Source organism: Chitinophaga sp. CF418 (genome assembly GCF_900142925.1).
Classification (GTDB): Bacteria; Bacteroidota; Bacteroidia; order Chitinophagales; family Chitinophagaceae; genus Chitinophaga.
The window spans coordinates 1-88,596 of sequence record NZ_FRCN01000003.1 but is presented as its reverse complement, the minus strand read 5'-3'; the positions used below and the strand labels follow the sequence as shown (position 1 = coordinate 88,596).

Annotated in this window: 80 protein-coding genes, 1 pseudogene and 1 CRISPR repeat array; of the genes and pseudogenes, 47 read left to right on the top strand and 34 right to left on the bottom strand. The window is 40.5% G+C overall.

Translation table 11 applies throughout. The features are described from left to right. Nucleotide 1: 1 nt before the first annotated feature. Nucleotides 2–1,219: a CRISPR direct-repeat array (repeat unit 30 nt; unit sequence GTTTCAATTCCTCTACGGTACAATTCAGAC). Between the two features lie 209 nt (nt 1,220–1,428). Genes cas2 through cas6 form a run of 8 tightly spaced genes read right to left on the bottom strand, consistent with a single transcriptional unit; the run spans nt 1,429 to nt 8,710 of the window. Next, entirely contained in the window at nt 1,429–1,692 is a 264-nt protein-coding gene (gene cas2 / locus F3I09_RS08060; protein ID WP_149694530.1) for a CRISPR-associated endonuclease Cas2, read from the bottom strand. A 3-nt stretch (nt 1,693–1,695) separates the two neighbouring features. Continuing rightward, entirely contained in the window at nt 1,696–2,700 is a 1,005-nt protein-coding gene (cas1b, locus tag F3I09_RS08055) for a type I-B CRISPR-associated endonuclease Cas1b (RefSeq protein WP_149694529.1), read from the bottom strand. A 10-nt stretch (nt 2,701–2,710) separates the two neighbouring features. Continuing rightward, the gene (locus F3I09_RS08050) at nt 2,711–2,941 is read right to left on the bottom strand and encodes a Dna2/Cas4 domain-containing protein (RefSeq protein WP_149694528.1); all 231 of its coding nucleotides are present in this window, start codon (nt 2,939–2,941) and stop codon (nt 2,711–2,713) included. 32 nt (nt 2,942–2,973) lie between these two features. Continuing rightward, a complete protein-coding gene (locus F3I09_RS08045) occupies nt 2,974–4,047 on the bottom strand; it encodes a CRISPR-associated protein Cas7 (RefSeq protein WP_149694527.1) in 1,074 nt (357 codons plus the stop codon). A gap of 5 nt (nt 4,048–4,052) precedes the next feature. After that, nucleotides 4,053–5,372: a hypothetical protein gene (locus F3I09_RS08040; protein WP_149694526.1), complete on the bottom strand. Its 1,320-nt coding sequence runs from the start codon at nt 5,370–5,372 to the stop codon at nt 4,053–4,055. A gap of 1 nt (nt 5,373) precedes the next feature. Beyond that, nucleotides 5,374–7,536, bottom strand: coding sequence for a CRISPR-associated helicase Cas3' (gene cas3 / locus F3I09_RS08035; RefSeq protein WP_188133734.1), 2,163 nt, complete (start codon nt 7,534–7,536; stop codon nt 5,374–5,376). Then, a complete protein-coding gene (locus F3I09_RS08030; protein ID WP_149694524.1) occupies nt 7,508–8,116 on the bottom strand; it encodes a hypothetical protein in 609 nt (202 codons plus the stop codon). The genes cas3 and F3I09_RS08030 overlap by 29 nt, the downstream gene beginning before the upstream one ends. Before the next feature lie 6 nt (nt 8,117–8,122). Then, the gene (gene cas6 / locus F3I09_RS08025) at nt 8,123–8,710 is read right to left on the bottom strand and encodes a CRISPR-associated endoribonuclease Cas6 (protein WP_188133733.1); all 588 of its coding nucleotides are present in this window, start codon (nt 8,708–8,710) and stop codon (nt 8,123–8,125) included. A 324-nt stretch (nt 8,711–9,034) separates the two neighbouring features. On the opposite strand from cas6, the gene F3I09_RS08020 reads away from it, so the two are divergent. Both F3I09_RS08020 and F3I09_RS08015 read left to right on the top strand, forming a co-directional pair. Continuing rightward, nucleotides 9,035–9,784, top strand: coding sequence for a DUF72 domain-containing protein (locus tag F3I09_RS08020; RefSeq protein WP_223233172.1), 750 nt, complete (start codon nt 9,035–9,037; stop codon nt 9,782–9,784). 22 nt (nt 9,785–9,806) lie between these two features. Further along, the gene (locus F3I09_RS08015) at nt 9,807–10,724 is read left to right on the top strand and encodes a bestrophin family protein (RefSeq protein WP_149694521.1); all 918 of its coding nucleotides are present in this window, start codon (nt 9,807–9,809) and stop codon (nt 10,722–10,724) included. Nucleotides 10,725–10,853: 129 nt separating this feature from the next. On the opposite strand, the gene F3I09_RS08010 is transcribed toward F3I09_RS08015, so the two are convergent. After that, on the bottom strand, nt 10,854–12,254 hold the full coding sequence (locus tag F3I09_RS08010; protein WP_149694520.1) for a matrixin family metalloprotease: 1,401 nt from the start codon (nt 12,252–12,254) through the stop codon (nt 10,854–10,856). 458 nt (nt 12,255–12,712) lie between these two features. Here F3I09_RS08010 and F3I09_RS08005 point away from each other — a divergent pair, with 458 nt between their 5' ends. Further along, the gene (locus F3I09_RS08005; RefSeq protein ID WP_149694519.1) at nt 12,713–13,696 is read left to right on the top strand and encodes a hypothetical protein; all 984 of its coding nucleotides are present in this window, start codon (nt 12,713–12,715) and stop codon (nt 13,694–13,696) included. A gap of 132 nt (nt 13,697–13,828) precedes the next feature. Continuing rightward, entirely contained in the window at nt 13,829–14,194 is a 366-nt protein-coding gene (locus F3I09_RS08000; RefSeq protein WP_149694518.1) for a SnoaL-like domain-containing protein, read from the top strand. Nucleotides 14,195–14,255: 61 nt separating this feature from the next. Here the strand turns inward: F3I09_RS08000 and F3I09_RS07995 are convergent, their stop codons facing one another. From F3I09_RS07995 to F3I09_RS07980, 4 genes are all read right to left on the bottom strand, one after another. Beyond that, nucleotides 14,256–15,971, bottom strand: a complete 1,716-nt coding sequence (locus F3I09_RS07995) for a RagB/SusD family nutrient uptake outer membrane protein (protein WP_149694517.1) — start codon at nt 15,969–15,971, stop codon at nt 14,256–14,258. Between the two features lie 18 nt (nt 15,972–15,989). Beyond that, entirely contained in the window at nt 15,990–19,265 is a 3,276-nt protein-coding gene (locus F3I09_RS07990; protein ID WP_223233171.1) for a SusC/RagA family TonB-linked outer membrane protein, read from the bottom strand. Nucleotides 19,266–19,475: 210 nt separating this feature from the next. Further along, entirely contained in the window at nt 19,476–20,636 is a 1,161-nt protein-coding gene (locus F3I09_RS07985) for a FecR family protein (RefSeq protein WP_149694516.1), read from the bottom strand. A 72-nt stretch (nt 20,637–20,708) separates the two neighbouring features. Beyond that, nucleotides 20,709–21,317, bottom strand: coding sequence for an RNA polymerase sigma factor (locus tag F3I09_RS07980; RefSeq protein WP_188133732.1), 609 nt, complete (start codon nt 21,315–21,317; stop codon nt 20,709–20,711). Between the two features lie 293 nt (nt 21,318–21,610). On the opposite strand from F3I09_RS07980, the gene F3I09_RS07970 reads away from it, so the two are divergent. The 4 genes from F3I09_RS07970 (at nt 21,611) to F3I09_RS07955 (ending at nt 27,353) form a co-directional block, all read left to right on the top strand. Then, complete coding sequence (locus F3I09_RS07970; protein WP_149694514.1) at nt 21,611–22,063, top strand: 6-carboxytetrahydropterin synthase; 453 nt, start codon at nt 21,611–21,613, stop codon at nt 22,061–22,063. Nucleotides 22,064–22,723: 660 nt separating this feature from the next. After that, on the top strand, nt 22,724–24,151 hold the full coding sequence (locus tag F3I09_RS07965) for an alpha-L-fucosidase (RefSeq protein WP_149694513.1): 1,428 nt from the start codon (nt 22,724–22,726) through the stop codon (nt 24,149–24,151). A gap of 254 nt (nt 24,152–24,405) precedes the next feature. Next, nucleotides 24,406–25,767 (top strand): M48 family metallopeptidase, encoded by a 1,362-nt coding sequence (locus tag F3I09_RS07960; protein WP_149694512.1) that lies wholly within the window; start codon nt 24,406–24,408, stop codon nt 25,765–25,767. Nucleotides 25,768–25,787: 20 nt separating this feature from the next. Continuing rightward, entirely contained in the window at nt 25,788–27,353 is a 1,566-nt protein-coding gene (locus F3I09_RS07955) for a DUF6770 family protein (protein WP_149694511.1), read from the top strand. A gap of 187 nt (nt 27,354–27,540) precedes the next feature. Here the strand turns inward: F3I09_RS07955 and F3I09_RS07950 are convergent, their stop codons facing one another. Further along, the gene (locus F3I09_RS07950) at nt 27,541–29,022 is read right to left on the bottom strand and encodes a M61 family metallopeptidase (RefSeq protein WP_188133731.1); all 1,482 of its coding nucleotides are present in this window, start codon (nt 29,020–29,022) and stop codon (nt 27,541–27,543) included. Between the two features lie 481 nt (nt 29,023–29,503). On the opposite strand from F3I09_RS07950, the gene F3I09_RS07945 reads away from it, so the two are divergent. From F3I09_RS07945 to F3I09_RS34020, 14 genes are all read left to right on the top strand, one after another. Continuing rightward, nucleotides 29,504–31,897 carry an outer membrane beta-barrel family protein gene (locus tag F3I09_RS07945; protein ID WP_188133730.1) on the top strand — a complete coding sequence of 798 codons (2,394 nt, stop codon included), beginning with the start codon at nt 29,504–29,506 and terminating at the stop codon, nt 31,895–31,897. A 74-nt stretch (nt 31,898–31,971) separates the two neighbouring features. Further along, nucleotides 31,972–32,163 (top strand): hypothetical protein, encoded by a 192-nt coding sequence (locus F3I09_RS07940; protein ID WP_149694508.1) that lies wholly within the window; start codon nt 31,972–31,974, stop codon nt 32,161–32,163. 159 nt (nt 32,164–32,322) lie between these two features. Then, nucleotides 32,323–32,514: a hypothetical protein gene (locus tag F3I09_RS07935; protein WP_149694507.1), complete on the top strand. Its 192-nt coding sequence runs from the start codon at nt 32,323–32,325 to the stop codon at nt 32,512–32,514. 155 nt (nt 32,515–32,669) lie between these two features. After that, the gene (locus tag F3I09_RS07930; RefSeq protein WP_149694506.1) at nt 32,670–32,861 is read left to right on the top strand and encodes a hypothetical protein; all 192 of its coding nucleotides are present in this window, start codon (nt 32,670–32,672) and stop codon (nt 32,859–32,861) included. Between the two features lie 175 nt (nt 32,862–33,036). Further along, the gene (locus tag F3I09_RS07925; protein ID WP_149694505.1) at nt 33,037–34,362 is read left to right on the top strand and encodes a radical SAM/SPASM domain-containing protein; all 1,326 of its coding nucleotides are present in this window, start codon (nt 33,037–33,039) and stop codon (nt 34,360–34,362) included. Further along, nucleotides 34,343–35,185 carry a hypothetical protein gene (locus F3I09_RS07920; protein ID WP_149694504.1) on the top strand — a complete coding sequence of 281 codons (843 nt, stop codon included), beginning with the start codon at nt 34,343–34,345 and terminating at the stop codon, nt 35,183–35,185. Before F3I09_RS07925 ends, F3I09_RS07920 begins: the two co-directional genes overlap by 20 nt. A gap of 36 nt (nt 35,186–35,221) precedes the next feature. Then, complete coding sequence (locus tag F3I09_RS07915) at nt 35,222–35,425, top strand: hypothetical protein (protein WP_149694503.1); 204 nt, start codon at nt 35,222–35,224, stop codon at nt 35,423–35,425. Nucleotides 35,426–35,432: 7 nt separating this feature from the next. Then, entirely contained in the window at nt 35,433–35,636 is a 204-nt protein-coding gene (locus F3I09_RS07910) for a hypothetical protein (protein WP_149694502.1), read from the top strand. A 42-nt stretch (nt 35,637–35,678) separates the two neighbouring features. Then, nucleotides 35,679–37,979: a peptidase domain-containing ABC transporter gene (locus tag F3I09_RS07905; protein ID WP_149694501.1), complete on the top strand. Its 2,301-nt coding sequence runs from the start codon at nt 35,679–35,681 to the stop codon at nt 37,977–37,979. An 11-nt stretch (nt 37,980–37,990) separates the two neighbouring features. Continuing rightward, nucleotides 37,991–38,725, top strand: a complete 735-nt coding sequence (locus tag F3I09_RS07900) for a hypothetical protein (protein ID WP_149694500.1) — start codon at nt 37,991–37,993, stop codon at nt 38,723–38,725. Nucleotides 38,726–38,835: 110 nt separating this feature from the next. After that, nucleotides 38,836–41,910: a lantibiotic dehydratase gene (locus F3I09_RS07895; RefSeq protein ID WP_149694499.1), complete on the top strand. Its 3,075-nt coding sequence runs from the start codon at nt 38,836–38,838 to the stop codon at nt 41,908–41,910. Continuing rightward, complete coding sequence (locus F3I09_RS07890) at nt 41,897–43,000, top strand: sensor histidine kinase (protein WP_149694498.1); 1,104 nt, start codon at nt 41,897–41,899, stop codon at nt 42,998–43,000. The genes F3I09_RS07895 and F3I09_RS07890 overlap by 14 nt, the downstream gene beginning before the upstream one ends. 16 nt (nt 43,001–43,016) lie before the next feature. Continuing rightward, nucleotides 43,017–43,745, top strand: a complete 729-nt coding sequence (locus F3I09_RS07885; protein WP_149694497.1) for a LytTR family DNA-binding domain-containing protein — start codon at nt 43,017–43,019, stop codon at nt 43,743–43,745. A 150-nt stretch (nt 43,746–43,895) separates the two neighbouring features. Further along, on the top strand, nt 43,896–44,045 hold the full coding sequence (locus tag F3I09_RS34020) for a hypothetical protein (RefSeq protein ID WP_188133729.1): 150 nt from the start codon (nt 43,896–43,898) through the stop codon (nt 44,043–44,045). A gap of 297 nt (nt 44,046–44,342) precedes the next feature. Here F3I09_RS34020 and F3I09_RS07880 read toward each other — a convergent pair whose 3' ends face one another. The 3 genes from F3I09_RS07880 to F3I09_RS07865 form a co-directional block, all read right to left on the bottom strand. Continuing rightward, the gene (locus tag F3I09_RS07880) at nt 44,343–44,663 is read right to left on the bottom strand and encodes a hypothetical protein (protein ID WP_149694496.1); all 321 of its coding nucleotides are present in this window, start codon (nt 44,661–44,663) and stop codon (nt 44,343–44,345) included. A gap of 441 nt (nt 44,664–45,104) precedes the next feature. Further along, on the bottom strand, nt 45,105–45,386 hold the full coding sequence (locus tag F3I09_RS07870) for an RNA-binding protein (RefSeq protein ID WP_149694494.1): 282 nt from the start codon (nt 45,384–45,386) through the stop codon (nt 45,105–45,107). A gap of 471 nt (nt 45,387–45,857) precedes the next feature. Then, nucleotides 45,858–46,805, bottom strand: coding sequence for a hypothetical protein (locus F3I09_RS07865; protein WP_149694493.1), 948 nt, complete (start codon nt 46,803–46,805; stop codon nt 45,858–45,860). Between the two features lie 218 nt (nt 46,806–47,023). Here F3I09_RS07865 and F3I09_RS07860 point away from each other — a divergent pair, with 218 nt between their 5' ends. From F3I09_RS07860 to F3I09_RS07850, 3 genes are all read left to right on the top strand, one after another. Beyond that, nucleotides 47,024–47,386 (top strand): VOC family protein, encoded by a 363-nt coding sequence (locus F3I09_RS07860; protein ID WP_149694492.1) that lies wholly within the window; start codon nt 47,024–47,026, stop codon nt 47,384–47,386. Nucleotides 47,387–47,396: 10 nt separating this feature from the next. Next, nucleotides 47,397–47,843: an EVE domain-containing protein gene (locus tag F3I09_RS07855; RefSeq protein WP_149694491.1), complete on the top strand. Its 447-nt coding sequence runs from the start codon at nt 47,397–47,399 to the stop codon at nt 47,841–47,843. Nucleotides 47,844–47,928: 85 nt separating this feature from the next. Further along, nucleotides 47,929–48,291: a MarR family winged helix-turn-helix transcriptional regulator gene (locus F3I09_RS07850; RefSeq protein WP_223233170.1), complete on the top strand. Its 363-nt coding sequence runs from the start codon at nt 47,929–47,931 to the stop codon at nt 48,289–48,291. A gap of 242 nt (nt 48,292–48,533) precedes the next feature. Here F3I09_RS07850 and F3I09_RS07845 read toward each other — a convergent pair whose 3' ends face one another. Further along, complete coding sequence (locus tag F3I09_RS07845) at nt 48,534–49,232, bottom strand: hypothetical protein (RefSeq protein ID WP_149694489.1); 699 nt, start codon at nt 49,230–49,232, stop codon at nt 48,534–48,536. Between the two features lie 460 nt (nt 49,233–49,692). Between F3I09_RS07845 and F3I09_RS34015 the strand changes: the two genes are divergently transcribed. The 5 genes from F3I09_RS34015 to F3I09_RS07825 all read left to right on the top strand — a co-directional run bounded on the left by F3I09_RS34015 (nt 49,693) and on the right by F3I09_RS07825 (nt 53,908). Further along, complete coding sequence (locus F3I09_RS34015) at nt 49,693–49,860, top strand: hypothetical protein (protein ID WP_188133728.1); 168 nt, start codon at nt 49,693–49,695, stop codon at nt 49,858–49,860. Then, nucleotides 49,844–50,299, top strand: coding sequence for a hypothetical protein (locus F3I09_RS07840; protein WP_149694488.1), 456 nt, complete (start codon nt 49,844–49,846; stop codon nt 50,297–50,299). Before F3I09_RS34015 ends, F3I09_RS07840 begins: the two co-directional genes overlap by 17 nt. 976 nt (nt 50,300–51,275) lie before the next feature. Further along, a complete protein-coding gene (locus tag F3I09_RS07835) occupies nt 51,276–51,815 on the top strand; it encodes a hypothetical protein (RefSeq protein ID WP_149694487.1) in 540 nt (179 codons plus the stop codon). Nucleotides 51,816–52,143: 328 nt separating this feature from the next. Next, the gene (locus F3I09_RS07830; protein ID WP_149694486.1) at nt 52,144–52,962 is read left to right on the top strand and encodes an SDR family NAD(P)-dependent oxidoreductase; all 819 of its coding nucleotides are present in this window, start codon (nt 52,144–52,146) and stop codon (nt 52,960–52,962) included. A 52-nt stretch (nt 52,963–53,014) separates the two neighbouring features. Beyond that, nucleotides 53,015–53,908, top strand: coding sequence for an AraC family transcriptional regulator (locus F3I09_RS07825; RefSeq protein WP_149694485.1), 894 nt, complete (start codon nt 53,015–53,017; stop codon nt 53,906–53,908). A 220-nt stretch (nt 53,909–54,128) separates the two neighbouring features. Here F3I09_RS07825 and F3I09_RS34730 read toward each other — a convergent pair whose 3' ends face one another. Further along, nucleotides 54,129–54,260 (bottom strand): transposase domain-containing protein, encoded by a 132-nt coding sequence (locus F3I09_RS34730; RefSeq protein ID WP_149694484.1) that lies wholly within the window; start codon nt 54,258–54,260, stop codon nt 54,129–54,131. Nucleotides 54,261–54,351: 91 nt separating this feature from the next. Here F3I09_RS34730 and F3I09_RS07815 point away from each other — a divergent pair, with 91 nt between their 5' ends. Both F3I09_RS07815 and F3I09_RS34725 read left to right on the top strand, forming a co-directional pair. Next, entirely contained in the window at nt 54,352–55,236 is an 885-nt protein-coding gene (locus tag F3I09_RS07815; protein WP_149694483.1) for a hypothetical protein, read from the top strand. Further along, nucleotides 55,229–55,333 carry a group II intron maturase-specific domain-containing protein gene (locus tag F3I09_RS34725; RefSeq protein WP_188133726.1) on the top strand — a complete coding sequence of 35 codons (105 nt, stop codon included), beginning with the start codon at nt 55,229–55,231 and terminating at the stop codon, nt 55,331–55,333. Before F3I09_RS07815 ends, F3I09_RS34725 begins: the two co-directional genes overlap by 8 nt. 417 nt (nt 55,334–55,750) lie before the next feature. Here the strand turns inward: F3I09_RS34725 and F3I09_RS07805 are convergent, their stop codons facing one another. The 5 genes from F3I09_RS07805 to F3I09_RS07785 all read right to left on the bottom strand — a co-directional run bounded on the left by F3I09_RS07805 (nt 55,751) and on the right by F3I09_RS07785 (nt 61,521). Further along, a complete protein-coding gene (locus tag F3I09_RS07805; RefSeq protein ID WP_149694481.1) occupies nt 55,751–56,176 on the bottom strand; it encodes a hypothetical protein in 426 nt (141 codons plus the stop codon). 1 nt (nt 56,177) lies between these two features. Beyond that, on the bottom strand, nt 56,178–56,699 hold the full coding sequence (locus F3I09_RS07800; protein WP_149694480.1) for a hypothetical protein: 522 nt from the start codon (nt 56,697–56,699) through the stop codon (nt 56,178–56,180). A gap of 39 nt (nt 56,700–56,738) precedes the next feature. Further along, nucleotides 56,739–57,356 (bottom strand): hypothetical protein, encoded by a 618-nt coding sequence (locus F3I09_RS07795; protein ID WP_149694479.1) that lies wholly within the window; start codon nt 57,354–57,356, stop codon nt 56,739–56,741. Nucleotides 57,357–57,395: 39 nt separating this feature from the next. After that, nucleotides 57,396–60,374, bottom strand: coding sequence for a DEAD/DEAH box helicase (locus tag F3I09_RS07790; protein ID WP_223233169.1), 2,979 nt, complete (start codon nt 60,372–60,374; stop codon nt 57,396–57,398). A 100-nt stretch (nt 60,375–60,474) separates the two neighbouring features. Beyond that, nucleotides 60,475–61,521, bottom strand: a complete 1,047-nt coding sequence (locus tag F3I09_RS07785; protein WP_149694478.1) for a Fic family protein — start codon at nt 61,519–61,521, stop codon at nt 60,475–60,477. A gap of 183 nt (nt 61,522–61,704) precedes the next feature. On the opposite strand from F3I09_RS07785, the gene F3I09_RS07780 reads away from it, so the two are divergent. Further along, on the top strand, nt 61,705–62,586 hold the full coding sequence (locus F3I09_RS07780; RefSeq protein ID WP_149694477.1) for a transposase: 882 nt from the start codon (nt 61,705–61,707) through the stop codon (nt 62,584–62,586). Nucleotides 62,587–62,691: 105 nt separating this feature from the next. After that, entirely contained in the window at nt 62,692–62,988 is a 297-nt protein-coding gene (locus tag F3I09_RS07775) for a hypothetical protein (RefSeq protein WP_149694476.1), read from the top strand. A 324-nt stretch (nt 62,989–63,312) separates the two neighbouring features. Here the strand turns inward: F3I09_RS07775 and F3I09_RS07770 are convergent, their stop codons facing one another. Beyond that, complete coding sequence (locus F3I09_RS07770) at nt 63,313–65,229, bottom strand: alpha/beta hydrolase-fold protein (RefSeq protein ID WP_149694475.1); 1,917 nt, start codon at nt 65,227–65,229, stop codon at nt 63,313–63,315. 871 nt (nt 65,230–66,100) lie between these two features. Beyond that, nucleotides 66,101–67,354 carry an alpha/beta hydrolase-fold protein gene (locus F3I09_RS07765; protein WP_149694474.1) on the bottom strand — a complete coding sequence of 418 codons (1,254 nt, stop codon included), beginning with the start codon at nt 67,352–67,354 and terminating at the stop codon, nt 66,101–66,103. A 395-nt stretch (nt 67,355–67,749) separates the two neighbouring features. On the opposite strand from F3I09_RS07765, the gene F3I09_RS07760 reads away from it, so the two are divergent. Both F3I09_RS07760 and F3I09_RS07755 read left to right on the top strand, forming a co-directional pair. After that, nucleotides 67,750–68,634 carry an alpha/beta fold hydrolase gene (locus F3I09_RS07760; RefSeq protein WP_149694473.1) on the top strand — a complete coding sequence of 295 codons (885 nt, stop codon included), beginning with the start codon at nt 67,750–67,752 and terminating at the stop codon, nt 68,632–68,634. A 178-nt stretch (nt 68,635–68,812) separates the two neighbouring features. Further along, nucleotides 68,813–69,004 (top strand): hypothetical protein, encoded by a 192-nt coding sequence (locus F3I09_RS07755; RefSeq protein ID WP_188133725.1) that lies wholly within the window; start codon nt 68,813–68,815, stop codon nt 69,002–69,004. 100 nt (nt 69,005–69,104) lie between these two features. Here F3I09_RS07755 and F3I09_RS07750 read toward each other — a convergent pair whose 3' ends face one another. Next, nucleotides 69,105–69,971, bottom strand: a complete 867-nt coding sequence (locus F3I09_RS07750; RefSeq protein ID WP_149694472.1) for an SDR family oxidoreductase — start codon at nt 69,969–69,971, stop codon at nt 69,105–69,107. Between the two features lie 113 nt (nt 69,972–70,084). Between F3I09_RS07750 and F3I09_RS07745 the strand changes: the two genes are divergently transcribed. The 4 genes from F3I09_RS07745 (at nt 70,085) to F3I09_RS07725 (ending at nt 72,588) form a co-directional block, all read left to right on the top strand. Then, nucleotides 70,085–70,402 (top strand): helix-turn-helix domain-containing protein, encoded by a 318-nt coding sequence (locus tag F3I09_RS07745; RefSeq protein ID WP_149694471.1) that lies wholly within the window; start codon nt 70,085–70,087, stop codon nt 70,400–70,402. 318 nt (nt 70,403–70,720) lie between these two features. Then, nucleotides 70,721–71,098 (top strand): transposase, encoded by a 378-nt coding sequence (locus F3I09_RS34720; RefSeq protein WP_223233196.1) that lies wholly within the window; start codon nt 70,721–70,723, stop codon nt 71,096–71,098. Nucleotides 71,099–71,683: 585 nt separating this feature from the next. Then, a complete protein-coding gene (locus F3I09_RS07730; RefSeq protein WP_188133724.1) occupies nt 71,684–72,256 on the top strand; it encodes a hypothetical protein in 573 nt (190 codons plus the stop codon). A 119-nt stretch (nt 72,257–72,375) separates the two neighbouring features. Next, nucleotides 72,376–72,588 carry a hypothetical protein gene (locus F3I09_RS07725; protein WP_149694469.1) on the top strand — a complete coding sequence of 71 codons (213 nt, stop codon included), beginning with the start codon at nt 72,376–72,378 and terminating at the stop codon, nt 72,586–72,588. A 446-nt stretch (nt 72,589–73,034) separates the two neighbouring features. Here the strand turns inward: F3I09_RS07725 and F3I09_RS07720 are convergent, their stop codons facing one another. Next, nucleotides 73,035–73,832 (bottom strand): SDR family oxidoreductase, encoded by a 798-nt coding sequence (locus F3I09_RS07720; RefSeq protein WP_149694468.1) that lies wholly within the window; start codon nt 73,830–73,832, stop codon nt 73,035–73,037. A gap of 162 nt (nt 73,833–73,994) precedes the next feature. On the opposite strand from F3I09_RS07720, the gene F3I09_RS07715 reads away from it, so the two are divergent. Beyond that, nucleotides 73,995–74,354, top strand: coding sequence for a helix-turn-helix domain-containing protein (locus tag F3I09_RS07715; RefSeq protein WP_149694467.1), 360 nt, complete (start codon nt 73,995–73,997; stop codon nt 74,352–74,354). A 270-nt stretch (nt 74,355–74,624) separates the two neighbouring features. Here F3I09_RS07715 and F3I09_RS34360 read toward each other — a convergent pair. The 3 genes and pseudogenes from F3I09_RS34360 to F3I09_RS07700 form a co-directional block, all read right to left on the bottom strand. Next, nucleotides 74,625–74,936 (bottom strand): annotated as a pseudogene (locus F3I09_RS34360) (phosphatase PAP2 family protein); the annotation flags it as partial. 344 nt (nt 74,937–75,280) lie between these two features. Next, nucleotides 75,281–76,102 (bottom strand): DUF4249 domain-containing protein, encoded by an 822-nt coding sequence (locus F3I09_RS07705; RefSeq protein ID WP_149694466.1) that lies wholly within the window; start codon nt 76,100–76,102, stop codon nt 75,281–75,283. 31 nt (nt 76,103–76,133) lie between these two features. Next, nucleotides 76,134–78,509, bottom strand: a complete 2,376-nt coding sequence (locus F3I09_RS07700) for a TonB-dependent receptor (protein ID WP_149694465.1) — start codon at nt 78,507–78,509, stop codon at nt 76,134–76,136. Nucleotides 78,510–78,905: 396 nt separating this feature from the next. Here F3I09_RS07700 and F3I09_RS07695 point away from each other — a divergent pair, with 396 nt between their 5' ends. From F3I09_RS07695 to F3I09_RS07685, 3 genes are read left to right on the top strand one after another with little or no spacing between them, the layout of a single operon-like run. Next, on the top strand, nt 78,906–79,952 hold the full coding sequence (locus F3I09_RS07695) for a sensor histidine kinase (protein WP_149694464.1): 1,047 nt from the start codon (nt 78,906–78,908) through the stop codon (nt 79,950–79,952). A gap of 1 nt (nt 79,953) precedes the next feature. Next, nucleotides 79,954–80,676 (top strand): LytTR family DNA-binding domain-containing protein, encoded by a 723-nt coding sequence (locus F3I09_RS07690; RefSeq protein WP_149694463.1) that lies wholly within the window; start codon nt 79,954–79,956, stop codon nt 80,674–80,676. A gap of 48 nt (nt 80,677–80,724) precedes the next feature. Beyond that, a complete protein-coding gene (locus F3I09_RS07685) occupies nt 80,725–81,414 on the top strand; it encodes a hypothetical protein (protein WP_223233167.1) in 690 nt (229 codons plus the stop codon). 64 nt (nt 81,415–81,478) lie between these two features. On the opposite strand, the gene F3I09_RS07680 is transcribed toward F3I09_RS07685, so the two are convergent. The 3 genes from F3I09_RS07680 to F3I09_RS07670 form a co-directional block, all read right to left on the bottom strand. After that, nucleotides 81,479–82,024, bottom strand: coding sequence for a hypothetical protein (locus tag F3I09_RS07680; RefSeq protein ID WP_149694462.1), 546 nt, complete (start codon nt 82,022–82,024; stop codon nt 81,479–81,481). A 620-nt stretch (nt 82,025–82,644) separates the two neighbouring features. Next, complete coding sequence (locus F3I09_RS07675) at nt 82,645–83,703, bottom strand: hypothetical protein (protein WP_149694461.1); 1,059 nt, start codon at nt 83,701–83,703, stop codon at nt 82,645–82,647. Nucleotides 83,704–84,277: 574 nt separating this feature from the next. Next, the gene (locus F3I09_RS07670) at nt 84,278–84,841 is read right to left on the bottom strand and encodes a hypothetical protein (RefSeq protein ID WP_149694460.1); all 564 of its coding nucleotides are present in this window, start codon (nt 84,839–84,841) and stop codon (nt 84,278–84,280) included. A gap of 902 nt (nt 84,842–85,743) precedes the next feature. On the opposite strand from F3I09_RS07670, the gene F3I09_RS07665 reads away from it, so the two are divergent. The 3 genes from F3I09_RS07665 to F3I09_RS07655 form a co-directional block, all read left to right on the top strand. Further along, nucleotides 85,744–86,430, top strand: coding sequence for a reverse transcriptase domain-containing protein (locus F3I09_RS07665; RefSeq protein WP_149694459.1), 687 nt, complete (start codon nt 85,744–85,746; stop codon nt 86,428–86,430). Between the two features lie 70 nt (nt 86,431–86,500). Further along, nucleotides 86,501–86,845 (top strand): ribbon-helix-helix domain-containing protein, encoded by a 345-nt coding sequence (locus tag F3I09_RS34355; protein ID WP_223233128.1) that lies wholly within the window; start codon nt 86,501–86,503, stop codon nt 86,843–86,845. A 131-nt stretch (nt 86,846–86,976) separates the two neighbouring features. Continuing rightward, nucleotides 86,977–88,596: recombinase family protein (locus F3I09_RS07655; RefSeq protein ID WP_149693839.1), on the top strand; the 1,620-nt coding region annotated here is incomplete at its 3' end.

Here is an 88,596-nt window from a genome sequence, read left to right as displayed (position 1 = left end):
TGTTTCAATTCCTCTACGGTACAATTCAGACAATTTTATTGCTGAATATGAAAGCGCTTCGCTTGCTGGTTTCAATTCCTCTACGGTACAATTCAGACTAGTACAAGCTGAGCACTTCTTGCTGCAAACAAGCTAGTTTCAATTCCTCTACGGTACAATTCAGACTCCATTTCCCTTTTTTACCCATCATATAAGTATACTCGTTTCAATTCCTCTACGGTACAATTCAGACGTACCACCATTTCAGGGTATCTCTTACCGGCAAAAGGTTTCAATTCCTCTACGGTACAATTCAGACAAGGTACTGCCGTGGTTTGTTGAGGCGTGTCAGCTAAGTTTCAATTCCTCTACGGTACAATTCAGACCTGTCGAGTTTATGCACGAGCGGCAGCGGCTGTGGTGTTTCAATTCCTCTACGGTACAATTCAGACTGACCCCGGCATGGTTTGAACCAGGCTTGGAAGAATGTTTCAATTCCTCTACGGTACAATTCAGACTAAAGGCGCCGCATAAGATCCCGCAGAAAGGATTCCGTTTCAATTCCTCTACGGTACAATTCAGACCAGATAAAATAATCCTCTGTCTCCGGTTCACATCGGTTTCAATTCCTCTACGGTACAATTCAGACTTTGCGGAGGCAGCTGCCTCCTTAGCGGCCTTTTCTTGTTTCAATTCCTCTACGGTACAATTCAGACAGGCACGATGCGGCGGAACCTGTTGGATACATTATCGTTTCAATTCCTCTACGGTACAATTCAGACCTAGAGCGGGAATATAGATTTCATCCGGAAAGAAGGGTTTCAATTCCTCTACGGTACAATTCAGACCGTTCCTTCCGGCGCTCCACCGGCTCTCAAGCTCGTTTCAATTCCTCTACGGTACAATTCAGACTGTGCACACTGTTCGACGCCGGGGACGTGGAAGTTGTTTCAATTCCTCTACGGTACAATTCAGACTCTAATTCGATTTCTTTCTTCACTGTGATAGTCATGTTTCAATTCCTCTACGGTACAATTCAGACGATCCCAGGTCTTTTGGGTTAAATAAAGCCCTTGATGTTTCAATTCCTCTACGGTACAATTCAGACAGCCATACGGCGCGCCGCTTGTATAAGTAGCTGAGTGTTTCAATTCCTCTACGGTACAATTCAGACCGGATTCAGTAAGGCGGTTGAGCCGCTGATGACATGGTTTCAATTCCTCTACGGTACAATTCAGACCCGCTTAAAAAATAAGTTCAAATATCTAATTATCAATGAAATAATCTAACCTCAAACGCAGTTTTCACCCCTCCCAAGTCGTCCACCTATAAAAGTAAAATTTCTGCTGGACATAGACGATGATTCCAACTATTTGATAATTATTGTATTGTGTATTTAGACATAAGCCTGTGGGGGCAGGACTTCAAAGATATTATTAACCTCGACGCCTACAACATATTGTCAACTTCATTCTTTTCTTTACCAATGACCTGCTTTTCCAGCCATTTTTCCTGTCGGGTTTTAAAGATAATGAGACTGTCTTTCCGGGTATCCATAATTAACTCAGCTTCAAAAATGAGTTCCTTTAGTTGCACTGGACTTAATTCTCCTTCAAATACGCTGTTTTGGATCCAATGTAGGTATCTTCTGCAAAGTTTAAGCATTTTGGACACTCTCTTTTCTTCAATATCGTATACAAGTATGATATACATAAATTACCACCACGCTTTAAAAGGTTTATACTCTTCAATATTCAGCATATGCTTGGTTAATTTGTAGCATTCGAGTTCGATGAGGTGTTTGTAGCTGACATTTCTGCCAAGGGACCGGTGTTTGATCGTTTCGTTGATTTTCTCATCCCAGGCTTTAACAACAATTTTTCTTCCGCTTTCCTTTAATAGGCAGCTATTCAGCTTCTGGTCAAAATCACTGGGTTGTATTTGTTTTTTATTTAATAGGGAGAATATTAGACGATCCGCAAGTATTGGCTTGAAGATCTCGGCCAGGTCTAAAGCCAGTGAATACCGTCGTTCACCTGGTTGATGCAGGAAGCTGATTGTGGGGTTGAGCTGGGTATGGTAGATCATGTCAAGGCAAAGGGTGTAGCATAGGCTGTTAATAAATGAGATCATTGCATTAACTTCATTCGAAGGTGGCTGCTTGCTACGTTGACCCATTTCAAAATCATTGATAATAATGGAAAAAGCATCATAATAGTTTAATCTGATGTTCCCTTCAATTCCCATGAGCATTTCAATATCAATAGCTGATGATATGCTTTCGGTTAAAAATTCAATGCGGCTGATCTGTTCTGAGGTGTCTTTCTGCCGGTTATTGTAATATTTAAGGTTCTTCAGCATATTGAAAGCTGCTCCTTCCGTTAATTTTTGTGCGAGGGATAGTCGCTTCCTGGCGTTCGAATAAAGGTTTGTTTGGGCAATGAGCATTTTTCCTGCCAATAAATAATCTTTTGGCATATAAGACCCGGTGTAATGCTCATAATAATCGAAGAAGTGAACACTGATATGTTCTTTCCCCAGAAAGTTATAGAGAGTGCTATTGGTGTCCAGACTGCCAAAAACGTATAGGTTATCAACAGTTTCAACAGGGATGTACTTCGTGGAGGATTCATTTCCTTGCTCGTCCGTTGCAGAGAATTTAAGCGTATTATCTTTCCGGCTCATCCGGCCGGGGTTGAACAAATAGTATGATTTTTTCATGTAGACAGAATTATTCAGAAGCGTAACAAAACTCGTAGTAAGAGCACCTTTTGCAAATCGAACTGTTCAGGAGTGACGGACGTTTAGGTTTTTCGGCTCTCTGTGGATAACTGTGTTCTCCTATTAACTTCCCTTCCGCGACTAAATCTGACGTATGCTCAAGTGTAATACCATTTGAAAACAGCCATAGTTTTCGATGGCAAATATGATAGTAGTTGATATGAGTTGCCGTTATATTCATTCCTACCGGTACAATTAACATCGGACAGATAATCAGTTAACCTGGTTTTCAAAGTCAAACCGGCCGATCATTTCTGCTAATCTCTGCTCTGCTTTCTCCAGCGCATCAGCACTTCCAACAGAACCAGCTATATGACCTGAGGCAATTGGAGTAATAAATAACTCAGCTTTTGTTGATTCATCTATTTTAGGAACTGCCTGAGGGCGTTCTGTGTCGTCCCTTAAGTCGCCACGAATTGCATAAGCAATCTGATTGGCATTATCACTTATCGCCAGGGCAACCGTTTCCATCAGGCTGAAAGTGCGGGACTGATTGGATGTTATCCTCCAGTTAATTAATGCTTTGGCTAATGCAGGAATGATCTCCTCTCTTTTTTCTTTTGGGCAGATCAGGCATTTACCAAATATGTTCCTTCCTTCCAGCCAGCCTTCAGACCGAAGCTTCTTTTCAATGTCCGGGAAGAGTTCAGGTTCAAGTTTATTGGTAGAAACGCAGAACAACGTGCGTAAATCAATAGCGACGTCGTAAGCGAATAAACCACTGACGCGTGTCTGATCCTGTATAAATGCCCGGCTGGGTAAGGCTCTTTTGTTGGTTGTTAACCACTCATCCAATTCCTCTTTGGAGAGCTGGGCGCCACGCTTTTTGTTATCTAACCAGAATACCTTTACTTCATGGTGTTCCGGATGAGAAGTCCTGTCGAACGTGAGATTTTCTGTTGGATATTCAATGCCTCCCAAAAGCGGATGCAAAGGGCGCATGGCAGAGAAGGAGAGCGGGCTTCTTCTTTTAACCCCGAAACTCCCGCTTTCAGCTTTCATATAGCCTCCCAGTAGCTGATCTGTAAAAGACGGATCGCAGGGTGAGTGAGGCTCTTTCTGACTGGCCTTATTATCTTTTTTGTCGATCTCCCAGTTGAAGGTCATTGCGGAGAAGGGCATATTTAAGGCTTCCAAAACAGAGCGTTTCACCTGCTGACCACTGGAGTATGCCATTTTTTTTCCAAATTGTGGATCAACATAAAATTTCTGTCCGTCATTCACGGCAAACACAGTATGTTGGGCATGACGCAACCCTCTCAGGTAAATGAATGGTATAGTTTTCATGTGTATTAATTATTATTTACTTTTTGATAAGCATATTCGAAGCGGATAAGTGTTACAAAGAGAGGAAAATTGTCCGAAGGCATTCTGATAACCTGATCAACCACATTGCGGAAAACATCCTTGTTTTCCATTTCCAGTATCAGGGTAAGCCGGTCGATAAATGTCCGGATATTGGAAGCGCTTCGGGTATCTTCCGAAAGGGTATCCAGGTCTTTTTTCCCCCTGTTGGGCTTGCGCTCAAAGTCGATCAATGACTTTGCGACTTCTGAAGCTAATTGATGCAGATCAGTTTTGTTAAGCATAGCAATTATCCATAGTTTTAAAAGGTGATAATGAATGAATGATGTCTCGTTCGAAAATTTGAAGTCTTTTCCCTGGGCATAAGGAACTGAACCCTTAGGCATGAATTCCCTGAGCTTAGCTGGTTCCATTGCACTTAGACCTATACTTCCATTCCTACAGGCGGATTTAAAATTGTAAAATGTTTCAAGTGATTCTATATGTTCGTCTTTTAATACAGCGCCTTCTTTATTAATGAAAACTTTATCCCTGAATTCGTATAAGTGCTGAATGTCCGGAAGATATACTTTAATAAATCCGAGGGTTGTATTCGTTTGCGAAAGGTTATAGGCATATATAACAATCTCTTTTGAAGGATATCTCCTGGATAACCGGAAAAGTACCTTAGACCACTTCTGAGTGGGAATAGCCAGGCCGCCAATGCCTTCCGCGGCTTCAATATTATTGTAGTTAAAGTCTTCCTCGTCAAAATCCTCTGATAAGGTTAGGGATAGCCAATGTCCATTCCACGTCTCAATTTGTTTGTCCTTCACGTTAGGCGTTTGCTGAAGGAATTTCCGGTAATGTTTCCAACCCTTAAAAAGGTTTAACAGTATTTCTTCTTCATCGATCAGCATCGCAAATCCACCATTAACTCCTATAGCTAATGCTTCTCCTATCCATGAAGCATAGCATTCTTCTTCGTTGATATTAAAATTCATGTTTGTTAGTTGTCCGGTGGAGGTTGCCTGTATTCCCTCTGCTGCAAATCCCACATAAGTTGCCCCACTGGTAATACCACTACTGATCTTATTTTTCAGATTCTGAAATTGTGCCAGGGACCTGCTGCCATATTTAGCAACATCTTCTTGCGCAGGCTTTTGGAAGAATGGAGACTGGCCCACATGCATTAAATGTGATTCATCCTGGAAAAACAGGGGAAAGAATACCTCTTCAAAGAATTGAGCGCCTGAATAGCTTTCATCTTTGTTATATCTTTTTCTGTAAAGATGCAGGAATTTATTTCCGATATAGCTTGTATACATTTTATAAGAAATTATCGTGTTCAGTTAATTGTAAGCCAAACATACTATAAGCATTAGTGCTCTGAGGTATTATGAAAGGATATGAACCCACCTCTAATTGCTCATATTGATTCTTATATCTCATGATAGTCTGGTAATTGATGGGGATTTCAAATTGTTGCCGGGCTTCCCAGTCAGCATTTAAGTAGGCATCTCTGTCGCTTTCCAGGATGCAGGTAGCTCCTTCTATTTTCAGGGCATCTATTAGAATAGACTTTTTATTGTCGGTAAGTTCTTTAATAATATATCTGTCGTTTCTATAAATAAGGTGTATGTCGATCTCTTTTGTGTTTATCTCCGGATAAACTTTATCCAGCTTTTCCTGTAAAGAATTTTCTTTTAGCAATCCGAAGTTTTCTGGTAGTTCATCAAAGCTGGCTTTAAGTATATCCGATTTATACGGCAAGGAGCTGTTACCGGGATTGATAACATGAATTGGTTTGTATTTACCTAACGTATACTCGTTCCTGATCCTGTTTATTCGTCCAAATCGTTGTATCAAACTATCCAGTGGTGCACATTCTGTGATCATTCTATCAAAACTAATATCGAGACTAACTTCTACTACCTGTGTAGATACTACAACACAGGGTCTTATTCCGGATTTTCCGTTACCAGATCCATCTCCGTTAAATTCCCTTTTTAATTTTGTTTCCAACGCAACCCTGTCGGCTCTTTTAAACCTGCTATGAATAAGCATTTTGGGGATGTCTGGGAAATTATCCAGGAGTTTTTCGAATGCAGATTGCGCCTTCTTAATTGTGTTAAAAATCAAAAGAACTTTTTCCCCCTTGGCGAACGCTTCCTCCAGAATGTCATTTATCAGTTCTTCATCCGCTATTTTATCAATAAGATGCCGGTCGAATGTATCGAGAACAGGAGCAGGTAGCTTTACTTCATAGATATTATCTGCTTCGCCCAATATTTCGAATAGTTGCTTATAAAGAGCGGTAGGCATGGTTGCAGTGCCTATGTGAACATTGCAGTTTAATCTGATCAATGTTTTGACAAGCTCCAGTACCATTGCCATGGAAAAATCCGAATAAGTATGGATCTCATCGAGGATGATATCAGTACCCTGCAGGTCCAGTAACATGTTTTCATATCCTTTTATCCCGAATATGACAGCCGCCAGTTGGTGCGGAGTAAGTACTTTTACTGAAGAGCCAACTAATGGCTGAAGAATTTGCTCATCGTTGTTGTCTTTTGTGACGATCCGGGATGTCGCATGTAACAGACGGATATCTTTATTGGGGACATTTTCCTTTATTCTTTCCCACATCGCATTGATAGAGGCCTGGAATGGCAATATATAAAAGATCCTGTTCCTGCATCTCCTGAGGAGAAAGTCTGTCTTCCCCGCTCCTGTGGGGGCTACCACAAATGTATGTCTCCTGATATCGTCTGATGAAAGTAAGGATAGGGGGTAGATATTGCTTTTCCGTTTTTCTCCATGATAATATTTTAAGTCCGGGACTTCAAATAAGGATCGTAATTGTTGCTGTGTGTTGTGTGTAAATGCCGAGGCAAAATGATCTGCTGACTTTAGTAAGCCCCGTAGCAGAGATACCCCGTTTTTCTTTTTGTCACAATAGCTGACTACGTAACTTAGCGCTGCTTTTGCCTCTTCTCTGGGTATTTCCCTGACGGGATATCCAAAATGCTGGATAATTTCCAATCCATGGACGTACCATTCTTCCCAATCTTTCAGATGGTTATCCAGGGTGTCCCGAAACCTTGTAAGATCCAGAATGCCTTTATCTCCCGGATCATTAACAATTGACTTATGATGTGCAATAACAAGATCTATTAAAAGATCCCATTCAGATGCAGAAAAGCAGGGGAGGAATGCTAAAGATGAGATTTCATGTCTATGAATGAAGTCCCATGCAAAATTGTCCAGTAAAGATGTTCCCTTATGATTGTGTATCTTTCTCTGAAAATGTGGATGGGCTTTACCCAGATCATGCAGAATAGCCCCTTTTCTGGCTATTTCCGGATCTATTTCCAGATTAAACTTCTTTGCAAACAGTTCTATTGCCAGCACTACATGCTGGGTGTGCTCGAGTAATGATAAATTTCCTTCAAGGGCGCTTTTAGCCAGAATAGGACATGTCATCTTCATACCGGGATCTGATAGGGTTACCATATATTTTTAGTTCACCAAACATTTCAACAGCGTTGTTAAACCGGTTATGTCCAACTTTAAATCCGGTTTCGGCTGTTGCCGCCAGCAGTTCGAAGCCGTCAAGCTTCTCCAACATTTCTTCATCTGCTGTAAATAGATGTTCGGGGAAAAGCAGGTCTTCGTTTCTGCATAAGCATATTGTCTGGGTCATAGCAATCTCCGCATCAGATTGTTGTGTAAAGGCGAGATATAAGTTCGGATTAATTAATATGCCCCGGTTTATTATACCAATATTGGTTTTATATTGATTCTTGTCTTTGTAAATATTAATTCCACCTTTTGACCAGGTTCTTTCCTGTTGAATATCTATGCCCTGATAGTTGAGTCGATGCCTCTTAATTTTCAACATTTTCCCCGGAGTATCTTCATTCAATAATTCAGGAAATAGTTTTTTCTCAATACCTTCAATTATTGAAGGTGTCAGAAATTGCTGACTGAAAGTTTCGCTGTCTCTGACAGCAGTCCAGGGTTTAATAAACCCGAATGGTCCGGAGTACTTTACGATATAATAATTCATACTGTTCTATTTTAATGCACCAAATCCAATGCCTGTACTATTACCTATTCCCACATGCCAGGCAAATTCAATCTGTTCAGGCGTACCTTCTATAATAACCGGACAGATGTTAACCCTGTTCCCGATTTCTTTATACTTAATAATCTTTGTTCTGGGAGTTGGATATGCCGCATCGAAGGCTACTCTGAGACCTTCAGCTGATAGGCCGGCAATTGTTAGTTTTTTTTGAAGCGCTTCTGTCAGATATTGGCTGGCATTGGGATCGTTATGCTCAATGTGCTTTTCATTATTGTCCTGCTTTCTTTTAATAAGTATCGGACTGGCTGTACGAAAAACTTCCTTGTTGGAAAAGACCGGAGGTGCTGTTATTTGTACTCCGGAAACTTTAATCCCGAATGCAATTAGGGGATCCTGCCTTATGCCGGAAAGTATTTTTTTTAATAATTTGTCATCATATGCACTAATAAAAAAGGAAGACCTGTCTGTAGTTCTGATACCCTGGGAGCTAGTATGCACTTCTTGGAACCAGGAGAAGGAATAGAGACTGGTTTTATCGTGTATCTCATTTTCGGGGCCGATCCATTTGTGAAGCACTCCGGTCAGATAGTGTTGATAATTGAAGGGCACTGTTTCGGTGCTCTTAGTGATCTGTAGGTATAATCTCATAGCTGAGCAATATTTATTGAGAATAAAAATTCAGCAGGTATGGGGATATAGTAGGGGCACGATATTACTAAATGAAGTCCTGGAATAAGTTAATTACATGTTAATAGGGAAAAATCCCCCCAGCCTTAATCAAATATTTGTTAGCTGAACTATCTGTAGTATTTGGCATCCTTTTCATCCGGAAGAGCGACTGCCTCCTGGCGTAATATTTGAACCTTTCAGTAGTAACAATACCCTCAGATCAATATGAATATGAAAGGTAAAATCTATTCCGGTACAAGCGGACTTGTGCTGCCCGTCGCCAATAAACTGGCTTTCCCGCCGGCTTATAAGGATAAAAGCAGGCTTTCATATTATGCCTCTATGTTCAACAGTCTTGAGGTGAACAGCTCATTTTATAAGGTCCCAATGGATACAACTACGAGGCGATGGGCAACTGAAGTACCGGAAGGATTTAAGTTTACATTTAAAGTATTCAGGGGGATTACCCATAATAAGGCGCTTGCTTTTGAAGATGAGGTGGTAGAGAAATTTATGCACGTGATTGACCAGGTAGGCAACAAGAGAGGCGCTTTATTGGTACAGTTTCCAGCCAGTATTATTTTTGACAGTTTTCCACAGTTAGAACGTTTGCTGAAGAGCATCCGGCAATGCGATCCGAAGAAAACATGGAAATTAAGTATTGAGTTCCGACATACATCATGGTATCGGAAGGAAACATATAAGCTGTTAACAAGATATCACGCGGCAATGGTAATGCACGATATGCCTAAATCCATTCCTCCTCACATAACGTCCCGGCTTGACTTTGAATATGTGAGATTTCACGGACCCACAGGTGACTATAAAGGCGGGTATACAGCGGAAGTGTTGCAGGGATATGCAGATAAGATCAATGCCTGGTTAAAAGAAGGAAAAACTGTCTATATTTATTTCAACAATACCGTCGGTGATGCACTCAAAAACCTGATGACGATTAATGACTTTATTGTAAACACATAAAAATAAAGCGCTAATTTGTAGCATGATCATCAGGAAAAGAGAACATTGGTTCAGAATGTTATTTGTATGGCATGGGTCTGTACTCCCCAAGCTATTACCACGATTAATACTACTGTTTATTATTGCCGTGGGAGTAGTCTATTTTCACGGAACACTCCTGACATATAAAATCCCTCTCAACCCGGCGCCGTTCACGCTGTTTGGGATAGCGCTGGCGCTCTTTCTGGGTTTCCGCAATAATGCAAGCTATGACCGCTTTTGGGAAGGGCGTAAGCTATGGGGCGCATTGCTGAATGATACACGCTCTCTTGCCCGGCAAGTATTATCTTTTACGAACTTCGCAGAGGGCGACAAGACGGCCCTTGGCTTTGTACAGCTGTTGATCGCTTGCACTTATGCCCTGAAGCATCAGCTGAGAGGAACAGATGCGCAGGATGATCTGAAGAAAAGGCTATCGGAATCGCAGTTTGAAACCGTTATGAAAGCGCGGTTCAAACCTGTAATTATCATGCGGCTTATGGCCGAATGGGTGCAGCATTTAAAGCTGAAGGGAAAGATAGATACTATCCAGCAGGCTGCTATTGATCAGAACCTGGACAAGCTTTCAGATATATTAGGTGGTTGTGAGCGGATTGCATCTACACCTATCCCATATAGCTATCGTGTACTGCTACACCGCACAGTGTATATATACTGTTTCCTGCTGCCCTTTGGACTGGTGGATAGTCTTAGCTGGTTTACACCGTTTATTGTGACATTTATTGCTTATACATTTGTTGCCCTGGAGGCGATTGCGGATGAGATTGAAGATCCGTTTGGAATGGAGGCGAATGATCTTGCCTTGAATGAGATGTGCCGGGTGATTGAATGGACTTTAACTGAGATGGCTGGAGAGCCATGGAGTGGTGCTGAAGAGGTGAGGGGTACGGTGATTGATTGATACCCTTGTTACAGAAAAATACGACAGCGTCAAATAATCAACAAGGGCAGAGGCCAGCGGATTAATCCACTAGTGTCTGCCCTTGTATTTAGTAGACAGGTGCGTTTACAAAACCATTGTTGCGTCTTTTTATTCCACTACAACCAGCTGTTTAGCCACCCACTGTTTACCGTCGAAAATACGGACGATATAAGTGCCTGGTAGAATACCAGAGAGATTAACAGTTGTTTTCCGTATACCGGCGCCCAATCTTTGTATTTTTACCACATCACCTTTCTGACTGATAATACGCACTTCCCGTATATCTTTCCCCGTACCAGCCAGTTTCACGGTTTTAGCTGTCTGTGACGCCTCAGTTGATATGGCTATGCTACCTCTTGCAGGGTTAGGATAAACACTGAAATTATCTGCTGTACAGGAATTAAAGAAGGCAAATCCGAAATCGGAGGTTCCACAGGCAGACGTATTAACCCTTACTGCCACTTCATGGCTACAGATATCATTGTTAGTGATGTTAAGCCTTGCACTGCCGGAAGTCGTTGTTGTAACTACATGTCCATCCAGGTGCCATTCGTAGGAAGTAACGCCCGGACCTGATGAACTTGCGCTGGCCATAATACGGTTGTGCAGCGGATCATACTCCCCGCTTACTATAGGTCTGTCAGGGCCTACATTGATAGTCCTGGAGGCCAGTAATACTGTGCCGTTGCAGATAAAAGCGTTTAAGGTGATTGTTCCATTTGCCAGTGACGCGGTTCTTGTCAAAGTCACCTGGTTACCCGCAGGCGCTGAGGTAACGATGCCTGATGACACAGTCCAGGTAATATCCAGGGCGCCATGAGCATTGGGCAAAGAGTAGACGCTCGGGGAACAAACATTGTTGCTGCCGTTGATCGTCAACAGGCTGCCACTTGCCGCACCATAAATAGCCCTTATTCCGTCGATGTCATCCTGTGCTAAATATCTATGGCTTCCGCTATAATAGGGATACATTAAAGCCCCTTGAACAGTTGAATGCGCCAATCCTAACGCATGGCCTATTTCATGTGCAGCCACTGACATCAGGTCAATGGGCTGTGATCCATCACCTCTGGTGCCCAGCGTCCAGGTCTCAGCATCATCAATGTGCATGTCTCCCGGAAGGCCGTTTGGACCAGATGGCGGGGGGTAGAAAGTATGGGCCAATACACCGCCTGCTCCATCAAAGGGAAAACCATCACCATGATCTCCCGATGCCCAGCTGATGACGATGTCAGCATTAGCTGCACAACTCTCTACAAAAGCCAGATTAGTCTGGGCTGCCCACAAGGCAAATGCGTCCCGGATGGCCTGTCTTTCCTGGTCGCCTGCAATATCATCTGTTCCGTTTTGAAAAAAGTAAGTGATTATCCGGTGATCCCAGCTATTCCCCTGGATCGTAAATTCTCCAATCTGGGGATTGGATACAGAAATACCGCCGTTATCATATTTGAGCTGGGCATACATTTTTCCGGACAACAACAACAATGCAAAGAATAGAATTTTCTTCATGTAAGTAGGGTTTATATTAAAAAAGAAAGAATGCTGTAGTAAGCTTGAGGTGCGGAGGATCGGTGTCACAAACGGGAAAACAGGTTGATAGTCTGTATGTGAACGTAGCTTCTGCGGAAATGGTCTCTACCCTGAATTTTGGCTGAGGTCTAACCGGGCAACTGTGTACTTGGCGCTTTCTTCATGGTTAACTATTTGGGCTACTTAAATATATCAAAAATCATCTAAGAATCGAAAATTATATTATGTAAGGTGCCAAAAAAGAGTAATCGTTATTGAGTATTTCTGGTCACTATATTTCGTGAATCTCATCGTCATGACGCGATATTTAGTGTACTGAGCGGAAGAATAATTTGCTTAAAATATTGATAATCATTTGTTATATTCGGTGGCATATCTGTTGCAAGAAATAGTTAGGGAAAAATGGAATATAAATACCCCCATTCAAAACTTACCTGATGGAAACGAACAACATGAATGTAGTAAACGTAGGGCCAATACTGGATGACTTGCTTACGACAATAAAAAAAGAAGCCATTCCGGAATATGTTTATCTGAACCGCTCTGCCACGGCACTTCATAGGAATGCCCTGGGTATCATGGAAGATACATTGCCTGAGATATTGCAGCTATTAGGTATTCGTAGCCTTATGGTGAACAGTAGTTATGATCATACTCCCCTAAATGCATTACGCATTGACATTCCGGAAGCGACAAAAGAAGAGTATTTATGGCCCTATCTGAGAAAGGATGAAGTGATCAGAGAACTTCAGGCCTTATTCAGGAATTGCCGTATGGTAGGTTTTGATAACTGGGCCGCTATTTCAAGTGCTTCGAGCGTATGGGACGGTCTGCTAAATGATGTAATCAAACCGCTTGAACGAACTGACATTGAATTTCTGTTCTACCTTGGAGATCCGGTGGAGAAGTTATCTTTCCAGGTCGGCGAAGCACTTGATATTGTAAGCGATTTTTCGCTAAATGGACAGGTAACTTTTGCCCTCGATGAAGGAGAGGCTATCAACCTGTGGAAGATACTTAATGGTGTTGGCAAAGACGCTTCATTAGGAGAGCAGACCTATATAGATCTCCGGAGAAAATATTATTCCATTTTCAGAACAATGGATATTGCCAGGGTGCTAATTTACTCAGCTTCTAATGCGCTGGTATTTACGGAGAAAGAGCAGTTTGCTCTCACCCGCAAAATAGTGGATCATGAGATAGAGGTGGCTCCGGATGCACGCTTGAATTATATCGTTGGCTTTAGTACCGGGTTGGCTTTACAGCTTAGTATGGCGCATTGTATTGCGCTTGGCCTCATTGTATTTGGAGCTCAGGGTGAACTGAAGACAAGTTCGGATAAAAAGGATCTGATAAAATATACTGAGGATTGGATCGCTGATTTGCATAGAACGGCTACTATTAATCTTTATGGAGAATAATTGCATGTAGGGAAGTCTGGAAATGGTACATATATGATTTTAAGTAAAATTTTCCCCTGTCGCCACCCCTACTGACATAGGGTTGTCACTCCGGTCATTCAATTTTGTCCTAAATACTAAAAACGGACATATATGACTACACAGGAAATTGCAAACAAATATTATGAGCTGGCTTGCCAAAACGAATACATCCGAATACAGGATGAATATTATGATGATAAGGTTATATCCGTTGAACCGGAACATGCAGCCTTAAAGGGAATGCAGATTGTCACAAAAGGGAAACCAGCCGTTGTGGCCAAAGGCGTAGCTTTTCGTGAATCACGGGAAGAGCTTCATAGCCAATCCTGCAGTGAGCCATTGATCTCAGGAGATTTCTTCAGTGTGATACTAAAAAGGGATATCACGTTTAAAAATAAATCCCGCGTGCAACTGGAAGAGATTGGTATATTCCAGGTTAAAGAAGGAAAGATCATATTGGAACAGTTCTTTTATTAATTGAACGTGTTCTTATAAGCAACAGAAGCCGTCAAAAGTAATTGACGGCTTCCGTTGCTGGTTAGTAGCCCGGATTTTGTTTTAATATCCGCGACGCGTTCAGCACATTCTGACCTATAGGGAATATTGTCGTATGATCATCAGCGTCCGGTTGTTTATCCCACCAGGTGCCCGTATGAAAAACACCCCAGCGTACCAGGTCAGTTCTCCTTCTGCCTTCCACCAGGAACTCACGGCCCCATTCATCCAGCATCTCCTGGTCTGTCAGCTGACTGCCATCGGCCTTGTACAGGCTGGGTGAACCGGCTGGATAGTTGCGTGCCCGTACTGCGTTTAACAAGGCGGCTGCACCTGATCTGTCCTCAGCCCTGTATTTGCATTCAGCGTAAGCATAATAGATCTCTGCCAGCCTTATCTCTGCATAGGCAGAAGATATCTTATGATCATCATTATTAGGATAATAAGGATATTTTACCGGGAAAACGCCTGAGTTATGATCGCCATGGTTCATATTGGACTCCTTGTCGCTGATCTTAGTGCCCGGTGGTGTGTTCAGGAACATGCCTACCTGATCGCGTAAGAATAATGGATAGGGGCCCTTATTGCCTCTTACAGTGTCCGTCCGCCCGTCTGCATTTACATAAGGCAGGTAACCATATAGAAACATGCCTTCGCGCTTGCTGTTGCCCAGATTCAGGTATTTTTTAATCCGGTAGTCATCGGGATAACGCTGGAACTTTATGAACGGTTTTCCCAACGCGAAAGGATATTCTACACTGTCCACATCCCGGCCTGGCTGTAAAGCATACTTGGGGTTTGCTTCACCAAAATCTGTAAAGCCAAGATAGCGGGTAGCCTGATAAGGCATCATCCAGAAATACATACCATCTGTATACTGCCAGTGTGTGAGCCCGAAGCTTCCCGGGAAGCCGAAAATGGTTTCCGGTGATTGCCTGTTGTTATAGTCAAACGGAGCGTCCCACCTGCTTTCCAGGGCATAAGTGCCATATTTGCCATCAATGATATCCTGGCATACGGTTGCGCAATCGGAGAACCTGTCCTGGCCGGTATATACCTTTGCATTCAGATAAAGGCGCACGAGCAGTGCGGCCGCGCCTCCCTTTGTCCACCGGCCGATGGCGTTGCTGCCCAGGTCTTGCCTGGTGGGCAGGGAAGGGATAGCATCTTTCAGTTCCTTTTCAATGAAATCAAAAGCTTCCTGTGGTGTTACCTGTGGTCCGGATTGTGTTTCTCCTTTTACTTTGGTAACAATCACCATGTTCCTGTAAAAATCAAGTACGCGGATGTTGAGCCATGCCCGTAGCGTTTTCAGTTCAGCAATGTAGTCGTCCAACTCTGCCTGCGTGAGCCCGAATTTGCCGGGGTTCTGAATGCCCTGTAGGTCTTCCAGGGAGTTGGTGGCGAGGTTGATACCCTGATAGAATGCATTCCAGGCGTCGCTGGTATAATTGTCGTTAGGAGTCCATGTGTGATAATGCACCCGCTGGTATTGCGCGCCATCATACCAATCGCCCTGCCTGTTGAGTGTCATTAGTTCATCTGTGCTGTTCTCCTGTAGCATGAAAGAAGAGCCGCCCTGTATGCTCCAGTAGGAATGTTCAAACGGCCGGAGAAAGTCGCGTATCACATCCGCCTTTGTTTGCAGAAAGTTATCGGAAGTGATCCTGTCATATAATTTTTCATCGAGGTTAGTACAGCTTCCACTTAGCAGCAGACCTGCCAGCAGGATAATACAGCCTTTTATATTACGTTTCATTTTCAGACGGATTAGACTTTAGAAATTAAGTTGAGCACCAAAAAGCAGCTGGGTAGTGGCGGGATAATAATTCAGGCTGCTGTTGACCCCTGGATACAAACCATTCACCGGAATAAGATCAGGATCTCCGCCGGTAAATTTCGTAAATGTATACAGGTTCCTTGCGGTAACGTATACGCGCAGAGAGCTTAGATACCTGAACCGCACAGGCTGCGTATAACCCAGTGACACGTTATCTATCTTGACAAAGCTGCCTGATTCCAGGAAATAGTCAGACAAGGCTGAACTGGTAGATGCGCTGGTCAACTTTGAATATTTGCTGCCATCATAAGCGGTGGTCAGTACGTTGGCATCTGACTGTGTTGCAGGCGTACCAAGGTAGAATGCTACAGTGTTGAATACCTTATATCCAAAAGAGCCGCGCAGGAAAATGTTCAGGTCCCAGTGTTTGTAGGTAAATGTATTACCCAAACTGGCAGTGAATTGTGGAAGTCCATTGCCCACGAATTGTTTGTCGTCATTATTAGCTTTATCAGCAGTGACAATATCACCTTTTCTATTGTATACCAGCAGTGCTCCATTGTCATTTACGCCGGCAGATTTCAGTGCATAGAAACTACCGATACGCTTGTCTTCCTGTAAACGCTGCAGGTTACCAGGACTTCCCGGCGCCGGCATACCCACTACATCTATGTATTTCTGTCCTTTAAAAAGCTCATTGGAAAAGGAAACGAATTTGTTACTGTTGCTGGCGCCTGCAAAGGAAATGTTGTAATTGAAATGCTTCCTCTTTATCACATTGGCATTCAGCTGTAATTCCAGGCCGGAATTTTTCATAGTACCCACATTGGCGTAGGTCTGACCCTGAATGTTGGGCGGATTTGACACGGCGTAATATCCCAGCAGGTCTTTATTGGTGCGGATATAGTAGTTAAGGCTACCGGTAAGGCGGCTGTCCAGTACCTCGAAATCAACGCCCAGGTTAAAGTTGAGCGCTTTTTCCCAGTGCAGGTCATAGTTGGTATTCTGGCTGGGACCCCATACCTGGTAGGTCACCCCGTTGAATACATAATAGCCGTAACCGCTATAGGTATCCAGCGACAGATAGTTATCGAAATCCTGGTTGCCGGTTTCTCCATAGTCGGCTCTAAGCTTTAGCTCATTCAACCAGGAAATACCCTGCATAAATTTTTCCTCGCTGATCCTCCATGCTGCTGATACCGCCGGGAAATATCCCCATTTGTTATTGCGTCCGAACTTGGAAGAGCCTTCTCTTCTGATGCTGGCCGACAGGAAATATTTCTGGTCGAGGTCATAGTTTACGCGACCAAAGAAAGCCACCAGCCTGGAGCTGTTCTTGTACGATCCAACATTGTTCTGTCCTTCCTCCAGGTTCCACAAGCCCGAGCCCAGGTTGTTCCAGGTCAGCACATCTGATGGGAAATTTTCGTTGGAACCAGACAAGCCGGAATAGGTAAACTGCTGGAAGGAATAGCCGCCAAGCAGCCTGATAGCGTGTTTGCCAAAATCCAGCGAGTAATTGCCGATCCATTCGAAGCTCTTCTGGTCGTTCTCATCATATTTCTGTGAGGCGGTATTTCTGCCAGTGCCTCCATTGATAGCAGCTACGTTGGTATTGGTGCTGGGCGTAAAATGCATTTCGCGGAAAACGGAATTTACCTGACCTACCGTGAGGATGGTATTCAGGTTCTTCAACAGGTTTATCTTAAAGGAGCCGTTGATGTCCAGGTATTTGATATCCTGCTGTGCCAGTACCGTCCTGGCTGCCTCCACAGGATTGTTGGAGAAAAAGCCGGTTCTGATATAAGCGTATTTGCCTGTACTGTCATAGGGAGACAGGGTTGGATTTAGCGTCAGTGCATAGTTGAATCCTGAATAATCCGCCATGTTGGTTTTTGCCATTCTCGGCGCTACATTCAGGTTTACGCTGTAGAGGCCATTAGCAGAACTGTGGTTCAGGTTGACACGTGCACCGTATTCTTCTTTGGAAGACCGGTAGTCAATTCCATTGGCCTTCCGGTAATCTGCGGATGCCATAAAGTTGGTACGATCCGATCCACCGGAAAACTGCAGCGTATGTTTCTGCGATAGGGCAGGGTTCCTGCTTACCGCGTTTAACCAGTCTGTATTGCCGCCATGGTCTACCCCACGTTTATGTGCCAGGAACTCATCCCTGGAAAGCACAGACAATTTATTGGTGATGAAATCCAGTCCCATATATCCGTCGTAAAACAGACGGGAATCGCCAGTACCTTTCTTGGTCGTGATAACGATTACGCCGTTGCTGCCACGTGTACCATATATAGCAGAAGCTGCACCACCTTTCAACACATCTATGGACTCAATGTCGTTTTGGTTCAGGTTATCTATATTCCCTCCGGGAACGCCGTTGATCACGTATAAAGGTCCAAGTCCTGCATTACGGGAGGAAACACCGCGTAACTGTATGCTAGGCGTAGAATTGGGGTCCGCTGCGGCGCTGTTGGCGATGGTAAGACCAGCCACTTTGCCCTGCATGGACATCAATGCACCGTTGCCACCTACAGATAATAGCTCTTTGGATGTAAGATGGGTAATGGCGCTGGACACTTCTTTCTTATTCAGGGTACCATAACCAACACTCACCACATTCACACCACCCAGGGTGGTACCGGCCGCAGAGAGGGCTACTGTAATCTGGTTTCTGTTGCCTACAGCAATGGACCTTTCGGTATAGCCAATAAATGAAACGATTATTGTGATATTAGCCGCTGCATGTTGCAGGGTAAATTCCCCTTTTTCATTGGTAATGGCGCCATTTGTTGTGCCCTTGATGGCAACCGTTGCTCCGGGCAGTGGCACACCGTTTTCATCAGTCACCTTTCCGCGCAGGAGAAAACTGGCGGATGGCGTTGTGTCCCGCTGCTGCTGGCGCGCGGCTTCAATCAGTACCACTTTTTCCCGGATAGTATAGGTAACCGGTAAGCCCTTCAGACTTTCATTCAGGGCGGTGGTAAGGGAAGCATCTTTAATATCTATGCTGATAACAGTGGATTTATCCAGCACGGTTTCATTCCACAGGAAAGAATAGTCAGTGCGGGCCTCAATGTACCTGAATACTTTCTCAAGCGTGATCCTTTTTGATGAAATGGTCAGGCTTTGAGAAAAACCGGCAGCACATACATGCAATGAGCCTATAAGAAGCAGAGTAGCAGTGATCCTCATAATTAGTAGCAATTTGGCAGGCAAACGCCTTCCCCTGGCGGGTACTTTGCCGCAAGCGAGTAGTTCCATACTTTTGTGAAAGTGGATTTAAAAGTTAAACAGTCAATTCATGCAATCTTGGTTGGATAACGGACAATCCATACATGCGGGTCCTGACTGCAATCAGGATCCGCTTTCTGTAATTCTCCGTATGCTGGATAAAAAGTTGGCTAATAGTCCATACGTGGTTCAGTTTAATTGTGGAAAAAACATATTCGTGGAAAAGTAATTCTATGGCGGCTATGGCAGTATCGTTATTGTTCTGTCGCTTATACTATAATGCACGCCGTTCGCTCCTAAAAATTCCATTACTATTGATAAGTTGACGTTCCTGTGAAGGGAGCCTCCGATGTGGATATCAGGGACCTTCCCTTTATAAACTATGTCTACATCATACCACCTGGATACCTGGCGCATCAGGTCTGCAAAATCGGTATTGTCAAAAGATAGCCTGTTCCTTGTCCATGCGATGATCTGGTCAGTGTCTACAGTTTTTGCAGACAGGTGGCCGTTGTTCCTTTCCATACGTACCTGCTGACCCGGCCTGAGCACCATTTCCTGCGTGGCGGTCCGGAGTTTTACAGCGCCTTCCAGCAGTGTAGTTCTGGAATTATCCTCATCGCTGTAGTCGGTCACGTTAAATTGCGTACCCAGTACCACCACTTCTGATTTGTTCAGCTGTATCACAAAGGGCATATCTGCAGTTTGGGCAACCTCCAGGTAGGCCTCTCCGGATATCTCCACCCTTCTTTCCCTACCTGCGAATACCGTGGGAAACCGGATACTGCTGCCGGCATTTAATAATACCTGCGTACCATCGGACAACACCAGTTTGAACTGACGTCCCCGTGGAGTGGTTATCATATTATATACAGGCGCCCCTTTCCCCAGGATGCCGTCTTTACGATAATTGAGTCGTCCCTCTTCTTTCAACAGCCGGGCATCGCCCTGTTGCGCCAGCACTCCATTGGAGGAACTGTCCAGCAGTATCTGGCTGCCATTGGCGAGTGTCAGTACCGCGCCGTTCTTTCCGGGCGGTACGTCAAAATGTGTGGCCGCCGTTACATTGATGGGCACGGGTTTACTATGCTGCTGCAATGAAATGGTTACGACCAGCAGGATGACTGCCGCGGCTGCAGCTGTCGCAGCTGCTTTCCACCAGCTGAATATTGGCTTCTTTTTTTCAATCCTGGCTTCCAGCAAAGCAAATACTTCCGCCGGATTGTAGTCCTTTGTATGAACGGCGTATGCCTGGTTCTGGAATGTTTCATCCAGCCACTGGTCTATGACTTCCGGATAGTGACCTTCATGGATATAGGCATATAGCTTATCCAGTTCGCCTTCCTCCAGGGTATCGTCCCGGTATCGTTTCAATAATTGTTCTAATTCATCCTTATTCATTGTGGTATATTATTAGGACATGCCCGTTCCAGTATATAGACGGATGAGCAGTAAAAAGGAAAACATGGTTTTTCAGAAAAAATGAAAAAAAGTATGTCCCAGGTCGAGGAGTGCAATGACCAACAAACTATCGGCTTCCTTTACCAGTAGTTTTCTCAGCATCAGCAGGGCGCGTACCATATAGGTTTTGGAGGAAAGAGGGGATATTTCCAGGCGTCCGGCTATTTCTTTGTGGCTCAGCCCTTCCAGCTGGCTGAGTGTGAATACTTGCTGCAGCTTGAGCGGCAGACTGTTGATGGCTGCCTTCATCTTCTCGCCTAATTGTTTTTCTTCCAGTATTTCCTGCGGGGAAATTCCTTTGGCTGAAAAATAGTGCAGCAGGAATTCCCGGTTGGATTCCCGGAATATGGTGGTTCTCAGCTGGTCCCGTACCAGATTGCGTGCAATTGTGTACAGATAACTGTCAAAATTTCTGACGGCGGGCAATTTCTGCCGGTGATCCCAGATCTTTAGAAAAATGTCCTGGGTCAGATCTTTGGCCTGTTCAGGAGACTTTGTCAGATGCAGACAGGCGCCGAACACCTGGTCCCAATAAGTTTCAAATAAGTACTGATAGGCCTGCCTGTCGCCATCCGCTACAAGCTGCAGCAATTCCTGATCTATGTAATTATTATTGTTCAATAGTGAGTACCCAAAAATAAGGCACTATATAGGGCTTTTTTTTGCATTAGGCAAGTGGTGGGGGATTAGACCTGAAATTAGCTTCAAACCTGGTATGAGAATATTGCGAACATGAATGTGCATAATGCGTATCATACGGGGCAGATTCTCTATATCCGTAAGCAGGCAGGGAACTGGAATGCGGAGAAGGGGGTTAAGTAAAGTTAGTCTGCTACTCAAATGACCCTTATCAGTTTTCCTTTTGACCAGGATCAGGAATCGCTACCCGCTGGCATTGTACTTTAGCGGCGCTCATGAAACAGATTATACGCATCACGAAGATATTCAGATTTGAAATGGCCCATGCACTTTCCGGACATAACGGACTTTGCAGACATATTCACGGACATTCCTATCAATTGGAAGTGACTATTGGCGGAGAACCAGATAATACTCCCGGGCATAGCGGTGAGGGAATGGTATTAGATTTTGCCGGATTGAAAGCAATTGTACAACAGGAAATCATTCTACCGCTGGACCATGCTTTAATGTTAAAGAACGGCGGTATACCGCCCTTTGCGGAAAATGACAGTGAATTGTTCGGAAAGATTGTGTGGGTGCCCTGGCAGCCGACTTGCGAGAATATGGTGCTGGATTTTTCCAGGCGTATTATCAGCAAGCTACCAGAACGGGTGGAACTTTGCAGCCTGAAATTGTACGAAACAGATACTTCTTATGCTGAATGGTATGCCAGTGATAATCTATAGATTAGATTCCTGCTTTGCGCTATCAGGGAATGCGCTTATCTTATTGCCCGATCAGGCCGATATAAGATTTTTGTGTTAAAAAAGAATCAGCTTTAGCGAAAATTGAATATTTAATATCATAGATTTATCTATAATTTCAGTTTTAAATAATCCACGTTTTTTTTGAAATGTTATGCTAACGTTTGCATAAATAAACATCAACTCCCGGAACCGGGAATTTTCTTGGCGCATTACGATTGAAAGATAAGCAACAATAACCGGCAGCATGGATGCGCGTAACCCATTTATGGCAGTATTTAAACTGGTGCTGTATTGATCGCGGAGCGTAGATCATAGCTGCTCCTGCGTTGAATTCCGCGGAATATGAAAGACTGTTCCCTCATCAATGATATCTGTCAGGATATGGTCATAGTCATTTTGCAATAGAAGCATGATGTTGATAACCTAATCATCTCCAATCTCAGGATAAAATAAAACCTGGGATGGAATTGACATTGACTATTGCGATAACATACGCTTCCGGTTGTACGATAGACTGCCTTTGGGTGATGATTCCGCCTGAGAGAACCTGGAAGAGGTCGTTGTTTTAATCATTTGTTAGCAATGTAACACATCGAAAATTCTGAGTAACCTATATTAATCAATCGTAGAAAATTTAAAATGAAAAAACTTGCTATCCTTTTATTCGCGTTGTCTCTGACACCTCTGTTGCTTTCTGCTCAGCAGAATGCTGCCCATGACGGGAAAATGGAATGGTGGCGTGAAGCGCGTTTCGGTATGTTTATCCATTGGGGTGTATATGCTGTTCCTGCCGGTACTTACAACGGCCAGCGCATCAATCGCATCGGCGAATGGATCATGAATCGTGGTAAAATACCGGTGGCCGATTACCAGGCATTTGCCAAACAGTTCAATCCTGTAAAATATGATCCCGATGCATGGGTAAGGATGGCGAAAGACGCGGGTATGAAATATATTGTCATTACCGCCAAACATCACGATGGTTTTGCCATGTTTGATTCAAAGGCCAGTACCTGGGATATTGCAGATGCCACGCCTTATCATAAAGACCTGTTAAAGCCATTGGCTGAAGCCTGCCGTAAATATGGTATCAAACTCGGTTTTTATTACTCGCAGGCGCAGGACTGGAATAATCCGGGTGGAGCTGCTTCGCGTAAGGTAACATCAGAAGGCTGGGCCAATCCCGATTCTGCCCGCATCGACGCTTATACTGCCGCTAATAATGGTCACTGGGATCCTGCTCAAACAACTAAAACCATGTCGCAATACATCAATGAGGTAGCTGTGCCGCAGGTGAAGGAACTGCTGACCAATTATGGCGATGTGGCTGTGCTCTGGTGGGATACGCCTACTAACATGACCGACGAGTATGCAGAAAAGTTCAATGAACTTTTAAAACTACAACCTAATATCATCACCAATGACCGCCTCAAAAGGCCAAATTATCCTGGTGATTATAAAACACCCGAACAAAGAATACCGAACCTGAGCGAACTGGATGGAAAGGATTGGGAAACCTGTATGACGATGAATGAAACCTGGGGATACAAGAGCTATGCAAACAACTGGAAGAGCACCGAAACCCTGGTGCGTAACCTGGTGGATATTGCTTCCAAAGGTGGTAACTATTTGTTGAATGTAGGTCCTAAAGCAGATGGCACTTTCCCGCAGGAAAGCGTTGACCTGCTCAAACAGGTGGGAGATTGGATGAAGGCGAACGGCGAAGCCATCTATGATACCGAAGCCAGTCCTTTTGGTTTATTTGCCTGGGGACGTTGTACGCAAAAAGAAAGTGCCAGCAATACCACACTTTATTTCTCAGTATTTGACTGGCCGAAAGATGGGAAATTGGTGATACCCGGTTTAAAGAATAAAGTGACGTCGGCTAAATTGCTCGCCAACAATAAAACATTGAAAACAAGCGCCGGTGGTGAAGGACTGGCGATTGAGGTGCCTGCCAATGCATTAGATAAGATTGCCACGGTGATAAAAGTGGAAGTAACAGGAAAAGTGGAAAGCACATTGCCGCAGCAAAAGGAAAAAATGAAGGCGGGAGCGATTGATTAGTCTAAAGTTATTCAGTGTGCTTCGAAGTTGTTAGCAGGTTTATCCTGCCGGGAGTCAATTCCCGGCAGGATAAACCTGCTACATTGATGTAATTTTGGATACACCCCAATCCTCCTTGCTGATCATGACAGTGTAGGCTTATTTGTACTTATTTATTTTTTCATATAAAAAAGATATTATTTTGAAATATTTTTTACCTTAATACTTTTAAAAAGGGATATACAATATTATTATCTCCTATACCTATACCTAAGATGAACATTTTATATGCATTAGGTGCATTATGCCTTTTCCCTATTGCTGTAGCCGCACAATCTCAAATATTTACGCCTGCAGCTGAAAATCAAGCGGTTCTAACAGGCCTTGCTGATAAATACGAACTCCAGTATAAAGAGGAAGTTAACGACCTCCCTTCCAAATATAAAGCCGATTATAGCGATATTTATAAGTCAAGGTGGGAAAACATCAAGTCCGTATTTGATAAAAAAGAAGTCTATACCTCCCTGCCTGCGCAACAATACCTGAATGCAGTGGTGAGCGAGATTGTGAAGAGCAACCCTTTATTAAAAGACTATAAGTTAAACTGTTATTTCTCAAGAAGTGGTATACCCAATGCCAGTTATATTGGAGAAGGTATCATTCTCTTTAACATGGGATTGTTCCACAGACTTAACAGTGAGAGCGAGATGGCATTCATTTTATGTCATGAAATTGCGCACTATATTTTAAAGCATAGTGAAAACAGTATAACCCGGTATGTTACTACCATGAATTCTTCCGAGGTACAGGAGGCATTACGCAAAATTAAAAAGACAGAATACGGAAAGCGGGAAGCTATTGAAAAGCTGACAAAAGGGATCACGTTTAATAGCCGCCGGCATAGCAGAGATCACGAAGCACAGGCTGATTCCATGGGGCTGATATTACTTCTCAATACCCGCTTTAATCCATCCGGTGCCATTAAAACACTTGCTATTCTGAATGATATTGATAAAGATACATTGGATATAGAGGCGTGTCTCAGGAAGGAATTAAACGTGCCTGGTTACCCATTTCAGAATAGATGGATCACTAAAAACACAGGGCTTTTGGGCGGACAGGCAAAGTTGAAAAAGGATGTTAGATTGGAAGACTCGCTCAAAACGCATCCTGACTGTGAAGCACGTATGGCTTTACTGAAGCCTGTAATATTGAATGCCTCCGGTAAGCAGGACTATGTGGTTAACAGACAGACGTTTGATTCCCTGAGACAAACATTCAAATACGAGATTGTCGAATATGCATTTGTATCTGACAACTATACTTACAGTTTACATTATACCCTTACACTGTTGCAGCAATACCCGCAGGATCCTTACCTCGTTACACAGGTAGGCAAGGTGATGAATGGATGTTTTGCTGCACAGAAATCCCATACGTTAGGGAAATATATAGAACTACCTGCCCCTTATCAGCCGGCCAACTATAACGTTCTGCTACAGTTTATTCAGAACCTGTACCTGGAAGACTTTGCAGGCATCGGTTTTAATTATCTGAAAGCACATGGTGCTCAACTGAACAGCTATCCCGGCTTTCAGAAACAATTTGATTTAAGTTCTAAATATATACTCCAGTAAACATTTAATCTATAGCTAGCATGATCAAACAATTATTCACAACTGCTTTGTTTGTAACAGTACTTGCAACAAGCACACACGCTCAATCTAAATTGACCGTTGAAAAAGTGTACTCTGCCTACCTGCGTAACAGTGGTACAATTATTGAGCAGGGGGAAATCAAGGGTTATTTCTACCTGTATCAGAGTGATAAAATTGACAGGCGTACAAATGAGTATACCTTACAGATTGTAGATGAAAACCTGAACAAAGTACAGGAAATCAAGTTTGAGGACACAAAAAAATTAAGCCTGCTGGAATCAGCATACAATGGAAACAGCTTATCATTCCTCTTCAAAAATGAAGAAGAAAAGCTGTTGCAGATGAAAGTATATGATCTGGATGGAACGCTGAAATATACTTATTCCCGCCCCTACAATAAAAAGACGGATGCCCTGATGATGCAGTATGAAACATTACATACTGACGAAGGCATGAACCAGACAGTATTTAACCTGGCTGATAAAGGATACATTTCCGTACTGCCTTTAAGAGATGGCAGGGAACAGACTTACGAAGTAGATATGTATTCATCAGAAGCAAAGAAACAATGGACATACATACCCGATAACGACGATCAGAAATATGCCTTTGCAGAATATCTTGGAAGCGCTGATAGTCTTGTTATCCTGGAGGTAATCAGGAAAAACAAGATAATGAGTGGTAGTGGAACTGCGCACCTGGTAGGGATTAATCCAATAACAAAAAAGAAGCAATTTGACATTGACGATGAGAACGATAAATATACATTTGTTCCTTCCAGTGTACTGCCTGTAAAAGGTGCCGGCAAGTTCATTGCAATGGGTAATTACTTTGATAAAAATGCCAACATTGCAAAGGATGCCAGCAAAGGCCTTGCTATATATGAGATAGACAACAATGGTAATATACTGAGCAAAACTTATAACAGTTGGGCTGTTGATATAGCTAAACATCTGCCAACGAACACCAAAGGTAAAATCGATAATATCGGCTACCTGTATATTCATAAGATGGTCCCTACATCTAACGGAAAGTTCTTTATTGTAGGTGAAGGCTATAAAAAGCAAGCTAGCGCAGGAGGTATTGCCTTAACTGCATTAAGCGCAATGTCAGGTTCTGTTGGAAACACAGGTGTTACTAAAGTTGTAGTAACAGATCTCGTAGTAATGGAGTTTGACGGGGGATATAAGATTAAGGATGCAAACATTTATGACAAAACTAATAGTACAGTACTTGGCGGTCCTATGAGTGATTATTCAAGTCAGCACGCATTGGCGATGTATATCAAAATGATGGGTGGATTTGATTACGAGTTCACTACCGGCAAACCTGAAGATAATAATTTTATAATCTGTTTCAGTGATTGGGTGAAGACATCGGACTATAAAGGTGAGACATTTAATGCTATCCGCTATAACGGGACTAAGTTTTTACGAGATAAAATTGAGCTAAAATCAAAAGCCAGCAGGATGAGAGTCTTACCGGCTAAATCTGGCTCTATCATGATTATGGAGTACTACAAGAAAGACAAAAGACTTGAATTCAGACTGGAAAAGCTGGGATAATTACATCTTATGGGTTTAAAGAACTTTAAGGGGCTGTGTCATAAGTAACTCGATGGCTCTGAGAATTTCTTATACGAAAATTTTCTCCATCAGGTACCCGAATAAATTTGGGTAAAAGTTATTTATGAGACAGCCCCTTTTGTTTTTGTGTCTCCAAATTCAGGTAATGATTGCAGGCTATGTAGTTTTATCGCAACCAATCTTTTAATATACTTTCCTGTAATGCATTTCTGGACTTTTTCCTGGTGATAGCAAAGCTGCCGTCTTTAACTGTTACATCCAGGCCTGCATAGCCAAAATACTTCTTATAATCAGGCATTTTTACTGTGTTGGCATATTCAAAATATTCTGTCAGAGATACACCGGCTATACGTTCGGCAACAGCTTTAAACTCGGCTTCGGTAAAGCCTCTTTTCTTATCCTGATAGTATTCCCGGTATAAGGCGCGCATCACATCGTCAAGAGAACGCTTGTTACGGGTTTCGTGACGGATTTTCAGGTCCAGTAAAGCACCGAGAACGGGACCTTTCTCATAATAGGAAATGCTACTATCGCCGGAGCCAAATGGTCCGTCGCTCCAGGTGTTATAACTTGCAGCTGCAGCAGACTGGATGAGGCGGCCTGGTTTGGACTCGTAAGAATGGATGTTATCCTGTAATCCCTTCAGAACATCATCCTGCGTAGTAAGCCCGGCACGACGGAGGATAATATATTCGTAGTAGACGGTAAAGCCTTCGGATATCCATAACAGCCGGGTCTTGCTGCCATGATCATAGTCGAATGGACCCAGTTCTATAGGACGGATACGCTTCACATTGTAATGATGGAAATATTCATGAGCCAGAAAATTATACGTACCAATCTTTCCTTCCCGGTTATTTAAATTGTTGCCGGTAAAAGAAACAGCGGTAGAGTTTAAGTGCTCAATACCTCCCATGCCCGGCCCGATGCCGAGAAAAGTATAATTATCATAGGGGATATCGCCAATAATATCAGCGGCAGTGCTGATGATCTTTTGCAGATCTTTCATGAATGCTGCTCTGTCAAATTCACGGGGGCGGTAGGCCACAAAATGATGCGGTTTACCCTGTACTTCAAAAGAAGGAAATGTTTCCAACTTCCCCATCAGGATGGGGCTATCATAGAGTACATCAAAATCGGGCGCTATGTACGTATACTGTTTATCAGGTACCGGCGTCAGACCTGTTGCAACGTTCCAGCCACTTACCGGCTTTACAACAAGAGTGACTGGCTGTTCGACACGCGCCTTGAGATGCATGAACATTCCTGCCGGTGAAATAAATGCCTGGTCTGCCTCGAGGTGATTGGATGCGACAAATAATTTAGTGGAGAGCACATCATATTGCAGATGAACTATCGGTGTTACAGACTTATTGTATATCCACCAACCATTCTTCCCAGCCTTTTTCCATGACAAAGTATTCCCGTTAGCATCTGTTGCGTGCAGGTTACGTACTGCGGAGGCGTAATCCATCAACTGATAATAGCCAGGTGTCCATTCAGGTATTGAAAACTGCAGGGAATCAGCAGAAAATCCTCCACAGCTTAATTCAATATGAAAGTAAGGGGTGTCGGACAGTACCGGGCTAACGGTGTAGGTCATTTCCTGTGCCGAGGCAAGATTGCTTGCGAGGAAAAATAGGCACAAGATAAATATTCGTTTAAGACGCATAATAGGTGTTTGTTTGACAATTTATGAATTACAGATGAGATTACCATACACTCGTTGTTGGTGGTCGGTCGGGGATAGCGATTTCCAGTCTGGCCGATAATTCTTACTTCCCGAATTCCTTCTAAAGATGCCGTTAGTTTAGATGTTTTGCTTGCCTGTGGCTGAACTGCTGATACAGACATGTACCGCCTATGTACCAGTTATAAGTGGCATCGCTTACAGCCGTAGCGGTAAAAATGCCCACTTGATCATTTATACCCCTTGATGTGTTGATTATCAGGTTCTTTTGACCGAATTATTATACCCCAGAAAACCAACTTGATCGAACCACTACCCATTCTCGTCGAAAAACCACATATACTCATCGAAGTCGTTTTCTATTGATGAGAATGTTTTAGAAATTCAGTTCAGATAAGGATAACTGCTTCAAATGACATGGTCAGTACAAATTTTATTTATGAAAATTATCGTCTTTTATTTAGTGAGTATGTTGTTTGTTATGGGGGTTAGTGCTCAGGCAGTTTCTATTGCAGGAAGAGTTACTGATGAAACCGGGCAATCCGTTCCGTTTGCCTCTATTGTTGTACTAAAAGGCGCTTTAGTCATTGGTGAAAAAATTGCCTCCGAAGACGGCAGTTTTAAGTTAATGATTGACAGTGTGGGTAAGTATGAACTAAAAATAAGACATACGTCATACGTAGATTTTTCAAAGGAAATTCAACTACAAACCTCACTGGATTCGGAAGTAATTGTTTTGAAGAAAAGTGAGAAACAGCTACGCGAAGTAACAATAACAGCCAATAAACCCTTCGTAACGAGAAAGATAGATCGTGTTGTAATGAATGTGCAGGATAATGCCATTGCGACAGGAAAATCTTCTATCGACTTATTCCGCTTAGCTCCGGGAGTCTTCGTAAATAATGGTAATATCTCTATTAATGGAGTATGGGGAACCCGTGTAATGGTTAATGGAAGAATGCTTAATCTGAAGGGAGATGATTTAAAGAACTACCTGGCGAATTTAAAATCAAACGATATTAAATCCATAGAAATTATAGCTCATCCTCCGGCAGAATATGATGCAGAAGGTAGTGGTGGTATTATTAATATCGTATTGAAGAAAAATCTAAATAGCGGTTTGAATGGTTATATAGGCGCAGATTACTCTATCGGGATAGGAAAATATCCTGCCTATCAACCTTATGTGAGTCTAAACTACAGAAAGAAGAAAGTGGGACTAAGTGGTAGTTATTCCTACGGACGGGAGAAAAATTTTCAGGATATTACCCAGGACAGGAGTTTTACTGATAACGGACAGTATCATGCTACTACATCTTCGACCGGATGGCGAAATTCGAATAACGTAAAACTGGGCGCCACCTACGATATCAGCAATAAGGAATACATTGCTATTGATTATACCGGCCAGTTTGGGTGGTATAAGGATACCAGCCATTCAGTAACAACTATAAATTATCCGGTACAGCAGAATAATACCCTTTCTGATGGGATATTCCCTTCCTTTACAAAAACGAAGTTTTCGAATATAGGCTTGAATTATGGGATTACCACAGATTCTTTAGGCTCTAAATTTACCCTGGTTTCGGATTATACCTATAACGATAGAAACGGGATAAGTGGAACTTACAGCAAAACATTTGATTTCAATAATTCCGTGATTGCAGACACTGTTTTTAATTTTCTGTACCCCAGTATTGCGAAAATATTTACGGCAGATGTTAAGTATAACAAGATGTTAAAGCGGGGAATGGGACTGTCTTTCGGAGGAAAAGCTACCGTTACTGATATTAATAATGATAATGCCTATGAGAATTATAGTAACGGTGAATGGGGACATATTCCCGGTCTCGGATTTAATTATAAATACAGCGAGAAGATATATGCGGGCTTTGTTAATCTTAGTGGAAGCGCGGCGGGTATAGAGTATAAACTTGGGATACGGGGTGAAAACAGTGATATTTCAGGCACCTTAAAGGGTGGTGGGCAGGATACGATTGTGGAGCGGAATTATTTCAACCTTTTTCCATCAGTCTTTTTAAAGAAGAACCTTAATAAGGACGAAAGCAATGCGCTTACTTTTTCCTATAACAGGCGAATTAAGCGTCCGTCCTACTTTGAGTTAAATCCATATAAGTATTTTATTGATAATTATACCATACAAACGGGTAATCCCTTTTTGAATCCGCAATTCACTAATGCTGTTGAGCTGGGCTATATTTTTAAGAGTCAGTATTATATCGGGTTAAGTTATTCTCATACAAAAGATGTCATTAACCAGGTGATTGAGAATGATCCTGCTCTCAAGCAAATGATAATATTACGGAAGAATACAGGCAGTAATGCTGTATATACCGGCACATTCAGCATTCCTGTTAAAATAACTGAATGGTGGAACACCAGTAATAATCTATTGCTAACCTATACAGAATCTATTGCACCGGAGTTTTCTATTAAAAAGGGATCATTTGTACTGCAAACGGAACAGGATATCAGTCTCACGAATGGATTTGGTATAAATCTGAATGGGTTTTATACGCCGAGGGTTGTTACCGGTAATATTGTTACGGGGCGTGTCGCAAGTTTTGATTTAGGGATACAGAAGAAACTTCTGAAAAATAAGCTTACTGTAAAAGCATCTATAAGCGATATTTTTTACACCAATAACTTTAAGGCTACCAGCTATTATAATGAATCGGTTATCCGGATAAGACAGAAAGAACAAAGCCGCGTTCTTTCACTTACATCTGTGTACAATTTTAATCTTGGAAAAGCCTTTAAATCAAAAGATATAAAAAGTAGCAATGCTGATGAAAAAAGCAGGCTCAAATAAAATATTGGTTGCAACAATATGGGGATGCCGAAAACCATTACAAAGAGTAGGCACAACTTTTCAAATTTAAAACTATGTCTACAGAAAAAAAATCAGCTATCGAGAACGTTGACAAATCTCTTGAGATTGAAAAACTGAGTGAAACTGAAGCTGGTAAGTTAGAAGGAGGTTTTTCAAATGCTATTTCTGAAAGTGACTCTGATGAGAGCGGTGGAGGACTAAATATCTCCAAATGTTATTGCACCGGTGCGCCTACCACAGATTGAGCCTATACGTTTTAATCCGGTAGAAGCCTTTAATTCAAAAGCGACAACAAGTAGCACGCTGACAAAAAAAGCAGGCTAAAAAATAAAATATTGGTTGCAACAATATGGGGATGCCGAAAACCATTACAAAGAGTAGGCGCCACTTTTCAAATTAAAACTATGTCTACAGAAAAAAAATCAGCTATTGAAAAAGCTGCTAAATCTCTTGAGTTTGAAAAATTGAGCGAAAATGAAGCGGGTCAGTTAGCCGGAGGCTTTTCAGATGCTGTTGCTGAAAGTGACGCCGATGATGGTGGATTTGAAATCAATATTTCTAAATGCCACTGTACTTCTACGCCTGAAACAACCTGAGATCAGTTTTGATCAGGTAGATGTTTTTAGTTCAAAAGCGACAAGAAGTAGCAATGCTAAAGGAAAAGCAGGCTAATCTAAACTGCTTGTTGCAACAATATGGGACTGCCGAAAACCATTGTAAAGAGTAGGCTTAAACCTCAAATTTTTAAGTTATGTCCACAGAAAAGAAATCAGCTATTGAGAAAGCTGCCAAATCTCTTGATTTCCAAAAATTGAGTGAAAATGAAGCAGGTCAGCTAGCAGGAGGGTTTTCAGATGCTTTGGATGCTGAAAGCCTCAGTTCAGGTGACATTAATATCTCTAAATGTCATTGTACTACTAACCCTACCAAGCCTACTGAATAATAGATGCATATGGCTTGAGGCTGTTAGGATAGATTTCTGGAAGGCATTCCTTACACTTAATAAATGAATAGCCTGTCCGATAAAGAAAGATGGGCTATTCATTTTAAGCTACAATCTGCTATTGTTCGGCTACTGATAATCTTGTTTGTTTTTAATTATACTTAAATGATGTATTATGAAGAAAAGTCAGTTTAACACCAGTCTGGTTTATGAAAACAAAAATTATATCTATAATGCATTCAGCAATAAATTTATTGCCATAGATCCGACCATTTCTGACATTCTTGACGCTATCAGAACGCCGGAGCATATAGAAGAGCTTTCAGAATATCATCCAACATTATATAGTTCTCTTTGCAAAAATGGTTTTTTTGTAGGGAATGAAGTTGACGAGGTGGAAAAAGTCAAGGAATTAAGTGCTAAGGTTGATAAGAACGATACGCATTATGAATTGATAGTAAACCCTACTATGAACTGTAATTTCAAATGCTGGTATTGTTACGAATCGCATGTGAAAGGCTCTAAGATGAATAAGGAAACGGTTAATAAAACCTGTTCTTTAATTGCGAATATAATTGAAACAAACCCCAACCTTAAATCTTTTCATATTGCATGGTTTGGCGGAGAGCCGCTAATGTATTATCGTGATGTTATTGAACCTATCATGGATTTTGCGGAAGACTTTTGTGCCATTCATAATATTCATCTTTCCTGCCATTTTACTACTAACGGATTTCTCCTCACAGATGAGATTATTCAATCGCTGAAGAAATATACAATTACCGGTCTCCAGATTACCCTGGACGGGAATAAAGAAACACATAATACCGTGAGGTATGTTAGTGCTACAAAGGGATCGTACGATACTATTATAAATAATATTGTGAAGTTGTGTGAGAACGATTTTCACGTGGGTATAAGAGTGAATTATACCGCCACTAATATGGATGGTTTTGAAGAGGTTTTTGACGATCTGTGTGCTATTTCTAATGAGAAAAGGCATTGGGCCACCATATCATTTCACAAAGTTTGGCAGGTGAGTGATGATAAAGTAATGTCTGACAGGGTAAGAAGCCTGATCAGGTTAGTCAGAGATATTGGATTCGTGGCGGCAGAAGGAGCCGTTCCGGATAGTGTAAGGCACTCCTGTTATGCGGACAAAGTAAATAACGCAACAATTAATTATAACGGGGATGTGTATAAGTGTACGGCACGAAACTTTGCACCTGATGCTAAGGAAGGGCTGCTGAAGGATGATGGTAGTATCGAATGGAATTCAAAATTCCATGACAGGATGGATATTAAATTCAAAAATAAACCCTGTCTGGAATGTCCTATTATGCCATTGTGTAATGGCGGGTGCTCACAACACGCTATGGAAAATGCAGGAAAGGATTACTGCGTATATGATTTTGATGAGAATAAAAAGAAAGAAATAGTAGCAAAAAAACTGATGAATATCATTGATAAAAGGAATAGCAATGAATACAGCCACTTATAATATAGCCAGTGAGGACTTTTTCTCCAATATATATTCCAGGGAAATCCTGGCAAAGGTGGCGCGCGGAGAGGAATTGTCAAGATATGATTACTATGAATCGGTTTTTCAAAATGCTTTAAACCTGGCAAAGAGTAAGAAGGTAGAAGAGAGTGTCAGGATTTTTGAAGATGGCGAAAAGAGACTTGAAAATGAAGAAAAAGGGTCAGATCTTAATGCTGTTCTGTTTGATTGTTTGTATCCCAAGAAAGCTTATCTGTATTATAAGTTAAAACGTATGTCGCTTGCCCGGCTGCTCACTTATAGATCAATAATTACGAATGAACGTTTGAAGATGTCGAGGAGATTTAGTTTCCTGGTATTTATTCAGATTCAACAATATCATAATCTCGCCAGGATCTTTTTTGCTGAATCAAAGCTAAAAGATGGCATTCGGTTGAGCTACCGGCTGATATGGTTTCTTTTAACCAAAGAATCGGCTGGAGTAAAGTACCTGGATAAAATAGAACATCCTGTACAGGAGGAAGAGTCGCAGTTGCGGTGTGCTATGACTTACCAGGTGCTGTTTGAATTATTGGGTGTATTGGCTAGAATGAAGAATGATGTGGCGCTTTATGTGAAATCTTTGATTGTTTTCTTAAAAGAGCTCATTCAGCATTTCAAGGATTGTAACGAAATGGAGCATACGCTAAAGAACTTTTTGATTGTATTCACGGACATAGATCTTCAGGACCGGAGCCACTATATTAATGCTGCCGATCATTTTTTACGGACTTCAAAGGACATGTTTCCTAATACTGAAAGGGTTATTAAGTTATTCTATTGATTGGGAGTAATATTTAACAAAATAAATCAGTTGTAAATGAAGAAGCTAAAAGATTTATTTTCTAAAAATACCAAGCCTGGATTGGAAAAATGCACGGCTTTCGAGATAAAAAAAGAAGAGTCGGATGCAGTGTATGGTGGATTTAAGGAGTATAAACCTCCGATTTATGAACAGGATGATTCTACTAATTATTCGTTCAAAACTAACGACTTGTTAATCGATATTAATCAAAATAAATAGACGTGTCATGTCACAGAAGAAAAAAAACAAAAAAGCCAAACCAAAAGACAAAAAAGACAGCATCGTGGATATTGATAAACTGAAGGCATTTGGAATTATTAAGGGTGAAGGTAAAGATGATATAGAGGAGATTGATGGTGGTGATATTACGGGTGGAAAAACAGATGATGATACTACTGTCGATACGCACTGGCCTACTACAGGAAAGTAATGAATGGCTGAATGCGGGACCGGTTTTCTAAAATCCAATGCAATGGCTTTATTTAGTAAAAAATACAAGTTTTATAAACAGTTGGACTATATGGATTGTGGTCCAACCTGTTTACGTATGATTGCCGCCTACTATGGGGAAGAGTATTCACTGGATTACCTGAGGGCAAATTCATATATTACTAAGAATGGTGTTAGTTTATTAGGATTAAGTGAGGCTGCAGAGAAAATTGGATTCAAAACCCTGTCAGCAAAGTTGACTTATGATCAGCTTACCCAGCAAATTCCTCTTCCGTGTGTGTTGCACTGGAACCAGGAACATTATGTGGTACTGTACGGGGTGGAGAAGAAAAATCTGTTTCGCCCCGTAGAACGGATTATCATTGCAGATCCCGGCCATAATCTGGTAAGGGTGGAAAAGGATGTGTTTGAAAAGTGTTGGGTTAGTTCGGCTGATAAAAGGGGAATTGCTTTATTGATGGAACCTACTCCCGAGTTTTATCGAAACTCGGAGGAAGTACAAACAGTAAAGACCGGATTCGGTTTTCTGATGGGCTATTTAAGGCCCTATAAGCGTTATTTTGTTCAGTTGATTCTGGGAATGATTCTCGCCAGTCTTATTAGTATGTGTTTCCCGTTTCTTACGCAAAGCCTGGTTGATTTTGGGGTAAGTCGTAAGAAGATAAACTTTATATATTTAATCCTGCTTTCCCAGTTACTGCTTTTTGTTGGCGGCATAGCGGTAGATCTTATAAGAAACTGGATTCTGTTGCATATAAGCACGCGCATTAGCATCAGTATTATATCAAATTTTTTGATTAAGCTGATGAAACTTCCCATTAATTTTTTTGAATCAAAAAATGTGGGAGATATTACACAGCGTATCAATGATCATAAAAGAATTGAGTCTTTTCTGACGGGATCAACGCTTGCTACATTGTTTTCTATCATTAATCTTTTTGTTTTCTCTTTTGTCTTATCCCTTTATAACACAAAATTGTTAGTGGTATTTGCGCTTGGAAGTGCGTTGTCCATTTTTTGGGTTTCTATTTTCCTGAAGAGGCGGAAGAATATTGATTATAATCGTTTTCAAAGGGCCAGGGAAAATCAAAACAGCTTGTTCGAAATTATAACTGGCATGCAGGAGATTAAGCTTTATAATAGCCAAAGAGCGAGAAGGTGGGAGTGGGAACGCATCCAGGCTAAATTATTCAAGGTGAATATTAAAAGCCTTGCATTAGAGCAATACCAGGGGATAGGAGCTTCCTTTTTCACGCAGCTGAAGAATATTGTGATAAGCTATCTGGCAGCTAGACTGGTTATAGAGCAGCAGATTACTCTTGGCGTGATGCTTAGTATTTCCTACATAGTAGGTCAGATGAATAGTCCATTAGACCAGATTATTTCATTTATAAAAAGCGTTCAGGATGCGAAGATAAGTCTTGACAGGCTTAATGAAATTCACAGTAAGCCTGAGGAAGAGACAAGCGAGGACCTTATCGGGTATAACGAGAATAAGTTGCCCCGGGAACCTGAAAATGGTTCGGACGCGCTGTATTTAAGCCACGAGCTTTTTACAAAAAGCATCCGGAGAAACACTGGTGATGGAATTACTATTGCTAATCTTTCTTTCAGATATGGATCACCTAAAAGCCCCCTTGTGCTAAAGAATGTTAGTATGCATATTCCCAAAGGGAAAGTGACTGCCATAGTGGGGGCAAGCGGAAGTGGTAAAACCACTTTATTGAAATTATTATTGAAGTTTTATCCACCCTCCGAAGGGCAAATTTTAGTTGACGAGGTAAATCTTCAGGATATATCGGCTCAGTTGTGGCGTAACAACGTAGGAACTGTAATGCAGGATGGATTTGTTTTTTCCGATTCTATTGCCAGAAATATTGCTGTGGACGGGGAAAGAATTCAGGAAGAAAGATTGTATGAAGCGGTTAGGATTGCCAATATGCATGAGTTTATTTCGAAATTGCCTTTAGGGTTCACTACGCGTATCGGCAATTCCGGATCTGGGTTAAGTGGCGGACAGAAACAACGTTTATTTATAGCCCGGGCTGTTTATAAAGATGCGAAGTATTTATTTTTTGATGAAGCTACCAGTGCACTTGATGCCAACAATGAAAAAGTGATTATGGAAAACCTGAACCAGTTTTATAAGGGAAGAACAGTAGTGGTAATAGCGCATAGATTAAGTACTGTGAAAAATGCTGATCAGATTATTGTGATGAAAGATGGAGAGATCGTAGAAGAGGGGCATCATACTGAATTGACAAGAACAAAAGGGTATTATTTTGAACTTGTCAAAAATCAATTAGAATTGGATGTAGCATAAATTGTAAAAATATGCCAGAAAATAACCAATCTTTAGAAATAAGGAGTAATGAGATGGAGGAAGTTGTGGGAAATATTCCTACATGGATCATCCGTTGGGGGATAACTGTTTTATTTGCCGTAGCCATATTAGGCTTGCTGATTGCTAACTTAGTTCGTTACCCTGATTTGCTTCATGCAACGGTGTTGATGCAAAGCGAGAATCAGCCGGGGAAGGTAACCATAAGGAGAACTGATGAAAATGCTAATTTCAAATTTTATTACCTCGTGAAAAGTGGAGATCAGGTTGTTCCTGGTGATACACTGCTAACGAGATATGATCCAAAGACGGACAAAAGTTATTATACCATTACTCCGATGGGAGGTAAAATTTATATAACTAAGGGGATAGATCAAAAGAATACATTGGATGAGATTATATGGGTAGTGCCTAAGTCATCCCGGGCCGAAATAAAAGTAAAGTATAACAGCAAGCGTGCCGGTAACGTAAAAGTAGGTCAGTCGGTTAAAATTGAATTGTCTGACTTTCCAAGTAATGAATATGGATTTTTGGAAGGAACTATTTCTTCTATTCTCCCCGTGCAGATGGATGGCGAGCATCTGGCTTATGTAGAGCTGAACCAGAAAAAGATTATTACCTCGGAAAAGAAGGAGATACCCATATTACCGGTGATGGAAGGGAGTGCTGAGATAGTGTTAAGTGACAGGAGCATTTTTCAGCGAATTTTTGGAAGTATGTTTAATTGATTCCGGGGGGAATCACGTTTTTGGGAAATTATTTTTTTTGCATATATTGGTTGTTAGTTAGCCTATTGCTATTGTATATATTATCTGCAATCCAGTACTTAACAAATAATATGCAGAAAGGACCATTTAAAGACTACGGTAAGGTTGTTGTAAGAACGCCCCTATATTCCTATCAGCGTTTATTTGATCAGCAGAACAGAACACTCGATCTTGACAAAGTTGTTTTTACCATGCTGGGAGATCCGGTATTTGTTGAAGGTCTTTACTGGAGCTCTCCGCAACTTTATGAGACAGTGCTGGAGTTTAAAAGCGGAAATCTCGATACATCCAGGCAGCAGAAACTGATGCATACTTTAAAAAAGTATGCTATTCGTGCAAGTACACGGCCTACCCCTTATGGTATTTATGCAGGATGCGCTTTAGTTGATATGGATGGTCGCGAAGAGCTGGCTGATAAGACCAGCAAGCGAAAGGTACGCATTGATATGGGGCTATTTCAGCAGATCATAAGAAAAGTGGAGAAACATCCTGCCTTATGGGTTCACCTTCGGTACCAGGTAAATAACTCTTTATATCATATCGCTGGTCAGTACCGTTTTACAGAGGCTATTGCAGAAGAGGATAAATATCAGTATCAAATCAGCGCTATTGACCAAACAGACTTGCTGGAAAGGCTTATTACACTGATACGGCAAAATAAAGCTGTTACTATTGCTGATATGTACGCTGTGCTTGGTGAGAATAACACTTATGAAGAGTTTGAAGCTTTCGTGGCAGAGCTGATAGAAACGCAGTTATTGGTTAGCGAATTGCAGTTGGGATTGACTATTGAAAGTGATGTAGCGCGCATCCGGGGCGTGCTGGAAAGATTGGTAAAACTACCCATTGCAGCAGCCTCGCCCTTTCTTGATCTATTTGACGAAATTCAAAAGATACTCAGCAAATTTGACGACCTCCCCCTTGGCGTTTTGCCGATCGAAGATATACACCATTTAGAAACGCTATTAAAGGAACTGGACATTGAAGTGGCGCAACGTCATATTTTTCATGCTGATCTGAAACAACCGCCACCTGCCTCATTTGTTCTTCCCAGCTCGGGCTTAAAGGACGTGGGGAAAGCAATTTCCATGTTAAGCAAACTTTCTCAGGGTGTTTCTCCTGTGGAAGTACAGCTGGACCGGTTTAAGAAAAAGTTTACGGAAAAATATGAAACACTGGAGGTTTCATTGGCCGAAGTATTAGATCCTGAATTTGGCATCGGATATCCTGCTACTGACAATATTGGCAATGTGGCGCATAACTCATTTGTGGAAAGAATGAATTTACCCGCTAAAAAAAAGGTAAGCAAAAGAATCAATGAATGTGATGCCTGGCTGCAGGATAGAATGGAATATTGGGATAGGGGTACCCTGAGAAAAGGGATCCAGCTACAGGATAAAGATTTCGGGAAACTGGAAGATAAATCAGACCAGCTTGCCAATCATTTTACTGTAATGGGGTCCTGCCTTCCTTCCGGGGAAATGTTGTTGCAGCATGTAGGGGGCGCGCATTCCAATATATTATTAGGTAGGTTTGCACATTTCGGTGAGGAAATGAGTGCTTTTTGCAAGGAGCTTGCCGGAGATGAAATGAAGGCAAATGAGCACATCGCTTTTGCCGAGATTATATATATTCCTGAGGGGAGGGTAGGTAATATTGCAAGAAGAGGACAGTTTTTCCACTATGAAATCCCATTTCTGGCTGCCAGTGCGGTGGATGGTGAAGGGCAGCTGACTATTGAGGATATGATGGTTTCTGTTCAACGGGACGAGATTATTCTCCGGTCGCGCAAATGGAACAAACGTATAATTCCAAGATTATCTAATGCCCACAATTATGCAAACAGTTCCATTGCTGTATATAAATTTTTAGCGGCACTGCAGCATCAGGGAAAGTCGGGGTTTGAAATTAGTTGGGGATCGCTGGCTCAGCACAAACGTTTTTTACCTCGTATCAGCTATAAGCACTTCATTTTACATCGTGCGACGTGGTTTTTGCGGGAATCTGATATAGGGGATATTATGCAGGCTGATGATCAACTGGCCGCGCTGAGGATTTTTTTAGCCAGGTGGGAAGTGACAAAATTGGTATGTTTTTGCGAAGGCGATAATGAGCTATTCATTGACACAGAGAACGATACTTATTTATGGGTACTGCTAAAGGAGATGCGGGGATGTAATACGGTAAAACTGGTGGAGTGGTTGTATGATAACAGCACGCTTGACACTGGCAGGCACGGCGAGCCTTTTGTTCAGCAATTCATACTTCCTTTAGCTAAGCAGCAGCCTGTGAATATTCATTCATTTGGAAAAGAAGGGGAGGGCAAAAATAGACGAGTTTTTGAGCCCGGCAGTGAGTGGGTGTATTTTAAGATATTCTGCGGAGCGAAGGCATCAGATAGCATTTTATTAAAGGTGGTAAAACCTGTTATGGATTTTCTGTTGAAGGAGAAGGTGATCGATCAGGCTTTTTTCATTCGTTATACTGATCCGCATTACCACATCAGGTTCCGGTTACATTTGGTTGATAGTGTAGGAGGGGAGCAGTATGCTGCTGCCGTAAAGTATATTTACAATATATTGCACCCATACCTGGAAGACAAGCTGGTTTGGAAGGTACAGCAGGATACTTACCAGAGGGAAATTGAAAGATACGGAGAGGATTATATGTTAATAACAGAAGAGATTTTTTTTCATGATAGCCTTTTATTTCTTACCTGCATGGAGGACGAAGATTTTGAAGATGATCAGCGGGTAAGGTTTTTAACTTCCATTAAAAATATGGATAACTGGCTATCTTTGTATGGAATGTCTTACCAGCAACGAATTACTTTCTGTACTGAAATGTCTGATGCTTTTGCCCATGAATTTGGACGAGATGTGAAACGGCAATTGAATGCACAATACCTGGAATGGAGAAAGCCGATTGCGGACTTTTTAAGCGGAGAGCAATTTAATGACGTCTTTGCTGAAAGGTCTGTTAAGTTAAAGAGTATGGTATTGCCTTTAGATAATATTTCGAGCTATATACATATGAGCGTGAACAGGTGGTTTACTACGGAACAGCGTTTTATGGAATATATGGCATATTATTTTTGCGGAAAGTATTATAATCAAATAGTGCATAGGAAAAATGGAGCGCAATAACGAGTTTTCTATATATCCAAATCAATCAGCGAAGCATTTGTTGCATATTTTATACTGGGCGATGATGTTGTTTTTTATCATGGCTATAACATCATACTCTTTCAAGGCCAGTATTTTTAATACTGAAAGTGTACTCTTTTCCAGTAGTGTACTATTCAATACTATCCTGATTCACTACTTTGTATGTCATTTTGGTTTTCAGCACGTAAGAAAAAAGAGGTGGGGCTTAATTATACTAGACATTCTGGCTATATATTTATTATCGTTATTTATAACAACTTGTTCTTTGAATTTGTTGAAATACCTGCGTCCTGATGATACAGTTATTGCCAGGTTGTACCAGAACTTTGCGGTGAATAGCCTTAGCAAACTTTTCAATGGTGAATTACTGCTGTGGATATTCTCCTTAATAATATGGTTTAACACCTTTGGAATAATTATAAAAATAGTTAAAGATTTCCATGAAAGTTCCCTGGAAAAGTTAGCCATAGCCAAGGAGAAAAATTCCATGGAAATAAGTTTTCTGCGTGCACAGATACAACCGCATTTTTTATTTAATACTTTAAACAGTATATACGGGTTGATCATTCATAATGAGGAGGCGAGCAAAGTGGTAATTCAATTGTCCAATTTGCTGCGTTTTTCTTTGTATGATAGTGCAAAAGAACATATTACACTTAAAGAGGAGATAGAATTTTTGAGTAATTACCTGCTTCTTGAAAAAATGCGCTACAAGGAAAGCCGGGTGCAAATAGAATATGATTTTGAACAGATTGAAAACAAAGAAAAAATCATTAAACCCCTAATTTTAATTAACTTTATTGAGAATGCCTTTAAGCATGGGATAAATGCTACTATTAAAAACGCATGGATAAAATTGTCTATGACGGAGAAAGAGGGCATTTTAACTTTCCATTCTGCAAACAATAAACCCATTGCAACCATTGGCAAAAAGAATAATGAATCAACTGGTGGTCTTGGACTTAAAAATGTACGACGTAGACTAGAGTTGGAATATCAAACGCGCTACAGCCTGGACATAAAAGAAACAGACGATGTTTATGAAGTAGCGCTCGTACTAAAGCTATAACCTATACCCTTTTACGATGAAAGTCCTAATAGTTGACGATGAACCCATAGCCCAGCAAATACTGGAGAATCTATCCAGGAAAGTAAGTTATCTAAACATTGTAGGTATTTGTGACAATGCTATAATTGCATTGGAAGCGATACAGGAAGTACAGCCTGATTTAATTTTTCTGGACATACAAATGCCGGAAATGACGGGATTAGAAATGTTGCGTATTCTTCGTCAGAAGAATATCCTGGTTATATTTACAACTGCTTTCCATGAGCATGCCCTTGAAAGTTATGAATTGGATGCGGTAGATTATCTGCTTAAACCCGTTGCATTTGAACGCTTCCTCAAGGCGGTTACTAAAGCCAATGAGCTTTTTAAATTGAAGCAAATGCAGCATCCTGCCATCAATGCCCCTAAAAATGGCGAGACAAAGAACTATGTATGGGCTAAAGAAGGCCGTAAGCGAGTGCAGATATGTATAGAAGATATTATCCTGGTACAGGCGTTAAAAGATTATATGGAATTACAGTTGCCGACCGGGAAAGTTATTTTGAATATCACCATGAATAAAATAGAGGAATTGCTGCCTCCACCCTTTTTTCTACGCGTTAATCGTTCCTGTATTGTTCGTAAAAGCGCTATTAAATATATTCAGGACATGCATATAGAAATTAATCTGCCTACGGTAAAAAGAATTCCTATCGGTCCAACCTATTGGGAGGATGTGAAAAAACATATAGTAGAATTGTTTTGATGCATAGGTTCTAATTAGCAATATTTATAATGTAATGAGTTGTGCCCCTTCTTAGTCGAAAAACAGCTGTGCTTGGTCGAAAGAATTATGGAACTTTTTTATAAAAGATAAACTTAGGATTAATAATCATTTAATCCTAAAACTAGCGCTATGTCAACCAAGAAACTCCAAATCAAAAAACGCGTCGTTTGTAAATGTAAAGCAGAAGAACGACCTGTATTTCTTAAGAATAACCGCGACGCCAAAACAGCTCCTGACACCACTGTTACCATTCCTCCTACTGGTTTTACTACTTTTTAGATTTCTGGGTAGGCTGATATTTGCCCGATACTTACAAGATTATTTTCAATGGCTATGAACGCCACCTTTTTTCTCCTATATTCTATAGCCTGTCTTAGAAAGCAATAAAAACAAAAACGCCGGGGATATTATCTCCGGCGTTTGCCATCGTGCCCGGTATGAAGCGCTATATGTGCACCTCATATCCGTGAGGTGTTTACCCCTAAAAGAGATGGCAAACTGCGGCCTGGAAGATGTTGATTGGAAAATATCGCTATTCCTGTAGATTATTACGTGGAGGATTGTGATTGGTTAGCATCAGTTTAATGAAGATATCTGAATGGTTTCAGTCCGGTGTAGAAAATCCTGAATGAACCGCTTAATCATGTATGCGAGTCTTTTATGAAACCAGTCAATTGTTGGCAAATCTCTGCTTGCTGAAATATACTCCAGTGCTTTTCCTTCCAGTCTTTGCTTTAACTTACCCACATATTTCTGTATCCACAACTGGAAGGTATTCTCATTTTTCAGTCTGTCTACGTTTTTAACTGAAAATGAGAATTCTACATAGGTTGAATCTACAAAGGCAAGTGCCGCCTGGTCGAAATTACTTAGGAGATCTTCACTTTTGCTATACATATACTTTGGTTTATATTGATGAAATGATCAGAATTTTTAGGCGGAGCTACAAGAGACTTACTTAAACGACGGGTAACAGTATGTATTGGAATATGGTGGGTACAATGTGATGTATGGTCTATTCCAGGACCCATAAGAGATTGTCCCTGTTTTCACTATATAACATGATCTCATCTCCCTTCATTTCAATGCGAAACAAACTTTCGTTTACAATTTTTGTTAATGCCTGAAGATAGAAGACCCCATCTAACATATGAATGACAAAAGGAATATTAGCACGGCGGTCTAAAAAAAGAGAGCTTTTCAAAAATCTAAATTTATGTTGCCCCGTTTTTTCATAATAAGACCTGCTGTATAGCTTTGTATATATATCACTTACTGTCATGGTTGAATATTTTAGTTATCAAAAGGGGGTGAGAATACCCCCTTCCGTTATAAAATTTACCAACGATTATTATAAGAAGATTTGTTAGTTCTTTCCTCGCGGGGTCTGGCTTTACTAGCTGTTATTGCTTTTCCATCAAGAGACGAGCCGTCCATTTCCTGAATGGCTTTTTCTGCCTCTGCATCATTGGGCATGGAAACGAAGGCAAATCCTCTGCTGCGATTCGTGAATTTATCCATGATCACATTTGCCGAACTAACAACTCCGAATTTGGAAAATTGATTTTTTAAATCCTCACCTAATACGTGAGGACTCAAATTAGACACATAAATATCCATGTCTTATAAGTTTTTTATTTTGAAAACAATTGGATTGAGGTAACGCAGGTGGTAAAAAAGAAGGCTAAGAAGTAAACTTGCTTACTAAATGCAGATGAACTCAAACATTTTATCCTATTAAAGGTATGGATTATTAAGTTGTTATCCTAATTTAATTATTTCTGGATAATGTTTATTTCAACTTTCCCTCCCGCACTGACAGGCTGACTAACTTTTATTGACTATTGCCATAGCTTCAGTTTCCAACATATCATCTCTGATAAGGCGGCTTATTTCAACTGTTGTGGAAGCTGGGGGCATTAGGGTGTTCGCATACTATAGAAGAGAGAATATAGGAAAAATGTTAGCGGGAGAACATGTAACTGTCATGGAATTCCCTAAACAGAAGAGAAAATAGGGAATCTCCCTATTTTTAAAAGAAGCTGTCTCATTTACTTTTGAGACAGCTTCTTTTAAAAAACTATAAATGTCTTATTGAAAAGCGGCTCTTGTTCCTGGAACTTTTCCATAAACAAATTTATCCTTTCGCTCGTACTTGGCACCGGAAGCATAATCGTCCATCAATGTAAGCCACCTCACGGTACCATCCACATTCAGGATTTTCCTCAAAGTATAATCCTTTGATTCGAAAGAGTTTCCCCAAAGGTCAGTCCAGCTAAAAGTCCCACTCTTGAGCAAAGGAATATCTGGATTAATATATTGATGCCAATAAGGATTTGAAGAAGCATTTACCAGAGCGGAATTATTAATCTGCAACGCCATCAGGAAGAGATATGCACGATCAATACCCGTAGCATCCAACACTGTTTCACCACCAGGGCGAAGTACCACATGACTGGCGTTGTAGTTGGTAGCTGCCAGATTCGTTACAATTGAATCCAATTCACCGTTGGTATTTCTGAAATAATCAGCTACTCCCCAGGTATAATTTACATCCGCATTGAAACTACGCACATGTTGAATATGATTGTTTCCATCATACTTAAAAGTCCAGCCTATCTGCGCATAATCACGCGCTGGATAAGTACCTGCCAGACTATCTAACCTGCCATTGTTATCATAGTAAAACAGGTAATTCATCGCAAAACCATTATCATAATCGGTGGTGACCTTCAGACTATCAATACTTCCGTCCGCGTTATACACAAACTGGTTTACCACCGTGTAAATTTTCGAGTACGGATAAATCGTCGAAACTACTTTATCAATCTTCAGGTCCGAAGTGTAATAGAGAGAGTCAAACCGGTCAAAGGCCACAGTAGTATCATTCCCATAATCCCAGGAGGTATACACTCCTGTGGGTAACCAAACATAATTGCTATCATTACTTGCTTCTGTTTTCGTGGGAGGAGCTGTATTGTTTTCTTTCGCACACCCCACTGCAAGCAGCAGTACCATAGGATAAAGGATTCGTTTCATATTTTATCAGGGATTATTATTCAGGATAACGTTCCTGAATATAGGATCGTAATAAATCACACAATATCCTTATAAGTTGTTAAATAAAAAAGAAGTTGTCTCAAAAGTAAATGAGACAGCTTCTTTTGTCAAGAAAGGGTAATTTGAAAATACCTAATAAAATATTAGGATATTGTTGTCGTGTATATTATATTTGTGACAACTAAAAAATAGGCGAGATGAGAAAATTAGAATTTGCATCCCTTCAAGTAACGGATCTTAAAACCTCGAAAGAATTTTATACCACAAAACTAGGATTTGAGGAAGCAGGAATACCCAATCCGGAGGCCTGCATTTTTAGATACAACAAAGGTGAGGCAAGTTTTGCCATTAGAACGCCGATCGGTAACCTGGAAGGAAAAGAACTGGGCATCGGTGCCTCGCTCTGGTTCGCAATCGATGGGGAAATAGAAGACCTGCAGGCCCGGTTATTAGCAAATGATGTGACACTGTTGGGGCCAGTCAGAGAAACACCTTTCGGGAAAATCCTTATTGCCAAAGACCCCGACGGATACAACATCACCTTTCTGAAGTCAAACTAATCATATCGATATGAACACGGATACAAAGTACTGGATCATCGTGGCATCGAAGGATCATGTCAAAACCGGGCTTGCAGAAGGGATTGCCCAGATCTGCCATGGAAAGGCATCGCCTTTGAAAAGGATGCGTAAGGATGATTTCATTATTTATTATTCGGGTAAGCAGACACTGGGAAGACCCGAGGTGTGCCAGGAATTCACCGCTATAGGAAAGGTTATGGATGACGAAATCTATCAGTGCCGGGTATCCGAAGATTTTTACCCATCAAGACGTAATATTGAATTTTTGCCAAGTAAGGATGTTTCCATTTTGCCGTTAATTCCGGGCCTGAATTTTATCCACAACAAGAAAAGCTGGGGTTATCCATTCCGTTTTGGTTTCTTCGAGATCAACCGGCATGACTTTGAACTGATTTCTTCACGGATGCTACAGAAAGACTATGCCCAAGAAAATTGAATTTCATTTTAAAAGGCCCGAAGACAGTCCAGGATATCTTCTGGGACAGTTAACTATGTTATGGCAGAGGAAACAAAAGCGTGTCTTGGATCCTTTGGACCTGACGCATACTCAGTTCGTATTGCTCTGTGCACTAGCCTGGTTATCCAGGGAAAGTGATAGGGTTACTCAGGTTGATATAGCCAATCAGGGCAATGCAGACAGGATGATGGTATCAAAGGTATTAAGGACACTGGAAGAGAAGAAATTCATCACCCGCCATGAGCACCCGACAGATACCAGGGCGAAGACTATCAAATTGACCCCGGATGGAGAAATGGTACTACAAAAAGCCATTATCTGTGTAGAAACTGTGGATCTTGATTTTTTTAACAAATTGGGAACAGATCTAACGACCTTTAATTCAACGATGGCGGCACTGATCGAACAGAACACTAAAGAAATATAGGCAAAAATTAATAGGATGTAGTTAGTGAAACGATGTCTCTGAATTATATCGCCTTTGTAATTGGGTGCTACAAAGAATTGAGATTCATAGTTTTGTAGTACCCGGAGTTCTATTTGTAATTATCGATGAGCTAGGCTTGTATCGCAGTCATAGTTTTAATGAAAGACTGTCGCCGTTAAATGTCAATTCACTTAAATACTTGTATTCTCCATTTTAATCGTCTTGCTATAAAGGATCTGTGTTCAACAGATCATCAATAACCTATTCTGTCCGGATTTTTCCTTTGGCGCACGGTGAAGACAAGGAGGAACTTGACTTTCAGGATGATCAACCGCCAACCTCCATAGGTGACCAAGGCCTAAGCTTATAGGACGTGCATTAGGTGCAGCTTGATAGTGTAGATCAAAGAAATGTTCACTTAAGAATGATTCAAAACCTTCATCTGCTCCATGATATAGTTTTTTGAGTTCATCACGTATTTCTGGAATAAGTACTTTCTTTTTGCCTTGTGAATTTGGCAATATTTCACTCGACTCGCCATAGTAAGTACATAAAAAGGTATCGACTGGTATAGGAGAGCGATCTACATGAAAAGAATAAACATCGGTTGGAAAAAAAGGGTAGGTATCATCCCGATCATAGTACTTGATCACATTAAGGATTGGCGATGCGCCATGAGCTTTCAATACCTTCAGGTCATTTAAAAGAATTTCACGGGCAAGTTGCCCTTGTTCACTCAACTGAAGTTCACGAAGTTCCTCTTGTTCAATTGCCGTTATATTTCCGCTTAGCGCAACCTTATCAACAATCTCAGAAAAATCACCTATTAGTTTACGAGTCCAACAAATCGCATTAATTTCTCCACTAAATGGCGTAGAAACAAGGTCTTGAAAATTTGTGACACATTGAATTTGATTCTCAGCATGAGATAGATCTATCATGATAGTTAATATAAATATACAATCATTTAACAACGAAGTACGGGAATAGCGGCCGGTCAAGCCAGCGCAAATACTGATTGAAAAACTTTTGATGAAGATAACAACAAAAAGCTAACAAATAATGTCCAGCCCAGAGCCAATGCACAACAGATTACACATGTCGAAGATAATTTCCGTCTACCAGCCCTGTGTGTCATGCTAATTGTAGCCTATTGACACTCATGAACAAAATAGAAAAGAAAGGTGAAAAAGGATGAAAGAAAATATGGCGAATGTTCCGAAATGCCTGCCATTACTGACAGAATGACGATTAAAAAACTACCATAACCGTGTGTGATTTGGTGTGACAATTATGTGTCATAGATTTGTTTTGGTAAAGGGAATAAATTGGGTTGCCTGCTTATATTGGAGGAAAATATAATGCAATTGCATACTTTTATCCTACAATACCGATCTTTCAATGAATACTCCTGCAAGTGAGAAAGGGACGCCTTTAATTGCTCCAGAATTTATACAGAGAATGAACCAGAGACAAGCACAGGCACAAAAAGGTTATATTCAAATGAATAAATTGTATCAGGATAATAACAAAGTAAGTAAAACAACTTTAAATGATTGGCAATATTAAGAATATCATAAACGCTTTTATAATAGCAGTAATTTTCAGTTGTTGCAGCTTCAAAGCTAAAAATAACACTGTGAATATTTTTATCAATCCCCAAAATTGTGGATGGTATTTTATTGAGCTGAATGAAGATTCTTCAGCAACAGATTTGGAGACCATTAATGTCCGAATCGATAGTGTAATGCAGCTTAAAAGAATCACCATCAGCAAGTATGAGAAGTTTGCGTTTAGTGTCTATGATGGATCAGGAACAAAAATATCATCCAGAATGAAACTTCAAGGATATTTATCTCATCATGGAGGGAAAACATTTCTTGAATTTTACAATCCGACTGAACATGAATTAACTGAAATGAAAAAATGGAATCCTACAGAGCCGAATTATATAGAGATAGTGAACAAAGGTCGAAATCAACTTAATACATTGTTAGAAAGAAACTAAATTAAGGGGTTCAACGAAATTTTATTAAGATCCCGTACCATCGCGGGCTCAGACGATGATAACGGACGTGATTATTTATCTTTTGCTGTTAGTTTATTTTGTAAAAATGATTTAGGGCACAAAAAAGCAAAATGAAGGTCTAACCCCATATTGAATATCATCATCAACCAGTGAAATGTATTATCTTATCTCCGGCTTTCGCCAAGTGGCCAGTAGTGGTAAGTTCTCGAATGGTGCCAGCAGGTGCCGCTTAATAAATCATCTTGCTCATAATAATCGAATAATACATCTAATTTCCGAAGGTCATCGGGAACTATTGCTTCAGGCGCATTTGGTATTTACCAGGTGGCAATTTGAATATTAAGGTTTTCTGTTTGAAACTAAAAGGATGTTATCGGTAGGGCATTTTAATTTTATTCGAAAGAATAAGTTAATGAATTTGAAAGGTAACAGGAACATCCTTTTTATCGCGGGAGCTTTTATAAATCATGAATGCTGGGATGCCTGGCTATTAAAAAAGATGACAAGGCTACATTGCCACGTATAAGTGGTTCGATAGATACCATCAATCAGATGACGGACACATGTCGGCCGACCTCAATGGAGGTAGGTGTTTACCAATAAGCCGCCAGTTAAAATGAAATATCGCATACAGAACGTTGGACCCCAGGCTGGCGATCGCTAATCCATATACAAGTACCAAGCACATCAAAATAGTAGACTACACGAGTTAAATAATCTTTCTGCAGTGTTCGGATAGGTTATAGTCGGCTTACTGTCTGCTTGTGGTCGGCTTACCATAAGGGTACTAAAAGGTCATTAAGAGGATATCTAAAGGTTATTTATATATCAAATGGATATTGAAGTGACCTATAAATATTATCTAAATGCTATTTTGGTATCCAATTAGTATAATTGTTGTATCTTAATGGCACTAAGACAGTAAGCTTAGTATTTATAACCTCAAATCCTTTTTATGGCCATTGTTACAGACAATATTCTCATGCAGCTTGTACGGGGAACCCTCGGCAAGCAACTCACCATCTACGAACGGAATGGGCAGATCATTATGGCGGCGAAACGCGGTCCTTCCACCAAAAAACCTACACAAAAGCAGTTAGAAGCCAGGCATAAGATGACCATTGCTTCGGCAAGGGCGCAGCGATTGATGGCCGATCCCGAGATAAAGGCCTACTATGAGTCGCTGGCAGGGCCCGGCCAGAATGCCTACAATATGGCGGTGAAGGATGCTTACCGCAGTCCTGAAGTCCAGAACATCAGGTTAGAAGGCGAAGATGTTGTAGTGACAGCCAAAAATGAGTTCCGGGTAGCAGAAGTGGAAGTAAAGGTAATAGACGCTGAGGGTGTTATCACAGAAAGCGGTCAGGCAGTTTTGGGCCGGAACAGAATAGATTGGCATTATAAAGCAACAGCGTTGCCTGCAGGCGGTAAAGTCATTGTGGTAGCGGAAAATTTGCCGGAGAATCAGACGGTGAAGGAGTTGCTGCTAACATAGAACCGTTTTCACTGTTTACGAATGACTTCCTGCAGGTCGGGGAGCTTTGTCTGCATATACCTGTATCTTCTTCAATTTTCCGCCAGCGCGGATTATTTTGCTATGTATTGACGATGTTCAGGATGTCCTGAAAGGGAAGAAGCGGAACGTCAGGGTCAACACTTTCACAGAAATTGACCAACAACTACCTCTAAGAGGCTTTCTTTATATGGATTAACTCCATGCATTTTGCCCTGAATAACGTAAATCCGTTACATCATTTACTACTTTTGTATCACTTGAAAAGCTGCGTAAAACAGAAATTTGTTTTGAATTAATTAGTAAACTAATGGCAAAAACAATTTTCATCACCGGCGCATCGCGCGGTCTCGGTCGTATATGGGCTGAAGCTTTTTTAAAACGTGGTGATCAGGTAATCGTAGCGGTCAGAAATCCGGACGCGCTCAACGAACTCAGCGAACAGTTTCCGGCAGATCTGCTTGTTATAAAAGTGGATGTGACGGACAAACTTGCATGTTTTGAGGCGATAGCTTTAGCTAAATCACACTTTGGCGTTATTGACGTCTTGATCAACAACGCAGGATATGGTCATATAGGAGCGATTGAAGAGCTGAAGGAGGAGGAGGTTCGCCGGCAGTTTGAAACGAATGTTTACGGTTCGCTTTGGATGATGCAGGCAATTCTCCCGGTCATGCGTGAGCAACACTCAGGCCATATTATTCAGGTTTCCAGTGCCTTGGGAATTGTGTCCTTCCCAACTTTAGGCTTATACAGTGCGTCCAAGTTCGCAGTCGAGGCCCTCAGTGATTCGCTGGTGGCTGAAGTCAGTGGCTTTGGCATCAAAGTGAGTATTATTGAACCCAACGGCTACAGAACCGACTTTGCCACAACTTCCGGTATCGAAAGCAAGGCATTACCCGTTTATGACGGTGTTAGGGCTTATTTAGCTGAAGGCAATAAGATAGAAGACTGGGGAATACCTGAAGCGACCGTATCAGCGGTACTTCAACTGGTGGATGCCGAGAATCCGCCTTTAAGGCTCATCCTGGGAAGGGTTGGTTTCCAGTGGATCAAATCTGTTTATCAGCAGCGTTTGCAAACCTGGGAAGAATGGCAGGACGTTTCCATCGCTGCGCAAGGTAATTAAATAGCTGAATTAGCGGAACCCTTGCGGTTCCGTTAATTTTAAAGCAAGTAAAATGAAACATTTTGAACATATTATTGACTTTAGCCGGGTCATTGGACTTAAAGTACCGGAACACCCACTGATCAACATCTCCTTTGGGAACAAAGAGGATTGTGGGGGTGATGATATTGTATTTAACGGGAACTTTTACATCATCAGTTTTCAACAGCTCGAAGATGGGAAAATTTTATACGGACATACTAAGTATGACCACGACAGGGGCAAAATGACCTTCATCAAACCAATGCAGACGGTCACCTTTAAAAATATAAAGCTTAAAGATGATTGCTTTATTATTTTAATTCATGAAGACTTTCTAACAGGCTCTGAGTTGCACCATCAGATCAGAAAATATGGCTACTTCGATTACGAGGCTAATGAGGCGTTATTTCTGACTCCTTCGGAAGAAGATATCATCTGGAATCTGGTCAAAACAATGGATAAGGAGTACCGCAATAATACTGACATTTACAGCAAGTCGATCTTGCTCAGTCACCTGGACACCCTTCTTAAATATGCGCAGCGTTTTTACAAAAGACAATTTATAAGCCGAACAGAATTGACCGGAGCGGTAACTTCAAGATTTAAAGATTTGCTTCACTCGTATTTTGAAGACGCAGCCAGTAAGGAACAAGGGTTACCCACCGTCGGCTATATGGCAAACCGGCTGAATATATCTCCGCGTTATCTCAGTGACCTCCTTAAACAGGAAACCGGAAAGACAGCGCTTGAACATATTCACATCTTCCTCATTGCTGAGGCAAAAAGCCTGTTGATTCAAAATAATAAGAACATTGCAGAAATAGCGTTTCTATTAGGCTTTGAAAATCCAACTTACTTCTCCCGTTTATTTAAAAAAGAGGTTGGTGTTCCTCCAAATGTGTTCAGAGACCAACATTTAAATTAACTGAATTCCATCAGAAAACGGGAATGTGTATCGTCCCCTCTGCTGATGAACTGTGTTTTTATTGAATGTAAAACAAAACGCCTCAGGTTACCTTCCATGCAGATACAGCCGATAGAATACTATTATAAACCGCTTCAGGTTCAATAAGCAGGACGATGTTGAATATATCAGTTACGTATCCCTCAGAGCAAGTGCTTCTAAGTAGGTAAACAAAAGTCGATTACTTTTGCTTTGGTTTCCAGATATGAGGAAGTAGTTCTTTGATCCGGTTTACAGGATAGTCAGCGATTATACAGAGTACATTTTCGAGCCGTTCACCAGGATTAACATTGTGCATCTTGCAAGTCCCCATTAGGCTATAGATGCTTGCCAATAGGCGTTCCAGGAGGCCCCCACAAAACAGTCTAATTTCTAGGGGAATCAATAATGGCTACAATGATGTGATGGAAGAACAATTAAGATTGTACTTTCTTGACTTGGGTTATTATGTTATAAGGGGCAGCAAATTGCGGTTTCAGGGTGTTGAGGTTACCGATATAGACCTATGGCTTTATCATAGATCGAATCCTATCAGCAGAGAAAGAATTAACGTTGACATTAAAAACAAAGCTAAGCCCGCGGCTGTTGAAAGAATTATTGTTGCGAAAGGTATAATGGATATACTGGATTACGACAGGTGTATTGTGGCAACTACGGACAAAAGAGATGAAGTAATAGAGTTTGGGGAAAAAAGAGGAGTGACCGTGCTAAATGGTAACTTTCTAAATAAGATTAAGTCACTTACCTCTCATAGGTTATCTGAAGAAAAATTGAATTCTCTTTTAAAAGATGAGTTTACAAGATTTACAACAAATTGGTATCAGAAAAATGAATCTGCGAAAAGTAGAATTTTAGAAGCTCTAGATTTTATTGGAGCTAACCACTTGCTAATTGACATTAAGGAGATACTAATTCATTTGCATTCTACTCCTTTAAAAAGAGAAGGATTAACGAGGTTATTATACTTATTTGTTTCTTATTTGCTTATTACAGTTGACTTTATTTTAAAGAACATGGCTTTTATAGAGGCCACCGCAAAAAATAAAAATCTGGAAGATGGCTTTCGTTATGGAGTAACTGGCAATACTAAAATAAAAATTAGAGTAGAGCAAATGGCTCTCGTATCCAGTCGCAGCATACAGTCTATTATTACCGCTGCAGAGGCAATCCCGGTAGATATTTTGAGAGATTTTTTTGGGAAAAATGATAATGCGAAAAACTTATTTAAACTAGCCAAAGACTTTGAGAATTCTGCCTATTGGGTTTCTTTATCTACGGGATGTGTTTAAGCGTTTTGAATCACAGCCATTAACCCGTGTTCGGGATATTATAAATCCAATATTGAGAGGCTGGGTTCAATACTTTAGGGGTAGGGCATTCCAGTAAGACGTTTGGGTATATAAAAGATAGGCTGACCAGGAAAATCCGTCGTCATTTGATGAAAGCTAAAAGATTGAAAGGCTTCGGTTGGAATTTATGGAGTACAAAGGGTTTATGCGCTATCTACAATATTTATAGCTACTTTAATATATCCCCGCGGAAAGCAACCCCAACGCGATAGGCGAATAAACTTTAATAAGAAGTCATTAGGAAAGCGCAGTGCGTTAAATGCGCACGCTGCGTTTGACGTGGCAGGTGGTGGAAACATAGACTGCAGTCTAATGCGCCACTGTTCGACCCTACCTGTGGGGGAGCGGGGAGGTAACGATCCGCTCTACCCGGAACCAACTGTTATTGATTATTAATAAATTATGTCAGAAGTAATAGTAATTGCATCCTCAATTTCATAAATCAGACATTATTCTAATAATTAATGACCCATATAGAATAGTCTTCAAGTAGCTGATATTCCAGCGATTTTTTATCTACGGCCTTCATATCTACCAGGGGTAGTTTAAACCGTTTTTTATCAGAAATCCTTGTTACTTTTGCAAACAATCCATAGTCTTCATCATAATAAGAATCAAAACTTGTCATATTGAATATGTCAGTATAAGACGGACGAGTTTTCTTTAATGTTTCGTATTCCTCTTTTTCTCCCGGACCGAAAATGTAATATTCTTCCCATTTAAAATCTTCAATTCCGGTAATGTGAAGGGGCAACTTTAAGTTTGATTCCAGGTATGATTTATAAAACAAAAGTGTCTCAAGCCGCCTGGAAGTGTCTTCAAAACTGTTTTTAAATATCTGTTCTATCCTTTCTTCGCTATTCTTAAACCTGTTACCCATATCATTTATTTTCAAATTTGTTAAGTTCCTGGCAAAGCATATACATCAGTGAGAAAGCATTACAGCCATTGGTAGCAATATCAATTATAGAGTAATTCTCGTATGACCACATTATTAGGAAATCATTATTATCGTCACTTATCTCAAATTTGCCTAATTGAGATAAATTAAAATGGTATGTTTTTACATTTTCCGGCAGAGAATTTAAAAAGACCTCTTGCTCCTCAATGGTCATTTGTAAATAGATACCCTCCCAGTTGATACCAATTTGAAGCATAACGGATGCAGGTTCATTATACGCATGAATAAACAGCATATTGCCAAAATCCTTCCATTCAGCATGTGTCCACTGTTGTAAAGTTTGGTTATACCCAGACCATTCCGCCAAAAGGTCATATAGTAGCTCCGTAACGGCTATTCCTAAACCCTCCCTATCAGAGCAGGAACCCGTGATCAGCATTCTATTAAATTCGACGATAGTACTGGTATAAATGTTGAATGATTGGATTTTATCACCTTGCATCTGAGTATTTTTAGCAGCATCTCTGTACTGTATTCATGATTACTGTGTATATCCATTTTTGAATGTAAGCATTAATTCTTTCCATTTATCATCGACATACCGATCTTCTTCACGTATGCTATTGAAATGCTTAGTAGTTTGTTGCAGTAATAAATCAAATACATCCGGGCTTAATGGCAGTTTACCGATCTGATCTAAATATTCGAAGGATTCGATAATAATCATTTGGTAAGTCCAACCCTCATCTAATACCATACACAGTTCGGGCTCAATGGCGAGGATAACGGCAAAGGCAGTTTCCGCAGCGGTAAGGTAGTTTTTTGCATTGATTGATTCCCTACCTCTCTCCAGAAGGCTTCTCGCAATTTTCTCAACAGCTTCCTCACCTTCTTCGCTAATATAATCGTCTCCCTTTTTTTCTTCCGCAATAAATGCCTTTAGAAAAGTTGATATTTCAGCAGTCGTTTCCATTGGAACAAACCGGGCTATCATTTCATAAGCAATTGACCGGTCACGCTGAATAAGTTCATCCAGGAAATTGTGAGAAGGGCTGGAAGGTTGATTTTCCATAATAATTTTCAGCTGTGCTGTATAGCTTTCAAGAGGAAATAGAGTAGGTGCATTCCTTAAGTATCTCATTTTTTCACTTTTACTCATAATTTTTCGGGATTTTTGAATGATATGAATTGTAAGTTACTATATCAGGCGTTCTTCCAGCATATATTTCCAGGTGATGAAGCCTTTCTGTTCATTGCTATAGTCATGAACAATCCGGCTGAAATTTTCTGGTGCAGTAGTAATGAATGCATGTCTGCCTTGTTGTCTGATAATATCCAGCTGCTTGTCTAAGTCTTTTAAATACATGGGTAGTAGCGACCGCTGCTTTTCGAAACACCATATATAGCTGGCTTCCTCTGTATCCAGGGTTTCTAATATCATATGGTACATTTCCTCTCCTTCTATCAGAAATACAAACGAGAATGGTTGAAGTACAAAGCGGATTTTCAATATATGTCCGGCATGTTTTTCTGCCAGATAGCGAAGTTGTTGTTGATGCTTAAATTGTGGATTCTTTAATATATCCGCAATCAATTCCTCTCCCGATTCATAAAGTGATTGCCCTGCTTGTAGCTGAGTTATATCCAGTACATTTCGTTCAGATGAAGAAGACTTATTGAGGATTACTTTTGTCATAAATCTGAATCTCACACCTTCAATGATTTCTTTATTGATTTTCTTTATGTCGGCTGAATCTGCGGATTGTGATACCAGCGTTCCATTTTCCAGTTCTGCAAATATTGAGGCTGTGATGTTTCTGCTTTTTAATACTTTAATAAAATACGGCTTCAATACGTCAAATTCTGGTCTGATATCTTCATGCGCTATTTCAAATTCAAGTTTCTCGTCTGGTTCCTTATAGATATAAGAGAAACCTATGGCACCGTATTTGAATTCGAGAGCATCTATAGGTATTTTAACCTCTTTTTCTATAGTAATTGTGTTGGGTGTAGTTACTGGTTTAACTTCTTGGACTGGATCATCAAATAACGATCTCTGGCGAATTAACTTTCTGTAATAAGTATTTCGTTTTAAAAACAGGTTATTCAGGTAATCAATTCTAATATCCCGGTAGTCATAAATGACAGGAACTATTTCTGATCGTTGCACCCGGCCTATATATTGAATGAGCTTTGCTTCAAATGAGAATGGATAGACAAGGAAGAGGCACGTAGCATTGTCCAAATCGGTTCCTTCTCCAAAAAATTGCCCTGTGGTTATCAATACCTGATAATTTCCGGATTTTAATAGTTTCCATTTGATATCACGGCTGGTTGCACTATCCTCGCCACTTAATGTAATTGTTTCATATGATTGTTTCAGATATTGGTGCAATGAATCAATATGCTCTTTACGTTCGGTTAGCACTACGATACGTTTCCCGCTACTAAGCTCTTTGATTATATCTTTTAGGATGAGATTGTTTCTCGTTGAATCATGCACCAGGATTTTAGACAAGGTTTCAAACCGGTCAGTTTTCTGGTTAAACGGTACATCCAGAGATGTGTCTCGTATAATTATTGTTGCCTGAGGAGAACTTGTTACCTGATGGTTTTCGATTTCTGCAATAACTTCACCTAAATGGATGAAGATAAGTTTTCCATCGCTGTATTTACGGAAAGGTGTCGCAGTAAGCCCATATTGGTAAAAGCTTTTGAATTGCTGGATGATAGTATAGTAGGTTTCGGCGGGAATATGATGACATTCATCAATCAAGATAGTTCCGAATGAGCTGGTAAGATCCTTATTAGATTGATTAGAGATTGCTTTTGCAAGGCTTTGAATCGTAGCCAATGTTATTAGCTTTCCTGGCTTATACTTTCCCTGTCCGATTTTCCCAATCTCGTGATCTGGAATGCCTAGAAAAGTAGTGATTCGTTCTGCCCACTGTTCCATTAACTGCTTTCTATGAACTACAATTAGAGCTGATTGCTGTTTATTGGCAATTATTTTTAATCCTATTAGGGTTTTACCAGAACCAGGAGGTGCCACTATTACCCCTATATGCTTATTTTCTGTTGCGGAAACACCAATTTGCTGATAATCCCGCAACGTTGCCTCAAAACTGTAAAGCTGATGGGGTTGTCGTTTACGTTGATCTTCTAATTTATAGGCGATATTATTTTCCTTACAAAAATCAAGAAGTTTTCTGATAAAGCCACGGGGAATAATAATATGATCGCTTGTTTCTTCAATGAATTTGAAATAGCGTTTGCTTTTATATGTGCTTTTGCCTGTCTTCTGCCGGATAAAGAATTCTGTGTTAGCAATATTCAGCTCTTCTCGTAAATAGCTAATCAGAATAACAGGCAAGCCATTTCTTGCAATAGTGATTACATTATTTAAATGTATAGTTAAGCCTTGATTGGGCAGCTTATTTATTGATAATTCAGAAGGGTTTGACTTAACATACAGATTATCCAGGGTAGCTATCTGTGCTTTTTGTATGGTTATAAGAAATTGCCATTGTTCTGGATACGGTTCCATTGTTTCGGGAGCAATGAAGCAGCTATTCCCCTTATCCATGGCCGGCTTATGAAAAGGAAGTGCGATTAGATTACCAAGTGGTTTTCCGGAAAGTGAATCCTGGTTGGGAAATAGTCTGTCAAAACTGGAATTTTTATCGAATGTTGAAATGATATGAGCTTCCGTTAATAATGTGAGCATTATTTTGCGGCTCTTAATTGCCGGATAGGCCTGCTCAAAGAATACCCAGACATGCGCGCCATTTCCGGAACGGGAGCGTTCCAGGTAAGCTGGAATTCCTTTTTTCTTGCAAAGAAACAGAAACTTGCGGCTATCATCTATCCAGTTCTCTTCGTCAAAATCTGCTACTATGAACCAGGATGTATCATCTGTTAATAAAGGATAGAGGCCAATTAGATGGCTTCCGTTTAAATGTTTGTAAATCTGTGTTTCTGTTAATGGTTGATATGTTTTTTCAGGGAAATTACTAAGCGTACCGCCTTTCATTTTATGCACTTTATACCGGTATGGATCAAAATGATAAGCAGGCATGTAGCCGGATTTACCACCGTTTTCCCAGTATAATGCGAAAACATCTTGCCTGCCTTTGAAGAGAGCAGTGAAAAGCTTTATTTTATATTCAGGGATCACATTAGATCGGTTTATAGAGTTGGTTTAAAAGAAAAAGGACAGGATGTGAAAAAATCATAAGGCTATCTTATTCACCTATTAATAGCTCACATAATATGAGTTAAATTGTGTACCAGGTACCTTTTCCAATTCCATTCTTGTGAAGTCTTTGGGTAGTAACCAGGTTCTCTAAATGTTTTTTAATGGTATTACGATTTGCGTTTGTTACAGTTACAATATCACCGATAGTTGCTTTTCCTCTTGATTGTATAAATTGTAAGATTTGAAGGGATAATTCTGGTAGTTGCATTAAAAGGAGGTTTTCTTTTTCAACTTTTACCTCCAGTCTCCTTTTTTGTTGCTGTAAAGCGCGGAGGAAAAACAAAATCCATGGGTGCCAATTAGGGCTTTCGCTTTTTAATGTTCCCTGAGTTTGACGTAAAGCAAGATAATACCCTTCCTTGCTTTGTTCGATCACAGATTCAAGAGAACTATAAGGTACATATTGATAACCTGCTTTTAACAGCAGAAAGGTGGTTAGTATTCGGGAAAGCCTTCCGTTTCCATCCTGGAATGGATGTATCGCAAGAAATTCAACTATTACCATGGCCGTTATCAGTAGAGGATGTAGGTCCTTAATTGCATATGCATGTGTTGCCCATTCTATTAAGTCCTGCATCCGTATCGGTGTTTCAAAAGGACTTGCTGTTTCAAATACAACCCCGAGAGATTTACCTGTGCTGTCAAATGCTTCTACATGATTTGGAGACTTTTTATAACTACCCCGGTGCCAATAATCTTTATCGCTATGTTTTAATAAGAGGGAATGTAATTGCTGAATATAATTTTCAGACAGCGGGATTTCAGCATAATTCTGAAAGAGCAGATTCATTACGGTAGAGTACCCTGCTACCTCCTGTTCATCTCTTGTTGTGAACTTCTGTATTTCAAGATTGAATAATAACTCCTCTACTTGTTTGTCGGTAAGCTTACTTCCTTCAATACGAGTGGATGATCCGATACTTTCGATGGTAGCGACTTTTTTGAGAGAAGATAGCTGTTCGGGGGCAAGCTGTCCTAAAGCGCGCCAGGCACCTTTAAACTCATCAATTTCAGCAATAAGTGAAAGGATTTCTGGAGTAATATTTAATGTTGCGGAATTTATCATATCCATAAAATTACCCAAAAATACCCATATAATTGTAAGTTATCCATAATTTTATCCATAAATACCCAAATAAATATAAAAGAGGAATAAGTGTTATGGAATTTAAGGTTATGGCAGAGCTGGAATCGAACTTGGGTAAGTTGATGGTTAACATATTATGTAATAAATGAAAATTGAATAAAAATGGGGCTGACCAAAAAGGTCAGGTTCGAAGAAATAGGGCAGATCTCAAAAAGGTCGGCCCTTTTCTTTGCAGAAAGAGGGCCGATTGGTATTTTTAATTACCACATCAAAAATACTATGGCAAAAATAAGCACTTCTCGGAAATTTAAATCATATAGTCCCCAACAAGGTTTATTACTTCCTCCTTCACTAGATGAGTTAATCGGAGGAAAGCACTTGGTTCGCGTAGTGAATGAGGTAGTAGAGTCTATGGATCTTACCGATCTGATCGATCTATATTTAGGCGGAGGAACAACAGCGTATCATCCTCGGATGTTATTGAAGGTGCTCTTATATGCTTATAGTGTTAAAATTTATACAGGCCGCAAAATAGCGCAGGCGCTAAGCAAGGATATCCACTTTATGTGGTTAAGCGGGATGAGCCGTCTCGACTTTCGTACAATTAACAACTTTCGTAGCAGTAAGGCCAAAGAAGTAATAGAAGTCTTATTTAGGGAGATGCTGGAGTTTCTGATGGCCCATAGTTATATTAAAATGGAAAATTATTTTTGGGATGGCAGTACGTTTCGTGCCGATGCAAAACAACATAAAATAGTATGGAAAAAGAATGCAGAACGTTATAAGGCATCAACGGAACAGAAATGTAAGACGCTGTTTAAGGAAATAGATCAGCTTAATATCGAAGAAGATCGTCAGTGTGGTAAGTATGACTTAGCTGAGACAGGCGCTAACTCTACAGTAACCAAAGCTATAAGCGCCCAGATAAAGCGATTGAACAAGCACCTGGAAATAGCTACTTCCAAACGGATCAAACGTAAGGCCGCAACCTTAAAGAAAAAGCTATATGAAGCGGATAGCAAGATAGAAAAGTATGAAACGTAGATTATCAATGGAGGCAAACGCAGTGGATATAACAGGACGGACAAAGATGCCAGTGCTATGAGGATGAAGAATAATCACATAAGAAACAATATAAGTTATAGTTCAATGAAATCTGAACACAAGGAGATTATAATTCACTTTCTTAAAAGACCCTTAATGTATGTTTATCAGTTAGAGAAAGAACAAGTAGTTGCATTTATCACGGGGTTTGAAACTGGGTCGGGAGGAGAAGTCAACATCAGTGAACAAGTATCTGAATGGCTTAAAACCGAACATCGAATAACCAAGAGCAATCCGGGATGGCCTGGGCAAGTACAGCAATACGCTGATCAAAAAGGTATCGGTTGGTTTAATGCATTTAACGAAATTGTTTCAACTATACTGCACTTGCAAACGCAATGACTGATCACGCTTTATTTATCCAGCCAGCGTGTCTTCTTCAATGACAGAAGAAGTATGATTTAAGAATATCTGTTATCTATGATTTAGTTTATTGTCAACCCGTAGAAAATATCAACAAGTCGGGAATCGAACCCGCTTAATGCTGATTATGAAAGAGTTATAGTGAAAAGTGAAAGATGCAAAAATAGCAAACCCGCTACGAGAGCGGGTTTGCTATTTTTGTGCCCAGTAGGGGTAAGTTTACGAACCAATTGATATTTATTATCTGCAGGTTATATAGCTTATTTAAGCTGATGTAATTTTCCCATTCGCTTTGAAATATCATTATTTGAATAACAGTTGGGCAAACTTGTAGAGATTGTTACGCCATACCGGCCAAGTATGGCCGCCAGGATATTCGCTGTATTTGTATTTGATCTGCATTTCATCAAACTTTGCCAGCATATTCTGGCAGTTGTTATAGGCGATGTCTTCTTTGCCGCCAATAGAGATCCAGAATTGCTTTAGGTTACTATTGATCTTACTGGCTGCTTGTTTCATAAAAGCGTATTGCTGTTCTGCCGCCGGTTGCTTGCCGCCAAACCAACCCGAACTGAACACGCCCAGATAAGCAAATTGATCAGTGTTATTAATACCTGCGTAAAGGGTTTGTATGCCACCCATGGACAGGCCGGCCAGCGCTCTATGTTCCGCATTCGGTACGGTACGATAATTTTTTTCAGTGAAGGGAACAACAACGCGCATTAACTCGTTTTCAAAAGTCCGCAACGACTGCTCATTAAAGCTTCCTGTAGATATATTGCCATCCATCATCACCACCAGCATAGGTTTAGCTTGTTTTGCAGCAATGAGGTTGTCGAGGATCAGGTCTGTCTTGCCCTGTGCACTCCATCCTCGTTCGTCCTCGCCCCCGCCATGCAACAGATATAGTACCGGATATCGCTGATCTGTAGCACTGTCATACCCTGGAGGTGTGTATACGAAACAACGACGCCAGGAATTGGTGACCGGGGAGAAGTAGCGCTTGATGCGTACATCACCGTGAGGCACATCTTTCGTAGCATAATACGCGCCACCAGCAAAAGGGATCTCAATACCAGCAGCCATACGGCCCATTCCATAAAAAGTCTCGCTGGCAGGATCGGCAACGGCTACACCGTCTATCAATAGGGAATAATAATGGAAGCCTTCTGCGATAGAATCAGTAGTACCCACCCAATAACCTCCGGTATCCTTTGCCAGATCATATTTTTTACCGAGATCAATCTGCACCCGCTGCGCCTGTGGCGCTTTCAAACGAAACACCACGCGGTTGTCCGGCAATACCTGTGGGAATCTGGCATTGCGTATATTAGTAGTCGCAGGCGAACCAAGTACGGTATATTGCATAAACGAAGACGGATCAACGGGCTTAAAGAGAAACTGGGAAAACATATATAGGCCGTTTTTCCAGACTTTGAAGTCATGCACACCCGGCTCTATATAATAAACATGTGGTACCTTGTTTTCATACAGGTAGTCGTGTGTACGTTTACTAAAGCTGATCAGGTTATCATTATCGCCGCATGAAATCCAAAGTAGCTTCAGCTGCTTTTTCGCAATTTCCGGATCAGGAAGCAGCAATTCAGGGATTCGGGTATTAGGCGCTGAAGAAAAACCGCCCACCCAGGCAAACCGATCAAGATGTCCCAGGCCGAAGTTAAGCGATTGGCCTCCTCCCATGGATAAACCTGCAATGGCACGGTTCTCCTTGTCAGTAAACACCGGGAATTGCTTTTCAACAAAAGGAATAAGGTCTTGTAGCAAGTCCTGTTCAAAAGTAGCGAAGGCCTGAATTTTATCAGGGGCCATAATGTTGCCGATAGCACGGTCATCCTTCATAGCTCTTCCATTTGGCATAACAACGATCATTGGCGCCAGTTTACCATCGGCATACAGGTTATCCAGGATCACCTGTGGACTACCACCGTTAAGCCACTCCTTCTCATCACCACCAATGCCATGTAGTAGATACAACACAGGATATTTACCTTTTTTAGAATAACCGGGGGGCGTATAAACTAAGGCTCTACGCGTGGTACCCACTGTTTTGGACGTGTACCTGATAGTATCAATTTTTCCGTGAACAATATTACTGCGCAAGATATCAAAACCCTCAGGCGCATGGTTAACAATCGCTTGTGTATGCCCTGTCATATGGGCCATACAGAAAGCTGCGATGGCAAGGATCAGCCTTTTCATGTTTATTACAGATTTGGTTATCAAACTTTAGTATTTCGTTGATACAGATGTGCATTAACAACAATGGCAGGTATTCATTTTACCCAACAATAATAGGGTATTTTCCGGTTCTTTAAAACTGGCTTACAAACTATTCCCGGGACCTGTCGCCAATGGCTTATTTTTTTACCTAAAATATGAGTTTCACTCCATTTTAGGTTAGCGGCTTAAATTGTTTTGGTACCAGTTTCCGGTTCCTTGAAAAGTCTAATGAATTTCAGCAATTGCATAGCCTGAAAGTTAACGACAAAATAATTATAAGAAGCCATAGTGTATCGTACGCCCCCAAGTATTCATATCCAATAGTATCGGGCGACTATGTAGAACGAGATAGTAAAATAATTTATAAACGTGCCCCTCACAAAGGTGGTTGCTGAGTAAATAAATCGTGAATATGCAACATGGGATAACCCTATGTATTTCTTTAACCTCAGAGAGCCTGTGTCTCAGTTTGGACAATATTCCATGATAAAAGATCTAGATGCGAAATTGAAGGCCTCCTTTAGCGGTTATAAGCTAATTGATTATGGAATGCTCACCTTAAAGGATGACATAGATGCTTGAGTTATTTCACGTAATAGTCGAATGAAAGCCCGGTATTTTATATAGTGGATGGAAAAGTGAAGACAAATCTGGATCGAACCTATTGGATCTGATTATAAACGACTTATAAAACGACTGTAATATACAAAAACAGAAAACCTGCTCGTAGAGCGGGTTTTCTGTTTTTCGTGCCCAGAACTGGTAGATTATCGAACCAAATGTTGTTGATTATTAATAAGTTGCAGAGCGTGTTTTTTAAGCTCAACTTTTAATTGTTTTTTTTATTAAATCACTTTTCCTTCTCATTCAACAACTTCTCCAATTTATCTTTGGTTTCGGGAATTTCTTTCAGCGTTAAAGCTTTTCTGAAATTCTCGATAGCTTTCGTTTTATTGCCGGTTTCAACGTACAAATCACCAAGTGAATCGTAGCAATTGCCACTGTTAGGGTTATTGGCTATATTGAGCTTAAATAAAGTTTCCGCCTTTGCAAATTGCTTAGTGCCCAACATTTGGTATCCAAGATTATTAACCTGACTTTCACCTGGGCTAACAACATATCCCAATTGATCAGAAACTTTCTTGTAATGTGCGACCAGTATTGAATCTAATTTAAAGTTAGGATCTTTTAATTCGCTCTCGTAAATTTTAAGCTTATAGAAATCAAAAATAAATCGAAGCGCATCATATTCTCCGATTAATCTCACGGAAGGATGATTGTCATCTTCGTAATACTTGTATTTGAAACGCAATAGATTCTTTTTATTTTTAGAAAGATCTTTAATAAATTCTAAATTGGTACGAATAAGTTCCGTAGAATTGCTTGTATCTTTTTGAACACTCAGCGTGTCTACTCCTCTTTCCATACGATTGGCTATGGCGATAAACAATGTTTTTCCTTTATAATTTTGAGTAGGTAAAATCGCTTTTGCTTCTTTCACAATTTTTTGATTATCCCACCAAAAAGATCCCTCAAGAGAAACATAAGAATTAAATAAATTCGGTTGATGCAGGAACGTGTTTATGACGGTCAAGCCTCCAAGGGAATGACCAATAAATGTTTTATAAGTCGTGGTTGGATAAGTCGCATCGATATATGGAATAAGTTCTTTTTCGATGAAAGACATGAACTTTTCACCACTGCCAACAACTCCAGGTAATTCTTCATCGGTACCAGTTGTTAATTCGCTTACTCTGTTTGACTGCAGGATTCCAACCACAATCATCGGCGGACAAAGGCTTGATTCTGTCATATGCTCGGTAATACTTACAACGGTGTTGAAATTTTCACTTCCATCCAATAAATAAATCACAGGATAATGTCCTCTGTCTTTAATTTTATTTCCCCCGTTGCTATTAGGAATATGTATCCAAACTTTACGTTCCTGTCCAAAGATCTTTGAAGGAATCGTTTCCTCGAATCCTGTAGTAAAGGGGCTATTTTCCTGCGCATTGACACAAACAGACATTAATAAGAAAATAACAGAGCAGAAAAATGGCCTCATAGAATTGTTTGAGTTAAAAATTAATAAATGGTACTTCATGAAGTGATTTTGATATTCATTTAAATAGACGCATATTTTTTCGCAAATACAAATAATATGGTGTAAAATGATTGCCAGGTGTTTTAGGGGGAAACAACGAGATCTGCTACTTAAGGAATCGAATTAGTTATAGGCTGAATAAGAGATAGTTATGCACTAAGTAGAATTGACCAAACAAGCAAAACCTGCTCTAAGAGCGGGTTTTGCTTGTTTGGTCAATAGTGGTAAAGAATCGAACCAATTGGCACTGATTATTAAAACGTTAGGTTGATGTACGGTGATTCTAACTGTTGAATCATTCTTACATTAGTGCTTATTGTGTAGGATTGTATTATGCTTTTTATCGACAACTTTTCGGTGTACCTTTATTTTTGCACCCACTTAAACCATTACTTATGAAATTTATTTTATCTATTATTGCAATAATCTTCAGCGTCAAGGTCATTGCAAAACAACATTGTTTAAATGATAGTACGATCCTTACATCAGATAGTGTAGCACTTTATCTTAAAGTTGCCGGCAAGGGCACTCCCTGCATATTTGTCCATGGTGGTCCAGGTGCCTGGAGCTTGTCTTTTGAAGCAATGGGCGGGAATGTATTGGAAAAACAACTGACCATGTATTATTATGACCAGCGAGGATCTGGTCGCTCCGCTTCCGCCAATAATTATAATATTGACAGGATGGTAGAGGATATTGAGAATATTCGCTCTTTTTCTGGGTCAGATAAGATTTATCTTTTAGCACATTCGTTTGGAGGTGTGCTTGCTTATAAATATGCGGAGAAGTATGGGGCGCATTTAAGAGGTTTGATATTATTGGACGTGACCTTACATATCCCAAATTCACTTAATGCGCAGGTAAGTTTTATTAATCAGCTGCTTGGTTCGCAGATAACTGCTGATTCAATAATGCCAGCATTTTTCGCAGCTAAAACCAAACTGAGAGAAGCGCAACTGGAATATAAAATGTTATCGGATAATAAATCTACTATCGAGAAACTTGATACTATTGATAAGTCATATCCTCGTAATAATGCCTTTGCCAGTAAGGCGTTGGGAATGCCAGAATATTTTGCGGACTTCACTCCGGGAACGAAGAATGTAAATGTGCCAGTGTTAATTATCTCCGGAACGGCGGATCATAATGTCGGTCCTGATCATTATAAGCTGTTCAAATTTCCTCATCAGCAGGTGAAGATTATTAAAGGAGGGCATATGCTTTATTATGAGAAAAATGAGGAATTCGCAGCAGCAGTTAAGGAGTTTATAAAGAAATAAAAAAGGCCAGATTTGTTGGCTTTTGTCGACCAATAAGAATCGAACTTCTTGAGTTTGATTCTTATTGGATTACATTAAAGCAGATGTTTTTAGTGCCCAGAACTGGAATGTTTTCGAACCAAATCATATTGATTATTAAAAGTTACAATTTTAAGGTGTCAGTATTTGATCATTACTGATGAATGTATCGGATCGCAGCGCATGCAAAACTGAATGCCCGAACAATGCTATTTACGAGAGTGGTGTAGAATGGGCAATGGCAGATGGCACCTCACTTAAAGGCACCTATGTCATGATGGATGGATCTGCTATAGATGCCGACCGGCGAAATGCCCCACTGTCCAAAGACTTTTTATTACATTGTTCCTGATAAATGTTAAGTTACTTCTTCTTATTCTTTACCTGTAATTAGTCCTTTTACGCCAAACTTTTCAGTATAAACTTCCACATAGGATTTACTCTTCTACCCATTAACTGTATATGTTTTGCAAAAAATCTTTTAAACTGACCGGACTCCTGCCTAGTAGTTGTTTCACATCACTTTTATTGGTATCGAATTCTCCGTTAGCAATCGCCACACAGAACCTTGCAATGTACGCTGCGTCTTCCTCAGAAGCACCGGTCTGTATAAGCCATGCAATATATGAACTTGCCTCCGATTGGTGATAATTTATTGTTTTTCCGGTAATGTCTGATAGCAGGTCAGCAATCTCCGCGAAGGAGAAAGCGGTTTCTGCAGCGAGGATATATTCTTTGTTTTCATGGCCTGGAGTAGTCAGTACTACAGCTATCGCTTCAGCCATTTCTGTTATTGGCAAAAAGGGAGTTTTGCCGTCCCCGGCAGGAATGGAAATACCATTATTTAATATATCCTTTCCAGATAATAAGGGAATCATGTCAGCATACATGGTATTATCCATTAAAGTATAAGGAATGGCTATTTGTTTTAGATAATCAGCTGTGTATGCATGATATTGTACATCTTCACCCATTATACTTTGTTGTAAATTTTTCATGTCAAAGCTCGTATAGATAATATGTCCAACACCAGTTTCCTTGGCTGCATTGATCGCATTTTTGTGTTGCTCAAACCTCTTGCCTATATCTGATGAAGAAGATATAAGCAGCAGCTTGTCCACACCCTGGAACGCACTTTTTAAAGACTCAAAATCCTGATAGTCGCCAAGTTTTATTTGAAGTCCTTTTGATTTTAATTCTGCCGCCTTGGTTTCATTTCTTACCAATGCAGTAATATCGTTTGGGGCTATACCCCTGTTTAATAATGAATTAATTGTGGCTTTACCTAAATTCCCCGTTGCACCGGTTACTAAAATCATATTTTTTGTTTTAAGATTAATTAGTTTTGTTATGTAAAGAAACAAATATTGATTTGAAAAAGTTACCCTTGCTTTTGGTAACAAAACAAAAAGTGGTAACCTAAAAGTGACTAATGGAAAATAAATTAGACCATGCTGACTGTCCTGTTACAGCAGCGATATCTCTGTTTGGAGGGCGATGGAAGTTGATAATTTTATATGTGCTTTCCAAAAATACTAGACGTTTTGGCGAAATTCAGGTTAGGGTACCTTCTATTTCAAAAAAGGTGTTAACCGAACAATTGAGAGAGCTTGAAGCTGATGGCTTAATCAGCAGGAAACAGTACAAGGAGCTTCCTCCCCGGGTAGAGTATGCGCTCACTGATTTTGGAAAAAGCCTGTGCCCTTTGTTAATTGATATAGCAGCCTGGAAAAGAAAAAACATTGGATAATCTAGTCAAGGAAGGATAAAGCTTTCCGATTGAGGGCGTAACCAAAACTCCTAATCAACTTGATTTGTGAAGTAGTATTTTTGATAGATAAGGATAATGCTCCCTATGTAATCTTGTTAATCAAGTGCATCACTTGACAGGTGATTACCGGAGCTAAAGGCAGAGATCGATCTGAGGCGTATACAACTTACCTCAGCCGACCATGTCTTTAAGGGAGCAAAAGTTTATACAGAGTTTAGTCGAGCATGCTTTTCTCTCAAGAACGCCCTATAGTTGAGGCAATTACAGAATATATCACCATTGGGACAGAAACCATCGATGGCGGAATTCACCATCTCTCTTCCTCGTCGAGACAAAGGGCGGAGCTATTATTTACCAGGTATCCTGTTATACAAAACTTATCAACTGTCGTTGGGACTAGGAGATGTGTTCAGGATCTGTACCTGCAAGGAACAGGCCTTTAAAAGGCTGGCGCTATGGTACAATGAGGTAGATGCTTCTGGTATACAATCCTTTAAAACGGCGTACAGGACAGTACAAACTCACTATCAAGGCATCTTAAACTTCTTTATAAACCGAGCTACAAATGCCGCAGCAGAATCGTTTAATGCGAAAGTAAAATCCTTTAGAAATGCTATGAGAGGCGTCAGAGACGTTAACTTCTTTCTCTTTAGGCTTGTTAAACCGTATGCCTAATTAGAATCCCCCAAGTTTTCAACTTGATCCCTTGATCCTGTAATCCTTGAGTTGATAAGCAGGCCCCGAGCAGACCTTGACCATCCTAAAAAGCAAAAGGCCGGAGAATACTCCGACCTTTCCGCTTTTGTGCCCAGTAGTGGAACCTTTTCGAACCAGTTGATATTGATTATTAGTATGTTAAGAATGAGAATCCTATGAGCTGATGTAAGACGCTCTTAGTTAATCTGCTGTAGTTATACCGCGTGGTTTAAATTTAATGTTAGTCATGTAACATGCTTTTGGTTGCCTTCTTCCTATACAGGCTACAATATCATCTTTCTTATTTTTTGATATGGCATATCCATAAGCTACGCTGGCATTGGCACAGTTCAGTACATTAACAGATAAATACAAGTAGTATCAATCAGCACAGGTATTTGCGTTTCCCGGAAAGCAGATTTCGGCTATAAAACATACCATTTTACGATTTATTTACAAAGGTTACATTTTTATTTACAATCCAGATTCTACTCTCTAAAGGGTATCAAAGTAACTTCGCTGGATGAAATACACGTCACCATTAAAAAGCAAAAAAATAAACAAATGAAAAATAAAAGAACTGTTTTGTCCTGCTTGATTATTCTGTTAATAGGAGTAATTTATTTTGCCGTACAGGCTCAACAAAAAAATGATACTCATCGCACTAACTTTTCTGGCGAATGGAAATCCAAAGAGTCGATAAGTATGGGCGGAAATATTGTTTGCGTATATGAAGAGGGTGATCGTATGCGCTCAAAAACAATGAAAATAGCAGAGCAGGCAGATTTTCTAACCATAGAAATACCAAACCCGTCTCCTGGGGCAGCGTCGGCTACAAGCCAGGAGAAACTGACCTTCGATGGTAAAGAAAGCCGCATTAATCATGACCGGGAAAGAGGAAAGAAGTTTACCGTAAAGTTGTCAGCTGATGGACAAACTATGACTGTTAACTCAATTGTACACCTGATGGTTGTCACTCCTTTCAATATAAATGTTCAGAAACAAGCATTTGTTTACGTAACAGAGGTTTGGAAGTTGAGCAATGATGGCAAGTCTATTTCTGTTCAGGCCAATGCAAAATCAACCTCATGGGGCGGCGAGCGTTCCTGGAAGACAGTATTCGATAAAGTCCCTTAGTATTCAAAAACTTTTTTTGTACAGGCCCGACTTATTCGGATCGATCCTTTTTTCTTTGAAATGAGTTTTGGTTATCTAGTTCCTTAAAATTTGTTATGGTGGACGGACAATTGCAAGGCATGACAATAACAGCCAATAATAAAAAGACAAGCATCCTCTGTTTTGAATATTTCAAATATGGAGACGCAATTAACCCATCAGATATAATTGGAAAGGACATCAGGTGTGGCGGGACACTGGCATCAGTTGAAGTAAATCCTAATAATTCTAAAATTTGGATTTCTAAACTTCATATAGAAAATGCATTTGCAAGAGAAATGACGCCGAGATAAATCTGAAGCAAGCAATGGTTTGTATCTGTACTGATAGTGTTACGGAACATAAATTTTTCGTTCACAGCTGCGATAGTAACTTATGAGCACCTATTATAGCTATCTTCACGTAGGTTAATTTTTCGATTCAAGATTATTGAAGTAATCCGGATTAATTTATAAAGTAATTGTTGCAGCATAGCTTTGGTCTTATTAATGCCAAATCATCTATAAAACAAAAATGCCGGAGATACAATCTCCGGCGTTTACCATTTTTGTGCCCACTAACGGTACATTATTGGGTTAATCTTCACCTCCTTCTATAGTCAATATCATTTCTTAGCCGCTGTATTTATTATTTTAGCGCTCCGACAATTTTAGAAGGTGCCTCAATTACTTTTGAGACACCGTCTCTTCGTCATTTTTTGAGCGGGTAGTAGATTCCTGAGCAGGGATCTCTTATGTATTTAGTTAACTACCGGAAAATTTCCTCCATCAATGACGAGATTCGCGCCGGTGATATAGGAAGCGGCGGGTGAGACAAGGAAGTAAATCAGTTCGGCCGTTTCTTCCGGAGCGGCCATTCTTCGTAATGGTACGCCGCCAACTCTTTCGAAAAGCTTTTCCTTCATTTCCTCTACCGTAATACTTGCCTGTTTTGCATAATCTTCCAAAAACGCGGTCATAGCTTCCGTTTTATTTAAACCAGGAGATACGGTTACTACTCTTACGCCTTTATCGGCTACCTCTGTAGCTAATGCTTTACTATACGTGTTCAATGCTGATTTTGCGGCGCTATAAGCCATCGTGGATTCCCAGAGGGGAAACTGACTACTGGTAGAAGATATGTGAATGATCACACCGCTTTTTTGCTCCAGCATTTTAGGTAGTAATGCCCTATCCAGGCGAACGGAGGAAAGCAGGTTGACCTGCAGGGCCTGGCTCCAGTGTTCGTCAGTCAAGGTACTAAATCCTCCACCCGGATATGTGTTTGCTCCCATGTTATTGATCAGTATGTCTATGTGCCCGAATTGCTCATTAATGATGCTGGCTATTTTATTTACCTCTTCTGCCTGTGATAAGTCTGCAGCAATGAAGGTATATGTAGCATTCTGATCATCTGGTTGATTTCGGGCAGTGACAATAACAGTTGCACCTGCCTGCCCTAGTCTTTTAACAATAGCTTTACCGATTCCCTTTGTTCCCCCTGTCACCAGGGCGATTTTACCTTGTAATACTCCATTAGTTGTTTGTTTACTTTTCATGCCTGATGTTTTTTAATTACGTAATGTTCGTTTCCAAAAAAATAGATCTACTTTAGTTTCATAAAGTAACTAAAACTGTTGCTTGTGATTATTCTCACAACACTAATTGGCAGTAACGTTTATGTAACTAAAAGCCGAAAAGTGGTAACGTTCATGTAACCAATGAAGAAATTCAAAGCACATACATCCACCTGCCCGATCGTTCATACGATGACCTATATTGGTGGGAAGTGGAAACCCATTATCCTGGGGCGGCTTTTAAATGGAGCCGTTCGGTTTGGAAAGCTAGCGGTACAGATTCCGGATATATCACGTAAGATATTGACCGAACAACTGAAGGAGTTAGAAGAGGATGGATTGATCATCCGGCATAGTTATAACGAGAAGCCGCCACGTGTTGAATATGAACTAAGCGAGATCGGTCAGACGGTTATCCCTGTTTTGATGGCTATGACAGAGCTGGGGAGCAAAATGCATGAAGCTATCACGAAACATAAGCGCCGTGTTACAAGGGCTCATTGATAATTAGTGGCTATAGGAATGTAATGGTAGAAAGAATCCCTGATCCCTAAGTGCCCAGTAGCAGATCAATTTCAAACTAGCTGGTATCGATCATAATGAAAATCGAACTGTTGATCTATGACATTTATTAATACTCTAACTACAACCGCCGAACTTAGGGGGAGTCTACAGTTACATTATACTCTCTACCCGCGACATCAAAGTAATCGCTAAGGGCATTACAATAAAATAGCGGATGATCTTTGCCCATACTTCCAATAGTTGCTAATATCAGAATGTCATTGATAATCCCAACCCATATTCCCTTCCATTATAAAATGGCATAACCATACCATTTAAGTCATCTTTGTCTTTAAAAAAAGTTTTCTTAAAAAATGGATGTACCCAATAAGCGATTTTGGTACTTAAGATCCCGATCCCTGCACCTGTGGCAACATCGGTAAGCCAATGCTTTTCATTGGTCATTCTTAAAACCCCTGTGCCTGTAGCGACCACATAGCCCGTGATACCGTACCAAACCGATACATCTTTATATTCCTGATATAAAAATTCAGCTCCCAAAAAAGCGGTAGCAGTGTGTCCCGAAGGGAATGACTATACTGTTATTAACATCTTTCAAAGCAGGGCTTGCAAGGCCAACAACGCCATATCCGATCAAAACAGTTGGAATGATGAGCGATCTGTATTTGAATCGGATGTCGCCTTTGTGATCTGTTGAGTCAATTGAAGCGTTCTGTCCATTAACCCTTAAGACGGAAAAGAATAGGGAAAGGGCAATTATTATCTTACTCATTTTTTACCCAATTGCACACAGCATACTGTGTCGCTAAGCATTATGATATTGCTGAACCTGTTCTAATTATTGAGTGAACGAAGTTTCGATCAGGCAGAAGATCTGTGACCTTTACTTCGCTCACTAAACTTGGTTATTTGATCGTATAGCTTTTAGTAGCTACTTCTGCCAGCCTGAAGTATCCAAAAGCGTAATTTTTGCTATTGGTCTGATTGACGATATTTCCGCGAACGGCACTTGGTATAGTAGGGAAAGGATTACCATCATTACCCGAAGCCACTATCAGTTTGAACATGTAGTTGTAATAGTTTTTCGAAATCCCGTACAGTTTAATGTCTACCCGGTCCCCAGTCTTTAATTTTTCATGGGAATACGATTCCTGATTTAAATTACCGTTGGTGTGTTCATCGTCTTCAACTTCCAGTTCGGGAAACACTGAATGAGGCTGGGTAATGCTGTTCAGATAAGAATTCTTCTGATTGGCATCATCCTGATAGTAAAATGTTATCTCGATCTCATCACCGGCCTCGCCTCCCTTGTTATTCTGATAAATGTTATCCTCGATCTTAGAAACTGGGGTAAAGGTTTCTGAGGCGGTGTAGGTTTCTCCGTTCAAAACGATCTTTAAGTTATAGATCTGGCCGATAACAGGAACAAAATTGCTGCAAATGTATTGCCCTGTTCCGGGCGTTTCTACAAAGTTAAAAACAGTATTTGTCGCGTTGGTTACCGTAATCACTGCTCCCGAAACACTCGGGAATTCGGAACTGTAATAACCAGTTGTTGTCGACAATACGATCTTCTGTTCATTGCCGGCGGTATTTTTCACCCAGTCAATAGAGGCATCCACAACCAGTCTTGGCGCTGCTGTTTTAAGATCCGCAGTAATAACCTTCTCGCATCCTGTTACAAGCAATGCTACAAATGGTACGAGCATTATTTTAAGTACTTTCATGGTGTATCGTTTTTAAAGTTGGATAGTTGTTTTAAAGTTTCACGTTGTAGGCTACGCTTGGAACAATGCCGAAAATGGATATTCTTCTTGTCTCGTTTCTACCTGTTTCTTCGTTCTGTCTGAAAGAGTAGGATGCCGCGTTGTTCCTGTTGTAAAGATTGTAGATGCTGAAATTCCACTCTCCCTGCCACCCTTTTTTCTTGTTGGGTTTAGGTGTGTAGGTCGCAGAGACATCTAAACGGTGGTAAGCAGATAAAGAATTCTCATTTCTTGCGCCGTAACTCGCAACAGTAACACTCTGGTATAGATATTTTCCATTGGGGAATGTCGCTGCTTTTCCGGTTTGGAAAGTGAGAATAGCTCCCAGAGACCATTTCGGACTTACTGAATAAGCGCCTGTAACAGATAGATTATGCAATTTGTCATAATTCGCCCTGTACCATTCTCCGTTGTTGATCCCCGGCTCATCTGCATTTCTGCCCGGTGTTCTTTGTTGCGCTTTAGAAAGTGTATAGGAAACCCAGCCGGTCAGCTTACCTGTATTTTTTTTCAACATCAGTTCCAGGCCATAAGCCCTTGCTTCGCCATTCAAAAGCACTCTTTCTATAGCATCGATCCCTAACAGATCTGCGCCGTCGATATAATCTGCCTTATTCTTTATTTTTTTATAGAATGTTTCAGCTTCCAGAGAATACTTGTCGTCTTTGAAATTGTGGAAGTAACCCAGTGCTACCTGGTCCAGAATTTCTGGTTTGAGGTATTTGTCAGAAGGGGCCCATATATCAAGCGGGCTTGCAGATGCGGTATTGGAGATCAAATGAACATACTGGCTCATTCTATTGTAGCTCGCCTTTATAGAATTATCATTGTTTAGCGAGTAGGCAATGGCGACCCTTGGTTCCAGGTTGCCGAAGCTGGCTATTTTTTTATTTTTCTTATAGTTGATCGCTCCGGTTGGATCAGCCTCTTCATAAATATGAAAATCCTTATTGTAGATGACCGGCTGATCATTGGCATAGGTGTAGACTTCCTGCGCGCCTACTCTTTGAAAGTTGCTGTAGCGGAGTCCATAATTCACGGATAATTTATCGCCGAGGCGTTGGTCGGCACTGATATATGCTGCATTTTCATAAGCGTACTTTTTGGCTAACTGGTCCGGATTGATTGCTGAACTCACTCCATACGGCTTGATCGTTCCGGGATTGAAATCGTAATAAATTGAGTTAATACCGTAGTTTAAAGTGAGGTTATTCGAAACATAATGTTTGAAATCATATTTGAAATTGTAATTTTTTACATCTGCTTTCCAGTCCATACCGATTGTCTTGATCTTGATCTGGTAGTCATAGTCACTGTAAATTGCAGATGCATTGGAGAATATCTTATTGGAGAATATATGGTTCCATCTGAGATTGAAAAGTCTGTTACCATAGGTGTTGATAAAACTGTTATTGAAATTCAGGTTGTCAGTGCCAAAGTATCCTGAAACAAATACGTTGTTCTTATCATTGAATTTGTAATTGAACTTGGTGTTCAGATCGTAGAAATAGGCTGAATTGGGTTCATTGGCCATTTTTAAAAAAAGATGGGCATACGATCCTCTTCCCGCGACCACGAAAGAGCTTTTACCCTTAGCGATAGGACCCTCAACAAGCAATCGGCTGGAAACTAATCCGATCCCGCCGTTAACATGGAACTCCTGGTTGTTTCCTTCTTTTTGATAAATATCCAGTACCGATGATATACGTCCTCCGAAATTAGCGGGTATACCGCCCTTGTATAGTTTCAGGTCTTTGATCACATCAGCGTTGAAGACAGAAAAGAAACCGAATAGATGCGAGGTATTATAAACAACGGCTTCATCAAGCAATACCAGGTTTCCATCAACAGATCCTCCTCTTACGTTAAATCCCGTCGCACCTTCCTGGGCATTGGTTACCCCGGGAAGCTGTAAGATCGATTTCAGGACATCTACCTCACCCAAAACGGCCGGCATCTTTTTGATCGTGGCGATCGATAGTTTATTGGTACTCATTTCAGGTTTGCGGATGTTCGCTTGCGGCGTATTGGTTTTAATTAAAACTTCATCCAGCGTCTTACTGTTTTCCGTCATCCCGAAGTTCCGTTTTGTGTTTTCGGTCAGCGTGACACTTTCCTCCAGGCGATCATAACCCACATGGCTTATGATAATGGTGTAAGTTCCTTTAGGCAATGTTGTGGAATAAAATCCGTAGGAATTGGTCGTAATACCTACTTTCGCTTCCGGAATGTAAATGCTTACGCCAATGAGTGTTTCGGTATTGGACTTGTTAGTGATCGTGCCGCTGAGGGTGACTTTTTCCTGCGAATAGGCATGGAATACCGAGGCAAAAAGGAATACCAGCAAGGATAGGATTCTGCTTTTCATTTATAAAAGTTTAGAATTAAATGCTATATTTTCAGCTAAACTATATTTTTACAGAACCCGCAATTTTTATATATACGAAATGTATTTCTTTATATAGAAAAGCAGCTTTTACATATAGTAAAATAAATTCGACTTGAGATTTCAGCAAAGAAGCGATACAGAAGGTCCTCCATCGTAATAGAATACTTTAGGTCGTGTTGCAGCAAGTCTAAAGGTCAGGGAAACTGCCGGCCCGGTATATCCACACGCAAGGGATGATGGGCTGTAAGCCATTATTCAACCCCTAAAAGCAGTATAGCACCTGTAAACCTTATTTTGGTATATTATTAATGGGCTTTCGTATAGTAAGTTTTTTTATTTCTGCTGTATCACTTGATTTGCCCTAAATTTAGCCTTATGTATAAACCTTTACACAAAAAAACGATGGATGCCAATTGGATGCTTCAGTTAGTTATTTCAGAAAAATACCGGTTTCAACGGCATCTGTTGCTGATCGCCTTTTGCATTTTGGTTTTGTATTATAGTCCGGCAGACTATGTTGAACCTTTCGAGACCTACAATCGACTGGTTATTTTTTTCGAGATAATTCTGTTAGCCTACGGTAATATGTATTTTTTCGTTCCTAAATTCCTGTTTAGAAACAAATACCTGAGCTATGGCCTCTTCTTGCTTTCAGGCATGATCCTTTCGTATTACGTTCACGAAGTTTTTGCTGATTCGTTTGAACGAGATCTGTTGCCTAACGAGGATGATAACATTAACTTTTTTACCTTTTCCTTTATGACATTAGTGCTTATTGTAGCATCAGCCGCAGTTAAGTTTTTTCAGCGGTGGATATCTGATGCGCGACTGATCCATGATCTGGAACTGGCAAATGCCAATGGTGAACTGGAACAGCTCAAGAATCAAATCAATCCACACTTTCTTTTTAACATGCTTAATAATGCTAACGTGTTAATCGAAGATGATCCTAAAAAAGCTTCTCAGGTTTTGGTGAAACTAAGTGACCTCCTTCGTTATCAGCTTTATGACAGCTCTAGAGAAAAGGTTCTACTGACTTCAGAGATCCATTTCTTAGAAGACTTTCTGAACCTGGAAAAGGTCAGACGGGATAATTTCAATTTTTTAATATCAAAGGAAGGCGAATTGAGCGGTGTTCAGGTTCCTCCCTTATTATTTATTTCATTTGTCGAAAATGCTGTAAAGCATAATAACGACTCTGCGAAATTATCCTACTTGAATTTGTATTTTGATGTATGCCATGATGAGCTTTTTTTCAAATGCGTAAACTCGAAACCAGCGTTGAAAGCAGTAAATAAATCCGGAGGATTAGGTCTGGCCAATATTAAACGACGATTAGAACTGCTGTTCCCTTCTTCACATGATTTGATGATAGAAGACAATTCGGAAACGTACTGCGTCACCTTAACTTTAAAACTATAAAATGAACTGCATAATAGTAGATGATGAGCCATTAGCAAGAAAGGCGATCCAAAAACTGGTTCATCAGACAGAAAATCTGGAAGTTATCGCATCATTTAACGGAGCAGAAGCTACTAAAGCTTTTCTGGCAACAAATGCCGTAGACCTGGTGTTTCTGGACATTCAAATGCCGGGAGTGAATGGGATCGAATTTGCCAGAACCATTCCCAAAAACACCTTAGTGGTGTTTACCACAGCTTATCACGAATTTGCTGCTGAGAGCTATGACGTCGATGCTATTGACTACTTGATCAAACCTGTAAAACTGGAGCGCTTTCAAAAGGCGGTCGAAAAAGCGAACACGTATTGTAAATTATTCCGTACTGGTCATACCAGCAGTAATATAGAAAACATAACCACTGATTATATTTTTGTAAGATCAGGACGCAGAATATTCAAAGTACATTTCAGCGATATACTTTATATTGAAGGCTTAAAAGATTATGTGATCATTTACTTAGGGAATCAAAAAGTGATCACGCTTATGAATATTAAAACTATTCATGAATTGCTTCCAAAAAGTTTTTTTGTTAGGGTCAGCAAATCTTACATCATTAATGTAAACAACATAGATTCTGTAGATAACAACACAGTTTACATAAGGGAGAATGAAATTCCGATCGGTAATATTTACCGGGATTACTTCTTTAATGAATTTGTAACTAGAAAAATTTTAAGTAAGTGATAGATTTATAAAGAAGTATGTCGATGGGAAAGATAATAAGCATGATGTATGGAATCCCTTATTTCTTGTAGGAAAGATTATCACGTGAAATTCTCAAAACTTGTCATGAATTTTTGTAAAAGACAGCACAGCGTGCGAGTGCAATTAGGCCAGATAGCGATCAATGCACCAATCATCGACTACTATTGCCAGCTTATCAGTAGTTCATTAAAGAAGGACAACCAAGGGAAGGAGCAGGAGCTTAAAGAAACACAGGCTGAAATAGACAAGCTATACATAAGAATACAAAACGCCCGTTCTTTGCGCCTGGACGATGAATTTACCGCAGAAGAGTTTAAAGAGATTAAGGCAGACCTGACCAAGAAGATAGAAAACCTGGAAAAGAAGAAAACCAAATTATTGTCCACCAACGACAACTACCAGGAATACCTTTCCCAAGGCGGCGAAATCATGAAGAACATTGCTACTCGCTACATTTCAGCCTCCCCAATCGGTAAAAAACAAATCATTGGTTCGATCTTCGCAGAAAAGCTGATTTTTTCAGATAATAAATTTCGAACCACAGAACCGAACATCATCCTCGAGCTGATAAGCAGGCCCATTGCGGGCTCAGACGACTATAAAAAAGCAAAAGGTCGGAGATATCTCCGACCTTTTGCTTTAGTGCCCGGCAGTGGAATGTTTTCGAACCAAGTAGTATTTATTATTAGCAAGTTAATGGATCATGTTGCAGATTAGTGCGCGATGATATAAACCAGCTTTCTCATACCCTGTGATTATAGAACATTACCGATAGTCATTTTTAATCTTTTAATCCGAGATATGCTTTTACCTCGGCATAATCGGACCAGTTTACCGGAGCAGCCGCTCTTGCCTGGGTATTGCCAGGCACGATCATGTACCGGTATTGTTGATACTTCTTACCATTGGCAGATGCAGTACTCAGGTCTGCATTGGAATACAACTCAATCTTCTGCGCATAAGCCCTCATGTCGATGTATAAACCGGATGCAGCAGAGTAAGGCAACGGATAAATGACAGCATCACTTGCATCATTAGTGTTGATATATACTTTTACATCTGCGGTACTCAACAGTGCCTGGGTGAGTTTAGGTACGTCAATAATGGCATAGAAGCCGACAGTATCAATACCGCCGCCTGCAGTATGTATGGTGTCCGGCTTATACGGCACATCCAGCCATTCGGAATAAATCACAGTGCCAGAGCCGGTATCACCTTTGGGACCAGCTGGACCGGCAGCGCCATCTTTACCACAGGATATAATGAACATAACAAGCAATAAACCTGACAGCAGGACTAACGGGGAAATAAGATTACGTCTTTTCATATTTAAGTTTAGTTCGCAGCATGAAGGTTAAGGGTTTCACACCGGATTCTGATTTAGGGCGACAAAATACAAATTTATCTCAGAAAACACCGAAATCATTAGTCTTACTTTATAAAGCTAAATTGTTAGAACAGCAAGCTCGATCTACCCAATACATAGCTGCGCCGTAGGTCCTGTACGCGTCTGAAAAATTCTGTAAAGTAGCATAACATGAATTTATCTCTGCACCTGGCTATATTTACCCTGGCAACCCATTGATGCCGGCTTTCGGGACCAAGCGGTTACTGATTCAATAGGGCGGCTCGGTAATGATGGCCTTCGAGCGCGAACCTCCGTTACTTCAATTATCCAGGTTGGTGAAAACTTCTTTTGTACTCATCCTGACGGCATTTTCAGATCATCAGACAAGGGCTGGTATCGAAATGTTTTAGATTTCGCTATGCAAAGTCCGTCAATTGGAGATTTATAAGAAAGTCGGTTTATATGGGATTTACCGAAAAAGAATAATCCAGGCTTATAAGGGTTATATCACCGTTTAACCTTATCTGTGGGGGCGAGAGGTAAGAATCTGCTTTGCCCGAAACAGGCTAAGAGAATCAAAAAGAGAGTGTTAATTTTTCCTAGTCCCAATCTACTGGAATGTCACGAAATTCAACAGCAAACGGCTCCCCCCATGAATGTGTGTAACTGTAGCTAAATAGCTTTATTCTTTTTACATCTGGTAAAACACCACCAAATGTATAAGTACATTTTATAGGTACACCTGTATTTAAATCAATTGATCTTGAATAGTTTGAAGCTCCGTTAGTGAAAGACTTCAACGTATATTCATTGCCTTCAGGATCGATTATAGATCTAACAGCTGACATGATATACCAATTGGCAGCGCTTGTTGTTAGCAAAATAGTTAATTTGATTGTCTGTGCCTTTGAATTACCTTCTGCCTTTGTAAGCTTAAATTCAATATTATCGGATGTTGTAATTTGGATAGGTTGTTTAGCAATAGATATATTAGTCGTAGAGGAGTTGGTCTGATTTTCGGGCAGCGGTTTGGTTTCATTCGAAGGCACTATTGGTTTTGCAGCGCTTTTTTCTACTTGTGTTAGAGTCGAATTGTTTTTTGAAGGTATTACTTCAGGTAGCTCAGTAGATATCCCGATTTGCCGGTTGTTTTTTGGGGTTGTATCATTAGCAGAGGATCCCTGTGTTGGGGCAGGAGTATCTGACTTGGATGTAGAATTTTTCCAAAAGCTTAATACACCAATGATTGGAGTTATTGCAGCAAGTAAAAGTAGAAAGATTTTCACCTTATTATCGAAGATCTTTTTTTTTCCTTCTGCCTTTGTTACTTTATTAGAATGCGTATCTTTTTCGTTTTTCCTTTTTAAGGATAACACATATCCGCCTGCATCTTTTAACTCTCGGCCTTTTTGTGTTAAGCTGTATTTAGAACTACTATTGCTAATTCCAACGCCACGAGCCTCTGTTACATATCCTTCATCAATGAGTATTTTCAAAGCGATTGATTGATAGTTGTCAAAGAGATCTTTATCACTTTGGTTGTTAATAATTAGTTTTAAGTCAGTTTCAGTTACACTTTTAGCTCTAGGAATGCACATTAGAAATTTGTCAGCGAGTATGGCTTCTGGAGCAATCGAAAAATTAGGTTGATTGTTCATATACGGGAATAGAATAACTCGTTAAGTATCAAATATAAATAACTGCTATTTACAAGACAAATTTTCCGCACGTTAGCTTTAAAGATTATTATTTATTATATGAATATTATGTGGGACGCAATGATATATAAGATGTTTTAGTATGCTATCGGGCAGCTTTTGTTTGTTGGATCTAGAATGGAACAAGGTGTAATAGCTGCGATTTGATTTGACATTCGGGTAATATTTTAGGCGGCTGGCTGGCGGTCATCTAATTGCTTTTATTTTGCTGGAGGTGCTGTTTTTCAAATGTTTATAAAGGAGTTCGTCCGAAGCATTATTTACTCGTATGTCTCCAACTACAGTTATAGTATTGAATCCACTCGTCTGAGGTAAGAGGTTTGGCTGATTAAAACTAATTGTAGTTCTGAATTCTGGTACTCACGATTACGTGATACATTATCTCATGCGGCGACGAATATGTTCTATAAAATATTTTTGCGCTTATTGCATATACCAAAAAAGATATTAGGCCATTATCGGCAAGCACTTGCGTACCATCTGCAAAAATGGGATGCCTACACCTTAAATACTCTTAATCTCTTTTTATTTTCAGTGCCTCTAGTAACCTGAACCAATATCTATATTCCTCCTCTAGACGATAAAGGTAGTTTGCTTTGTCGACGATGGCATCTAAAATATCATGTTCAAGGTGATCTTTGAGTGCGTATCTGATTAAATAAATGACTTGTTTCTTTTGTTCAAAAGATATTTTGTAGGATGCATAAATCAGCTCCTCCCAGTCAGATTGCTCAATCGAGTTAAGCGTTTGCCAACGTACGTCATCGGATACTGTCCACAACAATACTACTTTATTGCCGGTTGTTAAATGAGATCTTAGTGTATCAGCAAATCTTAAATAAGTTCCCTCCTTAAGAAAGTTGAAGACCACATTTGAAAATTGGCTAAGATCAAGTACGTTATTACTTAAATTATAATTGGAGTCAGCCAAAATTAGGCCAGATGTATCCTGAAAATTTACCTTCAATCGAGTAACGCTATCCGGTTCATAGTTTTCAAATGCGTATTGATTAACAGAAGTTGATGGAATCTGCAGATAACCTGTACTTATATTTTTCAGAGAAAGAATGGAAGACATTAGGGCTGCTATTATTGAATGTGCATGGATGGGGATTATTATAAATGCTCAAATTTAAGACCTCCAAGTCTGTCAATGGTTAATATCGCGTTAATTGTAATAACTAAGTCCTGATGATAAGGGCATTGCTGGGAGTACTTTACTAAATGAAGACGAAAATTGGCATCACGGATCGAACCGTTCCCAGATTGATTATAAGTGACTTATTCAAGGTCTTGGATTGCTATACAACAGAAAATCCGCTACTAGAGCGGATTTTACATTTTTAGTGCCCAGTAGCGGAACGTTTTCGATTGCGCTGTGCAAAGTCCGTGAGGTGGGGATTATAGATGAAACACCTCGAAATTACCCGACAGGTAACCAATCCTGTCCGACAAGGTCTAGTCAACCACCGGAAGCGAGTCTTGCGTAGTCATCAGAGATGTTGGCACGAAGCGTAGACAGCAACTGCTGACGGTATGCTATTGAGCCTCGAAACTGTCCTGGACGTTGAAGCTTTAGTTGTTCGAAATGCTAAGGCAACATCAAACCTGCGTTACAGACGAGTGGGGGCGATTCGACCGGGGTCTAAGAACATATCAAAGGCAGACTGGGGTAATACGGGAACACAGGAGAGCCTAACGTCTCCAAACGAAAGTCGGTTGTTAGTGGATTGACCGAACAGAAATAATCCAGGCTTACAAGGTTTATATCGCCACCTTGTCAAGCGTAAAGAAAAGGCGATATCGGGAGGTATCCGCGCCGAGAGAAATCGAAGGTAAGGAGAAGGACGAAGGCAGTCTTAGCATCCTCATAGTACTGTTAGAAGAGTGGGAAATCAGCTCTATGAAAGCCACTTATTAGGGAAGGGGGATGTCTGTTTACGGAACTAGCATCTTAGCAACACTAAATGTACCAGAGACATGAACGAAGTGTTAACAGTAGAGATGCAGATAGCGGCCAGGGCGAGGAAATATCGGGGAGAAGCGCTGACCAACCTGCACGATTTTATTGATATCGGGTTATTGCATGACTGCTTCGATTCCCTGAATAAGAAGGGAGCAAGCGGAGTAGATGCAGAAAAATGGACCGATTACAATAAACAAAGAAATGAGAGAATCCCTGAGTTATTGACGGCTTTTAGGAGCGGTAAATACCGTGCCCCCAATATCCGGCGGGTATTTATACCCAAAGGAGATGGGAAGCTGCGGCCGCTGGGTCTTCCAACAGTGGAAGACAAACTGCTACAGACGGCTGTATCGCGTGTACTGACACCGATATATGAAGGGATATTCTATCATGAATCGTATGGATTTAGGCCGGGCAAATCCCAACACCAGGCAGTAGAAGAACTGTCCAGAGAAGTGAGCATGAACCGGATGCGTTATATTATAGACGCAGACATGCAAAACTACTTTGGTAGCATCAATCATGGCTGCCTGCGTGAGTTCCTTGACCTGAAGATAAAAGATGGTGTGATAAGGAAAATGATAGACAAATGGCTGAAGGCAGGTATACTGGAGAACGGTCAGGTAGTGTATCCCACGGAAGGTACTCCTCAGGGAGGTAGTTTAGCTCCACGTACACACCCACAAACATTGAGTTTTTAAGGAGAATACCTATTAAAAGGGGGAAGTTTTAAGTTTATGTATATCATAAAAAGTATTACATTTATGATAAATGGAAAGATCGCAGAATTCCGAGTTGGTCAAACGCATCAACCAGGCATTTTCTTTGCTTCAGAAGAACAAACCTCAGCCACATATAGTGGAGCTGTTGATGAAGAAATATGGAGTGTCCCAAATTCAGGCATATCGTTATATTCAATTAGCCAGAGAGATCAACGAGAAGATGGCCATACCGGAGAGTTCCGTAGTATTTACGGTCAAATTGCCACCGACACTGATCAGACGAATAAAGAAGCTATCCGAATCCAAAGGTTTGTCGATCAGCAGAGTGGTCCATACTGCGCTGGAAGAATTTTTAGCAAAGAAGGAGCATGTCAAAGAAGGAGAGACAAGTTAAGGAATCATTTAACTATGATCGGTTGTGGGAGCAAAAGCTCTCACAGGTATATCATCTCCTTGTTCCGGCAGGTAGGCCGGTTGTTTTCAGTGAACAAAATCCTGATGAATTAACTGAACAAACTTCAGTATATGAAAACAGCAGCGATTTATACGAGAGTATCGTCCGATCAGCAAAAGGATAAAAAGACGATAGGTAGCCAGGTGGATGAATTATTGCATTTTGCCCAGGAACAGGGCTATCTTGTACCAGAGGAATATATATTTAGAGATGAAGGGTACAGCGGAGCCATATTGGTTCGCCCCGGTCTTGAAAGAGTAAGAGATCTAAGTGCTGAGGGGCAGATACAGGCAGTATTAATATACAGTCCAGACAGATTAAGCCGTAATTATGCATACCAGGTAGTACTCATGGATGAATTTGCGTCATGCGGTACAGAAGTATTATTTATCAACTCACCGAAAGCAGATACCCCAGAGGAAGCCTTATTGTTGCAATTCCAGGGCATGATAGCCGAATACGAACGGGCTATTATTAAAGAGCGATCACGCAGGGGGAAACGATTTAAAGCAAAATCGGGTGTGGTGAGTGTATTGTGCGGAGCGCCGTATGGCTATAATTATATCAAGAAGACAGATGATACATCCGCATACTATGAAATTAATGAGCAGGAAGCTTCGGTTGTAAGAGAAATGTTTCGGATGTATACAGAAGATTTTTGTGGTATAGGTACAGTTGCAAGAAAATTTACTTCGGAGAAAATACCAACAAGGAAGAATATAGGCAAATGGGAACGGTCCGTTATCTGGGCAATGTTACGAAATCCGGCTTACTGTGGAAAGGCATGCTATGGTAAAACAGAACATGCTGAACGGCAGCGGATCACCAAACCATTGAGGGCCCAAGGAGGTTTTGTGGCTCAAAGTGGTTGTAACAGAGAGAAACCGAGGGAAGAATGGATTGAGATAGCTGTCCCTGCGATAATCAGCCAGGAGACGTTTGATATTGCGCAGGAAAGACTAAAGAATAATAAGCTTCATTCCCAGCGGAACACAAAAGTGGAAACATTGCTTCAGGGAATGATGGTGTGCAGCGAATGTGGTTATTCTTTATACAGGACGCATACAACCACATCAGCAAAAAAGAAGATATACTATTATCGGTGCTTTGGTTCAGATGCTTACCGTTTTGAAGGAGTGCGTAAGTGCAATTGCAAACCAATTAGGCAGGATTACCTGGACAATATTGTATGGCAACAACTAGTGGCGTTGCTGGAAGAACCAAAGCTGATCCAAAGAGAAGTGGAAAAACGTGTAGAGGAGACCAAAAAAGCGAGTCCTGTAATAAAACAAAAGGAAATCATAGTGAAGCAGCGTACCAAATTATTGCAGTCGATGGATAAGTTGTTGGATGCCTACCAGGAAGGTCTTATTACAATTGTTCAGCTGCGAAAAAGGATGCCTGATTTACAAAAGCGGATAAATACGATAGATAAGGAGCTGGAGAGCCTAAAAAATCATGAACTGGCATTGGATCAGCGGCTTCAATTGCTGGATGCGGAAAGTTTTACCAGTCAGTTAGGATTGAATGTAAAACAATTGGACATAAAGGAGAAAAAGAAGATTCTAAGACTACTGGTAAAGGAAGTTGTGGTTGGCGATGATATTATAGATATCAAGCACTCCATACCTTTAAAAGAGGCTAAGAATGAGAAGAATAGTAAAAGTTACCAATTGTGTACGAGGAGTAAT

Bases quoted from the DNA above. Each gene is read 5' to 3' on its own strand.
- F3I09_RS07665 (WP_149694459.1), top strand. From the start codon at position 85,744: ATGAACGAAGTGTTAACAGTAGAGATGCAGATAGCGGCCAGGGCGAGG.
- F3I09_RS08045 (WP_149694527.1), bottom strand. From the start codon at position 4,047: ATGAAAACTATACCATTCATTTACCTGAGAGGGTTGCGTCATGCCCAA.
- F3I09_RS07695 (WP_149694464.1), top strand. From the start codon at position 78,906: ATGTATAAACCTTTACACAAAAAAACGATGGATGCCAATTGGATGCTT.
- F3I09_RS07945 (WP_188133730.1), top strand. From the start codon at position 29,504: ATGAAAATTATCGTCTTTTATTTAGTGAGTATGTTGTTTGTTATGGGG.
- F3I09_RS07900 (WP_149694500.1), top strand. From the start codon at position 37,991: ATGCCAGAAAATAACCAATCTTTAGAAATAAGGAGTAATGAGATGGAG.
- F3I09_RS07825 (WP_149694485.1), top strand. From the start codon at position 53,015: ATGAAACATTTTGAACATATTATTGACTTTAGCCGGGTCATTGGACTT.
- F3I09_RS08050 (WP_149694528.1), bottom strand. From the start codon at position 2,941: ATGAATATAACGGCAACTCATATCAACTACTATCATATTTGCCATCGA.
- F3I09_RS07745 (WP_149694471.1), top strand. From the start codon at position 70,085: ATGGAAAATAAATTAGACCATGCTGACTGTCCTGTTACAGCAGCGATA.
- F3I09_RS07750 (WP_149694472.1), bottom strand. From the start codon at position 69,971: ATGATTTTAGTAACCGGTGCAACGGGGAATTTAGGTAAAGCCACAATT.
- F3I09_RS34730 (WP_149694484.1), bottom strand. From the start codon at position 54,260: ATGGGGACTTGCAAGATGCACAATGTTAATCCTGGTGAACGGCTCGAA.
- F3I09_RS07920 (WP_149694504.1), top strand. From the start codon at position 34,343: ATGAATACAGCCACTTATAATATAGCCAGTGAGGACTTTTTCTCCAAT.
- F3I09_RS07925 (WP_149694505.1), top strand. From the start codon at position 33,037: ATGAAGAAAAGTCAGTTTAACACCAGTCTGGTTTATGAAAACAAAAAT.
- F3I09_RS07860 (WP_149694492.1), top strand. From the start codon at position 47,024: ATGAGAAAATTAGAATTTGCATCCCTTCAAGTAACGGATCTTAAAACC.
- F3I09_RS07955 (WP_149694511.1), top strand. From the start codon at position 25,788: ATGATCAAACAATTATTCACAACTGCTTTGTTTGTAACAGTACTTGCA.
- F3I09_RS07800 (WP_149694480.1), bottom strand. From the start codon at position 56,699: ATGCAAGGTGATAAAATCCAATCATTCAACATTTATACCAGTACTATC.
- F3I09_RS07685 (WP_223233167.1), top strand. From the start codon at position 80,725: ATGGAATCCCTTATTTCTTGTAGGAAAGATTATCACGTGAAATTCTCA.
- F3I09_RS07895 (WP_149694499.1), top strand. From the start codon at position 38,836: ATGCAGAAAGGACCATTTAAAGACTACGGTAAGGTTGTTGTAAGAACG.
- F3I09_RS07725 (WP_149694469.1), top strand. From the start codon at position 72,376: ATGACAATAACAGCCAATAATAAAAAGACAAGCATCCTCTGTTTTGAA.
- F3I09_RS07835 (WP_149694487.1), top strand. From the start codon at position 51,276: ATGGCCATTGTTACAGACAATATTCTCATGCAGCTTGTACGGGGAACC.
- F3I09_RS07815 (WP_149694483.1), top strand. From the start codon at position 54,352: ATGGAAGAACAATTAAGATTGTACTTTCTTGACTTGGGTTATTATGTT.
- F3I09_RS07760 (WP_149694473.1), top strand. From the start codon at position 67,750: ATGAAATTTATTTTATCTATTATTGCAATAATCTTCAGCGTCAAGGTC.
- F3I09_RS07755 (WP_188133725.1), top strand. From the start codon at position 68,813: ATGAATGTATCGGATCGCAGCGCATGCAAAACTGAATGCCCGAACAAT.
- F3I09_RS08030 (WP_149694524.1), bottom strand. From the start codon at position 8,116: ATGAATTATTATATCGTAAAGTACTCCGGACCATTCGGGTTTATTAAA.
- F3I09_RS07965 (WP_149694513.1), top strand. From the start codon at position 22,724: ATGAAAAAACTTGCTATCCTTTTATTCGCGTTGTCTCTGACACCTCTG.
- F3I09_RS08010 (WP_149694520.1), bottom strand. From the start codon at position 12,254: ATGAAGAAAATTCTATTCTTTGCATTGTTGTTGTTGTCCGGAAAAATG.
- F3I09_RS07775 (WP_149694476.1), top strand. From the start codon at position 62,692: ATGAAATCTGAACACAAGGAGATTATAATTCACTTTCTTAAAAGACCC.
- F3I09_RS08040 (WP_149694526.1), bottom strand. From the start codon at position 5,372: ATGTATACAAGCTATATCGGAAATAAATTCCTGCATCTTTACAGAAAA.
- F3I09_RS07910 (WP_149694502.1), top strand. From the start codon at position 35,433: ATGTCACAGAAGAAAAAAAACAAAAAAGCCAAACCAAAAGACAAAAAA.
- F3I09_RS07880 (WP_149694496.1), bottom strand. From the start codon at position 44,663: ATGTATAGCAAAAGTGAAGATCTCCTAAGTAATTTCGACCAGGCGGCA.
- F3I09_RS07970 (WP_149694514.1), top strand. From the start codon at position 21,611: ATGAAACAGATTATACGCATCACGAAGATATTCAGATTTGAAATGGCC.
- F3I09_RS07960 (WP_149694512.1), top strand. From the start codon at position 24,406: ATGAACATTTTATATGCATTAGGTGCATTATGCCTTTTCCCTATTGCT.
- F3I09_RS08020 (WP_223233172.1), top strand. From the start codon at position 9,035: ATGAAAGGTAAAATCTATTCCGGTACAAGCGGACTTGTGCTGCCCGTC.
- F3I09_RS07680 (WP_149694462.1), bottom strand. From the start codon at position 82,024: ATGAAAAGACGTAATCTTATTTCCCCGTTAGTCCTGCTGTCAGGTTTA.
- cas2 (WP_149694530.1), bottom strand. From the start codon at position 1,692: ATGTATATCATACTTGTATACGATATTGAAGAAAAGAGAGTGTCCAAA.
- F3I09_RS07890 (WP_149694498.1), top strand. From the start codon at position 41,897: ATGGAGCGCAATAACGAGTTTTCTATATATCCAAATCAATCAGCGAAG.
- F3I09_RS07865 (WP_149694493.1), bottom strand. From the start codon at position 46,805: ATGAAACGAATCCTTTATCCTATGGTACTGCTGCTTGCAGTGGGGTGT.
- F3I09_RS07795 (WP_149694479.1), bottom strand. From the start codon at position 57,356: ATGAGTAAAAGTGAAAAAATGAGATACTTAAGGAATGCACCTACTCTA.
- F3I09_RS34015 (WP_188133728.1), top strand. From the start codon at position 49,693: ATGAATACTCCTGCAAGTGAGAAAGGGACGCCTTTAATTGCTCCAGAA.
- F3I09_RS07690 (WP_149694463.1), top strand. From the start codon at position 79,954: ATGAACTGCATAATAGTAGATGATGAGCCATTAGCAAGAAAGGCGATC.
- F3I09_RS08005 (WP_149694519.1), top strand. From the start codon at position 12,713: ATGGAAACGAACAACATGAATGTAGTAAACGTAGGGCCAATACTGGAT.
- F3I09_RS07715 (WP_149694467.1), top strand. From the start codon at position 73,995: ATGAAGAAATTCAAAGCACATACATCCACCTGCCCGATCGTTCATACG.
- F3I09_RS07870 (WP_149694494.1), bottom strand. From the start codon at position 45,386: ATGGATATTTATGTGTCTAATTTGAGTCCTCACGTATTAGGTGAGGAT.
- F3I09_RS07770 (WP_149694475.1), bottom strand. From the start codon at position 65,229: ATGAAAAGGCTGATCCTTGCCATCGCAGCTTTCTGTATGGCCCATATG.
- cas1b (WP_149694529.1), bottom strand. From the start codon at position 2,700: ATGAAAAAATCATACTATTTGTTCAACCCCGGCCGGATGAGCCGGAAA.
- F3I09_RS34355 (WP_223233128.1), top strand. From the start codon at position 86,501: ATGGAAAGATCGCAGAATTCCGAGTTGGTCAAACGCATCAACCAGGCA.
- F3I09_RS07845 (WP_149694489.1), bottom strand. From the start codon at position 49,232: ATGATAGATCTATCTCATGCTGAGAATCAAATTCAATGTGTCACAAAT.
- F3I09_RS07995 (WP_149694517.1), bottom strand. From the start codon at position 15,971: ATGAAACGTAATATAAAAGGCTGTATTATCCTGCTGGCAGGTCTGCTG.
- F3I09_RS07765 (WP_149694474.1), bottom strand. From the start codon at position 67,354: ATGAAGTACCATTTATTAATTTTTAACTCAAACAATTCTATGAGGCCA.
- F3I09_RS07785 (WP_149694478.1), bottom strand. From the start codon at position 61,521: ATGATAAATTCCGCAACATTAAATATTACTCCAGAAATCCTTTCACTT.
- cas3 (WP_188133734.1), bottom strand. From the start codon at position 7,536: ATGAAGATGACATGTCCTATTCTGGCTAAAAGCGCCCTTGAAGGAAAT.
- F3I09_RS08000 (WP_149694518.1), top strand. From the start codon at position 13,829: ATGACTACACAGGAAATTGCAAACAAATATTATGAGCTGGCTTGCCAA.
- F3I09_RS07730 (WP_188133724.1), top strand. From the start codon at position 71,684: ATGAAAAATAAAAGAACTGTTTTGTCCTGCTTGATTATTCTGTTAATA.
- F3I09_RS07805 (WP_149694481.1), bottom strand. From the start codon at position 56,176: ATGGGTAACAGGTTTAAGAATAGCGAAGAAAGGATAGAACAGATATTT.
- F3I09_RS07830 (WP_149694486.1), top strand. From the start codon at position 52,144: ATGGCAAAAACAATTTTCATCACCGGCGCATCGCGCGGTCTCGGTCGT.
- F3I09_RS07855 (WP_149694491.1), top strand. From the start codon at position 47,397: ATGAACACGGATACAAAGTACTGGATCATCGTGGCATCGAAGGATCAT.
- F3I09_RS07705 (WP_149694466.1), bottom strand. From the start codon at position 76,102: ATGAAAGTACTTAAAATAATGCTCGTACCATTTGTAGCATTGCTTGTA.
- F3I09_RS07780 (WP_149694477.1), top strand. From the start codon at position 61,705: ATGGGGCTGACCAAAAAGGTCAGGTTCGAAGAAATAGGGCAGATCTCA.
- F3I09_RS07985 (WP_149694516.1), bottom strand. From the start codon at position 20,636: ATGAATAAGGATGAATTAGAACAATTATTGAAACGATACCGGGACGAT.
- F3I09_RS07840 (WP_149694488.1), top strand. From the start codon at position 49,844: ATGATTGGCAATATTAAGAATATCATAAACGCTTTTATAATAGCAGTA.
- F3I09_RS07885 (WP_149694497.1), top strand. From the start codon at position 43,017: ATGAAAGTCCTAATAGTTGACGATGAACCCATAGCCCAGCAAATACTG.
- F3I09_RS34720 (WP_223233196.1), top strand. From the start codon at position 70,721: ATGGCGGAATTCACCATCTCTCTTCCTCGTCGAGACAAAGGGCGGAGC.
- F3I09_RS34020 (WP_188133729.1), top strand. From the start codon at position 43,896: ATGTCAACCAAGAAACTCCAAATCAAAAAACGCGTCGTTTGTAAATGT.
- F3I09_RS07935 (WP_149694507.1), top strand. From the start codon at position 32,323: ATGTCTACAGAAAAAAAATCAGCTATTGAAAAAGCTGCTAAATCTCTT.
- F3I09_RS07940 (WP_149694508.1), top strand. From the start codon at position 31,972: ATGTCTACAGAAAAAAAATCAGCTATCGAGAACGTTGACAAATCTCTT.
- F3I09_RS07905 (WP_149694501.1), top strand. From the start codon at position 35,679: ATGGCTTTATTTAGTAAAAAATACAAGTTTTATAAACAGTTGGACTAT.
- F3I09_RS07930 (WP_149694506.1), top strand. From the start codon at position 32,670: ATGTCCACAGAAAAGAAATCAGCTATTGAGAAAGCTGCCAAATCTCTT.
- F3I09_RS07700 (WP_149694465.1), bottom strand. From the start codon at position 78,509: ATGAAAAGCAGAATCCTATCCTTGCTGGTATTCCTTTTTGCCTCGGTA.
- F3I09_RS07720 (WP_149694468.1), bottom strand. From the start codon at position 73,832: ATGAAAAGTAAACAAACAACTAATGGAGTATTACAAGGTAAAATCGCC.
- F3I09_RS07990 (WP_223233171.1), bottom strand. From the start codon at position 19,265: ATGGAACTACTCGCTTGCGGCAAAGTACCCGCCAGGGGAAGGCGTTTG.
- F3I09_RS07670 (WP_149694460.1), bottom strand. From the start codon at position 84,841: ATGTCTTCCATTCTTTCTCTGAAAAATATAAGTACAGGTTATCTGCAG.
- F3I09_RS07675 (WP_149694461.1), bottom strand. From the start codon at position 83,703: ATGAACAATCAACCTAATTTTTCGATTGCTCCAGAAGCCATACTCGCT.
- F3I09_RS07915 (WP_149694503.1), top strand. From the start codon at position 35,222: ATGAAGAAGCTAAAAGATTTATTTTCTAAAAATACCAAGCCTGGATTG.
- F3I09_RS08015 (WP_149694521.1), top strand. From the start codon at position 9,807: ATGATCATCAGGAAAAGAGAACATTGGTTCAGAATGTTATTTGTATGG.